At 58.8% G+C, this 108,212-nt stretch carries 99 protein-coding genes and 1 pseudogene; 49 read left to right on the forward strand and 51 right to left on the reverse strand.

Annotation, left to right across the window (positions count from 1 at the left end):
* Positions 1–160: 160 nt before the first annotated feature.
* Complete coding sequence (locus NH395_RS14800; protein WP_253025946.1) at positions 161–793, forward strand: nucleoside recognition domain-containing protein; 633 nt, start codon at positions 161–163, stop codon at positions 791–793.
* 102 nt (positions 794–895) lie between these two features.
* Here the strand turns inward: NH395_RS14800 and hpxO are convergent, their stop codons facing one another.
* A complete protein-coding gene (gene hpxO / locus NH395_RS14805) occupies positions 896–2,116 on the reverse strand; it encodes an FAD-dependent urate hydroxylase HpxO (protein WP_253025948.1) in 1,221 nt (406 codons plus the stop codon).
* Between the two features lie 286 nt (positions 2,117–2,402).
* Between hpxO and NH395_RS14810 the strand changes: the two genes are divergently transcribed.
* The 3 genes from NH395_RS14810 (at position 2,403) to NH395_RS14820 (ending at position 4,488) form a co-directional block, all read left to right on the forward strand.
* Positions 2,403–2,864, forward strand: a complete 462-nt coding sequence (locus NH395_RS14810) for an Hsp20/alpha crystallin family protein (protein ID WP_253025950.1) — start codon at positions 2,403–2,405, stop codon at positions 2,862–2,864.
* Between the two features lie 37 nt (positions 2,865–2,901).
* Positions 2,902–3,303, forward strand: a complete 402-nt coding sequence (locus tag NH395_RS14815) for an Hsp20/alpha crystallin family protein (RefSeq protein ID WP_253025952.1) — start codon at positions 2,902–2,904, stop codon at positions 3,301–3,303.
* A 132-nt stretch (positions 3,304–3,435) separates the two neighbouring features.
* Positions 3,436–4,488, forward strand: coding sequence for a class I fructose-bisphosphate aldolase (locus NH395_RS14820; protein WP_092824409.1), 1,053 nt, complete (start codon positions 3,436–3,438; stop codon positions 4,486–4,488).
* 43 nt (positions 4,489–4,531) lie between these two features.
* Here the strand turns inward: NH395_RS14820 and NH395_RS14825 are convergent, their stop codons facing one another.
* Both NH395_RS14825 and NH395_RS14830 read right to left on the reverse strand, forming a co-directional pair.
* On the reverse strand, positions 4,532–5,413 hold the full coding sequence (locus NH395_RS14825; protein ID WP_253025954.1) for a PhzF family phenazine biosynthesis protein: 882 nt from the start codon (positions 5,411–5,413) through the stop codon (positions 4,532–4,534).
* Positions 5,400–5,612 carry a DUF1127 domain-containing protein gene (locus tag NH395_RS14830; protein WP_253025956.1) on the reverse strand — a complete coding sequence of 71 codons (213 nt, stop codon included), beginning with the start codon at positions 5,610–5,612 and terminating at the stop codon, positions 5,400–5,402. Before NH395_RS14830 ends, NH395_RS14825 begins: the two co-directional genes overlap by 14 nt.
* A 165-nt stretch (positions 5,613–5,777) precedes the next feature.
* Here NH395_RS14830 and NH395_RS14835 point away from each other — a divergent pair, with 165 nt between their 5' ends.
* Complete coding sequence (locus NH395_RS14835; RefSeq protein ID WP_253025958.1) at positions 5,778–7,223, forward strand: PLP-dependent aminotransferase family protein; 1,446 nt, start codon at positions 5,778–5,780, stop codon at positions 7,221–7,223.
* On the opposite strand, the gene NH395_RS14840 is transcribed toward NH395_RS14835, so the two are convergent.
* Both NH395_RS14840 and NH395_RS14845 read right to left on the reverse strand, forming a co-directional pair.
* Positions 7,213–7,923 carry an anti-sigma factor gene (locus NH395_RS14840; protein WP_253025959.1) on the reverse strand — a complete coding sequence of 237 codons (711 nt, stop codon included), beginning with the start codon at positions 7,921–7,923 and terminating at the stop codon, positions 7,213–7,215. The genes NH395_RS14835 and NH395_RS14840 overlap by 11 nt on opposite strands.
* Positions 7,902–8,465, reverse strand: a complete 564-nt coding sequence (locus NH395_RS14845; protein WP_253025960.1) for a sigma-70 family RNA polymerase sigma factor — start codon at positions 8,463–8,465, stop codon at positions 7,902–7,904. Before NH395_RS14845 ends, NH395_RS14840 begins: the two co-directional genes overlap by 22 nt.
* Before the next feature lie 185 nt (positions 8,466–8,650).
* Here NH395_RS14845 and NH395_RS14850 point away from each other — a divergent pair, with 185 nt between their 5' ends.
* The gene (locus NH395_RS14850) at positions 8,651–9,202 is read left to right on the forward strand and encodes a fasciclin domain-containing protein (RefSeq protein ID WP_066314939.1); all 552 of its coding nucleotides are present in this window, start codon (positions 8,651–8,653) and stop codon (positions 9,200–9,202) included.
* A gap of 67 nt (positions 9,203–9,269) precedes the next feature.
* On the opposite strand, the gene NH395_RS14855 is transcribed toward NH395_RS14850, so the two are convergent.
* Both NH395_RS14855 and pcsA read right to left on the reverse strand, forming a co-directional pair.
* Entirely contained in the window at positions 9,270–9,899 is a 630-nt protein-coding gene (locus tag NH395_RS14855) for a DNA-3-methyladenine glycosylase I (RefSeq protein ID WP_253025961.1), read from the reverse strand.
* Positions 9,900–9,913: 14 nt separating this feature from the next.
* Positions 9,914–10,639 carry a phosphatidylcholine synthase gene (pcsA, locus tag NH395_RS14860; protein WP_366066015.1) on the reverse strand — a complete coding sequence of 242 codons (726 nt, stop codon included), beginning with the start codon at positions 10,637–10,639 and terminating at the stop codon, positions 9,914–9,916.
* A 169-nt stretch (positions 10,640–10,808) separates the two neighbouring features.
* On the opposite strand from pcsA, the gene NH395_RS14865 reads away from it, so the two are divergent.
* The gene (locus tag NH395_RS14865) at positions 10,809–11,258 is read left to right on the forward strand and encodes a GNAT family N-acetyltransferase (protein ID WP_253025962.1); all 450 of its coding nucleotides are present in this window, start codon (positions 10,809–10,811) and stop codon (positions 11,256–11,258) included.
* 22 nt (positions 11,259–11,280) lie between these two features.
* Here NH395_RS14865 and NH395_RS14870 read toward each other — a convergent pair whose 3' ends face one another.
* The 4 genes from NH395_RS14870 to NH395_RS14885 form a co-directional block, all read right to left on the reverse strand.
* Positions 11,281–11,757: a YbaK/EbsC family protein gene (locus NH395_RS14870; protein WP_253025963.1), complete on the reverse strand. Its 477-nt coding sequence runs from the start codon at positions 11,755–11,757 to the stop codon at positions 11,281–11,283.
* Positions 11,758–11,808: 51 nt separating this feature from the next.
* Positions 11,809–13,074, reverse strand: coding sequence for a cytosine deaminase (codA, locus tag NH395_RS14875; RefSeq protein WP_253025964.1), 1,266 nt, complete (start codon positions 13,072–13,074; stop codon positions 11,809–11,811).
* A gap of 16 nt (positions 13,075–13,090) precedes the next feature.
* Positions 13,091–14,356 carry a cytosine permease gene (gene codB, locus NH395_RS14880; protein WP_253025965.1) on the reverse strand — a complete coding sequence of 422 codons (1,266 nt, stop codon included), beginning with the start codon at positions 14,354–14,356 and terminating at the stop codon, positions 13,091–13,093.
* 67 nt (positions 14,357–14,423) lie between these two features.
* Entirely contained in the window at positions 14,424–15,038 is a 615-nt protein-coding gene (locus NH395_RS14885; RefSeq protein WP_253025966.1) for a TetR family transcriptional regulator, read from the reverse strand.
* Positions 15,039–15,204: 166 nt separating this feature from the next.
* On the opposite strand from NH395_RS14885, the gene NH395_RS14890 reads away from it, so the two are divergent.
* The 5 genes and pseudogenes from NH395_RS14890 to NH395_RS14905 all read left to right on the forward strand — a co-directional run.
* Positions 15,205–16,299: an efflux RND transporter periplasmic adaptor subunit gene (locus NH395_RS14890; RefSeq protein WP_253025967.1), complete on the forward strand. Its 1,095-nt coding sequence runs from the start codon at positions 15,205–15,207 to the stop codon at positions 16,297–16,299.
* 1 nt (position 16,300) lies between these two features.
* Positions 16,301–19,348: an efflux RND transporter permease subunit gene (locus NH395_RS14895; protein ID WP_253025968.1), complete on the forward strand. Its 3,048-nt coding sequence runs from the start codon at positions 16,301–16,303 to the stop codon at positions 19,346–19,348.
* Between the two features lie 482 nt (positions 19,349–19,830).
* A complete protein-coding gene (locus NH395_RS14900) occupies positions 19,831–21,510 on the forward strand; it encodes a methyl-accepting chemotaxis protein (protein WP_253025970.1) in 1,680 nt (559 codons plus the stop codon).
* Positions 21,511–21,729: 219 nt separating this feature from the next.
* Positions 21,730–21,951 carry a LysR family transcriptional regulator gene (locus NH395_RS18505; protein WP_366066020.1) on the forward strand — a complete coding sequence of 74 codons (222 nt, stop codon included), beginning with the start codon at positions 21,730–21,732 and terminating at the stop codon, positions 21,949–21,951.
* Positions 21,885–22,283, forward strand: a pseudogene (locus tag NH395_RS14905) (LysR substrate-binding domain-containing protein); the annotation flags it as partial. The gene NH395_RS18505 and the pseudogene NH395_RS14905, both read left to right, overlap by 67 nt.
* On the opposite strand, the gene betC reads toward NH395_RS14905, so the two are convergent.
* From betC to NH395_RS14930, 5 genes are all read right to left on the reverse strand, one after another.
* Entirely contained in the window at positions 22,265–23,779 is a 1,515-nt protein-coding gene (gene betC, locus NH395_RS14910) for a choline-sulfatase (RefSeq protein WP_253025972.1), read from the reverse strand. The pseudogene NH395_RS14905 and the gene betC overlap by 19 nt on opposite strands.
* 356 nt (positions 23,780–24,135) lie before the next feature.
* Positions 24,136–25,470, reverse strand: a complete 1,335-nt coding sequence (preA, locus tag NH395_RS14915) for an NAD-dependent dihydropyrimidine dehydrogenase subunit PreA (protein WP_253025973.1) — start codon at positions 25,468–25,470, stop codon at positions 24,136–24,138.
* Positions 25,467–26,846, reverse strand: a complete 1,380-nt coding sequence (locus NH395_RS14920; RefSeq protein WP_253025974.1) for an NAD(P)-dependent oxidoreductase — start codon at positions 26,844–26,846, stop codon at positions 25,467–25,469. The genes preA and NH395_RS14920 overlap by 4 nt, the downstream gene beginning before the upstream one ends.
* Before the next feature lie 58 nt (positions 26,847–26,904).
* Positions 26,905–28,344 (reverse strand): dihydropyrimidinase, encoded by a 1,440-nt coding sequence (gene hydA / locus NH395_RS14925; protein WP_253025975.1) that lies wholly within the window; start codon positions 28,342–28,344, stop codon positions 26,905–26,907.
* 31 nt (positions 28,345–28,375) lie between these two features.
* Positions 28,376–29,242, reverse strand: a complete 867-nt coding sequence (locus NH395_RS14930; protein WP_253025976.1) for a nitrilase-related carbon-nitrogen hydrolase — start codon at positions 29,240–29,242, stop codon at positions 28,376–28,378.
* Positions 29,243–29,783: 541 nt separating this feature from the next.
* On the opposite strand from NH395_RS14930, the gene NH395_RS14935 reads away from it, so the two are divergent.
* Positions 29,784–31,304 carry an NCS1 family nucleobase:cation symporter-1 gene (locus NH395_RS14935; RefSeq protein WP_253025977.1) on the forward strand — a complete coding sequence of 507 codons (1,521 nt, stop codon included), beginning with the start codon at positions 29,784–29,786 and terminating at the stop codon, positions 31,302–31,304.
* Positions 31,305–31,347: 43 nt separating this feature from the next.
* Here the strand turns inward: NH395_RS14935 and NH395_RS14940 are convergent, their stop codons facing one another.
* Positions 31,348–32,271, reverse strand: coding sequence for a LysR family transcriptional regulator (locus NH395_RS14940; RefSeq protein WP_253025978.1), 924 nt, complete (start codon positions 32,269–32,271; stop codon positions 31,348–31,350).
* Between the two features lie 160 nt (positions 32,272–32,431).
* Here NH395_RS14940 and NH395_RS14945 point away from each other — a divergent pair, with 160 nt between their 5' ends.
* Positions 32,432–35,152 (forward strand): EAL domain-containing protein, encoded by a 2,721-nt coding sequence (locus tag NH395_RS14945; protein WP_253025979.1) that lies wholly within the window; start codon positions 32,432–32,434, stop codon positions 35,150–35,152.
* On the opposite strand, the gene NH395_RS14950 is transcribed toward NH395_RS14945, so the two are convergent.
* From NH395_RS14950 to NH395_RS14970, 5 genes are read right to left on the reverse strand one after another with little or no spacing between them, the layout of a single operon-like run.
* On the reverse strand, positions 35,114–36,136 hold the full coding sequence (locus tag NH395_RS14950; protein WP_253025980.1) for a CobW family GTP-binding protein: 1,023 nt from the start codon (positions 36,134–36,136) through the stop codon (positions 35,114–35,116). The two genes, NH395_RS14945 and NH395_RS14950, sit on opposite strands and share 39 nt — an antisense overlap.
* 2 nt (positions 36,137–36,138) lie before the next feature.
* Complete coding sequence (gene moaA / locus NH395_RS14955) at positions 36,139–37,131, reverse strand: GTP 3',8-cyclase MoaA (RefSeq protein WP_253025982.1); 993 nt, start codon at positions 37,129–37,131, stop codon at positions 36,139–36,141.
* The gene (glp, locus tag NH395_RS14960) at positions 37,128–38,375 is read right to left on the reverse strand and encodes a gephyrin-like molybdotransferase Glp (protein WP_253025984.1); all 1,248 of its coding nucleotides are present in this window, start codon (positions 38,373–38,375) and stop codon (positions 37,128–37,130) included. The genes moaA and glp (NH395_RS14960) overlap by 4 nt, the downstream gene beginning before the upstream one ends.
* On the reverse strand, positions 38,372–38,989 hold the full coding sequence (gene mobA, locus NH395_RS14965) for a molybdenum cofactor guanylyltransferase MobA (protein WP_253025985.1): 618 nt from the start codon (positions 38,987–38,989) through the stop codon (positions 38,372–38,374). The genes glp (NH395_RS14960) and mobA overlap by 4 nt, the downstream gene beginning before the upstream one ends.
* Positions 38,986–39,846, reverse strand: coding sequence for a formate dehydrogenase accessory sulfurtransferase FdhD (locus NH395_RS14970; RefSeq protein ID WP_253025987.1), 861 nt, complete (start codon positions 39,844–39,846; stop codon positions 38,986–38,988). The genes mobA and NH395_RS14970 overlap by 4 nt, the downstream gene beginning before the upstream one ends.
* A gap of 109 nt (positions 39,847–39,955) precedes the next feature.
* On the opposite strand from NH395_RS14970, the gene NH395_RS14975 reads away from it, so the two are divergent.
* From NH395_RS14975 to glp (NH395_RS15025), 11 genes are all read left to right on the forward strand, one after another.
* Entirely contained in the window at positions 39,956–40,396 is a 441-nt protein-coding gene (locus NH395_RS14975) for a DUF3305 domain-containing protein (protein WP_253025989.1), read from the forward strand.
* Positions 40,393–41,010, forward strand: a complete 618-nt coding sequence (locus NH395_RS14980) for a DUF3306 domain-containing protein (protein ID WP_253025991.1) — start codon at positions 40,393–40,395, stop codon at positions 41,008–41,010. Before NH395_RS14975 ends, NH395_RS14980 begins: the two co-directional genes overlap by 4 nt.
* A 248-nt stretch (positions 41,011–41,258) precedes the next feature.
* Complete coding sequence (locus tag NH395_RS14985) at positions 41,259–43,013, forward strand: 4Fe-4S binding protein (protein ID WP_253025993.1); 1,755 nt, start codon at positions 41,259–41,261, stop codon at positions 43,011–43,013.
* 3 nt (positions 43,014–43,016) lie between these two features.
* Positions 43,017–43,631 carry a molecular chaperone TorD family protein gene (locus NH395_RS14990; protein WP_253025995.1) on the forward strand — a complete coding sequence of 205 codons (615 nt, stop codon included), beginning with the start codon at positions 43,017–43,019 and terminating at the stop codon, positions 43,629–43,631.
* Between the two features lie 98 nt (positions 43,632–43,729).
* Complete coding sequence (locus tag NH395_RS14995) at positions 43,730–43,930, forward strand: twin-arginine translocation signal domain-containing protein (RefSeq protein WP_186253931.1); 201 nt, start codon at positions 43,730–43,732, stop codon at positions 43,928–43,930.
* Positions 43,931–43,954: 24 nt separating this feature from the next.
* Positions 43,955–46,810 (forward strand): formate dehydrogenase subunit alpha, encoded by a 2,856-nt coding sequence (locus tag NH395_RS15000; protein ID WP_253025997.1) that lies wholly within the window; start codon positions 43,955–43,957, stop codon positions 46,808–46,810.
* Positions 46,811–46,875: 65 nt separating this feature from the next.
* Positions 46,876–47,490, forward strand: coding sequence for a formate dehydrogenase FDH3 subunit beta (fdh3B, locus tag NH395_RS15005; RefSeq protein ID WP_253025999.1), 615 nt, complete (start codon positions 46,876–46,878; stop codon positions 47,488–47,490).
* A gap of 11 nt (positions 47,491–47,501) precedes the next feature.
* Entirely contained in the window at positions 47,502–48,599 is a 1,098-nt protein-coding gene (locus tag NH395_RS15010; RefSeq protein WP_253026001.1) for a formate dehydrogenase subunit gamma, read from the forward strand.
* Between the two features lie 88 nt (positions 48,600–48,687).
* Positions 48,688–49,011 carry a DUF1244 domain-containing protein gene (locus tag NH395_RS15015; protein WP_092824335.1) on the forward strand — a complete coding sequence of 108 codons (324 nt, stop codon included), beginning with the start codon at positions 48,688–48,690 and terminating at the stop codon, positions 49,009–49,011.
* Positions 49,012–49,016: 5 nt separating this feature from the next.
* Positions 49,017–49,538: a molybdenum cofactor biosynthesis protein B gene (gene moaB / locus NH395_RS15020; protein WP_253026003.1), complete on the forward strand. Its 522-nt coding sequence runs from the start codon at positions 49,017–49,019 to the stop codon at positions 49,536–49,538.
* Positions 49,531–50,736, forward strand: coding sequence for a gephyrin-like molybdotransferase Glp (gene glp, locus NH395_RS15025; RefSeq protein WP_253026005.1), 1,206 nt, complete (start codon positions 49,531–49,533; stop codon positions 50,734–50,736). Before moaB ends, glp (NH395_RS15025) begins: the two co-directional genes overlap by 8 nt.
* 13 nt (positions 50,737–50,749) lie before the next feature.
* Here glp (NH395_RS15025) and NH395_RS15030 read toward each other — a convergent pair whose 3' ends face one another.
* Genes NH395_RS15030 through NH395_RS15040 form a run of 3 tightly spaced genes read right to left on the reverse strand, consistent with a single transcriptional unit; the run spans position 50,750 to position 52,975 of the window.
* Positions 50,750–51,916, reverse strand: coding sequence for a glutathionylspermidine synthase family protein (locus NH395_RS15030; RefSeq protein WP_253026007.1), 1,167 nt, complete (start codon positions 51,914–51,916; stop codon positions 50,750–50,752).
* Positions 51,917–51,934: 18 nt separating this feature from the next.
* Entirely contained in the window at positions 51,935–52,546 is a 612-nt protein-coding gene (locus NH395_RS15035) for a DUF1190 domain-containing protein (RefSeq protein ID WP_253026009.1), read from the reverse strand.
* A 15-nt stretch (positions 52,547–52,561) separates the two neighbouring features.
* Positions 52,562–52,975 carry a DUF350 domain-containing protein gene (locus NH395_RS15040; protein WP_253026011.1) on the reverse strand — a complete coding sequence of 138 codons (414 nt, stop codon included), beginning with the start codon at positions 52,973–52,975 and terminating at the stop codon, positions 52,562–52,564.
* Between the two features lie 351 nt (positions 52,976–53,326).
* Between NH395_RS15040 and NH395_RS15045 the strand changes: the two genes are divergently transcribed.
* Positions 53,327–54,922, forward strand: coding sequence for a solute:sodium symporter family transporter (locus NH395_RS15045; protein ID WP_253026013.1), 1,596 nt, complete (start codon positions 53,327–53,329; stop codon positions 54,920–54,922).
* Positions 54,923–55,002: 80 nt separating this feature from the next.
* Here NH395_RS15045 and NH395_RS15050 read toward each other — a convergent pair whose 3' ends face one another.
* The 5 genes from NH395_RS15050 to dctP all read right to left on the reverse strand — a co-directional run bounded on the left by NH395_RS15050 (position 55,003) and on the right by dctP (position 60,836).
* Positions 55,003–56,526 carry a malonyl-CoA synthase gene (locus NH395_RS15050; protein ID WP_253026015.1) on the reverse strand — a complete coding sequence of 508 codons (1,524 nt, stop codon included), beginning with the start codon at positions 56,524–56,526 and terminating at the stop codon, positions 55,003–55,005.
* Positions 56,523–57,878: a malonyl-CoA decarboxylase gene (locus NH395_RS15055; protein ID WP_253026017.1), complete on the reverse strand. Its 1,356-nt coding sequence runs from the start codon at positions 57,876–57,878 to the stop codon at positions 56,523–56,525. The genes NH395_RS15050 and NH395_RS15055 overlap by 4 nt, the downstream gene beginning before the upstream one ends.
* A 13-nt stretch (positions 57,879–57,891) precedes the next feature.
* On the reverse strand, positions 57,892–59,226 hold the full coding sequence (locus NH395_RS15060; RefSeq protein WP_092824319.1) for a TRAP transporter large permease: 1,335 nt from the start codon (positions 59,224–59,226) through the stop codon (positions 57,892–57,894).
* Between the two features lie 2 nt (positions 59,227–59,228).
* Positions 59,229–59,747 (reverse strand): TRAP transporter small permease, encoded by a 519-nt coding sequence (locus NH395_RS15065; protein ID WP_253026019.1) that lies wholly within the window; start codon positions 59,745–59,747, stop codon positions 59,229–59,231.
* 93 nt (positions 59,748–59,840) lie between these two features.
* A complete protein-coding gene (gene dctP / locus NH395_RS15070) occupies positions 59,841–60,836 on the reverse strand; it encodes a TRAP transporter substrate-binding protein DctP (protein ID WP_066315048.1) in 996 nt (331 codons plus the stop codon).
* A gap of 155 nt (positions 60,837–60,991) precedes the next feature.
* On the opposite strand from dctP, the gene NH395_RS15075 reads away from it, so the two are divergent.
* The 5 genes from NH395_RS15075 (at position 60,992) to NH395_RS15095 (ending at position 64,909) form a co-directional block, all read left to right on the forward strand.
* Positions 60,992–61,675, forward strand: a complete 684-nt coding sequence (locus NH395_RS15075; RefSeq protein WP_253026021.1) for a GntR family transcriptional regulator — start codon at positions 60,992–60,994, stop codon at positions 61,673–61,675.
* Between the two features lie 96 nt (positions 61,676–61,771).
* Positions 61,772–62,776, forward strand: coding sequence for a helix-turn-helix domain-containing protein (locus tag NH395_RS15080; RefSeq protein WP_253026023.1), 1,005 nt, complete (start codon positions 61,772–61,774; stop codon positions 62,774–62,776).
* On the forward strand, positions 62,767–63,951 hold the full coding sequence (locus tag NH395_RS15085) for an MFS transporter (RefSeq protein WP_253026025.1): 1,185 nt from the start codon (positions 62,767–62,769) through the stop codon (positions 63,949–63,951). Before NH395_RS15080 ends, NH395_RS15085 begins: the two co-directional genes overlap by 10 nt.
* Positions 63,952–63,964: 13 nt before the next feature.
* Entirely contained in the window at positions 63,965–64,543 is a 579-nt protein-coding gene (locus tag NH395_RS15090) for a YgjV family protein (RefSeq protein WP_253026027.1), read from the forward strand.
* Positions 64,544–64,642: 99 nt separating this feature from the next.
* The gene (locus tag NH395_RS15095; protein WP_253026029.1) at positions 64,643–64,909 is read left to right on the forward strand and encodes a DksA/TraR family C4-type zinc finger protein; all 267 of its coding nucleotides are present in this window, start codon (positions 64,643–64,645) and stop codon (positions 64,907–64,909) included.
* A 32-nt stretch (positions 64,910–64,941) separates the two neighbouring features.
* Here the strand turns inward: NH395_RS15095 and NH395_RS15100 are convergent, their stop codons facing one another.
* The 3 genes from NH395_RS15100 to NH395_RS15110 form a co-directional block, all read right to left on the reverse strand.
* Positions 64,942–65,226 carry a YrhK family protein gene (locus NH395_RS15100; protein WP_253026031.1) on the reverse strand — a complete coding sequence of 95 codons (285 nt, stop codon included), beginning with the start codon at positions 65,224–65,226 and terminating at the stop codon, positions 64,942–64,944.
* Positions 65,227–65,337: 111 nt separating this feature from the next.
* Complete coding sequence (locus tag NH395_RS15105) at positions 65,338–65,814, reverse strand: DMT family transporter (protein ID WP_253026033.1); 477 nt, start codon at positions 65,812–65,814, stop codon at positions 65,338–65,340.
* 27 nt (positions 65,815–65,841) lie between these two features.
* Entirely contained in the window at positions 65,842–66,270 is a 429-nt protein-coding gene (locus NH395_RS15110) for a DMT family transporter (protein ID WP_253026035.1), read from the reverse strand.
* Between the two features lie 103 nt (positions 66,271–66,373).
* Here NH395_RS15110 and NH395_RS15115 point away from each other — a divergent pair, with 103 nt between their 5' ends.
* Positions 66,374–67,303 carry a LysR family transcriptional regulator gene (locus tag NH395_RS15115; RefSeq protein WP_253026037.1) on the forward strand — a complete coding sequence of 310 codons (930 nt, stop codon included), beginning with the start codon at positions 66,374–66,376 and terminating at the stop codon, positions 67,301–67,303.
* On the opposite strand, the gene NH395_RS15120 is transcribed toward NH395_RS15115, so the two are convergent.
* Both NH395_RS15120 and recQ read right to left on the reverse strand, forming a co-directional pair.
* Complete coding sequence (locus NH395_RS15120; protein ID WP_253026038.1) at positions 67,300–67,755, reverse strand: RES family NAD+ phosphorylase; 456 nt, start codon at positions 67,753–67,755, stop codon at positions 67,300–67,302. The two genes, NH395_RS15115 and NH395_RS15120, sit on opposite strands and share 4 nt — an antisense overlap.
* 122 nt (positions 67,756–67,877) lie before the next feature.
* Positions 67,878–69,716 (reverse strand): DNA helicase RecQ, encoded by a 1,839-nt coding sequence (recQ, locus tag NH395_RS15125; protein ID WP_253026039.1) that lies wholly within the window; start codon positions 69,714–69,716, stop codon positions 67,878–67,880.
* 274 nt (positions 69,717–69,990) lie between these two features.
* Here recQ and NH395_RS15130 point away from each other — a divergent pair, with 274 nt between their 5' ends.
* The 5 genes from NH395_RS15130 to NH395_RS15150 are packed head-to-tail and all read left to right on the forward strand — an operon-like array spanning position 69,991 to position 75,185.
* Complete coding sequence (locus tag NH395_RS15130; protein WP_253026040.1) at positions 69,991–71,397, forward strand: ATP-binding protein; 1,407 nt, start codon at positions 69,991–69,993, stop codon at positions 71,395–71,397.
* Between the two features lie 32 nt (positions 71,398–71,429).
* On the forward strand, positions 71,430–71,825 hold the full coding sequence (locus NH395_RS15135) for a response regulator (RefSeq protein ID WP_092824294.1): 396 nt from the start codon (positions 71,430–71,432) through the stop codon (positions 71,823–71,825).
* Between the two features lie 12 nt (positions 71,826–71,837).
* A complete protein-coding gene (locus NH395_RS15140; RefSeq protein ID WP_253026041.1) occupies positions 71,838–72,638 on the forward strand; it encodes a YaiO family outer membrane beta-barrel protein in 801 nt (266 codons plus the stop codon).
* Positions 72,628–73,761 (forward strand): HEAT repeat domain-containing protein, encoded by a 1,134-nt coding sequence (locus NH395_RS18510; RefSeq protein WP_253026042.1) that lies wholly within the window; start codon positions 72,628–72,630, stop codon positions 73,759–73,761. The genes NH395_RS15140 and NH395_RS18510 overlap by 11 nt, the downstream gene beginning before the upstream one ends.
* Positions 73,761–75,185 carry a glycosyltransferase gene (locus tag NH395_RS15150; RefSeq protein WP_253026043.1) on the forward strand — a complete coding sequence of 475 codons (1,425 nt, stop codon included), beginning with the start codon at positions 73,761–73,763 and terminating at the stop codon, positions 75,183–75,185. The genes NH395_RS18510 and NH395_RS15150 overlap by 1 nt, the downstream gene beginning before the upstream one ends.
* Before the next feature lie 100 nt (positions 75,186–75,285).
* Here NH395_RS15150 and NH395_RS15155 read toward each other — a convergent pair whose 3' ends face one another.
* From NH395_RS15155 to NH395_RS15175, 5 genes are all read right to left on the reverse strand, one after another.
* The gene (locus NH395_RS15155; protein ID WP_253026044.1) at positions 75,286–76,128 is read right to left on the reverse strand and encodes a carbohydrate ABC transporter permease; all 843 of its coding nucleotides are present in this window, start codon (positions 76,126–76,128) and stop codon (positions 75,286–75,288) included.
* The gene (locus NH395_RS15160; RefSeq protein WP_253026045.1) at positions 76,125–77,009 is read right to left on the reverse strand and encodes a sugar ABC transporter permease; all 885 of its coding nucleotides are present in this window, start codon (positions 77,007–77,009) and stop codon (positions 76,125–76,127) included. The genes NH395_RS15155 and NH395_RS15160 overlap by 4 nt, the downstream gene beginning before the upstream one ends.
* A 77-nt stretch (positions 77,010–77,086) precedes the next feature.
* Entirely contained in the window at positions 77,087–78,370 is a 1,284-nt protein-coding gene (locus tag NH395_RS15165) for an ABC transporter substrate-binding protein (RefSeq protein WP_253026046.1), read from the reverse strand.
* Positions 78,371–78,380: 10 nt separating this feature from the next.
* A complete protein-coding gene (locus tag NH395_RS15170) occupies positions 78,381–79,538 on the reverse strand; it encodes an ABC transporter ATP-binding protein (RefSeq protein ID WP_253026047.1) in 1,158 nt (385 codons plus the stop codon).
* 111 nt (positions 79,539–79,649) lie between these two features.
* Positions 79,650–81,068 carry a sigma 54-interacting transcriptional regulator gene (locus NH395_RS15175; protein ID WP_253026049.1) on the reverse strand — a complete coding sequence of 473 codons (1,419 nt, stop codon included), beginning with the start codon at positions 81,066–81,068 and terminating at the stop codon, positions 79,650–79,652.
* A 214-nt stretch (positions 81,069–81,282) separates the two neighbouring features.
* Between NH395_RS15175 and speB the strand changes: the two genes are divergently transcribed.
* From speB to hpaI, 7 genes are all read left to right on the forward strand, one after another.
* Positions 81,283–82,233, forward strand: a complete 951-nt coding sequence (gene speB / locus NH395_RS15180; protein WP_253026051.1) for an agmatinase — start codon at positions 81,283–81,285, stop codon at positions 82,231–82,233.
* A gap of 132 nt (positions 82,234–82,365) precedes the next feature.
* Positions 82,366–83,745, forward strand: coding sequence for a YjiH family protein (locus NH395_RS15185; RefSeq protein WP_253026053.1), 1,380 nt, complete (start codon positions 82,366–82,368; stop codon positions 83,743–83,745).
* A 10-nt stretch (positions 83,746–83,755) separates the two neighbouring features.
* Positions 83,756–85,426: a 5-guanidino-2-oxopentanoate decarboxylase gene (locus tag NH395_RS15190; RefSeq protein WP_253026055.1), complete on the forward strand. Its 1,671-nt coding sequence runs from the start codon at positions 83,756–83,758 to the stop codon at positions 85,424–85,426.
* Entirely contained in the window at positions 85,416–86,726 is a 1,311-nt protein-coding gene (locus tag NH395_RS15195) for a cytosine permease (RefSeq protein WP_253026057.1), read from the forward strand. The genes NH395_RS15190 and NH395_RS15195 overlap by 11 nt, the downstream gene beginning before the upstream one ends.
* Positions 86,723–87,457 (forward strand): MBL fold metallo-hydrolase, encoded by a 735-nt coding sequence (locus NH395_RS15200; protein ID WP_253026059.1) that lies wholly within the window; start codon positions 86,723–86,725, stop codon positions 87,455–87,457. Before NH395_RS15195 ends, NH395_RS15200 begins: the two co-directional genes overlap by 4 nt.
* A 13-nt stretch (positions 87,458–87,470) precedes the next feature.
* On the forward strand, positions 87,471–88,964 hold the full coding sequence (locus NH395_RS15205) for an aldehyde dehydrogenase family protein (RefSeq protein ID WP_253026061.1): 1,494 nt from the start codon (positions 87,471–87,473) through the stop codon (positions 88,962–88,964).
* 96 nt (positions 88,965–89,060) lie between these two features.
* Entirely contained in the window at positions 89,061–89,828 is a 768-nt protein-coding gene (hpaI, locus tag NH395_RS15210) for a 4-hydroxy-2-oxoheptanedioate aldolase (RefSeq protein WP_253026063.1), read from the forward strand.
* A gap of 19 nt (positions 89,829–89,847) precedes the next feature.
* Here hpaI and NH395_RS15215 read toward each other — a convergent pair whose 3' ends face one another.
* The 6 genes from NH395_RS15215 to NH395_RS15240 form a co-directional block, all read right to left on the reverse strand.
* The gene (locus tag NH395_RS15215; protein WP_253026085.1) at positions 89,848–91,269 is read right to left on the reverse strand and encodes an FAD-binding oxidoreductase; all 1,422 of its coding nucleotides are present in this window, start codon (positions 91,267–91,269) and stop codon (positions 89,848–89,850) included.
* A 32-nt stretch (positions 91,270–91,301) separates the two neighbouring features.
* Entirely contained in the window at positions 91,302–92,462 is a 1,161-nt protein-coding gene (locus NH395_RS15220) for a fumarylacetoacetate hydrolase family protein (protein WP_253026065.1), read from the reverse strand.
* 3 nt (positions 92,463–92,465) lie between these two features.
* Complete coding sequence (locus tag NH395_RS15225; RefSeq protein ID WP_253026067.1) at positions 92,466–94,043, reverse strand: aldehyde dehydrogenase (NADP(+)); 1,578 nt, start codon at positions 94,041–94,043, stop codon at positions 92,466–92,468.
* A 75-nt stretch (positions 94,044–94,118) separates the two neighbouring features.
* Complete coding sequence (locus NH395_RS15230) at positions 94,119–95,402, reverse strand: TRAP transporter large permease (RefSeq protein WP_253026069.1); 1,284 nt, start codon at positions 95,400–95,402, stop codon at positions 94,119–94,121.
* A 3-nt stretch (positions 95,403–95,405) separates the two neighbouring features.
* Positions 95,406–95,999, reverse strand: coding sequence for a TRAP transporter small permease (locus NH395_RS15235; protein WP_253026071.1), 594 nt, complete (start codon positions 95,997–95,999; stop codon positions 95,406–95,408).
* Positions 96,000–96,082: 83 nt separating this feature from the next.
* Complete coding sequence (locus NH395_RS15240; protein ID WP_253026073.1) at positions 96,083–97,159, reverse strand: TRAP transporter substrate-binding protein; 1,077 nt, start codon at positions 97,157–97,159, stop codon at positions 96,083–96,085.
* 248 nt (positions 97,160–97,407) lie between these two features.
* On the opposite strand from NH395_RS15240, the gene NH395_RS15245 reads away from it, so the two are divergent.
* From NH395_RS15245 to NH395_RS15260, 4 genes are read left to right on the forward strand one after another with little or no spacing between them, the layout of a single operon-like run.
* Complete coding sequence (locus NH395_RS15245; RefSeq protein ID WP_253026075.1) at positions 97,408–99,210, forward strand: IlvD/Edd family dehydratase; 1,803 nt, start codon at positions 97,408–97,410, stop codon at positions 99,208–99,210.
* 47 nt (positions 99,211–99,257) lie between these two features.
* Entirely contained in the window at positions 99,258–100,199 is a 942-nt protein-coding gene (locus tag NH395_RS15250; RefSeq protein ID WP_253026076.1) for a DMT family transporter, read from the forward strand.
* A 31-nt stretch (positions 100,200–100,230) separates the two neighbouring features.
* Positions 100,231–101,001, forward strand: coding sequence for an FCD domain-containing protein (locus NH395_RS15255; RefSeq protein ID WP_253026077.1), 771 nt, complete (start codon positions 100,231–100,233; stop codon positions 100,999–101,001).
* 47 nt (positions 101,002–101,048) lie between these two features.
* Positions 101,049–101,975, forward strand: a complete 927-nt coding sequence (locus tag NH395_RS15260; RefSeq protein WP_253026078.1) for a Gfo/Idh/MocA family oxidoreductase — start codon at positions 101,049–101,051, stop codon at positions 101,973–101,975.
* Between the two features lie 19 nt (positions 101,976–101,994).
* On the opposite strand, the gene NH395_RS15265 is transcribed toward NH395_RS15260, so the two are convergent.
* The 5 genes from NH395_RS15265 to NH395_RS15285 form a co-directional block, all read right to left on the reverse strand.
* Positions 101,995–103,569 carry an aldehyde dehydrogenase (NADP(+)) gene (locus NH395_RS15265; RefSeq protein WP_253026079.1) on the reverse strand — a complete coding sequence of 525 codons (1,575 nt, stop codon included), beginning with the start codon at positions 103,567–103,569 and terminating at the stop codon, positions 101,995–101,997.
* Between the two features lie 31 nt (positions 103,570–103,600).
* On the reverse strand, positions 103,601–104,587 hold the full coding sequence (gene araD1 / locus NH395_RS15270; protein ID WP_253026080.1) for an AraD1 family protein: 987 nt from the start codon (positions 104,585–104,587) through the stop codon (positions 103,601–103,603).
* 28 nt (positions 104,588–104,615) lie between these two features.
* Positions 104,616–105,917: a TRAP transporter large permease subunit gene (locus NH395_RS15275; protein WP_253026081.1), complete on the reverse strand. Its 1,302-nt coding sequence runs from the start codon at positions 105,915–105,917 to the stop codon at positions 104,616–104,618.
* Positions 105,917–106,525: a TRAP transporter small permease subunit gene (locus tag NH395_RS15280; protein ID WP_253026082.1), complete on the reverse strand. Its 609-nt coding sequence runs from the start codon at positions 106,523–106,525 to the stop codon at positions 105,917–105,919. The genes NH395_RS15275 and NH395_RS15280 overlap by 1 nt, the downstream gene beginning before the upstream one ends.
* 74 nt (positions 106,526–106,599) lie before the next feature.
* A complete protein-coding gene (locus NH395_RS15285; protein WP_253026083.1) occupies positions 106,600–107,619 on the reverse strand; it encodes a TRAP transporter substrate-binding protein in 1,020 nt (339 codons plus the stop codon).
* A gap of 202 nt (positions 107,620–107,821) precedes the next feature.
* On the opposite strand from NH395_RS15285, the gene NH395_RS15290 reads away from it, so the two are divergent.
* The coding region (locus NH395_RS15290; protein ID WP_253026084.1) for a dihydroxy-acid dehydratase at positions 107,822–108,212 on the forward strand (391 nt) is incomplete at its 3' end.

The raw sequence follows: 108,212 nt of genomic DNA on the forward strand, positions 1-108,212 counted from the left end.
TTCCGCCTAAAAGGCGGGAAACGGGCAAAAAACACACACATAACGGGAGAAGCGTGTCTGAATCTTTGATTTTTTGTCGACTCAAACCGCGATTGGCGATAATCGGCAGTTATTCAGACCTTCCCTAAATGTCGAGCAAGTGACGGTGCTAGGGGCGTTAATGTTGGTAGGGCACTCGATTCCTGTTGAGGGCGCGGTTGCCAAGCGCGCGGGGGTGCCCTGGTGGGCCACCATAGTACTGCGTGTCGGCGGGGCTTTGCTGTTTGCTTGGTTGTTACACTGTTTTTACTCAACGTTGGGTTTAATGCAGGCACCGGTTGAGCTGATGTGGAAGCCAAGCTTTTCATCAGAGCCAACGCTAAGCGGTTGGGCCGTTGCTCAGCTTGAAACCTTAGCGCTTATTTTTGTGATTATTTTCGCGCTGATAGTACTCCTCAAACTTTTACAAAAGCTTGGCCTTGAGCGTTGGATTCATCTGGTGTTGCGACCGCTGCTCAAGCTATTGGGCATGGGCCGTTCGGCCGCTAATGTAACGGTGATTGGGTTCACGTTGGGGCTAAGCTATGGCGCCGGGCTGCTGATCCGTGACGTGCAAAACGGTGTGCTTGGCAAGCGCGATAGCACGCTAGCGCTATGCTTTCTCGGCCTCTGCCATAGCGTTATAGAGGATACGCTGTTGATCTTAACGCTCGGGGCCGACGTGGTGGGCGTCTTGTGGGCACGGCTGCTGTTTGCCGTTGTGGTTGTTGCGATTATTGCTCGCTGGCCCAACGCCATGGTGAATAATAAATAAGTAATTGCATAATAGAGGCGTATTGACTGGCCACCTCCGTGATCTTACGGGATCGGCCTGACAGAACCGGCTGGGCAGATCCCCTCTTCAAGTCAGTTGGGGTTACCCCAGCGGCCCGCCGGTCACCGTGGTCTTCAAGCCGTCAATAATGGCTTGACCATCTTCGTTCTTGAGTTCGTCGTACCAGGCTTGGGTGTGAGTGGCGTCGTGCCCATGGATCATCGCAGCGCGCTTGCGGGCACGCTGGACGATTTCGCCCACCCGGTCGACGCGTGCCCGGTCGTACTGGGCCATAGCGCTGTCGATGGCCGCTGACGCATCGGTATTTTCTTCCAGCGCACGCGCGAGCGCCTGGGAGAGTACCCAGGCGTCTTCCATCGCCTGGCAGCCGCCCTGGCCTAGGTCGGGCGCCATGCCGTGAGCGGCATCCCCCAGCAGGGCAACGCGGGGAGCGGTGAGCGAATCCAGCGGCGGAATATCGTAGATTTCCACGCGGGCCATGCGCGCCGGGTCAAAGCGTTCAATCAGCGCCTGCACGGGCTCGGCCCAGCCCGCGAAGTGTTCGCGCAATTCATCGCGGTAGTGGTCAGGGTCGTTGGTGGTACCTGCCGGGAGCGGCACGTCAAAGAAGCAGTAGAACTCCTGAGCGCCTTCCTTGTTGCCACCGCTACCCATGGGCATAAAGGAAACCCGCTTGGCGTCACCCACGTACTGGTCCCAGTGACTCAGCGGTGCCAAGGCTTCATCAGCAGGCACGCGGACGTTCCAGTTCACGTAGCCGACGTATTGGCGCTCCACAGGATGGCCTACCAACTTGCTGCGCAGCTTTGAATGCGTACCTTCTGCCACGACCAGAAAGTCGGCACTCAGGCTTTCGCCGTCATCAAAATGCGCCGCCACGCCGTGCTGGGTGACTGTGTAGTCAATGCATCGGCGGCCAAACTGGATGTGCTCGGTCCCGACGGCGTCCAGCAGTGTCTGTTGGAGGGCGGCGCGGGCAATCGGACAGACGCGTTGGCCGACATCGCCAAACAGCGGTGACAGGCTGAAGTCGGTCAACGTCTGGCCTGTCTGGGTGAGATAGCGCATCTGGGTCATCTCGCCGCTCAAGCCCTCGATGGTCTCACCCAGGCCCAACTGGTGCATGACCTTGACGCCATTCGGCCATAGCGAAATCGCCGCGCCCACCGGGCGTATGGTCGCCACACGCTCTAAAACGGTGACGCGGTGGCCTTGCTGTTGGAATGCCAGAGCGGTGCTCAGCCCGCCAATGCCCGCGCCGATAACGAGAATATTGAGAGATGTGGTAAGAGGGCGGGTCATGGCAATCTCCTGGAGCAGTGAAAGAGCACAATGAGCGTTAATTGGGTAAGCCAACAAGCCCATCGCGACAGCTAACTGTATACAAAATTGAGGTTTAATGTACAGGTAATGCTCAGTCGGAACAGGTATTCACGGCATGCCGGACAGTTGAAAGTAAAAGCCAAAAAAATGCCTATTGCCCCCTTGAAAACTGTCTGAATGCTCCTATTTTGCGATTTAAGAGGCGCTGCGATGGGATATAGCGGCATCTCTTCCCATAGTCTGCTTAACGTAGGAGGTGTTCGATATGTTCGATGATCTCAAGCGTTTTGATGTTGGCTCACCTCGCCAGCTGGACTGGTTCCGCCAGTTGTTGGACGACTTTTTGTCCGATGGCAATGCGATGGATATACGCGCAGTGCCCAATGGCAGCTTCCCGATGATCAATGTGGCCCGTAGCGATGAAGCCGTGCACGTTTATGTGTTTGCGGCGGGGCTGGACGCTACGGATCTCACCATTGATGTTCAGGACAATGTGCTGACCCTTCGCGGCAAGCGTGAGTCTGTCATTGGCAATAACGATGGCGATCGCTCGCGTCCGGTATTCCGTTGCGAACGCGTCAGCGGTGATTTTGTGCGCGCCATTGCGCTGCCGGATGGCGTGGATGCAGACCGGGCTGAAGCCCGCCATGCTCACGGGGTGTTCGAGATCCTGCTGCCCAAGCGCGAGGAGCTCAAGCCGCGTCGTATCGATGTTCAGGCGGCGTAAATCATGGTTGTTAACCTTGAATAAGGAGGGATAAATCATGAATAACGTTGTTCGTTCATCTAATAACCAAACCTCGCTTCAACAGCGGGATGAAGACAAGAACCCGCAGGAAACGCTGCTCCCAGCAGTGGATATTGTCGAGGAAGATAATGCCATCAAGCTGGTTGCCGACATGCCAGGCGTTACCAACGACTCACTGCGTGTCGAGCTCGACAATAACGTGCTGAGCTTGGAGGGCGAGATAAACCTGAACATGCCCGAAGGGCTGAGCGCGCTGCATGCTGAGGTGCGTGGTCGGCGTTTCGCACGCCGCTTCAACCTCAGTCACGAAATAGACGGTGACGCGATCACGGCACGTATCGTCAATGGTGTGCTGACGGTAACGCTGCCCAAGAAAGATAGTCATCGCACGCGCCGTATCGAGGTGCAGGCAGCGTAAAACGAAGCTGACGCTTAGCTGCCCCGGCACTCGGGGGTGCGCGGGGCGGTACTTTCCCTAGTCGCAATTTAAGCTCTATGCTCTACATAAGGAGTGTTCGATACTTCCCTTATCGATAGAGAGGATTGCGTAATGACGGATATAACCGCGTTGCTCGGCAGCGATGCCGAGAGTTTGCTCAACCACACCTGCCAGGGCGTTCCCCGCGACAGCTTGCACTTACCCGGCCCCGATTTTATTGACCGTGTCATGGCGGATAGTGACCGTCGACCGGCGGTGCTGCGCAATATGCAGAGCCTGTTTAATCATGGCCGCTTGGCGGGCACCGGCTACCTAAGCCTACTGCCGGTAGATCAAGGCATCGAGCACTCGGCGGGTGCCTCCTTTGCCCCGAACCCTCGCTACTTCGACCCGGCCAATATCGTTGAGCTGGCGCTTGAAGGGGGCTGCAATGGCGTGGCCTCGACCCTTGGCGTGTTGTCGTCGGTCGCGCGTCGTTATGCCCACAAGATCCCGATGATGTTGAAGCTCAACCACAACGAGACGCTTAGCTACCCGGCGATGTATGACCAGACGCTGTTTGCTGATGTTGAGCAGGCCCACGACATGGGCTGTGTGGCGGTCGGGGCGACGATTTACTTTGGCTCCCATGAAAGCCGTCGGCAAATAATGGAGATCAGCGAGGCTTTCGAGCGTGCCCACCAACTGGGAATGGTCACCGTGTTGTGGGCCTATCTGCGTAACCCTGCCTTCAAGCAGGAAGGTGCCGATTATCACGTTGCCGCCGATCTCACTAGCCAGGCGAACCACATGGCTGCAACGCTCAAGGCGGATATCGTCAAACAGAAGCTGCCCGAGAACAACGGCGGCTATAAGGCGGTCGGTTTCGGACATACCCATGAGAAAGTCTATAGCGAACTGACCACTGACCATCCCATCGACCTGGCCCGCTACCAGGTCGCCAACTGCTTTATGGGCCGCGCCGGTCTGATCAATTCCGGCGGTGGCTCCAAAGGGCACTCCGATCTCGGCGAAGCGGTACGCACGGCGGTGATCAACAAGCGTGCCGGTGGTATGGGCTTGATCTCGGGGCGTAAAGCGTTCCAAAAACCGATGCCGGAAGGCGTTGAACTGCTGCATGCAATTCAGGATGTCTATCTCTCCAAGGACGTGACCGTCGCCTGATCTCCTGGCCCTCACGACTCACATGGGGGAACAGAAGGGGCGCTTAGCCAATGGTTTGGTGTATGTCGAAAGCGCCCCTGCCCACCACCACAGCGTTACCGCCCACTTCCACAAAGCCTGTTTTGATCCCGCCATTGGCGGCGGTATGGATAACGCTGGGCCGCCCCATCTCAACCCCCTGATGAATCTTGCACTGCAAGGCATCTGGCTGAAGGGAGGCCAAATAGCCGGTCAATGCGGCTGCGGCGCTACCGGTAGCGGGGTCTTCGCAAAGGCTGTTCTCCATGGAAAACATACGACTGTGAAGAAGCATCTCGGCTCTGTGTAGCTGTTCAGCGACATATAGGTAGATCTGCTCGGCACTGCTGTGTGCGACGGCATTTGCCCAGGTGGTTGTTGAAATGCGCACCTTCTCCAGAGCGGTGATATCTGCTAGCTCGATCAAATGAAAGGGCAGGCCAAAGGAAGCCAGCACCGGGTTGCCAACCACCTTATGCGCCTCAAGCCCAAGTAGTTCGGCGGCGGTTGCGTGATCAAGGTTGCTGTCCGCGATGCTTGCAGGCTGGGCAGTAGTAAACGTCGCCCTTCCTTGGTCATAGCGTACCGCCAGTTCGCCAACAGGTGGCTGAAGCACCAAGGTTTGATCACGGTTCACAAGCTTTAAAGCGGCCAATAGATGCGCGGTGCCCACCGTAGGATGGCCTGCAAAGGCTAGTTCTTGAGTGGGGGTGAATATCCGCATGGGGAAATGGTTCGGCCTAGTGGCGGCACTCAAGAACACCGTTTCAGCCAGGTTCAATTCATTGGCAAGCGCTTGCATGGTGCTGGTCTCAAGCTCTCCAGCCTCTAAAAAGACGGCCAGTGGATTGCCGGTAAACGGCTGGTCGGTAAATACATCCAGCAGGTAATACTCAACGGTTTTCATAAGGCCCCCTGTCAACAGACGCACGTTTCCAAAACGGTTTGCGGCCCTCTCTTTGGGCCTGCTCGCGGCTAATGCCGACATCCTCCAGCAGCCGGTCATCGAGCGTTAACAGATGGCGGCGACTACGGCGGCATTGTTGATAGTAGCGAAGTTGATAACCTAGCTGGTAGCGGAGTCGGGTAAGGCTGAAGCGCGGCATGGCGAATCCTCCGTGGTGTGTGCCAGACCAGATTACTCAGCGCTGATGTTTTGATACAGATATAGAATTTATTGTTTTTAAGATACAGAAGGGCATGCTATACCTCTGTATGGCGGTTTTTAGGTGCGTCTGTATCGTTATCGGGTTGTGGAGGAGGAGGGTGTTATGACGCGCTATGAAGAAGTGGCGACCATTTTGCGGGAGCGTATCGAGCACGGTATTTACCGCGTTGGGGATCGCCTCCCCTCGATTCGTGCGGTCTGTCAGGAGCTGGACGTCAGCATTTCCACTGCCCAGGAGGCCTACCGGCAACTGATGGATGTGGCGTTGATCGAGTCGCGTCCTAAGTCTGGCTACTTTGTGCTGCCAAGCCGGGTTCCTTCGGTACTGCCGTCGGTCTCTCGTCCGGCGCAGCGCCCGTTGGATGTTTCTCAATGGGATCAGGTGCTGGAGCTTGTCGCCACCCAGCGGGACGATAATCGACTTCTGCTGGGGCGTGGGGTGCCCAATCTTGAGTATGAAACGCTGCGGCCACTGTCGAAAATCCTCGCTGGCCTACATCGCAGCACTGATTTGAACGGATTCAACTACGATAAGCTGAGCGGTAGCCCCGAGCTGCGCCAGCAGGTGGCGCGGCTGGCGATTGCGTCCGGCTGCCTGCTGCACCCGGACGACATCATGGTAACCACCGGCTGCCAGGAGGCGCTGGCCATTGCATTGCGAACGCTCACCCAGCCCGGTGATGTGGTGGCCGTGGACTCGCCAAGCTTCTACGGCACCATGCAGATTCTCAAGGCCAACGGCTTAAAAGCACTGGAAATCCCCACCGACCCGCAAACCGGCATCAGTCTGGAAGCGCTGGAATTGGCGCTGGAGCAGTGGCCGATCCGCGCGATACAGGTCACGCCGACCTACAACAATCCCCTAGGCTACACAATGCCTGAAGCACGCAAGCGGGCACTGTTTCAGCTCGCCCAGCGTTTTGATGTGGCGATTATCGAAGACGATATTTATGGCGATTTGTCGTTTACTCTGCCCAGGCCGCGCACCGTAAAGTCCTTCGACGACGATGGCCGCGTCATGCTGTGCAGCGGCTTTTCCAAAACTGTGGGGCCAGGGCTGCGGGTGGGTTGGCTGGCGCCTGGGCGCTACCGCGATCAGGCGATGCACATGAAATATGTCTCCACCGGTGCCTCGGCGACGCTGCCGCAGCTGGCCGTGGCAGAGTTCGTCGCCAAAGGCCATTATGAACGCCACCTGCGTTTCGCTACCCGCCAGTATCAGCGCCAGCGCGACATCATGATCAGTTGGGTGCAGCGCTATTTTCCCGAGGGATCAGGCATCAGCTACCCCCAGGGCAGCTTCCTGCTCTGGGTGGAGCTGCCCGCCGCCGTGGACTGTGTGCGCCTCAATGAACGCTTGGCACAGCATGCTATCCACGTGGCACCTGGGTCGCTGTTTTCCGCCTCGGGCAAGTTCCGCCAGTGCCTGCGCCTGAACTATGCGTTTACGCTAACACCTGCTATCGAAAGTGCCGTGCGCACCGTGGGTGAGTTGGCCGCTGAGATGGTGGCAGATGCGCGGTCCCACGAGTCATACCTCATAGGTTGAGGGTGCTGCCGCGTACCGGCGTCAAACGCCCATGGTCGATAATCGGACCGGTTGGCTGGCCTTCGGGAGCGCCTCCCTGGGGCTCAACGCTGACGGCCAGATCGGCTGTGAATAACTGCGCGCGCAGCTCGGCACTGGGTTCCAGGCGATGGCTCCCTTGATCAGGTAACAGGCCCAGCGAGACGGGCGTACCGTCGGCAATCAACCAGAGCTCACCGGTCTGTTCGCTGTCGACCTGGGTCGGTTGAACCGCTTGCACAATCAACTCTCCTTCCTGGGTTGCGCTGATGATCCAGCCTGGCGTGCGCGATTCGTCCTGGACCACGAAGACGGCTTCTCCGTCCGGCAGCTTGGTCAGTTCAGCCTGTTGCCAAAGAAGGCCTAGCGCTATCGCGATTACCCCAAAACTTGCCGCCATGGTCTGCCATGCCCCTAAACGCTTCCACCAGGGGGCAGGCGCTGTTCCGGTTGCCTGGGTAATGCGCTGCCAGACCTCCTTGGGCGGTGTCCTGGGGTCCAGTCGCTCGTTGAATAGATGCAGATATTCTCGCCACTCTTCCACATCGTTACGTAGGTCATGGCTGACCGCCAGCAGCGCTTCAAAGCGTGCTTTCTGATCGATGTCCAATACGCCCAGTACGTACTCACCAGCCGCAAGGTGGCGATCATCTGGGTCGCTTAGATCCCATTGGTTAGACATGTTTTTAACCTCTCGAGTCCACGGCGGATCCAGCTTTTAACGCTGCCCAGCGGTTGGGACAGAGAGTTAGCAAGCTCGCTGTGCGTCATGCCCTGAAAATAGGCCATTTCCATTAACTGGCGCTGATGTCGACTGAGTGTGTCGAGGCAGTCGTTCAGTTTGTCATTTTGCTGATGACTGATGCTGTCATCTTCAGGGTCGTCGGTACCTAATAGGGTTGCCAACAAGGGTTCATCGGTGGTGGTGTCCTGTGGCTTCTGGCGACGCAGCCAGTCGATGCCAATATTGCGAGCAAGTGTGGAAAGCCAGGTCATCGGCTTGGCTCGCGTGGCATCGTATTGATCGGCGGCATGCCAGATTCGGATGAAAACATGTTGCAGACAATCCTGAGCGGCACCTTCATCTCTTACTATACGCAACAGTTGGGCATACAGATGCGCACTGGAGACACGATAGAGACGCTCGAACGCTTGGCGATCGCCCTGGGCGCAGCCGTTGAGTTGCTCAATAAGATACTGGTGGCGTTGCGTGGCATCTAGCATTCGGGCATCTCTGCGCAGTAAACCGAAATGCCAGTCTTCGGGAGTCAGCCGTTGAAGGCAATAGGTGAGTGCTCAGCGGTGAATAAAAAATTGTTGGGAGTTTGCATCCACTGACGCCTTGGGGCCGTAAGTATCAGTGAGCTTGCATTGCTGAGCTCTTTTAATGACAACCAGGAGATGCCCCAATGAAACTCAAACTACTTACCGCTGGCGTTTGTGCCGCTGCCTTATTTACCGGCGTTGCCGTTGCCGACCACGGCCCTACCACGGTAGGCGGCGCCAATATGCTGCCTGAGCGGAACATTATCGAGAATGCCGTTAACTCAGGTGACCATGAAACACTCGTCGCCGCTGTTCAAGCCGCTGAGTTGGTCGATGTCTTGCAAGGCGAAGGTCCTTTTACCGTATTCGCGCCGACGGATGATGCCTTTGCGAAACTTCCTGATGGCACCGTTGATACGCTGCTGCAGCCAGAGAACCAGGAGCAGCTTCAAACGGTTCTAACCTACCACGTCGTACCTGGCAATATGAATCGGGACGCCTTGTGGGAAGCAACCATGGAAAACGACGGCACCGTGGCTTTCAAAACCGTCCAGGGTGAATACCTTACCGTCTCGCGCAATGGTAATAACCTGATGGTCATGGATGCTCAGGGCAATAGTGCCAACATTACTGTTGTGGATGTCGCACAATCGAACGGTGTCATCCATGTTATCGACAGCGTGCTATTACCCTAAGGGCCCCGCTTACATCGGATAATGACATTTATTCGGTTGAGGTTATGTTTTCCCACCGCCTGGTTCGCTAGGCGGTGGTCTTTTGCCGACCGGATGGACGCAAAAATCCCTCCCGGGCGCGAGCTGCTTGTTCGCGAACGATACACCCTTCTGCATGATCATTGAGCAGCCCCATCGCCTGCATAAAGGCAAAAGCGGTAGTAGGGCCGAAAAATTTCCAGCCGCGCTTTTTTAACGCCGTGGCAAGAGCGACAGATTCAGGCGAGGTGGTCTGGGACTGCGGCGGCGGTAGCGAAGAGGCGTCCGGCTCAAAGCGCCAGAAAAACGCGGCCAGTGAACCTTCCTGCTCGACCATTTCCTGGGCCCGCCTGGCATTGTTAATGGTTGATTCAATCTTGCCTCGATGCCGAATGATGCCAGGGTCCTGCAATAAACGCTGCACATCGGCTTCGCCGAAGCGGGCGACTTGATGGAAATCGAAGTGATGAAAGGCGGCACGAAAATTCTCACGCTTGTTGAGAATGGTGCGCCAGCTCAAGCCCGACTGAAAACTCTCCAGGCACAGTTTCTCGAACAGCCGCTGATCATCATCTACCGGGAATCCCCACTCATTGTCGTGGTAGGGCAAAAATTCAGGCGCCCCGCCACACCATTGGCAGCGAGGATATCCATCAGGGGCGATAAAGTTGCTGGTCATTAGCGACTCACCTATCAGTCGAACCATTCTTTGGCAGTGCGCCATAGGCAGATGGCGACGAAGTAGACGGAAGCGATGCCCCATCCCCATAGTGCCCAGGCGGCGTGCTCTGGGGTTGAGAGCACCAGTGATGTGGTGCATGCGCACCATGCCAGCGTGACAGCGATATTGAGCGGCATGAACAGGCGCACCCGAAAGGGATGGAGAAACTTCATCCTGGTCACGGTCAGGATGGCCAGAAAGGCGATAGTGGCGAACGTAAGGAAAGGCGGGAAGTCGAGGATATAAAAATAGGCGGCGGCGATGTTCCAGGCGGCAGGAAAGCCAACGAAGTAATTATCCTGACTTTTCATGTCGACATTGCAGAAACAGAACATTGATGACAGCAGAATGATGAACACTGACGCCAACCCTAAATAGGGTGGCAATTCAATGAAGTAATAGATGAAAAGGGCGGGGATAAAGGCCCAGGTCAAATAATCGATCACCATGTCGAGTGTCGAGCCATCAAAATGAGGCAGGATGGTCTGCACTTCATATTTGCGCGCCAGTGTGCCGTCGATTGCATCAATCATCATCGCGGCACCCAGCCAGAGCAGGCAGGCGACGGGGTTATTGTCGACCAGGGCAAGCAGCGCCATGGTGCCGAGCAGCACGCCGCTGGCGGTAAATACATGGACGCTCCATGCCTTGCATATCGATGCGCGGGATTCTGCGTGCGAAGAGAGTAATTGAGCCACATTAACCCCGTTGGGAAGGTGTTGTTCCCGTTAAATTGGATTTATCAATAAGCCTTTAAAGAAAGATACACTACTACAAGAAGGCTGCCCGAGAATATGTCGATATGCTGTCCATTGATAATGCGTTCAGCGCAGGGCTTAGGTGTGACGCGCTTCAGGAGCAACGTTTATGCAGGCCATTCGCTTAGCGACCATTCGTGATATCGATACGCTTACCGAGTTGCTCGATGGCTATCGTCAGTTTTATCAGCAGCCGAGTGATCTTCAGGCGGCGCGTGATTTTCTGCGCCAGCGTATGGGACTCGGAGACGCTTTTATTTTGGTGAGCGAAAACAGCGAAGGTGCGCTCACCGGTTTTGTGCAGCTATACCCAGGCGTTTCCACGGTGGGCTTGAATGCGCGCTGGACGCTGAATGATCTTTTCGTGTTGCCGGAGTGTCGCGATAAGGGCACGGGCAGGGCGTTAATGGAAGCCGCCACCCAGCTTGCCCGCGATCACGGCGTCGCACGTTTGATATTAATGACCCAGGTAGAGAACGAGCGCGCCCAGCACCTTTACGAGTCACTGGGTTGGCAGCGCAATACCGCGTTTTATGGTTATTTACTGGATATTAAGTAAGCGCTGCCATTGAGAGGGACGTTTAACCAACACTCTCCGGCAACTTGCACACATCCACCCACTTGGCGTTGACGAGCTCGGCCAAGCGTTTGGGGCTTAGGCGCACGGCGCTGTTGGATGACCCCGCCGCGGGCAGCACTTCGTCATAGACGTGGAGGGATCCATCGCAGTACACCGGCAGGTCAGTGGCAAGGCCGAACGGGCAAACGCCACCGACCGGGTGGCTGGTGAGTTCCATCACGGTCTCAGCGTCGAGCATCTTGGCCTTGCCGCCGAAGGTGTCGCGAATCTTGCGGTTATCGATGCGTGCGTTGCCGCTGGCCACGATCAGCAACGGTGTTTCGCCGACCTTGAACGCCAGGGTTTTGGCTATCTGCCCGGGTGCCACGCCGTGGGCCTCGGCGGCCAACTGCACCGTGGCCGTGCTGGTTTCCAGCTCTTCGATGGTGATATCCGGCGCATGCTCGGCAAAAAACTGGCGAACGGTCTCGACGCTCATGGTGAAATCCCCGTGTTGGCTGAAAGCCTAACCTAACGCGCCTTGGTTGATTTAGCCAAGCCACGGTGGCGAGGTGATTCTGGCAGGCTCGCGCTGCATGATGATCTCGCCGTGGCGAACCGAGAGGAGCACTTCCCCCTGGGTGCGCAATACGCTGTAATCGTCCTCGCCATCCAACAGGTTGAAGCTGGCGGGTTTACCGACCTCAATGCCGTAACGCCCTTCGATATCGAGGGTGCGCGCGCTGTTGTCGGTAATCAGCGAAAGCGACTGGCTGAAGTCCTGATAGCCCATCATGTGGCAGATATGCAGCCCAAAATCCAGCGTACGTAATAGTTTGCCATTACCCAGGGAGTACCAGGGGTCGACGATGGAGTCTTGGGCCAGGCACACGTTGATACCCGCTTCGTTGAGTTCCTTCACCCGGGTCACGCCGCGGCGTTTGGGGTAGCTGTCGAAGCGCCCCTGCAAGTGAATGCTCTCGGTCGGGCAGGAGACAAAGTTGATGCCCGAGCGCTTGAGCAGCAGAAACAGCTTGGAGCAGTAGGCGTTATCGTAGGAATGCATCGCGGTGGTGTGGCTGGCGGTAACGCGGCTGCCCAGGTCATGCGTCAGAGCTTCATGGGCCAGCACTTCGAGAAACCGCGAGTTGGGGTCGTCGATCTCGTCGCAGTGGACGTCCACCAGGCGATCGTATTTGATCGCCAACTCGATCACCCGCTGCATGGAGGCCACGCCCAGCTCGCGGGTGTATTCAAAGTGGGGAATACCGCCGACCACATCGGCGCCGATTTCCAGCGCTTCTTCCAGCAGCCTGTCGCCGTCCGGGTAGGAGAGCAAGCCGTCCTGGGGAAAGGCCACCACCTGTATATCGATCTTGTCTTTCAGCTCGTCGCGTAGGGCGCACAGGGTTTTGATGCCAATCAGGCTGGGGTCGCTGGTATCGGCATGGGTGCGTACAAATTGCACGCCGTTACTGATCAGCAGGTTCAGCGTTTTCAGCGCACGCTCGCGAATATCGGCTTCGGTGAGCATCGGCTTACGCTCGCCCCAGCGCTCGATGCCTTCAAACAGGGTGCCGCTCTGGTTCCATTCGGGGTCGCCCGCCGTCAGGGCAGCATCCAGGTGAATATGGGGCTCGATAAACGGCGCGCAAAGCAGTTTACCGCCTGCATCAATCTGTTCGGGCGCGGGTCCTTCGCCTGCCGTTTGCGGCGCGTCCTGGGCCGTAATCGCGGTGAAGCTACCGTTCTCGACCTCGATACGATAAAGCTCGGGGCGCTGGCGTAGCCGGGCGTTGATAATCTGCATGCTCATATATAAAACGGCTCACTTATTGTTTGGCAGTGGAGGGAAGGCTATCACCCAGCGTAGCGTGATTGACGCGCAACAGCACAGCATAGCTTCCCGCCGCGACCAGGACGCCCACCAACGGCGGCAGTAACGGCGAGACGTAGGCGCCGCCGGCGCCCAGTGCATAGGCGGCTAAACCACGACGGTTGAAGTCGGGTAGCTGAGCGCTTTCAAGCGCGGGGTAGCGACCTTTATGTTTGAGCCAGAAGTCCGCCATGATCACGCCGCCCATGGGGGGGATAAAAGTACCCAGCAGCACCAGAAAGGGAATTAGCAGGTTGTACATGCCGCCGACCGCCAGCACGGTGCCAATCGCCGCACCGCCTACCGTCACCAAACGGCGTTTTTCGGTACGCAGCAAATTGCAGCCCGCCACGGCGAAGTTATAGATGGTGTTGTCCTGGGTGGTCCAGATATTCAAAAACAGCATCAACACGGCGATGGTGACAAAGCCCTGGGCGATCAATACATCCACGATATCCGCCTGTTGGTAGATCATGGTACCCAGGGCACCGGTGAGCACCATCAAGCCGTTCCCCACAAAGAAAGCCGCCATCGTGGCGATCACGGCGATTTTCGGTGACTTCGCGAAGCGACTCCAATTGGTCGCCTGGGTGCCGCCGCTGATAAAGGTGCCGATGATAACGGTAATCGCTGCGGCCACGCCCATGCTTTCCGTAGGCGTTTGCTGGCTTAACCCGGCAAAGCCGCGTGCATCTACCAGCCCGGTGAACAGGCTGATCAGTATGAACAGCATCATGGCGGGCACGGCAAAGCGTGAAAGCCAGTCCATCCCCTTGTAGCCGATCATGGCGGTGATGCAGAAACCAAAGCCAAACAGCACCATTAAGGGGATTTCCAGCCATTCAGGCATCCCGGTGGTGCGTACCAATACCACGGCGATCGTTGCCGTGCCCCAGGCGTACCAGCCAATCTGGGTAAAACCGAGGATGAAATCAGACAGCTTGCTGCCTTTTTCACCGAAGCAGAAGCGCCCCATCAGCACCGAATTGAGCCCGCTTTTACAGGCGATATAGGCCAGTGTGGCGGCGTAGGCACCTAATAAAAGGTTACCCAACAGGATGATCCACAGCAGTTGGCCGATCGAAAAGGCCTGACCCAGGGTGCCCCCTGCCCACATGGTGGCGGTAAAGAAGGTAAATCCGAGCAGTACTGCTGAGGTGGAGAGCAGGCCCTTGCGAGCGCTGAGGGGGACTTCACTGAGTGGGTAGTCTGAATGATGCATGGCAAGCTCCAGGAGAAAGAACATTCATCCAGTGTAGGAAGCAAGCCGTATGCCAAGGTGGTTAAATCTACTCAGACAGGAGTCCACGCATCAATGTTTCGACGATGCTGTTGCGGTCGGCATCCAGCGAATACTGATGAGGGTCTTGCAGCCAGTCGAAACAGACGCCAATCAAGAAGCCGTGAAATTGGCGGCGGGCGCTGGCCGGGCTCAGGTCTGCGCGTAACCGGCCCAGCTGCTGGACCTGCTCGAACAGTTGCTCGACCCCGGCTTCAGCATGCTCGGAAAGTCGCGTAATCATGCTGATGCGCGGGTGGTCGTCTTCCAGCTTTTCACAGCGGTGCAGCACGATGGTGGCGGCTCGCTGCAGCGGTTGGTCGTGGCAGATACCCGCCAGCGAGCGCTGTGCGATGTCGCGCAAACAGTCTACCGGTGCCGTGCCAAGTTGTTGCACGGCGTCGTCGACGATTTCATCCAGCGGAATGCGGACCCGCTCGAGCAGCGCATCAAAAAGGGCGGCCTTGTCCTCAAAGTGCCAATAAATCGCCCCTCGGGTAACCCCCGCCGCCTGGGCAATATGCGCGAGGGTGGTGCGAGAAACCCCCTGGGCGAGAAACGTCGTTTCTGCCGCGTCCAGGATGGCTTCCCGGGTGCGTTCGGCGTCGGCCTTGCGGCGGGTCATGGCGGCTCCTGATTCAACACGTGACATTATTCTGGCACCGATCGCTGGCAAAGTCGCCAGCGAGTGATTAGTATATACTTGACTGACATTCATGAATGTCAGTCAAGTATATATCACCCTCTGTTCGTTGGGAATGCGGCGTTTGATCGTCATCAAGGAGCTTATCGTGCCCGTTACTTTTCTTCGCTGGCTACCGGTTGCACTGGTCTTGCTCGTGCTAATGGGGTGTGATCAGCCTGAGGCGCAGTCAAAAGAGGCGCCCAGGCCAGTCAAACTGGTGACACTGGAAGCGGCGAATGCCGGGGCGTTCAGGCAGTTTCCGGCACGCGTTGAAGCTACCATGCGCAGCAATCTGTCGTTTCGCATGGCAGGGGAACTGCTTGAGCTCAACGTCAGCCCCGGTCAACAGGTGTCGAAGGGCGAGGTCATTGCGCGTATTGATAATCGCAATGCACAAAGCGAGCTGGATAGCGCCCGCTCACGCCTGGAGCTTGCCAAGGCCAACCTGGAGCGTATGCGCTATACCCTGGAGCGTGGCGCGGTCAGCCAGTCCCGGTTTGATGAGGCGGAGAGCGAATGGCGGGCTGCCCGCGCTACCTTTGAGCAGGCGGAAGAGCAGGTCGACCATACCCAGTTACGTGCGCCTTACGATGGTGTGATTGCCCAGGTACCGGTGGATAACCGTCAGATTGTTCAGGTGCAGGAGACTGTCGCGGTGATCCAACAGCCGGGTCAACTGGACGTGGTGTTTCATCTGCCCGAGCAGATTGTTCAGCGCATGCCGCGTAGCAACGGCACGCTCTTTGGCGATGCGTTAGCGTATGAAGTCAGCTTTGGTAACAGCGACAAGCCCTACCTCGCTCAGTTGGCGTCCTACACGACCCAGGCCAGTGCGCAGAGCCTGGCCTATGAAGTCACCCTGACGTTGCCCCAGCCGGATGACATCACGCTATTAGATGGCATGAGCGCCAGCGTGCGCCTTGATTTAAGCGACCTGCAGTCCGACCCAACAACGCCATTGTGGCATTTGCCCGCTGAAGCAGTGACTTATGCTGGCGATAATCCGGAGCAGGCCCAGGTTTGGCGCTTTAAAGCGCCACACGGCGTTGAGCCGGTGCCTGTTGAGGTTGGTCGCCTGACCTCCAAAGGGCTTGAAATCAGCGGTGACTTGTCCGCGGGTGACCGTATTGTAGCCGCCGGTGCGCATCGCTTGAGCGCAGATACCCAGGTGACCCCGTGGGAAAAAGAGCGGGGGCTGTAACATGGTCGATTATTTCTTACGCCACCGGGCCGCCAGCTACTTAATGACCGTGGTGCTGCTCGCGGGTGGTGCGCTGGCGTTTTTGGGCATGGGGCAGCTCGAGTTCCCCGAGTTCACCATCCGCAATGCGTTGATCACCACTCAATACCCCGGCGCGACCCCTGAAGAAGTGGAGCAGGAAGTCACTTCGACCCTGGAAGAATCGATCCAGGGGATGTCGTTGATCAAACGCATAAGCTCGGTGAGCTCCGATGGCCTCTCGCAGATTACCGTCGAGCTTGAAAGCACGGTACAGAACGAAGAGCTGGAGCAACTGTGGGATTCGCTGCGCCGTAGAGTTCAGGACGTCCAGGCCGCGCTACCTCCCGGGGCCAGCCAGTCCCGCGTGAATGACGATTTCGGCGATGTATTTGGCTTCATGGTCAACCTGACCGGCGAAGGCTACAGCATGCCCGACCTTGCCGATCATGCCGACTTCCTCAAGCGTGAGCTGGCGCTGGTCGACGGGGTCGAAAAGGTATCGCTCGGCGGCGAGCATGAAGAGCGCATTTTTATCGAGGTCGACCGTGAAAAGCTACGCGCGCTCAATATTCCGTTAACCCGCCTGCAACAGCTACTCGACACGCAGAATGCGGTGGCCGACTCGGGGCATCTCAAACAGGACGGCCGCCGTTTCCGCATTACGCCCACGGGCAGTGCAGCGAATATTGATGACCTGCGCGGGCTTATCGTCAGCGAGGGCGATGGCGAGCTGGTACGGCTCAGCGATATCGCTGACATATCGCGGGAATTGGCGGAGCAGCCCCAACAGCTTTACCGCGACATGGGGCGGCCAGCGATATCGCTGGGCGTCTCCTTTGAAAGCGGCGTGAACGTGGTCGAGGTGGGCGAGCGTCTGCAGCAACGCCTGGACGAACTTCAGGCCCGCACGCCGCTGGGAATGGAACTCAACGTGGTTTACGACCAGCCCCAGGTGGTCGACGAAGCGGTATCAGGCTTTTTAGTCAGCCTGATCCAGGCGGTAGCCATTGTCATCGTGGTGCTGATGCTGTTCATGGGCTGGCGCAGCGGCCTGTTGATGGGCTTTATCCTGCTGATCACCATCATCGGCACCTTTATGCTGATGCGTTTCCACGGCCTGCAGCTGGAAAAGATCTCGCTGGGCGCGCTGATTATTGCCCTGGGCATGCTGGTGGACAATGCCATCGTGGTCACCGAGGGCATGCTGGTGGGCTTGAAACGTGGTAATACGATCCGCGATTCGGCCCACCAGGTGATTCGCCAGAACGCCTGGCCGCTGCTGGCCGCCACCTTGATCGCCATTGCCGCCTTTGCGCCCATTGGCCTGTCGCCGGACACCACCGGTGAGTTCATCGGCTCGCTGTTTTTCGTGCTGCTCTACTCGCTGCTACTCAGCTGGATTACCGCGCTGACGTTGACGCCCTTCTACTTCAAGCTGTTCTTCCGCAATGTGGCGCCCGGCGATGGTCAGGAGGATCCTTACAAAGGAATTGTGTACCGCGTTTTCAGCCGGGTGATTATTGCCGGGATTCGCTTCCGCTGGGTCACCCTGGGGTTGGTGGTGATGCTATTGGCTGGCGCCGTGGTGGGCTTTGGTTCGGTGAAAAACGCCTTCTTTCCGGCCTCCAACACGCCGATCTTCTTTGTCGACTACCGCACGCCGGAAGGCACGGATATCCTCGAGACCCAGCGCCGGGTCAGCGAGCTGGAAGACAGTGTTATGGAGATGGACGGCATCCGTCATCTGACCACCACGGTGGGCGGTGGCGCGCAGCGCTTTACCCTCACCTACTCGCCGGAAGACCGCTACGCCAGCTATGCCCAGCTGATCGTCGAAACCGACGACAAAGCCACCCAGCACGATCGCATGGCCGACGTTGAGAAAGTACTTGAGCAAGACCATAGCGATATCGACTATAAAATTGCTCCCCTGGAGGTTGGCCCTGCACCGAAAGCCAAGTTGGAGGCACGCTTTTACGGCAGTGATCCAGAAATGTTGCGTCAGCTAGGTGATCAAGTTGAAGCGATGTTCCGCGATACACCGCATATGACCAGTGTGCGCACTAGCTGGCGCAACCGGGTCCAGGCGATAGAGCCGGTGTTCATGGAAGATACTGCCCGGCGTCTCGGCGTTACCCGCGAAGACCTAGCGGATACGCTTGCCTTGAGTACCAGCGGTAGCCGAGTGGGCATTTACCGTGACGGCAGCGACCTGATACCCATGGTGGCGCGGGCGATTCCCGGTCAGCGCCACGACGTGGATAACCTTGGCTCACTTAACGTGTGGAGCGCAGAGCAAGGGCGTTATATCACTGCCGACCAGATGATCAGCGATATCACCACTAAGGTGGCAGACCCGCTGATAATGCGCCGCAACCGGGAGCGCATGCTGGCGGTTTACGGCGAGCCGGATCCATTAAGCGGCGTGACCGCCGCCAGCGTACTGGCCGATATCCGCCCCCAGGTAGAGGCGTTAGAGTTACCGCCTGGGTATCGGCTGGAATGGGGCGGCGAGTACGAGACCGCGGGTGAGGCCCAGAGCGGGTTGTTCTCCTCACTGCCGTTGGGGCTTGCGATGATGTTCATCATCACCGTGGTGCTGTTCAACAACTTCCGCCAGCCGCTGGCCATCTGGTCGCTGGTGCCGCTGACCATCATCGGTGTGGTAGGCGCGTTACTGCTCACCGGTCTGCCGTTCTCGTTTATGGCACTGCTCGGCACGTTGAGCTTGGTCGGCATGGTGATCAAGAATGCCATCGTGCTGGTGGAGGAGATCAACGTGCAGCTGCCGCTGCATCAGGACCGCTACCACGCAGTGGTACGCGCCGCCATCAGCCGTGTCAGGCCTGTCGCCATGGCCGCGTTGACCACCATGCTGGGCATGATTCCGCTGATCAGTGATGCCTTCTTCGCCAGCATGGCGGTGGCACTGATCGGGGGGCTGGGCGTTGCCACGCTGTTAACCCTAGTCGTGTTGCCGGTGGTCTACTGTGTGCTTTACCACATCAAGATCCATGCGGATTCATAATCCCGAAGGTCTGTTGACGCTTTATCGCGAAGCCGTCGACAGACCCTAAACACCTGTTTCATCGCACGGCTTTGGCGAGCCCAATTGAGCTAGTTTATTCCAATCGCAACGCCTCAATCCCCTTTTCACGCCTACCGGGCACCCGTGTGCATTTCATGCATTTAAGCACAGAGTTGGGCTCTGAGTTTGTTCGGCGATCCGAAAGATAATTCACATCAAATTTCGGAAGACGATAACTTGGGTTAATTTATTTGATTTTTTTATCTTATAAATTCCTTCTTTTTTTAGCTAATTCATATTTATCAGCACATTAGCTATAAATATCGTTAAGTAATACTAAAGTAGGTGTTTTACAGGTCGATAACGTTGCTCGCTAACACAAGTTTGGCAATGTTAATGAATCTAGAGTCGCTGGTCAGTCTCCAGCTAGATTGTATTAATAGCCATTAACTAATATATCCAGCCTGGAGAAATACGGCACCATGAACCGCCTACTTAGCAATGTTTCCGTCAAAATGGGATTAACCCTCGTTCTCGCCATTTTTTCATTATTAATTATCATTATCGCATTCCTTGGCCATCGGGGAGGCGAAGAGGGCAGTTCTTCACTTAGAGAAGTTGACCGTGCGGCAGACCAAATGCGTTCGGTCAACCGAGGTCAGCTAGCGATTGCGAACGCTCAACTTTTTTACGTTAATAGTTATGTCGCATCTTATGAGGGGGATACACGCGCAGCGCGTGATTACCTGACTGAAGCACAGGAAATGCGGCAGGAAGCTCAGGACTACTTTTCGCAATTTGAGGAAATTGCTATTGAGACGCCTCTTGTGGAAAATTTGATGACCAGTTTCCAGAGATTGATAGAACAGGGAGTAAGGCCCCAGGAAGTGGCCTTGGAAGAAGGTGAAGAGGGGGCGTTTCGTAGCGCAAGAGAGTCTGCCAGTGACTTAAACCAGCAGTTTATTGAGGCGAGCACTGCTTACAACGATTATATGGCAGAGCAAAATGGGCTGATGATTGCTGACTATGAAAGCGATATGCAGTTGATTGGCTATATTGATATCGCCGTATTGATATTGGCTGCCTTAATGGTTTTATTTGTGCGCATCGCCATGGTGGGCTCAATTGTAAAACCATTAAACGAAGCCGTCGCGCACTTTGAGCTTATTGCTCAAAACGACTTGTCGGGCAAGGTAAGAGACCGTGGCCGCAACGAGATCGGCAAACTGTTTAGCGCCATGCAGCATATGCAGAGCAATCTGGTTAAAACCGTTTCTGAGGTACGCGACAGCAGTGGCTCCATTCACATCGGGGCGCGGGAAATTGCTTCCGGCAATGCGGATCTCTCGTCACGCACCGAGCAGCAGGCAGCATCGCTGCAAGAGACAGCCGCGAGCATGGAACAGCTGACGACGACGGTGAAACAGAACGCCGACAATGCCCGACACGCGACCCAACTGGCGCCAGATGCCTCCTCTACAGCAAGCAACGGCGGCGAGGTGGTAGAGCGAGTCATTACCACCATGCATGGGATTTCAGATAGCTCGCAGAAAGTGTCGGATATTATCAGCGTTATCGACTCCATCGCCTTCCAAACCAATATCCTGGCGTTGAATGCTTCGGTAGAGGCCGCCCGGGCGGGCGAACAGGGGCGTGGTTTTGCGGTCGTGGCGAGCGAAGTGCGTAACCTCGCGAGCCGCAGTGCCGACGCCGCCAAGGAGATCAAGGCATTGATCGAGGCGTCATCAAACCAGGTGAAGGAAGGCTCCGTCCTGGTGGAAAGCGCTGGGGAAACCATGCGTGAGGTGGTGTCGTCGGTACGTCGCGTGACCGATATCATGGATGAAATATCGGCGGCCTCCCAGGAGCAGAGTTCGGGTATTGAGCAGGTCAACCAGGCGGTCGCCCAGATGGACGAGGTCACCCAGCAGAATGCTGCCCTGGTGCAGGAAGCATCGTCAGCAGCAAGCTCACTGGAAGAACAGGCGGCACGGCTTGAAAGCGTGGTATCCGTCTTCCGTTTAGCGGAAGGCGAAAGTCGCACCCAGTACGCCCCAATAGCCTCGCCCCAAACGCAGCCGGCGCTTTTGCGGCCCGCCACCCAAGGGGGAAAAAAGGCGAAAGCAGCGGTAACCGCTGATCAAGAGTGGGAAGAATTTTAAGGATCAAGCCCGCAGGTTGTCTGATGAGTTCTTGGTTTAAGGCGCCTCGCGCTGGATAACGAGTCAGCGCTTACAAAACGCACCGCCCTCACTTAGTGGGGGCGGTGGCCTTTCATCGGGCGTTAATCAGCGGAAGCCCGCGGACGTAAAGTCGCGGCCATGCGCGTGCCGTCTGTTAAAGTGCCTGCATAAGGCCCATCAATGCTAAACGCTGGGCCTATGATTGAAGCTGAAAACGCGGAGGCCTCGCTGGTGTGCTACCCACCCCCTTCCACGAAGTCGTTAATTGCGTTCGAGGTCACGGCGCACCTGGGTTCGATGACGGCGGCTGCCGACGAGGCGCGCGCGACCCAGCCGACGATCTCGCGGCGGGTTCCGGGTTTACCCACCTGTGTTTGTTACCGTTATTGCCAGCGCTCAAACAGGCGTTTCCGACGTTGACTTTCAAGCTGGTGACGGTTGATCGTGCCGACGACCCCGAACTGCAAGCGGCGGATGTGGCTATCCGTTTTGGCCCTTATATACCCCAGGAAGAGGGAGTGTTGCTAGCGAAAGAAGCGGTGTTCCCGGTATGGAGTCCTGACTACGCGAAGGCGCAGGGTTTGAAGGGCACACTGACGACAGCACAGCTTTCCCGTCTGGCGCTATTGCACCAGGATATCAAAGATCCCCGCTGGCTCGATTGGGCACAGTGGTTTCAGCATGCGGGGATGGGCTTGCCGACTCCGCTCAGGCGAGGTGAACCGCCGTGGTCTCATTCGCCACGGGGATAGCGCTGGGCTTCTTCGACTTCGTTCAGATCCATGTGGTTACGCATGTAACGCTCGGAAGCGTCCTGCAGCGGCTGATAGTCCCACGGATAGTAGTGGCCATTGCGCAGGGCCTCGTAGACGATCAGGCGCTGTGCCTGGGAGGCGCGCACATCGGCATCGAAGGCTTTCAAATCCCAGCGCTTGTGCACCTTGGCTTGATAGTCGGCCAGTATCTCGGCGTAGTCGGGATGTGCTGCCAGGTTGTGCTGTTCCAGCGGGTCGGCCTCCAGGTCGAATAGCTGCGGCGGATCGATCTCGCAATAGTTGAATTTCCACTTGCCCTCGCGGATGGTCACGATGGGCGAATAGCTGGCCTCGGCGGCGTATTCCATGTACACCGGCGCGTCGCGCTTCTCGCCTCGGGTCAAGGGAAGCAGCGACTGGCCATCGGTATAGGGGGCGATAGAGGACAGATCGATGCCGACCAGGTCGGCGATGGTGGTGTTGATATCGATGATCGATACCGGGTCCTCGACATTGCGCGGTTCGATCCCCGGTGCAGACAGCATCAGCGGTACCCGAGACGAGCCTTCATAGGGGCTCATCTTGAACCACAGGCCCTTTTCGCCAAGCATATCGCCGTGGTCGGCGCAGACCACGATAATCGTGTTGTCGAGCATACGGGTGCGCTCGAGCACGTCGAGAACGCCGCCAATCTTGTCGTCGACATAGGAAATGTTTGCGAAATAGCCCTGGCGAGCATTGCGCACGTCCTGGGGCTGGATATTGAACTTGGTGTAATCGTTGGCCTCGAAAATCCGCTGGGAATGCGGATCCAGCTCATCGAAAGGGACGGGCCCTTGCTGCGGCTCAAGATACTCGCAGTCATTATATAAATCCCAGTATTGGCGACGCGCCACATACGGATCGTGGGGGTGGGTAAAGCTGACGCACAGCGCCCAAGGACGCTCGTCGTGACCGCGCGACAGGTCGTACAGCTTCTGCTCGGCGTGGAACGCGACTTCGTCGTCGTATTCCATCTGATTGGAAATTTCAGCAACGCCAGCCCCTGTCACCGACCCCAGGTTGTGGTACCACCAGTCGATACGCTCACCCGGCCTGGTGTAGTTAGGTGTCCAGCCGAAATCAGCCGGGTAGACATCGGTGGTCAGGCGTTTCTCGAAGCCATGAAGCTGGTCGGGACCGACGAAGTGCATCTTCCCCGACAAGCAGGTGGAATACCCGGCGCGGCGCAAATGGTGCGCCCAGGTCGGCACGCTTGAGGGAAACTCCGCCGCGTTGTCGTATACCCCGGTGCGGCTCGGCAACTGGCTCGACATGAAGGCGGCACGCCCAGGTGCACACAGATAGCTTGGCGTATAGGCATTGTTGAAGTTGACCGAGCGCTTGGCCAGTTTCTTGAGGTTGGGCGCATGCAAAAAGTCGGCGGGCCCATCCTTAAAGAGTGTGCCGTTGAGCTGGTCGGCCATTAGTACCAATACATTGGGTTTTGTCATATGGGAGTCTCCCTGGCGAGTATTGTTGGCGTTCGAAGCGGCGTATAAGCGCAACTTCTATCCCCGTACAATGACGTGCCCGAAGGCGGTAAACCAACGATTTATTCGCCCCCTGAGCCCTAACTCACATAGGTCTCCGCAGAACCGACGGTGTAGTGATCGTCTCTGTTACTGTCATTAATGTTTCAAGGCGTACTGAATTGATCAGTCAAGCGAGGAGGCTCACGCTCATCGACGTTCGGGGATTGGGCAGTTCAATCAGGCCGAGGCCCACGAGGCCCATATGGATGAGGTGACACAGCAAAACGCCCCCGCACCCACAGAGTGAGGGCGGTGGCATTTTATAGGGCGTTACATCAAGAGGCCGCACGGAAGGGGTTGCGCGGGTCATCATCCCAGGCCAGGAAGGGCTTGCCGGTTTCCTGCGGGACCATGGTGATGCAGTTTTCCACCGGGCAGGTGATCTGGCACAGGTTGCAGCCCACGCACTCTTCCTCGATCACCTCATAGCGCCGCGAACCGTCCTGCTCGGTCAGCTTGGCAATCGATTGGTGGGAGGTATCCTCGCAGGCGATATAGCAGCGGCCGCACTCGATACACAGATCCTGGTCGATCTTGGCGATGGTCTTGAAGTTGATATCCAGATGCTTCCAGTCGGTGGTCTGGGGTATCGCCTTGCGCGAAAAGGCTTCAATGGAGTCGTAGCCTTTTTCCGCCATCCAGCGGGAAAGCCCGTCTTTCATCTCCTCCACAATCCGGAAGCCGTTGAGCATCGCCGCGGTACACACTTGCACACTGCCCGCCCCCAGGGCGATAAACTCCGCCGCATCCCGCCAGGTGGCAATGCCGCCGATGCCGGAAATCGGCAGTGTGGGCGTCGCCGGGTCCCGGGCGATTTCCGCGACCATATTCATCGCGATGGGTTTCACGGCGCTGCCGCAGTAGCCGCCGTGGGTGCTCTGGTGGCCGACGGTGGGTTTGGCGACCATGTTGTCCAGGTCGATGCTGGTGATAGAGTTGATGGTGTTGATCAGCGATACCGCGTCGGCGCCGCCGCGCAGCGCCGCCTGAGAGCCTGCACGGATATCGGTGATATTGGGCGTGAGTTTGACGATTACCGGTTTGGAGTAGTGCTTCTTGCACCAGTAGGTGACCTTCTCGATCAGGTCAGGGTTTTGGCCTACCGCCGCGCCCATGCCGCGCTCGGGCATGCCGTGGGGGCAGCCCAGGTTGAGCTCGATACCGTCCGCGCCGGTGGCTTCCACCAGGGGCAGAATATACGCCCAGGCCTCTTCGTTGCAGGGCACCATGATGGAGACGATCAGCGCGCGGTCGGGCCAATCTTTCTTCACCTGGGTGATTTCTTTCAGGTTGATCTCAAGCGAACGGTCGGTAATCAGCTCGATATTGTTAAAGCCGATCACCTCTCGATTTTTGCCGTAGTGGGCCGAGTAGCGCGAGGAGACGTTCACCGCAGGCGGCTCCTCACCGAGGGTTTTCCACACCACGCCGCCCCAGCCCGCCTCATAGGCGCGCACCACGTTGTAGGCCTTGTCGGTGGGTGGGGCGGAGGCGAGCCAGAACGGATTCGGGGCCTTGATGCCGGCAAAATTAACCGATAGATCAACGCCGTTGACCACGCTGTCACTGCTGTTGTGTTTGCCTGGGGGGGTAAAGTTGAGGGTATTCATGCGGCCTCCTGCTTGGCGGTGAGCGCCTGATGAATAGCGTGCGCCGCCAGTTTGCCGTGCTGAACGGCTTGTACGGTAAGATCCTGACCGGGCTTCACGCAGTCGCCACCGGCGTAAACATTCGACAGTGAGGTGCGGAACATGTCATCGACGTGGATGCGTTCGCCGTCCCGGGCAAGCTCGGCGGCGGTGGCGCCGCTGAGACTTTCACCGTCAAAGCCCTGGCCAATCGCCTTGAAGATGGCGTCGGCTTCAATCTCGAAGGTCTCGCCGGTGGCGGTCAACTGCCCCGACTGTTCCCGGGTCTTGGCAAAGCGCATGCCAGCCACCCGGCCTTGGCTGTCCAGCAGAATGTCGTCGGGCTGCGCCCAGGTGATCATGCGCACGCCGTTGGCTTTGGCGATCTCTTGCTCATGATCGGTGGCGGACATCGCCTCGACGCCGCGGCGGTAGACCAGCGTTACCTCGCTGGCGCCTAGACGGGACATCTGGGTGGCCATGTCGATGGCGGTGTTGCCCGCACCGATCACGATGCAGCGCTTGGCCACGGCGAGGCTGCCCAGGTCATCGGTTTGACGCAGGGTCTTGATGTAATCCACGGCGGGCATCAGGCCGGGCGCATCGTCGCCGGTTAGCCCTAAAGCGCGGCTGGCACCCAGGCCTAAGCCAAGAAAGACGCTGTCGTACTGTTGATGCAGGGTGGCTAGTTCCAGGTTGTCGCCTAGTCGCTTCCCGTACTGGATATCGATGCCGCCGATTTCGAGCAGAAACTCGACTTCCTTCCGGGCGAAGTCGTCGGTCATCTTGTAGCGGGCGATGCCGTACTCGTTGAGCCCGCCGGGCTTTTGTTCGGCTTCAAAAATGGTCACCTGGTGGCCGAGCATCGCCAGTCGATGGGCGCAGGAGAGCCCTGCTGGCCCGGCGCCCACCACGGCGATATGCCTGCCAGTAGTGGCCGCCCGCTTGAACGGGTGGCTATCGAACTGCATGTGGTCGGTGGCGTGGCGCTGCAGCAAGCCGATCAGCACCGGCTGGCACTCGGCGTCGTGGTTGCGCACGCAGCTGCGCTCGCAGAGGATTTCGGTGGGGCACACCCGGGCGCAGCTGCCACCCAGGATGTTGGCTTCCAGAATGGTCTCGGCCGCGCCGTTGATGTTGTTTTCGCTGATCTGGCGAATAAAGCTGGGGATATCGATTTCCGACGGGCAGGCCTCCACGCAGGGCGCATCAAAGCAGTAAAGACAGCGCTGGCTTTCGATCATCGCCTGTCGGTGCGTCAGCGGTGGGTGAAGATCGCTAAAGTTGCTTGCCAGCGTAGATGGGTCGTAAGTGCCGACCTCTTTGGCGCTGGGTAGATGGTTCAGTTGGCTAGTCACGGTAGAGCCTCCGCTGTTGTTATGGGCACAGCTGTTGGTCTTGGTCGTTCTTTATGGGTCAGCGCTTGACCGCCGTCGGCGCATTCAGCTCGGCGCGCTTGGCCAGCAGCTCGAACATGCCGGGGTAGGCGGGGCGCTCTAGGTAACGGCCTGCGCCGCGCTCGGCGCGCAGCTCACCGTCGCGCCACACCCATTTGCCCTGGCTGATGGTATGGCGGGGGATGCCGCGCACCGTTTTGCCTTCGAAGATGTTGAAGTCGACGTTCTGGTGGTGGGTCTTGGCGGAGATCGTGCGCGTGCCGTTGGGGTCCCATACCACGATATCGGCGTCCGCGCCCACCTGAATGGCGCCCTTGCGGGGGTAGAGGTTGAAGATCTTGGCGGTGTTGGTCGACGTCAGGGCGACGAATTCCTGGGGCGAAAGCTTGCCGGTGTTGACGCCTTCGTCCCACAGCACGGCCATGCGGTCTTCGACCCCGGCGGTGCCGTTGGGGATCTTGGTGAAATCGTCCTTGCCCGCGGCCTTCTGGTCGGCGCAGAAACAGCAGTGGTCGGTGGCGGTGGTCTGCAGGTTGCCGGACTGCAGGCCGTGCCAAAGCGCTTCCTGGTGGCCCTTGGGGCGGAAGGGCGGGCTCATCACATGCGCCGCGGCACGGCCCCAGTCGGTATCCTGGTAGACGCTGTCGTCGATCATGAGATGACCGGCCAGGCATTCGCCGTAAACCTGGTGCCCCTGGTCGCGGGCGTAGGCAATTTCGTCTACCGCGTCCTTGGTGGAAACGTGCACCAGATAAATCGGTGCGCCCAGGGTGCTGGCGATACGAATGGCGCGGCTGGCCGCCTCGCCTTCCACCTGGGGCGGGCGCGAAAGCGGGTGGGCTTCCGGTCCGGTGATGCCCTGGGCGAGCAGTTTCTGCTGCATGTGATAGACCAGCTCGCCGTTTTCGGCATGCACCGTCGGCACCGCGCCCAGTTCCAGGCAGCGCGAGAAGCTCTCCACCAGAATATCGTCGGTGGCCATGATGGCGCCCTTGTAGGCCATGAAGTGCTTGAAGCTGTTGACCCCGTGCTCCTGCACCAGGGTGCCCATTTCCTCGCGCACGCTATCGTCCCACCAGGTGATCGCCACATGGAAGGCAAAGTCGGTGGCGGCTTTTTCGGCCCAGCCCTGCCAGGTTTCGAAAGCCTCCAGCAGCGATTGCCCTGGCTGAGGAATCACAAAATCGATGATGGACGTGGTGCCGCCCGCCAGCGCGGCCGCGGTGCCGGTGTAGAAGTCTTCGCTGGCCACGGTGCCCATGAACGGCAGCTGCATATGGGTATGCGGGTCGATGCCGCCGGGCATCACCAACTGGTCGCTGGCATCGACCACCTCGCAATCAGCGGGAACGTCTAGATGGGTGCCGATGGCGTGGATTTTACCGTCGACGCAGAGCACGTCGGCGCGGTAGGTATCGGTATTGGTGACGACGGTGCCGCCCTTGATCAATAGGCTCATTGTTCGCTCCTTGGCTTATCAGGTGGCCTGGCTACTCGCCGTCGGTCAGACGGGTGTAGGTTTCCGGGCGGCGGTCGCGGAAGAACTGCCAGTTGTTGCGTACCTCGCGCACCATGTCCAAATCGATCTCGTGGACCAGCAGTTCATCCTCGGTTTCGCTGGCCTGGGCCTCGATCTTGCCGCGCGGGTTAACGATATAGCTGGAGCCGTAGAAATTGCCGATATTCCACGGTGCCTCGGTACCCACGCGGTTGATGGCGGCGATAAAGCAGCCGTTGGCGGCGGCCGAGGCGGGCTGCTCCAGCTCCCACAGGTATTGGGAGAGCCCGGCGACGGTGGCGGAAGGGTTGAAAATCACCTCGGCGCCGTTGAGTGCCAGCGCCCGCCAGCCCTCGGGGAAGTGGCGGTCATAGCAGATATACACGCCGATTTTGCCAAAGGCGGTATCGAACACCGGCCAGTTGGATTGGCCCGGCTTGAAGAAAAACTTCTCCCAAAAGCCCGCGATCTGGGGGATATGCGTTTTGTGGTACTTGCCCAGGTAGCTGCCGTCGGCATCGAACACCGCGGCGGTGTTGTAGTACACGCCGGTCTCGGTTTCCTCAAAGACGGGGACGATGATGACCATGCGGTGCTTGGCGGCGAGTTTCTGCATCATCTGGCAGGTGGGGCCCTCCGGCACCTGCTCGGCGGCGGCATACCACTTGCCGTCCTGGCTGGGGCAAAAGTAGGGCTGATTGAACACTTCCTGGAAGCAGAGCACCTGCACGCCCTGTTCTGCCGCTTTCTCGATCATCGGCAGGTGGGCTTCGTTCATGGCGTCGCGGATGGCCGCGGGTTCCAGGTCGGTGCTGGTTTTCAGGCCCATTTGAATCAGGCCGATTTTCATCTTCTGCATCAGACAATCCCTCTTAATAGCGTTAGGCCAAAATATTGGTGTTATTTGATGTTCTGTTTTAAGCGGGTGGTTCGCAAAGCTGACCATTGAGACAGCTTTTAAGAAAGTATCGTCAGGTTGTGCGTTTTAGCAAGTCAGTCGGTGGTTTTTTTAAGATGGATTTTAACTCATTGAGTTAAATTGATTTTTTTATTTTAGCATTGAGGAAGCCCTAATCTGGTGAAGGTGCGCACTGTTTTGGATTTTTAAATTAACTATTTTAAATCAGTGATTTGTATTTTTATTATGGAAATAAATTCAGTTTTTCATGTTTAAAATTGGTGCAAATATTTTTTTTGATCTAGCCTTTTTGAGTCCGCCGGGTATTCGGTGACTCAGAAGTCGGAAAGATGACGAAAACAATAAAATTCTTGTCCTTGAAGACAGTTTTTTGATCAATAAGTTAAGTGACTAGGGCGACTTAGTCGGCACGCTTATTGCTTGAAATAACCTCAGACCGTGAGGGTTTTCTGGGAAGCAGGATGACACTGAGGAGAGACCAATGACGAAAACAACCTCTCAAATGGTAGATCGAGACGGGCTGATTGAGCTGGACGTGGGGGACGACGTTCGTTCCAGTTCGCGTTTCAATGAGGACATTGCACCCACGCAAGCAAGCGAGCGAACCTGGTCAAAATGGAATATCGCCGCGCTTTGGGTGGGAATGGCGATTTGCGTACCCACCTATACGCTGGGGGGCGTGTTAACGGCCTACTTCGGCTTGAGCGTTGGCGAGGCGCTGTTCGCGATATTACTCGCCAATGTGATTGTCTTGATTCCGCTGACGCTCAACGCCTTTCCGGGGACGAAATTCGGGATTCCTTTCCCCGTAGTCCTGCGCTCCTCGTTCGGCATCTTTGGCTCCAACGTACCGTGTCTGGTGCGCGCCCTGGTCGGATGCGGGTGGTTTGGTATCCAGACCATGTTTGGCGGGTTGGCCATTCATCTTTTGCTCTCGGAACTGATGCCGGCCTGGGCGGCGCTGGGGGGCGTCGGTGAGGTCATCGGTTTCTTCGTGTTTGGCGCGATGAACCTGTACGTAGTGATTCGCGGTGCGGAATCGATCAAATGGCTGGAAACGCTGGCTGCGCCTTTGCTGCTGGCGGTGGGTATCGGTTTGATGGTGTGGGCCTGGCCGCACACCTCGATGACCGAGCTGCTGGCGCAGCCGCCATCGCGTCCTGAAGGGGCGTCGGTGTATGGCTACTTCTTTGCCGGGTTAACTGCCATGGTGGGCTTCTGGGCCACGCTGTCGCTGAATATTCCTGACTTCAGTCGCTTTGCCAAAAGCCAGAAAGACCAGATTGCCGGGCAGGTGATCGGCCTGCCGCTGACGATGTTTTTCTTTGCCTCGCTGGGTGTGGTGATGACCGCTGCCTCTGAGTCGCTGGTAGGGCAAACGATTGCCGATCCGGTCAATCTGATTGGCATGATCGATAGCCCGTTTTGGGTCGTATTGGCGATGTTGTTGATTATCGTCGCAACCCTATCGACGAATACGGCGGCGAACATTGTTTCACCCACCAATGATTTCCAGAATATTGCGCCCAAATTGATCAACCAGACTCGAGGCGTTCTTCTAACTGGCGCGGTGGGTGTGCTGCTGATGGGTTACGACCTGCTACAAAAAGCGGGCATCATTCCCCCGGGGGTATCGCTTGAACAGATGTACTCCAACTGGCTGCTGGGGTATTCCAGCCTGCTGGGCCCGATCGCCGGTATCATGGCCGTGGATTACTTCCTGATTAAAAAGCAGCGTCTGGATGTGCCCAGCCTGTATATGGACAGCCATGCGTATCCGGCTGTCAATATTGCCGGTTTTATCGCCTTTGGCGTGCCCGTGGCGCTGACACTGATTTCGCTGACCACCGGCACGATGTACTGGTTCTATGACTACGGCTGGTTTACCGGCTCGGCGCTTGGCGCGATCGTTTACTATGTCGCCAGTCAGGTGCTTTCCTCCGCACCGTCGGTGGGGCCGTCGCCGGTGGCGGACAAGGAGCCTGCCGAGCAACTCCCCTAGTCGCGCGACACGCACTTTACCAAGATGCCTCACCAACACCCGGCTAGATGCCGGGTGTTGGCGTTTGTGGCGTATCGATGAAGTTTAAAAAGGCGTCAACGACACGGTTGGGGCGGCGGTCGCGGCGGGCAATGAGCACAAAGGGGATACGGTAGTGCTGGCTTGTGCTGTTCAGGGCGCGCATTTTGCCTGCCGAGACCCATTGATCCGCGACGTGCTCGGGAAGAAAACCAATAAATCGTCCGGTGAGAATCAAAAATGCCGCGCCCTCACGGTCAGACGCGGAGGCGCGCAGGTTGAGGGCATCGTGGGCCTGGCGTGCCTCAGCGGGCAGTGGATAGCGGGGCGATATGGCGGGATGGTACGCAAGCTCGGCCAGCGTGAGGCGATCGCTGGCCTTATCGAACAACGGGTGCCCCACCGAGCAGTACAGGAAGGAAGGTTCATCGTAGAGATGCTGAGTATCCAGGCTGGTGGGCAGGTTGACCGCGGGCACGACCCCGACATGCAGGTGGCCATCCATCACGCTGCGAATCACCGCATCCGAGGGCTCCATGTGTATGTTCAGCGTGACATCGTGCTCCGGGGCGCTGAGTTTGGCCAACGCATGGGTGACATTCATGGCGGGTAGCGTCACCAGATTGTCGGTAATGCCGATATTCAGCTCGCCCCTGATGGTGTGATGCAGCGCGTTGACATCACTTTTGAAGGTTTCCAGCGCGGAAATCAGCGTCAGGCCTGCCTGATAAATCTCCTTGCCTTCTTCGGTCAGGCTGAACCCGCCACGTCCTCGCTGACACAGCGAAAAGCCCAGCCGCCCTTCCAGGTCGTTCATATGCTGGCTGATTGCTGACCGGCTGATGCCCAGCGTGGTCTCGGCCGCCGTAAAGCCACCGCACTCCACCACCGTTTGAAAAACACGAATCAGGCGAATCTCATAGTCGCTCATTTGACCAAGCGCGGGCATATCAAGCTCTCATGGCGGGTAATCAGTTGATTTAATGATAGAGGAATCGAAAAAGGCCGATGTACTTTTCAAAAATAGTTCTTCAATATCATCGACGTTTGAGCTTATGTTAGGACGGTTCTGTTTGTTTAGTGCCACTTTATGACAAGGCGCCCGCGCAATGCCACAACCTGTTACCCCGTTATCGGCCGATTTGGCGAAGAAGTATCGCCAGCAGCGCCGTGGTGCTTTAACGCTTTACGGGGTGGCGCTGTTGCTGCTCCTGAGTATCTTTGTGTGGGTACTCTACGAACAGTATCGACAGGAAATTCAAGCTCTTGAAACGCGCAACGCGGCCCGTGCCGATGTCGTGACCGAGTGGGCGAAAGGCGTTTTCGCGCAGAGCGGCCAAGCGCTGTTGAGTATTGCCGAACTTGTGCAGGTGCAGGGCATTCCGCCGCAGGACGCGCCTTCGTCTATTCAGCAGGTACTACGTAACCGAACGCGTTCCGTCGATTGGATTGATGATATCGGCATTATCGATGCCAACGGCATTGTCCAAGCCAGCGCGCTGCGAGCCAACCTGGTGGGGCTTGATCTCAGCGGCAGCGCGTTTTTTAAAGCCTTTCGTGATCAGGATGATCGCACCAAAATGGTGACGCCGCTCTACTCGGCATCGGATGATGAACAGTATTACCTCTATCAAGCGCGGCGCTTGACCCGTGACAACGGCGAGTTTGGCGGCATTGCGGTGGCGCGTATATCGCCCCTTGTCTTTGAGCGTGCTCTGAAAAGGCTGGGCTTATCCAGTGGTGAGAGTATTGCGCTGGTGGATAGCGAGCTAAAGCTGATTGCCCGTTTACCCCCCCTTGAGGAACCCATCACCGCCGGGTGGCAGGTGGAAAGCCCCGAGACACGCATGATGCTTGAGCGCGGGGCTGATACATGGTCGCTGCGTTTGACCTCCCCGCTGGACCAGCGCGAACGCCTGTTTCAGATGCAGTGGATAGAAGAGTTGCCGCTGCTCGTGGTCGTAGGCGAAGACGTCCAGCTTCAGTTGGCCAACTGGCGACAGCGTGCCGGTATACTGGCAGGCGTAATGCTGCTGATTGCGCTGCTGGGCGCCTGGGGCGTGCGTCACTACCTTAACCGGCTGCGCTTTGAACATCGGTTACACCAAAGTGAAGCGGAACTGCGCATCTCCGCCACGGCCTTCCAGACCCATCTGGGCATGTTGATCGCCGATGCAAACGGCCATGTTTTGAAAGTCAACAACACCTTTACGCGGATTACCGGCTATAGCGAAGACGAGCTGGTGGGTAAAAGCACGCGGATATTGAACTCTGGCCGCCATGATAGTGCTTTCTACCGCAAATTATGGCAACGGGTTCAGGTGGCCGGGAGTTGGGAAGGAGAAATCTGGAGTCGGCGCAAGAATGGCGATGTATTTCCCGAATGGCTGACCATTAGCGCCGTTTACGACCCGCAAGGCGCGCTGACCCATTACGTGGCCACCATGAGCGACATTAGCGAGAGTAAAGCGGCAGAGCAGGAAATTCACCAACTGGCGTTTTACGACCCGTTGACCGGGCTTGCCAATCGGCGTCTGTTCATGGATCGCATGGAAGCGGCGTTAAAGGACGTGAATCGTCATGCTCGCTGGGGGGCCTTGCTGTTTATCGATATCGATAACTTCAAGCAAATCAACGATACCCTGGGCCACTACGTTGGTGATCAACTGCTGCAGCATCTCGCCCGTTTAATGGGGCAAATGCTGCGTGAAACGGACACCCTGGCGCGGCTGGGGAGCGATGAATTCGCTGTGCTGATCGAAGGCATGAGTAAAAGCCGGGAGCATACTGCTGAACTTGCCGAAAATATCGCACAGAAACTTCAAGACTTGATTCGGCTGCCGGTGATGATCCGGGGCGAGAGCCTTAACGTCACGGCAAGTATCGGGATTACGGTGGTAAACGACCACGCCAGCTCAGTCGATGATTACTTGCAGCAGGCGGACATGGCGCTTTTCCAGGCCAAAAGCAGTGGTCGCTGCGCCTTGAGCTTTTTTGACCCTACCATGCAAGCTGAGTTGCTGGCACGGGTTCGCCTGGAAAACGAACTGAGTCAAGCGTTGGCGAATGAGGAATGGCGGCTGCATTATCAGCCTCAAATTGACCAGGAGGGCCGCTGCATAGGGGTCGAAGGTCTGCTGCGTTGGCAGCATCCCGAACGCGGATTGGTCATGCCTGGCGAGTTCATTCCCCTGCTCGAATCGACCGAGCTGATCAACCCGGTAGGTGATTGGGTGCTGGAGGCGGCCTGTCAGCAATTGGCACAGTGGGCCCATCAGCCTGGGTTTGCCGAGTTGAGCGTGGCGGTCAACGTCAGCCCGCTGCAGTTCCGGCAGGTCGATTTCGTCAACAAGGTGGAGTCGATATTGCAGCGCACGGGCGCGCCCAGTCACAGACTGAAACTGGAAGTGACGGAGTCGCTCTTTGTCGAAGAGCGCGATGATGCCCGTGAGAAAATGCGGCAACTCAAGCAGCAGGGCGTGCGTTTTTCGTTGGATGATTATGGCACCGGTTACTCATCGCTGGCCTATTTGGCGCACCTGCCTCTGGATCAGCTAAAAATCGATCAATCCTTTGTCCAACAGGTGATCGACAGCAAGGCGAATGCCGCCATCGTGGAGAGCACCATTGCGCTGGCACAAAGCCTGTCGCTGGAGATCGTGGCCGAAGGCGTCGAGAGCGACGCCCAGCAGGCGTGGCTTTCGGCCCATGGCTGCCAAACTTACCAAGGCTTCCTGTTCGGGCAGCCCATGCCCCTGGACGTCCTTGAGGCGTGGCTGAGGCATGAGTCCTTAGCTTTTCAAGGTGTCGGCGAGCGCCGCTTTGAGTGATTCAGCGCTGGGCATATGAGGAGAGGATGATTCGGGGGCAATGATTTCCAGGCGTGAGTCCTGACGCCAGGTGGATGGCGTGACGCTTAGCGTGCCATCTGCGCGGTTGAGCTGTCGCCAGCCATCATGGGTGTGGAAGACGCCCTTGATCCGCATGTCCCGGGAAAGCTCGCCGAAATAGGCGGCCAGGCGGTCCAGGTCAAAGCAGTCACTCGGGTGCCAGCGCAAGCCGATACTTGTGTAACCCAGCGATGCACCGGTTTCACATTGTGGCGTGCCAGGAGCGGGCGGGAAGTCGAAAAAGCCGCCTTCGAGGCTGGGAGTGGCGGACAGTGGTTGGTGAGCCGCAGGCGTTTCAAGCGCGTCGCGTTGAGCGCTGCCGCTTTCCAGCAGGCGTGCCAGTGGCAGCCGGCCATGATCGACCTCATGGACCCACTTGCGCGGTGGCCAACGTTCGGCAACGAAGGCGTGGGCCGCACTGAGCTGCTCGGCGGTGCTTTGGTCGCGCATGGTTAGGGCAATGGCGTCGGCAATCTCGAGCTGGTCGCGGAAGGTTTCGTGGGCGACCACGCGCGGTTCATCCATGCGACGCGGGTCCAGCGTCGTCACAATATCGCGTACGTCGACGACACCCTGAAATGCCTCGCTGCGCAGCAGATCCACCAAACCTGCCGGATGGCCAAGCCCTGAGGGCTCGATGATCACCCGGTCGGGTTGGCTGCGAGCCAGTAGGTTGACCAGAGCCGCCTGCATCACGAACGCTAGCTGGCAGCATAGACAGCCACCCGGCAAGCCTTTGACCACCACATCGTCACGTGTTTCGAACATTGCCTGGTCAATGCCGATCTGACCAAACTCGTTGACCAGGATCGCCCACTTTTCATCCACAGGCTTCTGCTCGATCAGGTTGTGGATAAGCGTTGTTTTGCCGCTGCCCAGAAAGCCGGTGATGATATGCACCGGCACATTGGTTAACCCTGACACCGTTAGCCGCCGGTCATGTTCATGAAGCGCACCACCTGAACATCGCCATCGGTGGTGAAGTGATGGCGCTCGGGCTTGAGCGGCAAGGCATTGATGATGGCGTTCTTGAGCGCCTGCATATCACCCGGGTGACGACGCAATACCGCACGCAGATCCACCGAATGCTCGTTGCCCAGGCACAGCAGCAGGCGTCCTTCGACGGTGACGCGTACGCGGTTGCAGGTATCGCAGAAATTATGGCTGTGCGGCGAGATAAAGCCGATACGGCTGTTGCTGTCGGCCATGCGGAAATAGCGTGACGGGCCGGGCGTGGTTTCCGGGGTGGCGATCAGCGGATAGCGGGTTTCGATCAGCGCCTGGACATCGTCGCTCGAGTAGAAGGTTTCCGCACGGGAGTGGTCGGAGACGTCGCCCAGCGGCATTTCCTCGATAAAGCTGATATCCAGCCCTTCGCGGCGGGCAAAGTCGACCAGATCCAGCACTTCATCTTCATTGCGGCCCTTGAGAATAACCGCGTTGAGCTTGATGCGCTCGAAGCCTGCTTCCTTGGCAGCGTGGATACCATCGATCACCTTGTCCAGGTCGCCGGTGCGGGTGAGCTGCTTGAAACGTTCCGGGTCAAGCGAGTCCAGGCTGATGTTGAGACGCCGCATGCCACCGGCGTAGAGCTGCTTGGCGTGCTTGCGCAGGCTGGCGCCGTTGGTGGTCATGGTGAAGTCGTTGAGGCCCGGCATCGTGCCGATCTCATCCACCAATTGGGTGATATCACGGCGTACCAGGGGTTCGCCGCCGGTGAGGCGGATTTTCTCGACGCCGAGCTCGGTAAAGGCGCGGGCGACCATGGCCAACTCTTCCAGCGTCAGTACCTGCGCGCGGGGCAGAAAGGTCATCTCCTCGCTCATGCAGTAAACGCAGCGGAAGTCGCAGCGGTCGGTTACCGATATACGCACATAGTTGATGCGGCGGCCAAAGTTGTCGATCAGTTGCTCGGTCATAGCCAGTCCGTTAGTGGTTGTATGCTGACGACCTCACCTGGTTGCGCGCCGTCCTGGTCATCGGCTAACTCTATCAAACAGTTAGCGGCCACCATTGAGGTTAAAATGCCCGACCCCTGGGCACCGGTGCTGCGAACGTGTAGCCGTCCGTCTTTATCATTATGGTAGACGCCACGGAGAAAGTCTGTCCGTTGAAAGCGACTTTTCAGTGTGTCGTCGGCAACCGCCTGGAGTCGGCGCGGTGGCGTCACCGGCCGACCGTGGAGCCGCTGCAGCAACGGCACCACGAACTGCAGGTAGGTTACCATGACGGCCACGGGATTGCCGGGCAGGCCGACGAAAGGCGTACGCGCCGCGCCCAGCCAGCCGCAGGCCATGGGGCGCCCCGGGCGCAGGGCCACCCGCCAGAACGCCAGCCGCCCAAGGTGCTCGAGGGCATCACGGGTAAAATCGGCATGGCCCACCGAAACGCCGCCACTGGAAATCACCAGGTCACTTTTCGCCGCGGCGTCTGCCAGGGTTTCCGTCAGCGCGGTAAAGTCGTCCGGCAAGATGCCAAGGTCAATGACCTCAGCGCCCTGTTCGATGAGCAGCCCCGTCAGGGTAAAGCGGTTGGCGTCATAAATACCGTCGCCGGGCAGCGGGTCGCCAGGGGCCGTGACTTCGTTGCCGGTCGAGAAAATCGCCACCCTGGGGCGCTGATAAACAGGTACTCGTGCCCACCCCAGAGAGGCGGCCAGCCCGAGGGCCGCGGCGTCTAAACGCGTGCCAGCGGGCAGCGCGACGTCGCCGATCGTGATGTCCTCTCCCGCCTGGCGCACGTTCTGGCCACGTTTGACACGCTCGGGCGCTTCAATGACCACGCTGTCGTGATGCTCGACCAGCTGCTCACGCATGATGACCGTATCGGTGCCGGGCGGCAGCGGCGCGCCGGTCGTAATGCGCACACACTGCCCGGCAGCGACGTTGCCCGCAAACGCCTGCCCGGCAAAGGCATCGCCTGCCAGTGCCCAGTGGGTTTGAGCGCTGTTTTCCCAGGCCAGTGCCACACCGTCCATCGCCGCATTGGTATTCTGCGGTACGTTGATCGTGGCGGTAATGTCTTCCGCAAGGCGCCGACCATGGGCATTCGCGAGGGCGACGCACTCACTGCCCAGGGGCCGTTCGATCAGGGTGGCGAGCGCTGTTCGCGCCTCGCTCACACTGAGCATCTGCTCGCCGAGCTCGAAACAGGACAGCGTCATGTGGCGGCCTTTTTCGCGCTGGCGTCATTGCCAAGCGCTGTTTCCAGGCGGATTTTCTCTTCTTCGGTGTTGAGGTTGGCAAAGGCGTCCGGGCAGTCAGACATATCGACCCTACACCAGGCATGGCGGGCATACCAACGGTCGATCTTGCGTTCCCCATCGGCCAGTGTTGTTGCCAGATCCTCCGCCAGGGAGGTGCGAATCAAGGCCACCACGGGGTGCAGACGTTCACCGTCAAAGGCAACGCCGATATCATGCTCGCCGATGCCCGCCACCATGCGTGCCACCAGGTCGTTGGGCAGCGCCGGGGAGTCGCAGGGCGCCACCAGCAGCCAGGGCGTTTTCGCCGCCCGTAAGCCACTGTAGATACCCATCAGCGGCCCTTTGAAACCGCCTTCGGCGTCTTCAATGACACGGTCAGCGAACAACTCGTAGGCGTCGCTGTTGCGGTTGGCGTTGATCAGCAGTTCGGCTACCCGGCCATCGAAACGTTGAATGACGTGAGCAATCAGCGGCAGGCCAGAAAAGGGTTCGAGGCCTTTATCGCGGCCGCCCATGCGGCGGCCTTCACCGCCGGCGAGAATCATGCCGGTCAGTTGCTTGGTGGCAATCATTGGCGTGCCTCCTGTTTGGCTGCCCGGGCGCGGGGCGGGCGTGCGGGGATGGCATCCAGCGTGAGGCGGTGCTGGGCATTAATGGCTTGAAAGTGCTTGCCTTTGGCGCGGGCAATCAGCATCACGCCAAAGCGTTCCGCCAACTCGACGCCTTTTTGGGTCACACCGGAGCGGGAGACCAGCACGCTGATGCCCATCTGGGCGACCTTAAGCACCATTTCTGAGGTGAGTCGCCCCGTGGTATAGAAAATATCCGCATTGGCGCTGTCTGCCTGTTGCAGCCACTGGCGGCCTGCCAGCGTATCCACGGCGTTGTGGCGGCCGACATCTTCCACGAAATCCAGTACGTCGCTTTGCCAGCACAGCGCGCAGCCGTGCACCGCCCCGGCGCTACGGTAGGTTTCATTATAGGCATTGAGATTTTGCAGCAGCGCGTAGAGCGTGGACTGAGCCAGCCGCGTTTCAGGCAGCTCGGTGAGTGCCGTCTGATCGAGGAGCTTGCCGAATACCGTTCCCTGCCCGCAACCGGTGGTGACGGTGCGGGTGCTGAGGCGAGCCTCAAGGTCGTCAGGCAAGTGGCCGGTGACGACCACGGCGGCTTCAACCTCCCAGTCCACCTGAACGACGGAAAGATCAGACGCGGCGCGCAGCAGCCCCTGATTACGCAGATAGCCCACCACCAGCGCTTCCGGGTCGTCGCCAAGGGTCATCAGCGTGACAATCTCACGCTTGTTGAGATAAACGGTCAAGGCCCGCTCGGCGGCAATGGCCTGTCGGCGGGTATCACCAAATTCGTCTACCACGTCAATCTCGGTGGTGGCCGGTAAGCGGGCTCGGCTTAGCTCCAGGGCGGGCATCCGTGATCCTCATGGTGCATACAAGGTTTGAGTTGACGATGATGGCGCTCGAAAGGCTTACTTGTCTACCTGAACCTTTCGTTCCGAATAAAGCATAAGGGCCGCCGTAATGACCGATAACCTCCGCCCACTGAGTATTACGCTGGTCGCCGAGCACAAGCAGATCAACCGTTTCAGCCAGACACAATGGCGTATCGGTGAGCTGACGCTGGGTGAGCAGGGCCCGCACGTGCTGTTCTTGCAGCTGTTCATGACCGAGCGCGCTGCCTATCGCTTCAACCTGACGGCCGCCACGCCACGGCTGTTCGTGCGCGCCGGGTTTACCGGGCAGGCCCCCGAGCCTGCGGCGATTACGGCGAGTCAGGATGTCGCAGCCGGTTGGATGGATGGCGAGCAGCAGGTGCTGGAAGTGGCGATGCCGATGGCGATCCAGATATGGATCGAAAGCTATCTGGCCCGCCACGGCGAAGCGCCGATGGAAATCCGCAAGAAGAAAAACAAAGGGTCCGGGCGCGCCAAAGAAACGCCCACCAAGGAGAAACCGCAATGAGTCGTTTAGAGCGCTGGTCGCGTATCAAGCGGGGGCTCGAGCCGGACGAGCAACCATCCGTTGCAGATCCCGAGACGAAAGAGCGCAGTGAGCCACCGCTGCCGCCGGATGAAGCGGACCCGGCCAACGGGGATGGAGCGGCGGACAATCATGAGGCAGGCGCTACTGAAGCCAGCGAGCCCGTGCGGCCTGCTCCGCCCCCGCCCGGTAGCCTGGATGAAACCCTGCCCGACCCCGAGACGCTGGAAGCGGGCAGTGATTTCAGTAGCTACATGGTACCCGGCGTCAGTTCAGCGCTGCGGCGGCGGGCGTTAAAGCGCCTTTGGGCGACCGGTAACTACAATGTGCGCGATGGTCTGGATGACTACGATCTGGACTATCGCCAGCAGTTGAAACCCATGGCCTCGGAGCTGGCGGGCAAGTTGCGGCGGTGGGCCAAGAAAGCCGATGAATCCCTGGCCGACAATGCCAACGATACCCAGAGTGAGCAAGCATCAACAGACGGCGATTCGGAGCAGGTATCTTCCGCTGATAGCGATGCGCCCAATCCGCCTGGTTCTGAGAAGGAAGTGGCACAAGACGACCAGTCTGATAACTCTCATACGAAAGCATGAGTCGGCTTTTAATCCTTTTAAAACAAAGGCTTGATCTGATATCGGAACAACAGCGTTGAAAGTGCAAGGTGCGTTTTTCTTGGCATGAATGACCAAACCGCCATAAGCTGAGCCAATAAGCAGCGAAATGAAAAAATGATTTTATCGCTGTGTACTAATGTTATGCATTGGTGCAGCCGATATGACAAGATATCTAAAAAATATGATCCATCAATATAATAAAAATGATCCTCTGACCGTGAGAATGCATGAATCAAAGAATCCAGCTGGCGTCCCTGGACGACCAGCGTAACGCCGAAGCCAGAGAAGCGGTACGCCAACGCATCTCCTGGCCGGCGAATCTGACGCCCGCCAATGTGACCTATCACAGCCGTGGTCATGCGTTGGTGATTGGCTCGAGCGACGCCGCCGAGAAAGCCGCCCATGCCTTGAAGGGCAGCGGGCTCGCTTCGTTGACCCTGCTGACCCTAAAGGCCGCCGCCGACTCCGCTGAATCCAAAGATGCCGCTTCTGAGGACGTTCTGTCGTCTGACGCAGCGCCACAGGGGCATGCACAGCCGCTTGTCCGCTATGAAATGTCGCCAGGGCAGGCCGAGGTGTTAAGCATTTCAGGTTATCTTGGCGCTTTTGCTGTCCAGTTTGATAATGACGGCAGCCCGCTTAACCTGGCCCGGGCATTGATCGATCGCGATCACTTCGATCTGGTGCTGGACTTGAGTGCTCGCCCGGTACTGGCGCGCGAGCTGCCACCCCCGGGCTATGTCACCCTCGACTGGACGGATGCCGAACGACGTCGCGAGGCGCTGGACAGCGTCGGCGAGCTGATCGGGGAATTCGACAAGCCGCGCTATTTCCAGGTCAACAGCGACCTTTGCGCCCACTCCTCCAGTGGCAACACCGGCTGTACCCGCTGCCTGGATGTGTGCCCCGCCGATGCCATCAGCAGTCATCAGGGGCGCATCGAATCGCAGATCGAGATCGACCCCTATCTGTGTCAGGGCGTCGGCAGCTGCACCAGCGCCTGTCCCACCGGCGCGATCGAATTTCGCCTGCCCGATACACGCCGCCAGCAGGACACGCTCTCAAGCTGGCTGGCCGCCTACCGTGATGCGGGCGGCCAGGCGCCTGTGCTGCGCTTTATCACCCACGATTCCCAGGACGCCGAAAAAGCGGCGGGCATGGTACCCGCCGGGCACGTGCTGGATATTCCCCTGGAAGAACTCGGGGCGGCCGGTCACGACCAGTGGCTGACGGCCCTGGCCAGTGGCGCGGCGGAAGTGCGCATTCAGGCGCATCCCGACATGCCTGCCCGCCTCGGCGCCTTTTTGGATGATCAGGTGAACCAGGCGCAGACACTGCTGGCCGCCCTGGGGCACGACCCGGCCCGGGTGCAGTTGCTGGCCGTTGGCGATGCCCAGGCGCGCGATGCGTTGCCTACGCTGACCCCGTTGACCGACCAGCCGCTGACGCTGAACGAGCCCAATAAGCGCGCTCGCCTGAACATCGTGCTGGCGCGCCTGGGCGAACTTGGCGAGCCCAGCGGCCAGCGCCACGCCATGCCAGAGGGTGCCGCCTACGGTGGCATTCAGGTCGACAGTGATGCCTGCACGCTGTGTCACGCCTGCGTCAGCAGCTGCCCGACACCGGCGCTTTCCTCCGGGGGCAAGGTGCCTTCGCTGAACTTCCGCGAAGCGGATTGCGTGCAGTGCGGGCTTTGCGAACAGGCCTGCCCGGAAGATGCCATTACCCTGACACCCGGCTTTCTGGCCACGGCAGAGCGTGAGACCCGCCATGTGTGCCACGAGGAAGCGCCGTTTGAGTGTATCGGCTGCGGCAAACCCTTTGCCACGGCCAGCACGGTGGCCAACATCAAGGCCAAGCTGGCTGATCATCCCTATTTTGCAGGCGACGCCATGCTGCGCCTGGAGATGTGCGAAGACTGTCGGGTGAAAGACGTATGGAAAACCATGATTCGTGATCCCGACGCCCAGTTGAAGGTATAAGCCATGACGCAAGCTGCCCCGACATTAAGCGAAGCCGATGCGTTACGCGCGGATATCTACCGGCTTATCGCCGCGCTACTGCGCGAAGCGCCCACCGAAGAGCTGCTTGGCTGGCTGGCGTCGCTCGATATCGAGCAGGACGGCAGCCGCCTGGCCGAGTGCTGGCATGGGCTCAGTCAAGCGGCGAACAGCGCTGACGCCGCGGGCCTGAAGCGAGCGCACTTCGGTCATCTGGTCGGCGTGATTCAGGGCGATGTGGTGCCCTATGCCTCCTGGTACCGCAACGGCGAGCTCATGGAAGCGGCCCTGGTTGAACTGCGCCGAGATCTTGGTGCGCTGGGTTTCGAGCGCAACGAGCACATCCGCGACCCGGAAGATCACTTGGCCGCGCTATGCGAAGTGATGGCCATGCTGGTCGACATGACCAGCGCCGATCAAGCGCACTTTTTCATGCACCACCTTGCCCCCTGGGCAAGCGATTGTTTTGACGACTTGGGGCAAGTCGATACCGCTTTTTATGCAGCGCTCGGGCAGTTGGGCAGTGCTTTCATGACAAGCGAAGAGGACCGTCTGGCCATCGAGGCGAGCCATGCCCCAGTAACTATTATGGAACCTTGACGTGACGCGCTAATGCGTTGATTCGCCCACCGGTGAGCGCGCAGCAGCCATAGCATAAGATAAAACGGCCAAAGGCCATGGCAAGAGAGGAGAGCACCATGCAACAGTCACATAATCCTGAGCGCCGCCGGTTCATGAAAACCGTCGGTCTGGGAACAGCCGCTGCCGGCGCGGCCGCCGCGGTCGGGCACGTCACCCTGGCGCAAGCTGATAGCGCTCCCAGCGACGCTGAAAAACCAACAACCAATTATCGTGAGACCGATCACGTCCGTGCTTTTTACGCGTCCCTGCGTGACTGACGGCGGAATGCCAGGAGAATTGCCATGCGTTTAACTCGCAAAACAGACACTCCCAAAGCACCCGGCATGGGGATTTCGCGCCGCCAGTTCATTCAGCGCAGTGGTGTGGCGACAGGCGGTGTGGCCGCCCTAGGCTTTATGGGCGCGCCCATGATGCGCCGCGCGGAATCGGCGGACAAAACGCCGGTGCTCGACTCCCCCGTGGAAACCAAGCGCACGATCTGCTCACACTGTTCGGTGGGCTGTGGCGTGTATGCCGAAGTGCAGGAGGGGATCTGGACCAAACAGGAACCGGCCTTCGACCACCCGATCAACCGCGGTGCTCACTGTGCCAAAGGCGCTTCGCTACGCCAGCACGGCCATTCCAGTCGCCGCTTGAAGTACCCCATGAAGCTGGTGGGCGGCGAATGGGAGCGCATGAGCTGGGAAGACGCGGTCAACGAGATTGGCGACAAGCTGCTCGAGCTGCGTGAAGAGCACGGCCCGGATAGCGTTTACTGGCTGGGGTCGGCCAAGTTCAACAACGAGCAGGCCTACCTGATGCGCAAGCTGGCGTCGATGTGGGGCACCAACAACACCGACCACCAGGCGCGTATCTGTCACTCCACCACCGTGGCCGGGGTAGCCAATACCTGGGGCTATGGGGCGATGACCAACTCGCTCAACGATACCCATAACAGTAAAGCGATTCTGTTCATCGGGTCGAACCCCTCCGAAGCGCACCCGGTGGCGATGCAGCACTTCCTGATTGCCAAGGAGCGTAACAACTGCCAGATCATCGTGGCCGACCCGCGCTTCACGCGTACGGCCGCCAAGGCCAATAAATACGTGCGGCTGCGCCCGGGTTCCGACGTGGCCTACGTCTGGGGCCTGCTGTGGCACATCTTTGAAAACGGCTGGGAAGACAGCGAGTACATTAACCAGCGCGTTTACGGCATGGACGATGTACGCGCGGAAGTGGCCAACTTCCCGCCGAACGTCGTCGAAGACATCACCGGCGTCAGCGAACAGGACATGTTCGACGTTGCCAAGACCCTGTCCGAGAACCGTCCGGGGTGTGTTGTCTGGTGTATGGGCGGTACCCAGCACACCACGGGTAACAACAACACCCGCGCTTACTGCATCCTGGAACTGGCGCTGGGCAATATCGGCGTGGCCGGGGGCGGCGCCAACATCCTGCGCGGTCACGACAACGTCCAGGGCGCTACCGACCTGGGGCTGGGCTCCGATTCGCTACCCGGCTACTACGGCCTGGCGGAAGGCGCCTGGCAGCACTGGGCCAACGTCTGGAACGTTGACTATGAGTGGCTGAAAGGTCGCTTTGATGACACCGAGTATGCCGACGGCAAGCCCATGAACAGTGCCGGTATTACCGTATCGCGCTGGGTTGACGGGGTACTGGAAGAAGACGAGAACATCTCCCAGCGTACGGCGCTCAAAGCTATGTTCTATTGGGGCCACGCGGTCAACTCCCAGACCCGCGGCGTCGAAATGCAGCAGGCGATGAAAAAGCTCGAAATGATGGTCATCGTCGACCCGTACCCGACCGTGGCGGCCGTCATGCATGACCGTACGGACGGCGTCTACCTGCTGCCGGCCGCGACCCAGTTCGAAACCACTGGCAGCGTGACGGCGACCAACCGTTCCCTGCAGTGGCGCGACAAGGTCATCGACCCGCTGTTCGAGTCCAAGCCCGACCACGAGATCATGTACCTGTTCGCCAAAAAACTCGGCTTTGGCAACGAGCTGGTCGCCAACTACGAGATGAACGGCGACGAACCGCTGATCGAAGATATTCTGCGCGAAATCAACGCTGGCATGTGGACCGTCGGCTACACAGGTCAAAGCCCGGAGCGCCTGAAGGAACACCAGCAAAACTGGCACACCTTCAGCTTTGAAAACCTGCGCGCCGAAGGCGGCCCGGCGGATGGCGATTATTACGGTTTGCCCTGGCCCTGCTGGGGAACGGCCGAGTTCAATCATCCCGGCTCGCCCAATCTTTATGATCCAAGCGTACCGGTGATGGAAGGTGGCATGGGCTTCCGTGCTCGTTTTGGCATCGAGCGGGACGGCGTCAATCTGCTGGCTGAAGGTTCTGCGCCGGTGAATGGCGATATCGACGATGGCTATCCGGAGTTCAACGACCAGTTGCTGAAAGACCTTGGCTGGTGGAACGACCTTACCGACGCTGAGAAACAAGCGGCGGAAGGCAAGAACTGGAAGACCGATCTGTCCGGCGGTATTCAGCGTGTCGCCATCGAGCATGGCTGCGCCCCTTACGGTAACGCCAAGGCGCGGGCCGTGGTCTGGACCTTCCCGGACGCAGTGCCGAAACACCGCGAGCCGCTTTACTCGACGCGCCGTGACCTGGTCGATAAATACCCGACCTGGGACGACTTTGACTCCATCATGCGCCTGCCGACCATGTACAAGAGCGTACAGGACAGTGCCCCCTCGGTGGATGACTATCCGATCATCCTCACCTCCGGGCGCCTGGTCGAATACGAAGGCGGCGGTGAAGAAACTCGCTCCATGTCGTGGCTGGCCGAGCTTCAACAAGAGATGTTCGTGGAGATCAACCCGGCCGATGCCAATGATATCGGCATCAGCGACGGCGATGACGTGTGGGTCGAAGGGGCCGAAGGCGGCCGCGTGAAAGTCAAGGCGATGGTCACACCCCGTGTGGACCGCAAGGTCGCCTTCATGCCGTTCCACTTTGGCGGCATGTTCCAGGGCGAAAGCCTGGAAGGCATTTACCCCGAAGGTACTGCCCCCTACGTCATTGGCGAAGCGGCGAATACCGCGACCACTTATGGCTACGACCCGGTGACACTGATGCAAGAGACCAAGTGCACCATCTGCCGCATCGAGCGTGCCTGAGGCTCGCCCAGACCTGACAGCATCCACGGTGCGGGCGACATCCCGCACCGTATAAGGAGAACACCATGGCTCAAATGAAATTTATGTGTGACGCCGAGCGCTGCATCGAATGCAACGGCTGCGTGACCGCCTGTAAAAATGCCAATGATGTCGAATGGGGCATTCAGCGTCGGCGTGTCGTGACGCTGAATGACGGCGAAGCCGATGAAATGTCCATTTCGGTCGCCTGCATGCACTGTGACGATGCCCCTTGCATGGCGGTATGCCCCACCGACTGCTTCTATAAAACGGACGATGGCATCGTCTTGCACGACAAGGACCTGTGTATCGGCTGTGGCTACTGCCTCTACGCCTGCCCGTTCGGTGCGCCGCAGTTCCCGCAGCAGGATGCTTTCGGCGAGCGCGGCAAGATGGACAAATGTACCTTCTGCGCGGGTGGCCCTGCCGAAACCAAGGAAGAGGAGTACGAGAAGTACGGTGCCAACCGCATCGCCGAAGGCAAGCTGCCGCTGTGTGCGGAAATGTGCTCCACCAAGGCACTTCTGGCAGGCGACGCCCAGGACGTAGCGGATATTTTCCGTCAGCGCGTGGTGCATCGTGGCCATGAAGACGGTGCCTGGTCCAACAATCCCCAGGCCAGTGCCGACAACCTAGCCTATGATGCTGCCCGTAAAGGGTAAGGAGGCTTTCCATGAACCAGTTGACTGCTCAGGCACCCGGTGGGGTGCCGCATCCAAGCCGCTGGCAAGGAGTTTGGCGCTGGCTATTGTTGGCCTTTGCACTGGTGCTCAGTCTTGGCGTGACCCAGTTGGCGCATGCTCAAGAGGCTGACCCCAACCGTGAGATGAGCACGGCAGCCCCGGGTATCGATGCTGACCAGTGGCGGCAAGTGCGCAGTGGCGAGACAGGCCCCAACTACCGTGACTCGCGTTACGAGAGTAACTACAATCTGATCAACTCAAGCGGCGAAACCTGGCGTCAATGGCGTAACCGCTGGGTGTCGCCCTTCGGGTTGATCGTGATTGGCGGCATGATCGGGATCATTACGCTGTTCTACCTGATCATTGGTCGCAAGCATCTTGAAGAACCGCGAACGGGGCGCAAGCTGTTCCGCTGGCCGTTATTCATGCGTGCCTTGCACTGGTCGGTGGCGTCGCTGTTTATCGTGCTGGCCCTCACCGGTCTCAATCTGTTGTTTGGCAAGTTCGTCTTCCGTGGCCTGTTTGGCGATGCCTTCTGGGGATGGATGGTCGCTTCCTCCAAGGTGTTGCACAACTACCTTGGCCCGATCTTCGGTGTGCTGTTGATCGTGTTGTTGGTCAGCCTGATCAAGGACAACATGCCCAAGAAGCACGATCTTGAATGGTTCAAGAAGGGCGGCGGCCTCGTCGGCAAAGGGCACGTGGACGCTGGCTTTGCCAACGGCGGTGAAAAAGCCTGGTACTGGCTGTTGGCCTCGGTGGGGCTTCTGGTGGTTGCCAGCGGCTTTGTCCTCGACTTCCCCAACTTCGGTCAGGGACGCGACACCATGCAGTGGGCGAACCTCGTCCACGCGGTGGGCGCCCTGGGGCTAACGGCCGTGTCGGTCGGTCATATCTACATCGGTACCCTGGGTACGGAAGGCTCGCTGGAAGGCATGACCACTGGCTACGTCGATGAAACCTGGGCCAAGGAGCACCACAACCTGTGGTACGAAGAGGTCAAGGACCAGGCGGTCTCCGAGCAGGAGCTGGCTGACCGGAAAGCCTCGAAAGACGCAGGTGAATCACCCGCTCCTCGCTCCTCGTAAGGCGCGCTGGAATGTTGCAAAAGACACCGCCTACGGGCGGTGTCTTTTGTTATGCTGAGCTTAATTTCACACCATAGAGGTCACAGAGATGGACAAGTTTGACGATACCACCCGTACCGAGCTTGAAGCCGCTGCGTTTCGCCGCCTGTTACAGCACCTGGATGACAATAAAGACGTGCAGAATATCGACCTGATGATTCTGGCCGACTTCTGCCGTAACTGCCTGTCCAAATGGTTGGTGAGTGCGGCAGAAGCGCGGGGTGAACAGCTGACTTACGAAGAAGCCCGCGAATACGTTTACGGTATGCCTTACAGCGAATGGAAAGAACTCTATCAGCCGCCTGCAACCCCCGAGCAGATGGCGGCCTGGGAAGCCCACCACGCGAAAAAGAAAGCCGCGAAGCAGGAGTGAAGGCGATGGCAGAGGCAATGATTCCTTTATCGATCGCGGTGTTAACCGTTTCGGATACGCGCACGGAGGAGACGGACCGCAGTGGCCAGGCCCTGGTCGAACGCCTCTCTGAAGCCGGTCATCATCTGGTGGAAAAACGTATCGTACCCGACGATGTATACACCATCCGCGCCGTCGTCGCCCAGTGGATTGCCGATCGTAACGTGCAGGTGGTCATTACCACCGGTGGCACTGGCTTTACCGGCCGCGACTCCACCCCTGAGGCTGTCAGCGTGCTGTTGGATAAGCACATCGAAGGCTTTGGCGAACGCTTCCGCCAGCTCAGCGGCGACGAGATTGGCAGCTCCACCATACAAAGTCGCTGTTTGGGCGGGCTGGCCAATGCCACGGTGATCTTCTGCCTGCCGGGCTCCACCGGCGCCTGCCGCACCGGCTGGGACGGCATTCTGGCCGAACAGCTCGACAGCCGCCACAAGCCCTGCAACTTCGCCAACCTGGTCATCCCCGAGCGAGGCCAGCATGGCTGAGCTGCACTCCATCGAAGATGCTCTGGCCGCGCTGCTGGCGGATATCACGCCCGTGACGGCGGAGCGAGTGGCGCTTCCCGACGCGGCCGGGCGGGTGCTGGCTGAAGACGTTACCGCGCGGCTTGATGTGCCGCCGTATACCAACAGCGCCATGGATGGCTACGCGCTGCGGGCAGAGGATGCAGGACAGCGGCTGCCAGTCAGCCAGCGGATTGCGGCGGGCACGCCTGCCATGCCGTTGGCGCCAGGCAGCTGTGCGCGCATTTTTACCGGCGGTGAAATTCCCCCGGGGGCCGACTGCGTGGTCATGCAGGAGCGCGTCGAGGTGGAGGGCGATGCTGCCATCATTCCAGCGGATATTCCCGCTGGCGACAATGTGCGTCTGAAAGGGCGCGATGTGTGTCAGGGGGATGTACTGCTGAGCGCCGGTGAGCGTCTGGAAGCCGCCGCCCTCGGTCATCTGGCCGGGCAGGGGGTCACGGAGGTGGCCGTCCGCCGTCGGCCACGGGTAGCGCTGCTGTCTACCGGGGATGAAGTGATTGACCCCGGGACGCCGCTCAAGCCGGGGCAGCTGTATAACTCCAACCGCCCCATGCTCACGCGCTTGCTCACCACCTTTGGCGCTGAGGTGGTGAGCCAGATCAGCGTGCCCGACGATGCTGAACGCACCCGGGAACTGCTCGCCCAAGCGGCGGAAGACGCCGATGTGGTGGTCAGTACCGGCGGGGTGAGTGTCGGCGAAGAGGATCACGTGAAGGCCTCGCTCGAGGCACTGGGTGAGCTCACCATGTGGAAGCTCGCCATTCGGCCGGGCAAGCCGCTGGCGTTGGGCCGTCTACCGCGGCGCCAAGGCGGGCAGGCGCACTTTGTCGGGTTGCCCGGTAATCCCGTTTCCGGGTTTGTCGGCGCCTGGCTGTTTTTACGCCCCTTGATGGGCGCGCTATTAAACTGCCCCGAGCTGGCCGCGCTGCCTTGCGTTACCGCTCGGGCGGAGTTTTCGACGTCCACCGGCCCGCGACAGCACTACATGCGCGTGACCCTGACGTTTGACGCCGAGGGCGCCCACGCCAGGGCGTTTGATGACCAGAACTCGTCGGTGCTTTCCTCGTGCATTCAGGCCAATGCGCTGGCGGTGATCCCGCCTTACCGCGATATCGCCCAGGGGGATTCCATCAGCTGTTTATGGCTGATGAGCTGAAGATGAGCAACCATTAGACAATGGCGTGGGGCACAAAGCAGGAAGAATCCTTGGTGATGTGCCCGACGTCTTCGCGGATGCCCATGCCGCAGGCGCGGTCGCCGACGACCCAGCTGCCGATCAGCGCGTGATGATCACCAAAGCGCGGCATAGGGTGATAGGCCTGCCGAATCCAGGGGCTGTCGGTATAGGGGCCATCGACCGCTTCGCGCTGGCCCGTTGGGGTAATCAGTTCGACGTTGCTGCCTTCCCGCGAGAAAAACGGCTTGCGCACCCAGCCGGCGGGTAGCGGCGGGCTATCGGCTTTCTCGAAAAATGCCGGTAACAGGTTGGGGTGCCCCTCGAAGTGTTCCCAGAGCAGCGGCAAGATGCCTTTGTTGGATAACACTGCCTTCCAGGGAGGTTCAAACCAGTGAGTGTTTAGCTGGGGAACCCATTCTCCAAAGGCGTCGTCGGCCATTTCTTCCCAGGGATACAGCTTGAACAGCGCATGGATGGGCTGGTCGTCGAGGTCGACAAAATAATCAACGGCGGGATGTTGGCCAATATCCTCGATATGGATAAAGGGGGCGTTGAGGCCTGCCTGCACCGCGATATCCTGTAGGTAGTGCACCGTGGCGCGCTCTTCGGCGTTATCCTTGACGCACGAGAAATACAGCGTGCGGCCCTCGAGACGATCGCCCAGGTGTGCCATGGCATTGATCAGCCGCTCCTGGATCGAATTGAACTGGTCGGCGTGACGCGGCAGGGTGCCCTGGGCCATGGCTTGCTCAAGCCACACCCACTGGAAGAAACCCGCCTCGTAAAGCGAGGTCGGGGTGTCGTAGTTGAGTTCCAGCAGCTTGGCCGGGCCATCGCCGGAATAGGCAAAATCCATACGCCCGTAAAGGTGCGGCTGACCGGCTCTCCAGGAGTCATGGATGCTGTCCCACATGTGCTCGGGCAGTGCTAAACGCTGCATCAAGGCATTGGAGTGGCAGACCTTGTCGACCAGCTCCATGCACATCTCATGGAGCGCCTCGGTGGGTGCCTCTATGTCGCGCTCTACCTGCTCCATGGTGAACTGGTAGTAGGCGTTTTCCTTCCAGTAAGGCGCGCCCTCGATGGTATGAAAATGAAATCCCAGCTCGTGGGCCAGGGCTTTCCAGTTTTGCCGCTCCGGGATGTCGATTCTTAGCATGGTGAGCTTTGCTGGCGGCTAGGAGCCCCAGCCCCCTCCTGACGATGAACGCGAGCCAAATCCGCTACGCTGCGAAGAAGCGCGCACCGAACTGCGCATGGCGTCGTTACGCTGCGAGATTCGTTGGGTTGCCTGGTTTGACGCGGTGTTCCAGTTGCCCTGGTTCTGGCGATTGCGGTACACCGGCTCCTGATATACCCGCTCGAACGAGCGCCCACGGTTGGTGTTGGACATCATGCTGCCGACCATATAACCCATCATGGCAGGCATGAACCAACCACCGCCGCTGCTACCGGTTGCCGCCTGTGACTGCTCTTCGGTGGGCTCGGTACAGGCACCTTCGCCATGTTCTGCTTCACACTCTGCCAGGGTGTTGAAGCGTGGCACGTCCTCAAGCGAAGCGTCGTAGGCAGCCTCGCAGGTATTGCGCGTATAGATATCCGCGGCGACACAGTCCTCAACGCTCTGGAAACTGCGCGGCTCGTCAAACTCGATCTCGGTAATGTGTTCTTCCTCGGGGGGCTGCCCGCAGGCGGTCAGGCCAAAGGCGCTGGCGCCCATCATCGCGAGTGACAGGCGTGCGCTGCGTTTGCGTCTCGGCAAATGCGGTGTTTGATCGTATCTGGACATGTCAGCGGTTTCCCTTTACCACGTCATCGAGGCGGCGTTGAGCAAGCCAACAGCCGCGGCGATGCTTGCCATTAAAATGCCGTAAGCCTGGTGGCCTTCGGTAATATGTTGCGACAGGCTTTCGCCCTGCTTGCGTAGAAACAGCTTCACGCCGAAGAACGTTGCCAACTGGACGATAAACGCGACCACGCCCCACAAAATGAAGTCAACAAAGCTGATGGAGTTGGCCATGGCGCTGTACAGCGGGATGGTAAAGCCCAGGATAGAGCCGCCGTAGGCGGTCGCGGCCGCCGCGTTGCCCTCGCGAATCAGCTGCCATTCATGGTGCGGCGTGATGCGGCTATAGCAGTACATGAACGCGACCAACAAAATGATCGCCGCGACCAGGTAGGCAATAAAATACGGTAAACCCTGCAGGTAATGCAGCATGGACGTTGTTTCCTTGATGAAGGTTGAGACAGTTGATGAGCGAAGCGGGTGTTCAGAATAAGGACTGATCGTCACGCGGCCGAATCACCTTACTTTAACACTGTGAACGTTCAGCAGCGTAGCCAATCGTGACAACGGATAGTCCTTCGGTAGAGCGGGTTCAAATGTCTGATATTTAAAATTTTTTGTTAGAAAAACACCTCGTTACGCATTTTTTTGCGACTAAAGGCGAATAGAAGAATCGAGTCACCGTTCTACAATCTCTCGCCACTCGGTAAATTTACCTAAATCCACTGCGCTGATGTTTTGTGTTCCACGCGAGCATGCGCGACCGCCCCGAAGGATGTTCTTATGCATGCCCTCACCCTGGCGTCATTTCTATTCTTCACTTGTCTAGTGGCCTTCATCACCTGGCGCATTACGCGACGGGATGATCACAGCAGCACCAGCGGTTATTTCCTGGCAGGGCGGACGCTGACGTTCCCCCTGATTGCCGGGTCGCTGTTGATGACCAACCTGTCCACCGAGCAGATGGTGGGCCTGAACGGTTCCGCCTTCAGTGATGGCCTGAGCGTGATGGCCTGGGAAGTCGTCGCGGTCATTGCTTTGGTGGCTTTGGCACTGTTCTTCCTGCCGCGTTTCTTGAAAAGTGGTATTGCGACCCTGCCGCAGTTACTGTTGATCCGCTTCGATAAAGGCACGCAACTGATCGCCAACGTGATCTTCTTGATTGCCTACGCGGTAATTTTGCTGCCGATTATTCTCTATTCGGGCGCGGTAGGGCTGCAGGGCATGCTAGACCTGCCCGCGCTGACCGGTATCGAATCACCGACCACGTTGCTCTGGCTGACGGTATGGGTCGTGGGGATTGTGGGCGCCATCTATGCACTGTTCGGCGGGTTACGCACGGTCGCGGTGTCCGACACCCTTAACGGCGTTGGTTTGCTGATCGGTGGCTTTGTGATCGTCTACTTCGGCCTGCAAGCCGTCAGCGGTGGTGACGGCATCATGGAAGGCTGGAACACACTGAAGACCAGCAATCCCGACAAGCTCAACTCGATCGGCGGTAGTGATCAACAGGTGCCGTTCTTTACGCTGTTCACCGGTGTCTTCCTGATCAACCTGTTCTACTGGACGACCAACCAGCAGATCATCCAGCGGACCTTTGCCGCTAAAAACCTCGCGGAAGGCCAGAAGGGCGTACTGCTGACCGGCTTCTTCAAGCTGCTGGGCCCGCTTTATCTGGTGCTGCCAGGGATCATCGCCTACCACCTGTACGCCGATGATGGCATTCGCGCCGATGAAGCTTACGGCCACCTGGTGTTTAACGTGCTGCCGCCGTACCTCACCGGTTTCTTCGCCGCGGTGATGGTCGGTGCGATTCTGTCGTCGTTCAACTCCGCGCTGAACAGCACGACCACCATCTTCAGCTTGGGTATCTACAAGCAAGTGCTCAAAAAAGACGCTACTGAAGAGCAGGTGGTGAAGTCGGGCAAGGTGTTTGGCTGGATCATGGCCATTACGACCATGACCATTGCGCCGTTGCTGGCCGGTCAGGAGAGCCTGTTCGGCTATCTGCAGAAGATGAACGCGATTTACTTCATCCCGATTCTGGCGGTGGTGCTGGTGGGGCTGTTGACCAAGCGCGTGCCGCCGATGGCGGCCAAAATCGGCCTGGTGGGCGGCTGTTTGCTGATTGCCGCGGGCTACTTCGTGCCGCCCTTCGACAAGTTGCCGGCCGTCATGCACGAGTTCCATTTTGTCGCGGCGGTATTCGTGCTGTTGGTGGCGATGATGCTGGTGATTGGCAAGCTGCGTCCCCGCGAAACCGACTGGGTTCAGGAGCATTCTGGCGATGTTGACCTCACGCCGTGGAAGGGTGCGGTGCCTACCGGTATCGTGCTGGTGATACTGGTGGTCATCATGTACGCGGCGTTCGCTGGATAATTCATGTGACGGGCAGGTAACCCGTGACCGCTTAACGCCCCATGACCATTGATACTGGCATGGGGCGTTTGCGTTGCAATTTACGCGGACCGATAGGTGTCGTGGAAGCGTTTGCGTAGCTCGTTTTTTTGCACCTTACCCATGGTGTTGCGCGGCAGGGTATCGATAAAGAACACGCGCTTGGGCTGCTTGTACTTGGCAAGCTTGCCCTTCAGGTGGTCGAGGATCATGGCTTCGTCGAGGTTGGCTCCCGGCTGGGTGACCACGGCGGCGGTGACGCCTTCACCAAAGTCCGGGTGAGGCAGGCCGATAACAGCAGACTCGGATACTCCCTCCAGTTCGTCGATGACCTGTTCTATTTCCTTGGGATAGACGTTGTAGCCCCCCGAAATCACCAGGTCCTTATCCCGACCAACGATATGCACATAGCCCTGCTCGTCTACCTGGGCAAGATCGCCGGTGATGAAAAAGCCATCTTCAAGCAACTCCTCGCGGGTTTTTTCCGGCATTCGCCAGTAGCCGATAAACACATTGGGCCCACGAATCTGCAGCATGCCGATCTCGCCGGGGGCGACCTCATCGCCGGTTTCCCGGTCGGTGATACGCATTTCCACGCCGGGCAGCGGCATGCCCACGGTACCCGCACGACGCGCCCCGTGGTAGGGGTTGGAGATGTTCATGTTGGTTTCGGTCATGCCGTAGCGTTCGAGAATGGCATGCCCGGTCTTGGCCTCGAAGGCCTCGTGGGTCTCGGCGGTCAGCGGGGCAGAGCCCGACACAAACAGCCGCATGTTGGCGGTAACCTCAGGCGTCAGGCGCGGATCCTGAACCAAGCGTGTGTAGAAAGTGGGCACGCCCATCATCACGCTGCCGTGGGGCAGTTCCTCGAAAATCACGTCGGCGTCGAATTTGGGCAGGAACAACATGCTGGCGCCGGCCATCAGGGTGACGTTGCACGCGACAAAAAGCCCGTGGGTATGAAAAATCGGCAGTGCGTGGAGCAGGCGATCCTCGGCGCTGAAGTGCCAGGCCTTGACCAGGGTTTCGGCATTGGAGGCCAGGTTCTGGTGGGTCAGCATGGCGCCCTTGGAGCGCCCGGTAGTGCCCGAGGTGTATAGAATCGCCGCCAGGTCGCGGTCATCAAGCTCGGCGATGTCTTCATGGGGATTGGCATTCGCGGCCTCGTCCATCAGGCTGCCGTCGGCTGCGCGGCCCAGAGTGACAACGGCGGGGCAGCCGGTATCGCTGGCAATGCGGCGGGCCTCGTCGACATCGGCAGGTCGGCAGACAAACAGCGCGGGCTCGGCATCGCTCAAAAAATAGCGGATTTCATCGCCGGTGTAACCGGTGTTTAGGGGCAAATAGACCCCGCCCATGCGCAGGCAGGCAAGGTAAAGCAGAATGGCTTCCGGGCTTTTATCCACCTGGACCGCCACGCGGTCGCCCTGACGAACGCCGAGAGCGGTCAAGGCGCCGGCCAGGCGGGCGCTCTGGGTCAGTGCATCCGCGTAGGAGTAGCGGCGACCTTCACGGGTGGTAATAAAGTCGGCGTCCCCGCGTTTGTGCATTCGTGTGGCAAAGGTGGCAAACATATTGTGGTTCATTTGGCAGGTTCTCCCTTGGCCAGCTTGCGCGCCCGTTTGGCGAGGTCGCGCACGTCGCTCGAGCAGGCAATGGTGCCCTTGGCGGTATAATTTTCGTGGTTACGCTCGATGTCATCCAGCACGTAAAGGTAGTTGACCATCAGCCCTGCGGCTTGCTTGATACCCTTGTCAGACGTGTCGCCGAGCCAGTTGATACGCTGAAGCTTGGCGCCATTGCCCAGGTGGAAGCGGGCAACGGGGTTGAGCGGTAAACCGTGGCGGTTTTTTTCGTCGATCAGGTAGTGGGCAGCGAGCGGTTGCAGCGTTGCCTTGAGTCGCTCCTGATGCTGTTTATCCTGGTGCCATCCCGACGTGTCCAGTTCTGCCAGGGTGTCGCGGACGCTGGTCGGCCAATGGTCGTTCTGGCGCTGTTCGTTGAGCCATTGGGCAAAGCCAGGCACCGGTGAAAGCGTCACGAAGTACTTGAGTTGGGGAAGCTCCTGGGAAAGCTCCTGTACCACCTGCTTGATCAGAAAGTTGCCAAACGAAATACCGCGCAGGCCGGTTTGGCAGTTGCTGATACCGAAGAAGGCAGCGCTGTCGGCGTCTTCGGGGTCTTCAATGCCACCTTCTGAACCGGACAGGATCGGTTGGATGCGGCTGGGCAGGCCTTTATGCAGCGCCACTTCCACAAAGATCAGCGGTTCATCGCCGATGGCAGGGTGGAAGAACGCAAAGCAGCGGCGATCACGGGCGTCCAGACGGCGGCGCAAGTCGTCCCAATCCTGAATTTCATGCACCGCTTCGTAGCGGATGATTTTCTCGAGAATCGACGCGGGTGTATTCCAGTCGATGCGCTTGAGCATCAGGAAGCCTCGGTTGAACCAGGAGCCGAACAGATGGGCAAAGTCGTCATCGATAGGCGCAAGCTCGGGCTGATCGCGCAGCAGGGCGAGCAGGTCCTTGCGCATGTTGACCAGTTCATAGGTGCCGTCGCTGGCAAAGTTCAGACGCCGGAACAGTTCCTGGCGTAGCGGCTCGCAGGCTTCAAAAAGCTGTTGCAGGGTGCGGTTATCCCGGGCGTCGCGATAGGCGGCGTAAGCGCTGTCAATGTGCTCGGGCTCGGCAGCGAAGTCCTCGGCAAGGCGTTTGAAAAAACGCAGTTTTTCATCCTGCGAGAGGCGTCGATAAATCGCCAGGGCGCGGCTCGCCAGGGCAATGCTCGATGCTTCGCCGTCGCTTTCCAGTAGCGCCTGGCAGGCCTTGACCAGGTGCGTATGATCCACCGCTGAGGCGACAGATTGACGCCGCCGCAACAGCGCATCGCGCTGGGTAATGTTGTTGAACAGTTCCTGAAGAAACATCATGTTCATGGTCATCCTCCTTTTAGCCCATGATCAGGTTGGGCAGCCACAGGGCCAGGCCCGGGAACAGGCACAGCAACAGAATGGCCAGCACCATGCACAGCGCATAGGGCAGGCTACCCAGCAAGATGTCGCGCAGCGAAATATCCGGCGCAATGCCCTTGATAATGAACAGGTTGAGACCGACCGGCGGGGTGATAAGACCGATTTCCAGGTTGATGGTGAGAACCACCGCAAACCAGTAAGGATCAAAGTTTGCCGCCAGGATGATCGGCAGCAAAATCGGCGCGGTCATGACAATCACGGCCACCGGCGGCAGGAAAAAACCGGCGACCAGCAGAAAGACGTTGATGACCCCCATCAGGACCCAGCGATTGACCTCCAGGTCGGCGATCGCCGCGGCGACGGTCTGGGTAATGAACATCGACGACAGCGCGTAGGCGAACACCTCGGCACAGGCGATGACCAGCATGATCATCACGCTTTCGCGCAGCGAGTCGCGCATGATCAGCTTGATCGGCCCGATCTGCCACATGCGGTAGATCAGGATGGCCAGCATCAGGCATAAAAACGCCCCCACGCCTGCCGCTTCTGATGGTGTGGCGACGCCGCCGTACAGCGCGAACAGAATGCCCGCCACCACCCCGAGGAAGGGCAGGACGCGAACCACGGCTTTCAGGTTGCTGTCGACATTCTGCTGGACCGTGTTCTTGAGTTTTTCCGCGGAGACCGCCAGGGGATTGGCGTAGCCACCCGCCAGCTTGCAGGCGATGATGGTCCAGATCATGAACAGCCCGGCGAGCATGAAGCCGGGTATCACACCGGCAATGAACAGCCGACCGATGGAGGTTTCGGTGGAAATGCCGTAAATGATCATCGTCACGGAAGGCGGAATCAATATGCCCAGTGTGCCGCCTGCGGCAATACAGCCAGCGGCCACGCCGTCGGGGTAGCCGCGGGTGCGCATTTCAGGGATGCCCATTTTACCAATCGCCGCACAAGTGGCCGGCGAGGAACCTGAAAGCGCGGCGAAAATCGAGCAGGCGCCGATGTTGGACACCGCAAGGCCCGCCGGTAATCTGCCCATCCATAAGTCCAGCGAGCGGTAAAGGTCACGCCCGGTAGGCGAGGAGGCAACGGCCGCCCCCATCAGAATGAACATGGGAATGGCCACAAAGCCGAACTCGGCAATCCGGTCAAAAAACGTTTCACCAAAGTAGGTGAGTTCCGTGAGTCCGCGGTCGTAAAGTAGCGCGAGCAGCGAGACACCCCCCAGCGCGAATGCAATAGGCGTGCCGATGGCCATCATGAAGATCAGGCCCACGGCGACGATAATGCCCAGTGTGATCGGATCCATGGTCAGCCCTCCCCACGCAGCATATCGGCGACGTACTGGAAAGCCAGCAAGGTTGTGCCGATCGCCATCGGCAGGAGCGCGGGCCACAGCGGTGGGTTCCAGACTGAGCCGGTGGTCCACTCACCGTGGAGGGCCTCAAATACGTAGACCCAACTGGCATAGGCGAGCGCGGCGCAGAAGGCAAAGCCAAACAGCGAAGCGAGGGTCAGCATCACTTTGCGGCCGATTCCCCCAATGGCATCAGGCAAAATAGTGATGGCCACATGGCCGCCGGTCATCAGCACGTAGGGGCTGCCCATCAGCATGGCGCCGGTGACGGAGAAAATCGTGAACTCGGTTTGCCAGCTGGTACTCCAGCCGAGCACATAGCGAGTAAAGACCATCTGACAGATGACCAGCACCCCGCCAATGAACATGGCGCAGGCGATATAGGCCGAAACGCGCGATAGTCGATCCATTGCCCGAATATAGCCACCCATCAGGCCGCTGCGTGTTGCCGAGGTGTGTGTTGTTATCGACATAAGTCCCTCATCAGCTAGGTTCATCAAGCGGGTAAGCAGCGAAGCGCGTCGGCTGCCCGGAGGATGGCCGACACGCTTGAGCGTGGCAGTGACTTACTCCACGGCGAGTGCCGCATCGATGATGGCTTGGCCGTTAGGGACATTCTCGGCAAAGTTCTTGTAGGAGGTTTCGCGGGCGATCTCGAGCCAGGCGTTGTAGTCGTCCTCGGTCATTTTGACGACCTCGACGTCGTTTTCCTCATAGACATCGACCATCTGCTGGTCAATGGCGGCCGCTTCTTCCGCAAAGAACGCTTCAGCTTTTTCACCCGCCGCCATGAGGGCTGTCTGCTGCTCTTCATTGAGCCCCTGCCAGACCTGTTCTGAAATCAGGATCGGCTCATACATGAACCACAAGGCGTAGTCGCCGGGTTGGGTCAGGCAGTCAACCTGTTCGTAAAGGCGGTAGGACACGAACGACATCGACGACGTATTGGCAGCGTCGAGGACGCCGGTTTGCATGGCGGTGTAGATTTCCGATGACGGCATGGACGCGATAGACGCCCCGGCGGCTTCAAGCATTTCTTCGAACGCCGGGCCTGCGGCACGGAAGACCTGACCATCGACGGTGTCTGGCGAGGTAATGCACTGCTCGCTGGATGCAAAACCGCCTGACAGCCAGGCATCGGCCAGCACGCGCGCACCGCCTTCCTGAATGACATCCTTGATCATGTCCATGTATTCAGAGTCGTTAAGGCGCTGGGCGTGCTCGTGGTTGCGCACGAGGCCGGGCATCAGCGTGGCGGAAAACTCAGGGTGACGGCCGCTGGCATAGTCGAGAGGCAGGGCGGTGATATCCAGCCGCCCCCGTGCCAGCGCGCCCCACTGCTCGCGGGCCTTGAACAGTGATTGACCCGGATAGACTTCTATTTCAAGGCCCACGTCGGCGTTGGCCACTTCTTCGGCCATCATCTGGACCATTTCGTCGCGTACATCGCCCTGGCCGCCAGGAAACTGGTGGGAAGCGCGCAGTACGGTATTTGCTGAGGCGTGCGAAGCGGCGATTGCCAGTCCTAAAGCGGCGGCAGTGACTAGGTGGTTACGTTGCATGTGGCGTCTCCAACGGTTGTTGTTGTGGTCTTGGATTGGCTTTATATATTCATCAGTCGAGCTGATATATACATCAATAGGCGTTGTGTATGCTAATGTCAACTTTATGACATATTCTTTCTGTACGATTTAGCGCTGCCAAAAGGGGGTGACGCATGCCAGGCTCGAAACGCTCCAACGCTCAGCGGCTCAAGGATTCATTGGAAGACGACATCATTAACGGACGCCGTTCGCCCGGCGAGCGGCTCGACCCCGAAACGCTAGGCCAGCAGTTCAGCGTGTCGCGCACGCCGGTGCGCGAGGCGATTCAGCAGCTGGTGGCCAGTGGTCTGGTGACGGTTTCTCCCAAAAAGGGCACCTTCGTCGCCAGGGTAGGCATCGACCAGCTGATCGAGATGTTTGAGGTCATGGCGGAGCTCGAGGGTATGTGCGGCCGGCTGGCTGCAAGACGTATTACCGAACAGGAACTGGCCGCATTGCGCGATGCTCACCAGCGTTGTGAAGCGGCAGCCCTGGCGGGGGACACCGATGAGTATTACTACGAAAACGAAGGCTTCCACGACTGTATCTACACAGCGAGCCACAACACCTTTCTGGCCAGTGAGGCGCGCCAGCTCAAGCAGCGCCTGAAGCCCTACCGGCGGCTTCAGCTACAGGTTCGCCAGCGCATGCACAATTCGCTGAGCGAGCACCAGACGATCTTTGATGCCATTGAACGCGGCGATGCGCAGGTCGCTCAGCAAGCGCTCAGCGACCACGTGCTCATCCAGGGCGAGCGTTTCAGCGACTTTGTGTCCAGCGTAAGAAGGATGGAAGCGCCTACCTCGCAAACGGGCTAAGGTATCAATGTCTTTATCGGTGGGGTAATGGTCCTTGCCGACATGAGGCGCAGCGCCGACACTCTCTCTATCGCTTGAATATCGCGGAGAGAGACTGTGACGCGCCATGTTGCCCTGCTTGCCTACCCGGACTGCCAACTGCTGGATGTCAGCGGCCCCTGGCAGGTGTTTGCCAGCGCCAATGCATTGAGCCCCCATCCGCTGTATCAGTTAACGCTTGTCGCCGATGCCGTCGGCCCGGTCGCCACCAACGGCGGCTTGGCGGTGCACGCCACGCACACCTACCGTCAGCTCAAGCATTTGCTGCCTCTGGATACGCTTCTGGTCGCGGGTGGCAGCGGTGTAATGCACCAGCGTGACATCGCCGCTGTGAAAGAAGTGCTGTGTGGGGTTGCGCCTGAGGTCAGGCGGCTTGGGTCTATCTGCTCCGGGGCGTTCTTGTTAGCCGCCGCTGGGCTGCTGGATGGCTGCCATGTGACGACCCACTGGCGCCACGCCCAGCAGCTGGCTGATGAATATCCTGCGCTGAGCGTCGAACCGGATGCGTTGTATATCGAAAGCCGTGGCCGCTACACCAGTGCTGGTATCACCGCAGGTATTGATTTGTCACTTTCGTTAGTGCAAGCGGATCACGGGGCGGCATTGGCTGGCCGCGTGGCCCGCGAGCTGGTGGTATTTCTGCACCGCCCGGGCGGGCAATCGCAGTTCAGTGAAGCGCTGCGCCACCAGCAGGGGGCCGGCCCGCTGCGGTGCCTGATCGATCAGTTGCATGCTGATCCTGCTGCCGACTACTCCCTTGAGCGTATGGCCGACATGATGGCGGTGACGCCCCGTCATCTCACTCGGCTGTTTAAGCGGCACTTGCAGGTCACGCCAGTGGCGTACCTGACGCAATTACGCCTGGAGCAAGCGCGCCTGGCGCTGCTCGACGAACGCGGGCCGTTGTCCCTTGAGCGTCTGGCGCAGCGCTGGCGGCTGGGCGGCGCTGAGCAACTGCGGCGCCAGTTCCAGCGCTACTACGGCGTTTCACCCTCGGTCTATCGCCAACGCTTTGCCTCTTCCCACGCCGATTCCTCAATGGAGCCTCTCTCATGCCTTTAACCGTCACGCTACTATCGCTTTGCCAAGCGCTGCTGGTCAGCGGCAATATCCTGTTAATTGCCGTGTCACCCCTGATTGGCGCCTCCCTGGCGCCCAGCCCCTATTGGTCCACGGCCCCTGTGGCGACCCAATGGCTGGGGCTGATGTGTGCGACGATTCCCGCCTCGCTAATCATGGGCCGCCTGGGGCGCAAGCGTGGTTTTTTATTGGGTAATGGCATCGGGCTGATTGGCACCATGGTCGCCGCCCAGGCGCTGTTGGCCGAGCACTTTGGGTTGTTTATGGTGGGCACCTGGCTGATTGGTATCGGTATCGGGTTTGGCCAGCTGTACCGCTTTGCCGCCGTTGAAGCGGCACCGCCAGCCCTGCGTGATCGCGCGATTGGGCTGGTAATGGGTGGGGGTGTGCTGGCCGCGTTTTTTGGCCCTTGGCTTGCGCGTATCAGCCGCGAGATTGCTGAGGTGGCGTTTTTGGGCAGCTTTATGGGTCTGGGTGTGCTCTATGCGCTGGCCCTGTTGATACTGTGTATCATTCGCCTGCCCAGCGCAGAAGAGACCCATACGGACGGCGTATCTCGACCCATGGGCGAGATCATGCGCCAGCCGAGCTTTATCGTTGCCGTATGCGCCGCGCTAGTCGGCTACGGGGTGATGAACCTCGCCATGACGGCGACACCACTGGCCATGGCCGGTGCAGGGCACGCCTTCGATCATGTCTCGATGACCATCCAGTGGCATGTGGTGGCGATGTTTCTGCCGTCGTTCTTGACCGGGCATTTAACCGCCAGATGGGGACAACGGCGCATGATCGTGGCAGGTTGTTTGCTGCTGGTCGCGAGCCTGCTGGCGGCACAATGGCAAATGAGTTTAGCAGGCTTCAATGTGGCGCTGATCTTGCTCGGGCTGGGCTGGAACTTTACTTTCCTGCCCGCGACGGGGCTGCTGACCGAGAGCTACCGCCCGGTGGAAAAAGCCCGTACTCAGGCAGCGAACGAGTTTCTGGTGTTTTCGACCGTCGCCATCACCGCCTTCCTGGCCGGTCCCCTGGTCAGTGGCTTGGGCTGGGCATCGCTCAATCTGTCGTTAATACCGGTGGCGTTGCTGCCAATTCTCGCCATCGCCTGGCAGCGGTACCGCCAGCAAGATGATAGCCTGGGGGCCCAACCTCGCCCCTAGGAGCCTAGTCGTCATGCTTGAATCGTTCAGCCATAGTGCCCTGGCAGGCCAGTTTTTTGGCCTGTTGGCGCTGGTGCTCTGTCTTGTGGCGTTTTCCAGCAAGCACGATGACCGGCTGCTCGTGATACTGATTTCGGCGAATGTCGCCTTCGCCCTGCAGTTTGTGTTTTTTCAAAGCTGGACCGCCGCGGCGCTAACGGTGCTGGTGATTGTGCGTATCGTACTGGCCCGCCGTTACCTGGGTAGCCAACGGGTCATGGCCGGTGTTCTGGCAGCGAGCGGTATCGCGGCGGCGCTCACCTGGCAGAGCTGGGTCGATGTACTGCCCTTGACGGCCATGGTGCTGGGGACCGTTGGCATGTTCCTGCTGCGCGGCATCAGTATGCGGGTCTTTCTGGGACTGGCTGCCCTGGCGTGGATGCTCAATAACCTGCTGATTGGCACCATAGGCGGCACGCTGGCAGAAGCGCTCATCGTAGTGACCAATATCATCACCATCATTCGATTGGCGCGGGCCAAGCGCAAATACCCCGAGGCGTATCAAGAGCCGGAAGTGCTTGAAAGCCCGACAAAGCACGACCCTTTCGACTAGCCGGAGGTCGTTGCCCGCGCTACCTCAAGCGTTGTGGCTGCTATGCTTGTAAAAGAGCAATGCTTGTAAAAGAGCATCAACCAACGCGAGGTAAAAATCATGGCAGGCGGATGGGCCAAAGACGGCGCTGAACAAGAACAGATGGAGAGCACGCTGAACGATGCGGTCCAGCGCGCCCGCAGCCAGCTTCCCCGTGGCGAGAGCCTTGACGTATGCGAAGAGTGTGGCGATCCGATCCCTGACGCGCGGCGCAAGGCGATTCCGGGTGTACGGCTCTGTGTGGCATGTCAAAGCGAACTGGACAAACAGCAGTCGGCCTTCAGTGGCTATAACCGTCGCGGTAGCAAAAACAGCCAACTGCGTTAAGCGTACTTACCCGAAGGTGAAGTCCTTCGTTGCTAAGCGTCGTGGTTCGTATCCGGGAGCCGTTTGAAGTAGATGTAGCGATGCAAGCGAATCGACGGGCGAATCAACAGCTGTAGACTGCCCAGCACAAACAACCACACACCGACGGTTTGTACGGCGCCTTGGTAAAAGAAACATACGCTCCCAATCGTAAACCAAATGCCCAATAGAAAATCATTGAGCATGCTCAACACCTCATAGCGCTGATGCACGATTAATTCACGATGCCCTATTGTGAAAATCCAATCGCGGGTTTTGGCATCCTGCTCTTTTTGCATAGCGTCCCTCCTGGAATGGTGATTAGGCCTAGTCTTGCAGGATATTACCATCGATGGCGCCTGATCAGGGTGTATGGGTATCTGGCTCTCATTATTGGCACACTTGGGGCACTAACCCGGTTGATTTAACATCCGACGTTGGCGCTGTTGGTGGCTTAAGTAGATCAGCCCAATAGCGCCCAACAATAGTGCCATTGCCACATAGCGCGAGGTGTCTAGTGGCCGCACGGTATTGTTTAACCAGCCAAAGTGGTCTATTAGCAGGCTCATAAGCAGCTGGCCTGAAATCACGGCCACCGTTGCTGCAGCGGTTCCGACTCGTGGCACCGCAAACACAATCACCAACATATACACCACGCCAAACAGAGCGCCGGTCAATTGCCACTTGGGGACGCTGAACAGCGTTGCCTCGTGTGCTGGTTCAAAAAAGAATACCAGCAAGAAGGTCAGTACTGCCCCCATCACAAAGGTGAGCCAAGCGCTTTCGACAACGCCGGTTTTTGCCCCCAGGCGGCCGTTGATTGAGGACTGGGCGGCGAGCACCGCACCGCCGACCAGCAGCAGTACCAGAATAAATGGAAGTAGCATGGTTGAGCTCCTTGATAACCTTAATCGTTACATTAGCCACAGAGCGGCAAGAATCATCACCAAGGCACCTACTCGGTAGCCATCGACCTGGCGTCGCTCGCTGCCCAGCCAGCCGAAGTGGTCGATGACAAGACTGGCGCCGACCTGGCCGCATAAAATGCCCACCATGGTCATGCCGATACCCACGAGTGGCGCCGCCAGGGTCAGAACAATGACGTAAATCGGGCCTAAAATACCGCCGGTCAGCAGCCACCGAGGCTGGCGGAAGAGAGTGCCCAGCTTGGGGTTAGGCGAAAACACCAACGCCAGCGAGAGCAGCAGCGCCCCTACCAAGAAAATCGACAGGGTGGCGGATAAATGCCCCACCTGCTCGCCGAGCGGCCCCAGCAAACCCGCTTCGACCGATAATCCCATGCCGGCGATAAGCACGCCGAGCAGGATAAGTGCGTGTTTCATACGTGACTCCGCAAAGAGAAGAAAAAAGACAAATAGGCGCCAGCACTTTAGTGAGTTCGTGTTGTTGCTACAATGCGTGAAAAAGACAAAGGACTATTGCATTTTGGACAACTCGATTCGTTTGATGGCGCTTCGCCTGTTCGTGCGTGTCGCCTCAAGTGGCAGCTTCGCCGAAGCCGCGCGTCATTTTGATTTACCGGCATCGTCGGTCTCGCGGCACATTGCTGGGCTGGAACGCACGCTCGGCCAGCGGTTGCTCTACCGCCATACACGGGCGGTAAGGCTGACCGATGCCGGTGAGCGCTACTATCAGGATATTCGTCAGGTATTGGAGAGCCTGGATGTAGCTACCGAGCAGGTGATTGGAGGGGCGACGCATCCGCAGGGGGTATTGCGCATTAACGCCCCGGTGGCGTTTGGGCGGCGGCACATCGCGCCTTTACTAGCCCGCTTTCAGGACGAAAACTCGGCTGTCGAGGTGGAGCTAACGCTGAGCGACGCGTTTATCGATCCGGTGCAAGAGGGGGCGGATGTGGTGATTCGGGTCGGTGCCCTTGATGATTCGAGCCTGGTGGCCCGTCAATTAGCCATGCAGCGCTTTGTGGCCTGCGCCGCGCCTGACTATCTCGCTCGTCACGGCGAACCCCGTCACCCTGAAGCATTAAGCGCTCATAATTGCCTGATCTATAAAGGCACTCGTGGCGAACAGCCATGGTATTTCTTCACCCAGGAAAGCACGCAAGCGCAGCGTTACCCGGTAACCGGCAACCTGTATAGCAACAACGCAGAAAGCCTGGTAGAGGCTGCCTTGCAGGGGCAGGGTATCGTACTCTTTCCTACCTGGCTGCTGTTCGACGCTCTGCGTGACGGGGCCTTGGTGCCGATACTTGAACATTACCACCCCATGGGGGAGGCGACACGCCAAGGTATCCACGCCATTTACCCTGAAAACCGATTGCGTTCACAAAAAGTGGCCACATTTTTAACGTATTTGACCGCACAGATTGGCGACCCGCCGTACTGGGATGGTTAGCGCAATACCGTCAGTTCATAAACATGGCGGATACGCTGACCATCCCAGTCGTCGCCGAGATGACGTCCTTGCCGCGTTGCGGAAAGGACTGGCGGGCGTAATACAGCGGCGCACTCGCCGCCAGGATCTCTCACGCTGGGATAGATGATGCCATCCGAGTGCTTTTCCCAGGCTTCCCGGCCAAAGGTCTGTCCGGCGGTCCAGCTGTCCGGCACGAGTAGCGCTTGAGCATTTTTTTGATCGCGTAAATCAATCAGTTGGCCCGCCAAATCCGCCAGGTAAACACGCTGCCGAAGCATCATGGGGGGGTCACTGGATTCCCTCATAAAGCGTTCTGCGCGGTAAACCGTTTCAGTAATGGCCGTGGCTTCTGTTAGCGCGCAGTAGTAGGCACCAAAGGAGCCGTCGGTGAAGCGTGACCCTGCGGCAGGGAAGTGGCAGAAGGCCGCCATGACCGGCGTCCAACCGGGTCCGTAGCGAAGGTCGTGTTCTCCTCACTCACCCAGAATTTACGCCAGGTGAGCGGTTTTTGGAAAATATCGACCATTTGAGCTTTTTAACCCCGGACGCTGGTTCAGCCGCTTTGCTCGGTTGCCTGATTCGCCAGGATGACGTCCAGAAAACCCTCGCCGTAATCCGCCAGCTTGCGTGCGCCGATGCCTGAGACCGCGCCCATGGCGTCCAGGCTCTGGGGCTTCTGCTCGACCATTTCAGCCAGGGTGGCGTCGTGGAAGATCACATAGGCAGGTACGCCCTGGGCCTCGGCCAGTTCCCGGCGGTGCTGGCGCAGAGCCTCCCACAGCGGGCCGTGGCCCTGGGGGGCTGAGGCGCCCTTGCTGCCCCGTCGAGCGGTTTTGGCCTTGCCGGGTTTGTTGCTTGGCTTGCGCAGTGTGAGGCGCTCCTCGCCGCGCAGCACCGGCTTGGCATTGGCAGTCAGCCTGATGCCGCCGTGCCCCTCCATGTCCACGCTCAAATAGCCGCTGGCAATCAGCTGGCGAAAGAGCGCTTTCCACTCGTTAGCCGCGAGTTCTTTGCCAATGCCGAAGGTGCTTAGGCGGTCGTGGCCAAAACGGGTGATGCGCTCGTTGCTTTTGCCTAGCAGCACGTCCACAAGGTAGGTGACGCCGAAGCGCTGTTCGGTGCGGTAGACACAGGAGAGCGCCTTCTGCGCCGCCACGGTGGCCTCCCAGGTCTCGGGTGGGGTCAGGCAGTTGTCGCAGTTACCGCAGGGGGCGTCCAGGTGATCGCCGAAGTAGTGGAGCAGCGCCTGGCGGCGGCAACTGATGATTTCACACAGTCCCAGCATGGCGTCGAGTTTCTGCTGCTCGATGCGCTTCTGCTGGTCGGCGGCGCTGGAGTCCTGCTGCATCTGGCGCAGGGTGATCACGTCCTGAAGCCCGTAGGCCATCCAGGCATCGGCGGGCAGGCCGTCGCGCCCGGCCCGGCCGGTCTCCTGGTAGTAGGCTTCGATGCTCTTGGGCAGGTTGAGGTGGGCGACGAAGCGCACGTCGGGTTTATCGATACCCATGCCGAAGGCGATGGTGGCCACGACGACCACGCCATCTTCACGCAGGAAGCGGGTCTGGTGGTGCTGGCGCTGCTCGGGGGGGAGCCCGGCATGGTAGGGCAGCGCGGTCAGCCCCTGGCGTTCCAGCCAGGCGGCGGTTTCCTCCACTTTGCGCCGGGAAAGGCAGTAGACGATGCCCGCCTCGCCGTCGTGGCGCTCGCGGATAAAACGCAGTAGCTGTTCCTTGGCGTTACCCTGATTTTCGGCGATATGGTAGCGGATGTTGGGCCGGTCAAAGCCGCTGTTGTAAAGCGCCGCTTCCTGGAGCTGCAGATGCTCCATGATATCGCCCCGGGTGGGCACATCGGCGGTGGCGGTCAGGGCGATGCGCGGCACCTGGGGGAAGCGCTGATGAAGCTGGGAAAGCTGACGGTACTCGGGGCGAAAGTCGTGGCCCCACTGGGAAACGCAGTGGGCTTCATCAATGGCGAACAGCGCGATCTGAGTCTGTTCCAGCAGCGTCTGCATACGCGGCGTGGCCAGCCGCTCGGGGGCGACGTACAACAGATCCAACTCGCCCGCCCGCAGGCGGTTCTCCACCTCGACCGCCTCGTGGTAATCAAGACTGGAGTTGAGGTAGGCCGCTTTCACTCCGTTCTGCTGAAGTGCTGCCACCTGATCCTGCATCAGCGCGATCAGCGGCGAGATCACAATGGCGGTGCCTTCGCGCAGCAGCGCCGGGATCTGATAGCAAAGCGACTTGCCACCGCCGGTAGGCATCAGCACCAGCGCATCGCCACCGGCGACGACATGCTCGATGATCGCCTGCTGCGGGCCGCGAAAGCTGGCGTAGCCAAATACCGCCTGCAGGACCTTGAGGGCTTCCGGGTGGGTGTCGCCGTGCATCGATGCGCTCCTTGTCTCGTGCCTGAGGGAGAATTGTCGCACGAAAATTCAAGGAAGTTTGCCTAGTGAGCCTCCGCCCTTAAAAATGGCCGGACTTACCGTCGCCCGGTCGGCGCCGGTGTTTGCTGCCGAGAAAACGCTTTAGCGGTTATTCTTGCCCTTTTCTGGACTTGAAAAAGTGCTGGTGCCAGTGGCCAATGGCAATGCAAGCAGGCACTGCCATTTATGAAGACAAAAGCCCATAATGACCCATTGATATTTCTCAGGAGCTATCTTGTCGATACATTTCGCTCATCCAATATTACGTCGCTTTCAATGGGTCGCCTTGATAGTGGCAGCATGTGTCATAGTCGCGATGGGATGGCAGGGCATACGTGTGCAGGAAGCGCTGCTTTCATCCAATGACGCTGTCCAGGAACATCTTGAAACCATTACCTTGATCCAGGAGTTTCGCTCAACGCTGCTTGACCTGGAGACCGGAGAGCGAGGCTATGTGGTGACCGGTCAGCCCTCCTATTTATTGCCTTATCAGCAGGCTCGTGCCCAGTTAGCCGACAAGCGCGAGCAGTTAGGGCAAACACCAGCATTCACGTCCGCTGATAATGGGCAATCCATTGAGGACTTCGATGCTTTAGTGGCTCGTCGTGTGGAAATTGCCGAGGCGAATATTGCCGTGCGTGAAAGCGACGGTTTGGAAGCCGCTGCCTTGAGGTTATTGGTGGCAGGCGGCAAGCAAACGATGGACCAGCTGCGGAACCACCTGGGTATGTGGGAACGTATGGAGCGAGGACACTTAAACGCCCAAACTCAGGAAGCTACTCGACAAGCGCGCACGTCCCGGTGGATATGGGGAGCAGGAGCCGCTTTCGTGACATTGCTTTTGATCATCACCAGTGTGTCCATTATTAGCCAGTGGCATCATCGTCAGCGTACCATGTCGATGCAGCAGACATTTATTTCTACGGTTAGTCATGAGTTGCGTACGCCACTGACAGTGATACTCGGAACATTAAATATGCTGCATAACGGTATTGGCGGTGCGCTGGACAAAGATTTGGTACGCTTAATAGCGGTGGCAAATGATAACGGTAAGCGCCTAAAGCTTTTAATTGATGATATTTTAGATATTGAAAAATTAGAAAGTGGTCAATTGGCTTTTAAGTGGCAGTCAGTGCCATTAAAGTCGCTTGTAGAAGAGGCTGTCGATATCAATCAGCCTTATGCGGAAAGCTTCGCGATTTCTTTGGTATTAGCTCCTCAGCTTTCAACCCCTCCAGGTGTCAACGATGCCTTGGGTGAAACATTAGAAAATAGTGACTGCGTTGAAGTAGACCCTGAACGTTTTGCTCAAGTCATGGCAAACTTGATTTCAAACGCCTGCAAACACTCTCCGCAAGGCGCGCAAGTAGTGGTTGGCATGCGGCGAATAGATAACCGCTGGCTTGAAGTGAGCGTTACTGATAATGGGAACGGCATTCCATGGTCATTCCAGCCACGCGTATTTGAGCGCTTTGCCCAGGCAGATGGTTCAGATAAGCGCCGTACAGGAGGGACCGGGCTAGGGCTTGCTATCACCAAAGCTCTTGTCGAGGAGATGAGAGGCACCATCGGGTTTCATTCGGTACCCCATGAGGGAAGCTGTTTCTGGGTCCGTTTGCCTAAGGATAAAAAGCACGAGTGACGGTTACTGTTAACACCTTCTAAGGAAAACTTATGACAGCAACGGGTACCACTATCTTAATGGTTGAGGATGAAGAGGATATCGCCTTTCTATTGCGCTTCATGCTGGAACGTAGTGGTTACCAAGTCGAACATGCTGAGGACGGCAGGCAAGCGCTTGAACGGATTACCTTTGGGGCAGGCAGCAGCCAAGTCCCCGATTTGGTGCTACTGGACATTATGCTACCTTATCATGATGGTCTGGAAATACTTGCTCGGCTACGGGCTCAACCTGCGTGGCAGGAAGTGCCTGTCTTGATGCTTACCGCGAAAGCAAGAGAGGCGGATATTGTTCGTGCGCTGGAGTTGGGTGCCGATGACTATGTGACCAAACCGTTTCAGCCCGATGAGTTGTTGGCGCGCTTACGACGATTCTTACGTAAACGTTGAAGAGGAAAATTGATGGGACGCGCTCAACTTGTGACGGGTCAGGGGGGGATACCAAGGAAATGGCAACAAGTCGCACTTATGGGGTTGACCTTGCTAGTTGCACCATACCTGGTAGCCGACGAAGGGCGAACTGAGCTTGAAGTTTCACAGCGTTATGAACATTTAGATAATGGTTTCGCTGGATGGCAAGCCCAGCGCCTTGATGCTCAAAGGCGAACGGTAAGTGGCATAACCTGGTATGGCGCTGTTCTTCGGGAACGTCGCTATGGAAACTGGGATGAGGGGGTTGAAGCTGGCGTTGCGATACCCGTAGGAGAAAGTTGGGTAATACAGCCAGAAGCGGGGAAAACCTTTGACGACAGCTTTTTACCAAAGGGGTACGTTGATCTTCGCGTGCAACGTTTATTACCTGAAGGCTGGATAGGCAGCGCCAGTCTGCGCCGTACCGAGTACGATAATTCTCAGGTCGATCGCCTAGCGCTAGGGGGAGAGCGTTATTGGGGCAACTGGCGTGGCGCGTATACATTGAACATCAGCGATGTTGAAGGAGCGGGATCGCCAATTGGGCATATGTTGGCGCTTGATCGCTATTACAATGACACAAGCTTTGTCGGTATACGTGCGAATACCGGGCGAGAAGAAGAAGGACTGCCTGATGGAAGGGTGTTCACGGCCTCCGTTTCAGGGTTCGGGCTGCGCGGTAGGCACTGGCTTGATGCAGATTGGGCGTTGTCCTGGGACTTGGGCTGGGTTAGCCAAGGGGATATTTATAATCGATATGGCGCGCAAATAGGCATACGCCGTGCTTTCTGAACTATACACGCTCGTTGAGCTGTTGATAGCGGCCCTGCGTCAGTTGACCACCTTGCCAAGTGACCCTGCCCTCCGTTTGGCTGTTTATAGTGCTATCGCTCTAGCCGCCTTAACGCTGTTAGGCATGCTGAATGTGTTGGTACTTTCCGAGCTTGCGGTACGGCGTGAGCGAAGACGGGCCGCCTTCACACGTTTATGGCGGCCCGTGCTTATAGCCTGGAGCATGGGCGAGCAAGTTGAATTGCCTTCGTTGCCTCGTCAGCGCTTGGAAGAGAAACTCTGGCTATTGCTCATGTGGGCAAACTATCAGCGACATCTACGAGGTAGTACGAAAGACAGGCTGAATACGCTTTTTAATCATTTGGCCATGGATAACTTCGTGTCGGGCCTGCTGGGTAGCAGAAAGGTACACCGACGACTGATAGCGCTAACCTGCCTACGCCACTTGGGCGACGAGAGTTATTGGCGATCTGTTACACCTCGGGTGGCGTCATCAAATCCGATTGAAAGTCTTGCAGCTGCAGAAGCCCTGGTGGCAATGAACCCCGGCCATGCCATGCAGCTTTTAATCCCCCTCTACATTGAGCGGAGTGATTGGGCATATTTCCGCTTTAAATTACTTTGTAAGCAGGCAGGTCGGGAAGCGGCAGGGCCGCCTCTGCTCGCTGCGTTAAAGCAAGCATCTCCGCCGCGCATTGTGGCTCTGCTGGAGTGGATAGTGCCTTCTCAGGCAGCAGAATGGGCAAGGTATAGTCTGCGTCAAACCTCGGTTGCTGCGGATCTGAGTAACGAGCAGAGAGACGCCTTATGTGCATCGCTACGCTGTCTGGGCGAGTTGCACGACTCTCAAGACCATGAGTTAGTGGTGAAGGCGCTTGACCACCCGTTGCCACAGGTAAGGAGCGAGGCTGTTGTTGCGCTCCAGCGACAGGCAACGATTGAAGATGAAACTCGATTCATGCGTATGCTCAGTGACCCTAATTGGTGGGTCCGTCAAGCGGCAGCCGACGCATTGGTTGCACTTCCAGATATCGATACACCACGCCTTGATGCTCTCTACCAAGGGCTGCTGGATCGTTACGGACGTGATGCACTGCGTCGCGCAATAGCGGAGAAACGCTAATGGAAAGCTGGCAAAAAATACTCACTGTTGATTGGGTATGGTGGGGGCAGGTTGGTTTTATTGGTTATTTTTTGCTGCTGAATGGCGGATATCTAACGCTGAACATACTGTCTATGATAAGCCTGCGGCGCTATATGCGTCAGCGCGCGGAGTTTGGAGACACGGCCCCTTATTTGGGCATAGAACCGGCAGTTTCTATCTTGGTTCCTGCCTTTAACGAAGAAGCCACGATTCGAACCTCGCTCTTATCATTGATGCAGATTCAGTATCCTGAGTTTGAGGTTATCGTCATTAATGATGGTTCTAAAGATAATACGCTAGCCGTCATGAAAGAGGCATTTGAGCTAGAGGAGTATCCTGAGCCTCTTCATCGAAGTGTTCACCACCAAGAGGTGATAGGCGTTTATCGTTCGCGTCGACATAATCATCTAAAAGTGATTGATAAAGTAAATGGAGGCAAGGCGGATGCGCTAAATGCGGGTATTAACGTTGCCAGACATGCGCTTTTTTGTGCAGTAGATGCCGATTCAATTTTGCAGCGAGATAGTTTGTTACGGGTAGTGCAGCCCTTTCTAGAGGATGAGAGAACAGTCGCCGCTGGTGGTACGGTACGTATTGCTAATGGATCAAAAGTACAGAGTGGATTTTTACTTGAGGCAGGAATCCCGCGCAGTCTACTCGCGCGTTTTCAAATTGTGGAGTATTTGCGCGCTTTTTTATTTGGCCGTTTAGGATGGTCGCCGCTGAATGCAGTATTGATTATTTCAGGCGCCTTTGGCTTGTTTAACCGTGAACGCGTCATGGATGTGGGTGGCTACAGTACCACAACGGTAGGGGAAGATATGGAACTCGTGGTAAGGTTGCACCGCTATCATCGTGAAAAGCGCCTTCCTTATCGTATTCATTATTTGCCAGACCCTATCTGTTGGACTGAAGCACCTGAAGATATTGCAACCTTGGGTAAGCAGCGTAGCCGCTGGCAACGTGGTTTAGCCGAAAGCCTGTCGCGCCATACCAAGCTGGCGGTAACGAGGCGAGGTGGCCCGCCAGGATGGTTGGCATGGCCCTTTATGGCACTATTTGAGTGGCTTGGACCGATGATTGAACTGGGGGGCTATCTTTTTATGTTGGTCGGTTTCAGTCTGGGCGTTATCTCTCCTGTTGCGTTAACTGTCTTTATGCTGGTGGCGATTGGTATGGGGATACTGCTTTCGGTGAATGGCCTTTTACTGGAAACGCTATCATTCCGGGTATACACCAAAAAAAGAGACATGTGGCGGCTTTTTTTTGTTGCGATAATAGAGAACTTCGGTTATCGCCAGTTAAATACTCTCTGGCGTTGCCGGGGTTTATGGCAATGGTTTTCTCGCCGGAAACACCAGTGGGGCGCAATGAAACGTAGCGGCCAGTGGGGGCAGCATTAACTTATCTCTACAACCCCGCTGCGCCCCATCATTAACGTGGCAAGGTTCCACTAGCTCTGCCAGGTATGCGTGTATTGATGCATGGCTTGAATATGGACACTTATCGAATCCCCGCCCGTAAAAACGACTGCACGAACTGGCGTTGGAAGAGCAGGAAAGCGACCAGCAGTGGAGCAATGCTTAGCAGCGTGGCGGCGCTGACGGTGGCCCAGTTGACCCCGGTTTCCGGTGCCGAGAAGACCCCCAGGCCGACGGTCAACGGACGGCTCTCTACCGAGTTGGTCACCACCAGCGGCCACAGGAAGTTGTTCCAGTGGTGGCTGATGGACACCAGGCCGTAGGCAAGGTAGGTGGGCTTGGCCAGCGGTACATAGACTTTCCACAAAATTTCCAGCCAGTTGCAGCCTTCGATACGCGCGGCGTCTTCAAGCTCCCGAGGGATGGTCTTGAACGTCTGGCGCAGCAGGAAAATCCCAAAGGCGCTGGCCACGTAGGGCAGGCCGATACCTGTGATGGTGTCGATCAATCCAAGCCCGCTGGCGATGCGGTAGTTCTCGACGATCAGTACTTCGGGAAACACAAATAGCTGAATCAGCACCAGCATGAACAACACATTCTTACCGGGTACGGGAAAACGGGCGAAGGCAAACGCCGCCAGGGTGCAGACCACAAACTGGGCGAACACCACGCCAGTCACCAGCGCAAAGGTATTCAGGTAGTAGCGGGCGAAGGGCGCCTGCGTCCAGGCATCGGCAAAGTTTTCCAGCGTGAGCGGAGCGAAGAGCTCAAAACTCACCATGAACTCGCTGGGGTGAAACGCCGCCCAAAAGGCGTAAAGCAACGGGAACATCCAGATAATCGCCAACAGCCATGCCGCGATGGTGTCGAGTGAGGGAACCGAGACGTGACGTGAGCGGGGCACAGTGGTTGATGTGGTGTTCATTGATAGTGCGTCCTGCGATCAAGAATCGTGAACTTCAGCGTTGCTACTACGGCCAGCACCAGCAGAATGACCACCGTGATGGTCGCCGCCGTGGTGCGGTCGAAGAACGAGAAGGCATTCTCGTAAACGTAGTAAAGCAGCAGGTTGGTGGCGTTATTCGGCCCGCCCTTGGTCAGGATAAACAGATGATCCACCACGCGTACCGCGTTGATCAGCGCATTGATCAAGACAAATAGCGTCGTCGGCATCAAAAGCGGAAAGGTGACCCGCCAGAAGAAGCTCCAGCGGCCGGTCCCTTCCAGGTCGGCGGCCTCCTTGAGTTCCGGCGGAATGCTCTGCAGTGCGGCCAGGTAAAAAATCATGAAAAAGCCCGCTTCCTTCCACACCGACATGACGATCACCGAGCCGAGGGCAACGCTTGGGTCGCCGAGCCAATTCACGCCGGAAATCCCCAGCACGCCAAGCAGCTTGTTAAACAGGCCGATCTGTGGCGCGTAGAAAAACATCCAGATATTGGCGGCGGCGATCATGGGCAGGATGGTCGGTGTGAAATACGCCATGCGCACGAAACCGCGACCCGGCAGCTTGCCGTTGACGAACAGCGCCATGCCCAGTGCCAGGGCGATGGAGGTGGGGATGGTGCCCAGCGCATAGAGCAGGTTGTTACGCGCTACCTGCCAGAAGGTTGGGTCGTCGAACAGCACCTGATAGTTCTCGACCCCGACAAACGCTGCGGGCTCGCCGCGAAAGCCGGGAAGAAAAAGACTGTTGATGACGGTCATGATGGTAGGCAAGTAGGCAAAGGCAGCCAGGAGTACGGCAGCGGGCAGTAACAGCAGCGCGCCGTACAGCTGTAATTTACCGTGGGCGGTTAGGGTCATGGCGGATCACCGCGAGTCGGAAAAGCCGGGGCGAACCCCGGCGAACATGGAAGCGTCCTGTTTTCTTCTAATGCGCCTTAGCGGGCGTAGCGGCGTAGCACTGCTTCGGCTTCCTGCTGCGCCTGGGTAAGGGCTTCTTCAGGGCTCATCTGTCCGGTCAGGGCGGCTTGCACGGCGTTGTCCAGGGCGCGGCGCACGCGGCCACCCTGGTAGGTGGAGAGCTCCGCCGTGCTGTGCTCCAGCTGATCCCGGGCGACGGCGGCGGGGGCGAAGTCTTCAACATAATCGCGCAGCGCCTCGGTCTCGTAGGCAGCGGGGCTGACGCCCATGTAGCCGGTCTCGATCGACCAGGCAGCGGCGCGTTCCGGGGCGGTCATCCAGCGGATGAAGGTCATGGCCGCGCGCTGCTCTTCTTCCGTCGTATCCTTGAAGACGTAGAAGTTGCCACCGCCGGTGGGGCTGCCACGCTGGGTTTTCATGGGCAGCATGGCGACGCCGAAATCAAAATCGGCGTCGCTACGCACGGCGCTCAGGTTGCCCGTGGTGTGCCACATCATCGCGGTGGACTCTTCGATAAAGTTCTGGCGCAGCGTGCCCCATTCAATGGTGTCGTCAGGCATGGCATCGTGCTCATCGGCCAGCGATACCCAGTATTCAAGCGCTTCAATGGCGGCAGGGTCATCAAAATAGACCTCGGTGCCGTCTTCGCTCATCAGCCGGTGGCCGTTCTGGAAGGCGAAGGCCTGGAACATCCAATAGGGATAACCGGTGGAGGGCACCATGACGCCCCACTGTTCGCCATCGGAAGCCTCGCGCACGGTGGCGGCCATTTCGGCCATCTGTTCCCAGTTTTCGGGGGGCGTCTCAGGGTCGAGTCCGGCGGCTTCAAAGGCGTCCTTGTTCCAGAACAGCACGATGGTGGAGCGCTGGAAGGGAATGCCGTAGGTCTTGCCGTCCAATCGGCCGTTTTCCATCAGGCCGGGGTAGAAGCTGTCGAGCCATTCGCGTTCTGCGTCGCTTTCGACCAGGTCGTCGAAGGCCACAATGGCATCTTGCTCCAGCAGTTCGTAGAGGTCGATGGAGAACATCACCGACAGCTGTGGCGTATCACCCGCTTCCATCGCCGACATCGCCCTCACCCGGGTGTCGTCGTAGTTGCCGGCGTAGATGGCTTCGACGTCGATATCAGGATGCTCATTTTCGAAATCCTCTACCAAGCCATCGACTACATCGGTTAACGCACCGCCGACGGCGACCGGGTAGTACATGGTCAATTCGACCGGGTCGTTGGCAGCGGCCTGACCGGCGCTTAGCAGACCAGCGGTTAGGGCAGAAAGAGCAAAGGGGATACGGGCACGCATGGGGAACACCTCAACGTTGGGATTGGAGCTGGGAGTGGCGGGTTTCGTCTTGCGATGAACCGATGGGTAACTCGCTTTCCGTCGGAGCAGTGGGCATCAGTGAGTAAGCGGTCAGGTCGTCACGACGCAGGCCATCCTCGGCGAAGAGGTGCGCGGCGGACGCAGGCCAGCCGATCCGGCAGTGCTGGCCGGTAATCGCATGGCGGCCGCGCAGCCGGATCCGCAGGGTATGTTGGCCGACCGCCAGATGGGCGATGGTGTCGGCCCCCAGGTATTCGTCGCTGAGCACCTTTGCCGGTACGCCGGAGGCTGATTCAGGGCGTAGCTCGATATCTTCCGGGCGGATGCCCAACTGACCGTTGGCCGCTTCCAGCGGGGCAACCGGCATGTCGGATTCGCTATCAATCACAGCGCCGTGTTCGCCAGCCACCAGTGGCAGCAGGTTCATGGCAGGGCTGCCGATAAAGCTGGCGGCGAAGGCACTGGCCGGGCGGTTGTAAAGCTCGTCAGGGGTGCCGTCCTGCACGATCTTGCCGTGCTGCATCAGAATCACACGGTCGCCCATGCTCATGGCCTCGACCTGGTCATGGGTGACGTAGATCACCGTCATGTTCAGACGGCTTTGCAACGCCTTGATTTCCCGGCGCATATCGCTGCGCAGCCGGGCGTCCAGGTTGGATAGCGGCTCGTCCATCAGGCAGATGGGATGTTCGGAAATCACCGAGCGGGCCAGTGCCACCCGCTGGCGCTGGCCGCCGGAAAGCTGGGCGGGTTTGCGGTTCAGGTGGTCGGTGAGGTCAACGAGTTCGGCGACCTTGGCCAGCCGCTCGCGCTGCTCGGCTTTGGGTACCTTGCGGCTGCGCAGGCCAAACACGATGTTGTCGGCCACACTCAAGTGCGGAAACAGCGCGTAGGACTGGAACACCATGCTCAGCCCGCGATCCCCCGGCGGCAGGCGGGTGACGTCGCGATCGCCGATATAAATACGTCCGTCGCTGGCCTCTTCCAGGCCTGCGATCATGCGCAAGGTGGTTGATTTACCGCAGCCCGAGGGGCCGAGCAGAATGACAAATTGCCCGGGCGTGACATCGAAGGAGATACCGTCGACGGCGGGTGTCGCGTCCCAACGTTTGGTAACGCGTTCCAGGCGGATACGCGATTGCTCCATAACACTCATCACCGGCTGTTGGTTGTTATTGATCCAGCTTGTGTTGAAGGTGTTGCAGTTGCATGACACTTACATGGATGGTTGATGACAGCCGTCGTGTCAAGCAGAAGATCACTTGGCGACTTTAATGCCATAACGCTGGAGCCTGCGTACCACGCTGGATTGGCTGATGCCCAGCCGTTCGGCGATGGCGTAGGTGCTGGGCAGCGTGGTGCTTAATTCTTCAAAGGTTTCCCGCTCCAGCCGCGTGAGATACTGTTTGAGGGTTTCATGGGGCTCGATGGGTGACGTCTTGGAGGAAGTTGGTGCGTTTGCCAGATTCGTGGCGGGGTGTTCCGCTTGGGGATGAACGGTCGGCGTTTCGATTTGATCGGTGGGGCTTGAAAGCCAGGCTCTTTCCAGCCAGTTCTCCAGCTCGCGGACGTTGCCGGGCCATTCACTGCCCATCAGAGTCGACCATACCTGATTGCCCAGGATTTTCTGCCGCCCATAGCGCTGGTTCAGCCGGTTCAGACAGGCCTCTACCAAGTCGGGTATATCCTCGCGGCGGTCTCGCAGCGGGGGCAGGGTGACGGGGATGACATTAAGACGGTAGTAAAGGTCCAGCCGAAAGTGCCCGGCTTCGACCTGCTTGGCCAGGTCCTGGTTGGTGGCGACGACCAAACGGAAATTCACCCGCCTTGGGCGGGTATCGCCCAAGCGGGTCAGGCTGCCATCCTGGATCACCTTGAGCAGTTTGGTCTGCATCAGTAGCGGCAGCTCGCCGATCTCATCCAGAAACAGCGTGCCGCCTTCGGCCTGCTCCAATAGGCCCGCTTTGCCCTGCCGCGCGGCGCCGCTGAAAGCGCCTGGCTGGTAGCCGAACATCTCCGACTCGAAGAGGTTCTCGGGGATGGCCGAGCAGTTGACGTCGATAAAGGGGCCGTCACAGCGCTGGCTCCAGCGGTGCAATTGTTTGGCGAAGGCGGTTTTCCCCACGCCGGACTCCCCCAGCATCAGCACATTGGCATCCGAGGGCGCCACGCGCTTGAGCAGCAGGGCAATTTCCCGCATGACGTTGCTTCTGACCTGGAGGTCATCCAGGGCGTCATCCAGCGCCTGTTCTTCGGCATCGGGGGCGGCATGGCTGCGCTTCAAGTGTTCGCTGAAGCGTTTTTGCAGCAGGGCGTATTCATCTTGCAGCAGTTGCAGGTCGGTAAGATCCCGGGAGCGGCTGATGACGCGCTCAAGTTTACCCTCCACAAAGACGGGGTAGGCTTCAGCAATGACGCGTCGGCCTGTCCCGGTGACCTGCATAAGCTGCGCAGGTTGGCGCGTGCGCATCACTTCCAGCGTAATCGACGGCTTCAGTACCCCAGCGGCCTGTAGCTGTTGAACGCTGCTGGCAAGCAGTTCCTCCCGTGATAACCCGTAAACCGCTTCGGCGCCCGGGCTGATATCCAGCACGCGGCCGTCGCCACCAACGATGAAGAAATGGTCGTTGGCTGTTTCCACGATGGTTTGCAGGACGCAGCTATCGATGTCGCTCACCAGGGGCTCCTTTGATGCGTTTCTGAATCGATAATGCATTTTTGAATCAAGCGGCCCTATTTTCAATGCATTTTTGCATCACAAGAGCTTTTTAACGGCGCTCAATGGCGGCTTAAGCGCGAGATGGAAGTTGGCACGGTACCTGCAGTATTCAGTAGTAGTGAGCAGTAGTCAGGCCGGATATGGCGCAACCAATAACAAGCTGGAGATGAGTATGTCGGACTTTAATCAGCCGCTGGGCGGCAACAGCATGCCGCGCTTTGCTGGCCCCGCGACCATGATGCGCCTGCCCACGCAGGAAACGGCTCAGGGGTTGGACGCGGCCTTTATCGGCATTCCCATGGATATTGGCACCTCGAACCGCCCCGGCACGCGGCTAGGTCCGCGCCAGATTCGCGATGAGTCGCGCATGCTGCGCCCCTATAACATGGCGACCCGCGCGGCCCCCTTCGAAAGCCTGCAGGTGGCGGACGTTGGCGATGTCCCCATCAATACGTTTCACCTGCCGAAAAGCGTCGACATCATTACCGCGTTTTACGACGAGGTGCTCAAGCATGACTGCATTCCGCTAACGCTCGGCGGCGAACATACGCTGACACTACCGGTACTGCGTTCCATTGCCAAGAAACATGGTCCGGTGGGGCTGATCCACGTCGATGCCCATGCCGATGTGAACGAGCACATGTTTGGCGAGCCGATTGCCCATGGCACGCCGTTTCGTCGTGCCCAGGAAGAGGGGCTGCTGGCCGCCAACAAGGTCGTGCAGATTGGCCTGCGGGGGACGGGGTACGCGGCGGAAGATTTCGACTGGTGTCGCGATCAGGGCTTTCGTGTCGTTCAGGCGGAGGATTGCTGGTACCGCTCGCTGGCGCCGCTGATGAAGGAAGTACGCGAGCAGATGGGCGATATCCCGGTGTACATCAGCTTTGATATCGACGCCCTGGATCCCTCGGTTGCCCCCGGTACGGGCACGGTGGAAATGGGCGGCCTGACGTCTTCCCAGGGCCTGGAAATCGTTCGTGGTGCGGCAGGCCTGAACATTGTCGGCGGCGATCTGGTGGAAGTGTCGCCACCCTACGACCCCAGCGGTAACACCGCGCTAATGGGGGCCACGTTGTTGTATGAAATGCTCTGTGTACTGCCGGGCGTGAAACGCGGCAGTTAATCAGATGATGGCATTACAAAGCGCCGGTGTAACAAGGCGCGATCCATAAATAGACAAGGTAAGAAGCGGTGCTGGCCGCCGCTTCAGAAATCGCCAGCTCACCTCCAATAAACCTTCAATACAGGTGAACCCATGTCCTCGCATGTGCAGCTAGACGAGCCAAGCGCCGATGAGCCGATCCAACGGCGTCATCTCATCAAATTCTTAATCCCCTCCTTGATCGGGGTGCTGTTGTTCTTGGTGCCCTTTCAAGTGGGCGACACCATTAACATCGGCATGGGCCTGATGGCCGATGGATTGCAAACCCTGCTGGGAACGGCCTTGCCTGCTATCGCCACGGTGGTTTTGTGCTTCTCGGTCGTGGCCACGCTTTACGCCAAACTGGTGAACCCTTCCTGGGCGAAATCGGGCGTACTGAACGAAATGTTTCACGTCGGGCCGGTATGGTTGGGTATGCGCATTCTGGGCGCGCTCTTTGCCTTGATGACGTTTTTTCAGGTAGGCCCCGAATTCGTCACCGCATCGTTTACCGGTGGGGTGATGCTCAACGACCTGGCGCCGGTGCTGCTGACCTTCTTCTTCTTTGCTGCGCTGCTGCTGCCGTTTCTGGTGGAATTCGGCTTTATGGAGTTTATCGGCAGCCTGGTGCGCAAGCCGTTCCGGGTGATCTTTAATCTGCCGGGACGCAGCGCCATCGATGCCACCGCGTCGTGGATGGGGTCGGGTACCGTCGGCGTGCTGATTACCACCCAGCAGTACGAGCAGGGCTACTATAACGGCCGCGAGGCCTCGGTGATTGCCTCCAACTTTTCGGTGGTCTCGATTGCCTTTGCGCTGCTCGTGACCAGCTTCGTGGATATCAACCACCTGTTTGTGCAGTTTTATTTCACGGTGGTGGTTTCGGGGTTAATTGCTGCGGTGATCGTGCCGCGTTTGCCGCCGCTGTCCCGCAAAGCCAATGATTACTATGAGCCGGTGGGGTGCCAGATCAGCGAAAAACCCACCGCTAAAATAGGTCTGTTGCGCTACAGCCTGCTGCAAGCCACGCGCCGTGCCGCCGGCGCGCCCGGGCCAAGGGAACTGGCGAAGCTGGCGCTGCTTAACGTCATGGATATCTTCCTCGCACTGCTGCCCCTGGTGTTTGCCATCGGCACGGTCGCGCTGATTCTGGCGGAATTTACTCCGCTGTTTACCTGGCTCTCCTACCCTATGGTCCCGGTGCTGGAGCTGTTGCGGATTCCCGAGGCAGAAGCGGCGGCACCTGCGACGCTGGTCGGCTTTGCCGATATGTTCCTGCCAGCGGTACTGGCGACCAATATCGAAAGCGAACTGACCCGTTTCGTGATTGCCTGCCTGTCGCTCACTCAGTTGATCTATATGTCGGAAATCGGCGCGCTGCTGCTCAAGTCGAAGATCCCCATCAATCTCTGGGAACTGGCGGCGATCTTCCTGCTGCGCACCGCCATTACGCTGCCGATCATTGCCTTTATGGCCCACGCGTTTTTCTTCTAAGGGGCCTGCAATGAACGTTGACGCAACCAGCAATCAATCAACCAGTCCAGCAGCCCTGACCTGCGCCGAGCTACTGATCCGTTTGCTGCGCGATACCTACGGTGTCAGCACCCTGTTCGGCATTCCCGGCGTGCACACAGTGGAGCTGTATCGCGGGCTGGAAGGCAGCGATGTGCAGCACATTACCCCGCGCCATGAACAGGGCGCAGGGTTTATGGCCGACGGCTATGCCCGGGCAAGCGGCAAGCCGGGGGTCTGCCTGATTATCACCGGGCCGGGGATGACCAATATGGCCACCGCCATGGGCCAGGCCCTGGCGGACTCCATTCCCATGCTGGTGATCTCAAGCGTGAACCGTCGCGATACCCTGGGTATGGGCCAAGGGCGGCTCCACGAGCTGCCCAGCCAGCAGCAGATGATCAGCGGTGTGGCACGCTTCAGCCATACGCTGCTGGACGCCAACACGCTGCCCGAGGTGCTGGCCCGTGCTTTTGCAATCTTCAACGGTGCGCGGCCTGGCCCGGTGCACATTGAAATCCCCATCGACCTCTTCAACGCGCCGGTAGACGCACCGTCTTCCTGGCAGGCGCCCACGCTTTACCGGGCCGCGCCCGACCCAGACGGGCTTGCCGAGGCCGCTCGGCTGTTAAAGGCGGCGAAGCAGCCCTTGGTGCTACTGGGTGGTGGTTGCGTATCGGCGCCCGAAGCAGCGCGGGCATTGGTAGAACAGCTCGATGCGCCCACGGTCACGACCATCAACGCCAAAGGTCTGTTGGGCCGTGACCACCCGCTGGATTTAGGCGCGAACGCCGCGTTGCCTGCGGTACGCGAGCTGGCGGCCAACGCCGATGTGATTCTGGCGGTGGGTACCGAACTGGGTGAGACCGACTACGACGTAGTGTTCGATGGTGGCTTTCACCTCAATGGCACGCTGATCCGTATCGATCTCGACCCTGAACAGCTGGTGCGCAACCAGCGCGTCACGCTGGGGCTGGTGGGGGACGCTGGACGTAGCCTTGAGTTGTTGCTTGGTCACTTTCCCGATTCATTGCAACGCCAGGGAACTAAACGAACCGCCTCGGCGTTAAGCGCCTTGAACCTGGTCAAGGACCCCGCCTTTAGCGATTTTGTGCCGCTTTATACAACGCTTGCCGAGCACCTGCCTGACGCCATTCTGGTGGGCGATTCCACCGCGCCGGTGTATGCCGGTAATCACCTGGTGAGCCAGCCCGCGCCACGGCGTTACTTCAACGCCTCAACCGGTTACGGCACCTTGGGCTATGGGCTACCGGCGGCGCTGGGCGCCCAGTTGGGTCGCCCCGATCTACCGGTGGTGGCCTTGGTAGGCGATGGCGGGGTGATGTTTACCCTCGCCGAGCTGGCAACGGCCGTAGAAGAGCGTCTGCCAATCGTCATCGTGCTCTGGCACAACGCAGGCTATGAAGAGATTCGTCGCTATATGGATGCCAACGGGGTTGCCCGGCTGGGCGTGGATATTCAGGCACCCAACTTCCTCACCCTGGCCGAAGGGTTCGGCTGTTCAGGTGTCATGGTGGGGAGCCCCACTGAACTTTCTCGAGCCTTGACTAAACGCGATCCCTACCGACCAGTGGTGATCGAAATAGACGCCGCAGCATGGCAAAAAAACCTGATTGAAACAGGAGATAACAATGAAAAGTAATCATGTATTGGGCCAGGATACGCTGTCGGCTGACGATGTAGAGCATAGCCTCGGGCTGCCTGGCACCTTCGCGCTGTGGCTGGGGGCTAACGTCGTCGTCACCACGATTCTAACCGGTATGTTTTTGGTGCCGGACTTGACCTTTCAGCATGCCATGTTGCTGATCGCGGTAGGCTCGGCGATCGGCATTATTCCGCTGGTTTTGATTGGGGTCATGGGGCAGCGCACGGGTATGACGACCATGGTGCTGGCGCGCGGTACCTTCGGTAGAAAAGGCGCCAACTTTCCTGCCTGGGTAAACCTGCTGGCGCTGATTGCATGGAGCTGGATCCAGGCACTCTTGGCGGGCATGAGCCTCGACTACGCGGTGGAGAGCCTGACGGGCTATTCCAATGTGGCGCTGTTTACGGTGCTGTGCGAATCCCTGGTGGTGCTTATCGCCCTTCGCGGCCATTTGGGTATCGAAAAGGTCGAGAAAATCGCAGCGCTGTTAATGGTGGGGCTATCGGCGGTGGTGCTGTTTGCGCTCAATCGCCATTACGACCTGCCAAGCATTACCCAACTGGAGCCGCAAGGCGTACTGGGCGGCGGCGTGATCTTCGATATCGTCGTGGCCACTGCTTTTTCCTGGATACCGCTCGCGGCGGACTATAATCGCCACTGCCGTACATTGAAGGCAGCGGTTGTTGGTACCTGGGGCGGCTATGTGACGGCCACCCTGATTGCCATGGGGCTTGGTGCCACTGTCTCGGCGCTATCCATCGCCGAAGGCATGGAGCAGACCTACGATCCCACGGCCCTGCTGAGCGGTTTCGGGTTTGGGCTGCCGGCGGCGCTGGTGATTTTCTTTTCGGTGCTGACGACGAACGTCATGTGTGTCTACAGCGCGACGCTTTCGTTCATGAGCGTGCGGCCCAAGGTGCCGTTCTGGAAGCCAGCGTTGATCATTGGCGTCGTGTCCGTGATCGGTGCCCTGATCCCCGGTATTCTCGATCAGTTCCAGACGTTTCTACTAATCATTGGCAGCGTCTTTATTCCCGCCTTTTCACTGATGATCGTCGACTACTTCCTGCTGGGTCGCCAGCGCTACACCTCGGCTCAGTTGATTCAACAGGCCGATAGCCTGCCTGCATTTAACTGGCTGGCGTTGGGCAGTTATGCGGTAGGGGCGCTTTTGGCCTACTACTGGAACTGGGTGGCACCGCTGGACTTTGGGGCCTCGCTACCCGTGTTTGTGATTACCGGCGCGCTTTATTACGTTGTCAGTAAAGTGGCCATCACCAGGCGAGCAACGGCATGAGCTTAACGCGCATTAACGAGCAGCAGTGGTACCGTACCGCCGCCAAGGCGGACGGTATTACCCTGATCGACGAGCCTTGGATCAAGCCGTTCTATCGCTGCAATATCTGGCATGTTCAGGGTAGCGAGCGCGGCATGGTGGTGGATTTTGGCCTGGGGGCCATACCGCTTCGCCAACATGTCGCGCTGCTTAGCCAGCGTGACCTGCTGGCGGTGGCCAGTCATACCCACTTTGACCATATTGGTGCGGCCCATGAATTTGATTGCTGCCATGTGCATGTTGCCGAGGAAGACATTCTGAATTCGCCGGATAACGCGCGCACCTTGGCAGCGCAGTTTCTCAGTGACGATATGTTCGAAGCGTTGCCGCCTGAGCCCTATTGCCACGAACGCTACCGCATTACCGCGCCGCAGATGGTGTGTCCATTAGAGGATGGCGAGATATTGGATTTGGGTAACCGCCAGTGGCAGGTGATCCACACGCCGGGGCATTCCCCCGGCGGTATCGCTTTGTGGGAAGCGGCCACCCAAACACTGATCTCGGGCGATCTGATTTACGATGGTCCGTTGATTGAAGACCTGTGGCACAGCGACCTCACCGACTATGCCGCCAGCATGCGACGGCTTAGAGAGCTGCCGGTGCGCACGGTACACGGCGGACACTTCCCCAGTTTTAGCGGCCAGCATCTCAAGCAACTTATCGATGATTGGCTTCGCCAACACGACCTTTAAAGGAGTCACCACGGTGTCTACGTCTTCAAGCGCGGAACACGCTTCGCTGCCAGATAGCCTGATTCTCGATCACCAGTTCATCAACAACCAATGGGTTGCCTCCCAAGGAACCCGCCTGCTCGACGTGATGAACCCTTACCGCGAAGAATGCATTGCCCAGGTGACCGCGGGGGATGCGGCGGATGTCGATGCTGCCGTCGACGCCGCCCAGCAGGCACAGCCCGGCTGGCAGGCGCTCGGCGGTGCCGCACGGGCGGCCTTCCTGGAAAAGTTCGCTGATGGGCTGGAAGCCCGCCGGGATTCGATCCTCACGCTTTCAGCGACCAACAACGGTAAACCGCTGGCGGAAGCGGGGATCGATCTGGACGATGCGATCGCCTGCTATCGCTACTACGCCGGGCAGGCCAGGGCGCTGGATGCCCGCCAGGGGGAGTTGGTCAGCGTGGAAATGGAGGGCGTTGAGGCGCGCTGCTACCATGACCCGGTCGGCGTAGTAGGGCTGATTGCCCCGTGGAATTTCCCGCTGGTAACCAGCGCATGGAAGCTGGCCCCCGCGTTGGCTGCGGGCTGTACCGCCGTACTCAAACCCTCGGAAGTCACGCCGCTCCCCGAGCGGGTGCAGGCAGAGATTGCCCTTGAGATCGGTCTGCCTGCGGGCGTGCTTAATATTCTCAATGGCGACGGCGAAGGCATCGGCGCGCCGCTGACCCGCCATCTCGGCGTGGATAAAATATCCTTTACAGGCAGTAATCAGGTGGGCGAGGCGGTGATGAAAGCCGCAGCCAACCGCTCTGCTAACGTATCGCTGGAGTTAGGCGGGAAATCCCCCGTTCTGGTGATGGAAGACGCCGACCCCGCTAAGGCCGCCGACTGGGTGATGGCGGGTATCTACTTCAACGCCGGGCAAATCTGTTCCGCGACCTCGCGTTTATTGGTGCACGAAGATATAGCGGAAGCACTCTACGCTGCCCTTGCCGAACGTATGGATGCGCTGACATTGGGCGACCCGCTGGCGGAAGGCACCGACTTAGGCCCGATGACCAGCGCCAAGCAGCGCGACGCGGTTCAGGGCTATCTGAACCTGGCTGAACAGGAAGGCCTGAAGGCAGTGCGCGACGGGCGGCACCGCACGCTGCCAGCGAAGGGCTACTTCCTGGCACCAACCCTCTACCGCGATGTGCCGGCGGATAGCCGCCTGTGGAAAGAAGAAATTTTTGGTCCTGTGCTCTGCGCACGTAGCGTGGCAAACGAAGCTGAAGCCATCCAACGTGCCAACGACAGCGACTACGGCCTGGCGGCCACCGTCATCAGCGGCGACCCCGAGCGCGCCAAACGCATCGGCCGCCAGCTCAAAGCCGGTAGCATCTGGTACAACAGCGAGCAGTTGGTGCTCCCCGAAACCGGCTGGGGCGGCTTCAAACGCAGCGGCATCGGCCGCGAACTCGGCCCTTGGGGGCTCAGTGCTTATCTCGAAGTGAAGCATGTGGTGGGGCCTGCGGCGGGCTAGACGTGGTCTTTACGCCTTGCATCGAATGCTATTGGGCGCTTAGCTGGGTGAAATGCGCTGGCTTAATCCGAGTAGCGACCCTCCCAAGGAGCCCATATGAAGATGCCGTCCAATGTCTTTAAGCGACAGCTACAGGCAGGCCAGCCTCAAACAGGGATCTGGCTGGGGTTGGCGAGTGCCTATGCAGCAGAAATTGCTGCGACGGCAGGCTTTGACTGGCTGCTGCTGGATGCCGAGCATACGCCCAATGAGCTGTCGAGCCTGCTTGCCCAACTGCAGGTGCTGGCGGCCTATGACAGCCATCCCGTCGTGCGCCCGCCTACTGGCGACGCGGTGTTGATCAAGCGCTATCTGGACATCGGCGTGCAGAACCTGCTGATACCCATGGTGGAAACGGCCGAGCAGGCCGCTGAGCTGGTGGCCGCTACGCGTTACCCGCCCCGTGGCATTCGCGGGGTGGGCCATGTGCTGGCGCGTGCCTCGCGCTGGGGGCAGGTGGATGATTACCTCTCCCGCGCCGATGACGAAATCTGCCTGATGCTGCAGGTGGAAAGCCCCCAGGCGCTTGCGAATCTGGAGGCGATTGCGGCAGTGGATGGTGTGGACGGCGTGTTTATTGGTCCGGCGGATTTATCGGCCTCGATGGGCTACCTTGGCAACGCCAGCCACCCGGATGTGACCGCGGCGATTAACGATGCCATCGCCAAGATACGCGCCGCAGGCAAGGCCGCGGGTATTGTGACGGTGGATGAGCAGGCCGCCCGCGGTTATCTCGCGGCGGGATGTACCTTCGTCGGGGTCGGGATCGACACGCTGCTTTACGCGGACGCCCTGCGCGGACTGGCGGAACGTTTCAGAAAATAGCGTTGGGCCAAGCTGGGGGCTACTCCCCAGCAGGCAAAATACGCCCTGGATTCATCAATCCCTTGGGGTCGAACAGGGCTTTAACGCCGTGGACCAACTCCCGCTCAAGTGGCGATAAGCGCGCCAGATAGGGCGCTTGCTTGGTGCGACCAATGCCGTGTTCGGCGCTGATGCTGCCGTGAAAGTCGTCGAGCACCTCAAACAACCGTTCCTCCAGATCGTGGAGGTGGGCTTTTTTATCGCTTTCCGCCATCGCTCTAGGCGGCAGGATATTGAAGTGCAGGTTGCCGTCGCCGACATGCCCGTAGGCAATGATCTCGCACTCGGGTGAAGCGGCCATCACCGTTTCGCTCGCCTGGGTAACGAAGTCGGGAAGTGCCGAGACGGGCACGGAAATATCGGTGCGCAGGTGCTCACCGCGCCGTCGCTGGCCTTCCAGCATACTTTCGCGGAACTGCCAAAGCTGGGCGGATTGGGTATCGCTTGATGCCAGGGCGCCATCAAGTACCCACTCCCGCTCCATGCCTGTTTCAAGCAGCTGTTCAAGCATAGCGCTTAGGTCTATCGGACCTGTGGCGGCGACTTCCATCAACACATACCAGGGATAGGCGCTTTCCAGCGGGTCGCGCAGCTCAGGTGTGGCTTCGATGGCCAACTCGATGCAGCGGCGTGGAATCAGCTCGAAGGCGGTCAGCAGGTCGCAACAGTCGCGGCGTGCCAGACCGTACAGATCGATCACCGCCTGTACCGATGGCAGGCCGAGCAGCGCGGTGCGATTCTGGGTAAGGCGTGGGGAGAGTTTAAGTACCGCGCCGGTGACGATGCCCAGCGTGCCCTCGCTGCCCAGAAACAGCTGTTGAAGGTCGTAACCGCGGTTGTCCTTATGTAGGGCGTCAAGGCCTTCCCAGACGCGGCCGTCGGGGAGGACCACTTCAAGCCCCAGCACCAGCTCGCGCATCATGCCGTAGCGCAGCACGTTAAGCCCGCCGGCATTGGTGGCGATATTCCCCCCAATCTGACAGCTACCCTGGGCGCCCAGTGATAGCGGGAAGTCGCAGTCATGTTCCGCGGCGGCAAGTTTGACGTTTTCGAGAATGCAGCCTGCGTCTACGGTGATGGTGAAGTTGACCGGGTCAATGGCGCGCACGCGATTCAAACGCTCCAGGCTGACCACCAGTTCCTGGCCATTTGCGGCGGGCAGTGCCCCGGCGACTAGGCCGCTGTGGCCACCCTGGGGCGTCATCGCAATGTCGTGTTCATAGCAGCGCCTGACCACCTCGGCGACTTGCTCGGTATTCGCCGGGCGGGCAACGGCAAGCGGTGTGCCGAGCGTGTCCCCCGCCCAATCGCTGACATAGCGCGCTATGTCGTTGGGGTGACGTAATACACCGCTGTCGCCAAGCAGTGCTTTGAGTTCGTCAAGAAAGTCGTCGTTCGTCATTGCCATCTGTCGACTCTTTGATGATAGGGATGTTAGGCCAGATGACGCATCAGTTCGCGAATGCCATAGGTCCAGGGTGGCAACTGGTCGCTTCTGCCCACCGGGTTGACCAGGGCGCCCAGGTCCGGAGTGGCGATGGTGACGCGGTCGCCAAGGTGATGGGTAAAGCCTTGACCTTCACCGCCGCGGTCCTGAATCGGCGAGAACATGGTGCCCAGAAACAGCATGAAACCATCGGGGTATTGGTGATGGTCGCCGATGGTCTGGCTGACCAGGTCCAGCGGGTCGCGGCTGATTTCGCGCATATCGCTTTCGCCCTGGAGCAGGAAGTCGTCGTCCTCACCCTCGATACGCAGCGATACCTGGCAATTGCGCACGCTGTCGATATCGAAATGGTTGTCAAACAGGCGAATGAACGGCCCCAGTGAGCAGGAGGCGTTATTATCCTTCGCCTTGCCCAGCAGCAGGGCGCTGCGGCCTTCGACGTCACGCAGGTTGACGTCGTTACCCAGGGTGGCACCGCGCACCTGGCCGCGGCTATCCACGGCCAGGACAATTTCCGGCTCGGGGTTATTCCACTGGGAGGCCGGGTGCAGGCCTACCGTCGTGCCAAAGCCCACCGAGGACAGCGGCTGCGCTTTGGTAAACACCTCGGCATCGGGTCCGATGCCGACTTCCATGTATTGCGACCAGCCGCCACGTTCCTGGAGCGCTTTTTTAAGCGACATCGCCTCCTCGGAACCTGGCTTGATCTTGGAAAGGTCCTTGCCTATGAGTGCCTGTAAGTCGCTGCGCAACTCGGCCGCCCTGGCCGAATCGCCGCCCGCCTGCTCCTCGATCACCCGTTCCAGCAGGCTGACAGCAAAGGTCACGCCGCAGGCCTTGACGGCCTGCACGTCGCAGGGGGCGAGTAGATAAGGCGCTTGCGGCGAAGACATCTGAGAGTTGGTGAGTAGCGTGTCAAGGCTACCCAGGCTTGGCCCTTCCGCTTTACGCACGACGTCCAGTAAGTCGTCACGTTCCAACAGGTCGGCCATGGTCGGGCCCAACTGGGTAATATCGATTACCTGGCTATCGCGCACCGCGACCAGTGCGGGCCCAGGGCGTGAACCTTCCTGCCATACACGGCCAACTAACAAGGCTTTGTCCAGGTCAGTCGGCAGGAGTTCGTGTGAACTTATCATGGTTTGCATGCCTTATCCCTCGCGCTTGCCGTCGACCAGCCGTGAAACGTTGTAAGGATTGTTATCCTTTAGCGCTTCAGGCAGCAGGCCTGCGGGCAAGTCCTGGTAGCAGACCGGGCGCAGGAAGCGGTAAATCGCGGCACTGCCCACCGAGGTCGTGCGGCTGTCGGACGTGGCGGGGTACGGGCCGCCGTGGACCATGGCGTGGCAAACTTCGACACCAGTGGGCCAGCCATTGGCCAGAATGCGGCCGGCACGGTGCTCGAGTACTGGCAGCAGCCGCTTGGCAGCGGCATGGTCGCCTTCGTCCAGTTGCAGCGTTGCGGTCAACTGGCCTTCCAGGTGTTCCGCCACCCGCTGCATTTCGTCGGCATCGCGACACTCGATCACCAATGAGGTGGCGCCGAAAACTTCGGCTTGTAGCGCTTCGTCGGTCAGAAAGTCGTGGGCGCTGGCGGCGAACAGTCCCGGCTGGCATTGATGGGGGCCATCGCCGGTTTGCCCGCGGGCAACCTCCTTCACGTTAGACTGGCTCGCCAGTGTTGATACGCCGTTCTGATAAGCGTCATGAATGCCGGGTGTGAGCATGGTTTGGGCAGCGCTGCCTTTAACCGCTTCGCCCGCCGCCGCCATAAACGCATCCAGCTCGGCGCTTTTCAGGCCGATCACTAGGCCAGGATTGGTACAGAACTGGCCTGCGCCCATGTTGAGGGAGGCGACGAATCCTTCGGCAATCTTGTCACCGCGTGCCTTCAGTGCTTCGGGCAGCAGGAACACCGGATTGATACTGCTCATTTCGGCATACACCGGGATGGGCTCGGGGCGTGCCTGTGCGGTGGCCATCAGAGCGGTACCGCCGCGACGTGAGCCCGTGAAACCGACGGCTTTGATATGCGGATTGGCAACGAGTGCCTGACCGATCTCGTTGCCCGAACCGAACAGGAGCGAAAAAACGCCGTCGGGAAGCTCGCACTTGGCGACCGCACGCTGAATGGCGCGCCCGACCAGCTCGGAAGTGCCTGGGTGGGCGGAATGCCCCTTGACGACCACCGGGCAGCCTGCGGCCAGTGCTGAAGCGGTATCGCCGCCTGCCACGCTGAAGGCCAGCGGGAAGTTGCTGGCGCCAAATACGGCGACCGGGCCGAGAGGAATGTGACGCTGGCGCAGGTCAGCGCGGGGCATGGGTTGCCGTTCTGGCATTGCCGGGTCGTGGCGCAGATCAAGCCATTCACCGGCACGAACTACCGAGGCGAAGAGCCGTAGTTGGCCGCAGGTGCGGCCACGCTCGCCTTCCAGGCGCGCCTGGGGGAGGCCGGTTTCAGCCACACCACGCTCGGTCAGCTCGTCGCCAATCGCCTCAATCTCGTCGGCAATGGTTTCCAGAAAGCGGGCCCGTGTCTCTAGTGATGTCTCGCGATATTGATCAAACGCTGCTTCGGCGAGCTGGCAGGCTTGGTCCACTTCAAGGTGGTTGCCGCCATGGTACTTCGGTGCCAGGGCTTCACCCGTGGCAGGGTTGGTAGCGTAAATCTCGGCTTCTGAGCCGGTGATGGCCTGTTGGCCGACTAGCAGTGAGCCTTGCAGTGTCATCTGGGCCTCCTTTTAAAGGGCGTTAACTATCGAAAGTTGTTGGCGTCGTGTGATCGGCTTGTAAGCGTCCACTAGTCAGTTACCGCGCACGGCGGTGAGGTCAGGCAGCCAGGTTACAATGCCGGGGAAAGCAATCAGGATGACCAGCACCACCAGCAGGGTGGCGTAGTAGGGCAGCATGGCCTTGACGAGTTGCTCCATGGAGACCTTGCCAACACCGCACCCGACGTAAAGGCAGGTGCCTACCGGGGGTGTCAAAAGGCCGATGCCGAGGATAAATGCCATCAGTACGCCGAAGTACACCGGGTCGATGCCAACGGACTCGACAATGGGGGTGAGCATCGGCGCCATGATGACCATCGCGGGGGTCAGGTCCATGACAAACCCCACCAGCAGCAGCAACCCGGCAACGATCAACAACAGCAGGAAGGGGTCCTGGGTGATCGCCTGGACCTGGGTGACCAGCGTTTGTGGCACCATATTGATGGTTAAAAACCAGGCAATGACGGTGGCGAAGGCCAGCAATAGCAGGACCATACCGGTCAAGCGGGCAGTACGGATCAGCATGCCCCAGAGCGCTGTAATCTTGAATTCGCGGTAGACCACCAGCGATATGAACAGCGAGTAAAGCAGGGCAGCAACGGCCGCCTCGGTGGCGGTGAAGATACCGCCGATGATGCCGCCGATGACGAGCACTGGCAGTACCAACGCCAGCCATGCGGCTTTGAAGGCTTGCCATAACACATCAAAACGGAATTTACGGGTCTGCCCTGCGTGGCCGATGGTGGCCATGATGAAGGTGGTCGTCATGAGCCCGAAACCGATCAGTATCCCCGGCACAATGCCCGCGATGAACAGGCGGCTGATCGACGTCTCGGTGACAATGCCAAACAGAATCAGCGGAATAGAGGGTGGAATAATGATGCCGATGACCGACGAGACGGTGTTGATGGCGGTGGCCTGTGGCGCTGTGTACCCTTGTTTGGTCATCGAGGGGATCATCATCGCCCCGGTGGCGGCGGTATCGGCGACGGCCGAGCCACTAATTCCACCGAAGAACATCGAGCCGGTAATCGCCACCTGGCCCAGGCCGCCGCGCACGAAACCCACCAGGGCACCGGCCAACTCCATGAGGCGACGGGCGATGCCGCCGTTGCTCATGACTTCACCGACCATGATAAAGAACGGAATGGCGAGCAGGGGAAAGCTGTTTACGCCACGAATCGACTGCTCGATCAGGATCGAGAGCGGTATATCAGAGAGCACCGCCATCACCACGGCGGCGATGCCCAAGCCAAATGCAATCGGCAGGCCCAAAGCTAACGAAACAAACAGGATGCCGAGAAAAATCCATAGCATGGTTTAGCAGCCTCCACCGGCGTTCGGCGTTGCGTTGGGGGAACGTATTTGTTGGATGCTCTTCCAGGCGCGCCAGATAGACACTGCACCAATAAAGCATGCGCAAAGCACGAATGAGACGTTAACGAGATTCCAGGGCACATTCAGGATGGCCGTTTGACCGGATGCGCGCGACATCACCAGAAAGCCACCCCAGATGATGACACCCATCAAGACAATGATAATGACGTGCTGGAGCAGATACAGCATATGGGCGGCGCGCGGCTGTAGCCGACGAACCAGGATATCCACGGCGATGTGCTCAAAGCGCGCAAAGGCCGCCGCCGCGCCGAGGAAAATCAGCCAGATGAATAGCATGCGGGCCAGCTCATCGGCCCAGGGCACGGAATTGTTGAACACGGCGCGACCCACCACATTGACCGATACCGAGATGATTAACGCTAACAGCAATGCTGCAATCACGTGTTCCATGGCCAGCGTCAGCCAGCGAAACAACGCGGGCCCCTGGCGCTGCTCGGGGTCGATTTCCAACGGAAGGCGCTGTGGGTCGTCGAGAAAGGCCGCCGTATCTGGAATTTGCGTATCGGGGAAATCCATAAGCTCTCCGCAGAGGCGAATAACGACAAGACAAGGGGCCAGTGCCCCTTGTCTTGGCTAACAGAGCGAAAGTAACGCGACGCTTATTCCGTCATGGACGATTCGGCGATCTGCTGGAATTCCTCTACCAGGTCTTCGCCGATGCGGGGTGCCCACTCTTCATAAACGGGCTGTACCGCTTCCTGGAAGGCGGCAATTTGCTCGTCATCAAGGCGGGTGATCTTCATACCGCGTTCTTCAAGCTGATTACGCGACCAGTCGTCGTACTCGGCGGAAAGCTGGATTTCGTAATCGGCTGCTTTCAGCGCGGCTTCTTGAATAAGCGCTTGGTACTCAGGATCTAAATCGTCCCAAGTGCGTTCGGAAATCATCTTGATAAAAGGCGTGTAGACGTGGCGGGTTTCCGAACCGAATTCCTGAACCTCGTAGAAATTGGAAGTCAGGATAGTGCTCCAGGGGTTTTCCTGGCCGTCAACAACGCCCTGTTCCATGGCCGAGAACAGTTCCCCAAAGGCCATGGGCGTGGGGTTGGCGCCCAGCGCTTCCCAGATATCCAGATGTACCGGGTTTTCCATGGTGCGAATTGCCAAGCCGCGAACGTCCAGGCCTGCGACATCCTCTGGCGAGGAGACTTCCCGGGCGCTATTGGATAGCTGACGGAAACCATTTTCAGAGAACGCGAGGGCTTTGATGCCAGTACCGTCAAAGGCATCGAGCATCTCCTGGGCGGCTTCGCTGCGCATCGCCGCAACAGCTGCTTCTCGGGTGGGCAGCAAGAAGGGCAGGTCAAATACCGCCAGTTCCTCGACGTAGCTCGTTGCGGGAGACGAGGAAGGATAGGTCATATCCAGCGTGCCGGTTTGCAGCATTTCCATCATCTGCACGTCGTCACCGAGCTGGCTGTTGGGGAAGACGTTAACCGTAATGCGACCGTCGCTACGCTGGTCAAGAATATCGGCGAAGTACTCGCTGGAGATGTACTGGGGCGAGCTTTCGGCCAAGCCAAGCCCCATGCGTAAGGTAACGCTGCCATGGTCACCCACCTTCTCGCCATCAATCTCGGGCGGGTCGGAAAGATCAGGCGTTTGCGCGTAAGCCATGCCTGAACTGAGCAGCGTGGCACCGGTCATTAACAGGGTGCGTTTCCAAAGATAATGCATTGTTACTCTCCTTGCGTGCCGCAGAACACTTCACTGAGGGTATTTTGCGAGCGAACTGCAGCGTGGTGTCTGTTGTAGTTGTATGTCAGCGGCGTGGCCTCTGATAGGTAAGCACCGCAATCCCTAGGCTAATGTCTAACGTTTCTACTGTATGTTCAACATATACTTTTGTATGTGTCGACCTGGAAGTGAAGAAAGCGTACCTTGCTTACTAACTTCTATATTCACTCTAGGCGTGGAGCGACACCATGGCCAATTTTCAACGCATAACCCCTGAGCAGTTACGGTCACGCTATTGGTTCGACAACCCTGATCATCCCGGCACCACGGCGCTATGTATCGAGCGCTACCTCAATTACGGCATTACGCTGGATGAGCTGACCAGCGGTAAGCCGATTATTGGTATTTGTCAGTCGGGGTCCGATTTGACCCCATGCAACCGTCATCATATTGAGCTGGTCAAGCGGGTCAAAGACGGTATTCGCGCGGCCGGGGGGGTGCCGTTCGAATTCCCCATGCATCCTATCCACGAAAATGTCCGGCGCCCCACCGCTGCGCTGGATCGTAATCTCGCCTACTTAGGCATCGTGGAGGTGTTGCATGGCTACCCGTTGGACGGCGTGGTATTGACCACTGGCTGTGATAAAACCACGCCAGCGGCATTGATGGCGGCGGCAACGGTGAATATCCCGGCCATTGTGCTGTCCGGTGGGCCGATGTTGAATGGCTGGCGCGGTGCCGAGCGGGTCGGTTCGGGCACGATTATCTGGGAGCTTCGCAAGCGTCTGGCGGCGGGGGATATCGACTACGCCGAGTTTCTTTCCCGGGCCAGCGACTCGGCGCCTTCAATTGGTCACTGCAATACCATGGGCACCGCCTCCACCATGAACTCCATGGCTGAGGTGCTGGGCATGAGCCTGCCAGGCTCTGCGGTCATTCCTGCGCCTTACAAGGAGCGTGCCATGGTGTCCTACGATACCGGCACGCGAATCGTCGATATGGTCTGGGAAGATGTCAGGCCACTGGATATCCTGACCCGGGAAGCGTTTGAGAACGCCATCGTGGCGTGTTCGGCGTTGGGCGGTTCTTCAAACGCGCCGGTACACATTAATGCCATTGCCCGTCATGCGGGCATTGAACTGGATAACGATGATTGGCAGCGGCTGGGCCATGAGATTCCACTGCTGGCCAACGTCATGCCGGCGGGTGCCTTCCTGTGCGAAGAGTTCCACCGTGCCGGGGGCGTTCCGGCGATCCTCCATGAGCTACATACCGCCGGTAAGCTGCACGGCGATGCGCTGACGGTCAATGGCCGCTCCATTGGCGATAATCTGGAAGGCCGCGAAACCCGTGACGCCGATGTGATTTGTCGCTATGCCGACCCGCTTGTCGAGCACGCGGGCTTCCTCAATCTCAAGGGCAATCTATTCGACTCGGCGTTGATGAAGACCAGCGTGATCTCCCGTGATTTCCGCGAACGCTTCCTGAATGACCCCAACGACCCCGATGCCTTTGAAGGCAAGGTGGTGGTATTCGATGGCTCCGAGGATTATCACGCGCGTATTGATGATCCGGCGCTCGACATCGACGCGCGCACCATCCTGGTGATGCGTGGCGCAGGTCCTGTCGGCCACCCCGGTGGTGCCGAAGTGGTCAATATGCAGCCGCCGGAAGCGCTGATCAAACAAGGTATCGAGTCCCTGCCATGCCTCGGCGATGGTCGCCAGTCGGGCACTTCCGGTTCGCCATCGATTCTCAATGCCTCACCGGAAGCGGCTACCGGCGGCGGCTTGGCGCTGCTGGAAAGCGGCGACCGGCTGCGGGTCGATCTTAAGCGCGGCGAAGTGAAGCTGTTGATTGATGCCGGTGAACTGGAAGCGCGCCGCGAGCGCTTGGCCCAGCAGGGGGGCTATCGCTACCCCGGTCACCAGACGCCCTGGCAAGAGATCCAGCGCAGCATGGTGGAGCCGCTGGATCGTGGTATGACGCTGGAGACAGCAAGCAAGTATCGCGATGTGGCCCGCCAGCATCCGCCCAGGGACAATCATTAGAGGGGCGGTCACTAAAGGCCGTTAGCACTAAAAGGGCAAGCACCAGAATGAGTCATTTGAGTACCTTGTCGCATCGTCAGCAGGGCCTGCTGTTGACCGCGGGTGGCGCGATCATTATGGCGCCTGACGCCCTGCTGATCAAAGTGGCCGACCTGCCCGATGCAGAAATTTTGATGTGGCGTGGCTTTCTTTCAGGGTTGGGTTTTCTACTGATCGCCCTGCTGCGCTACGGGCGAGGCACCCTGGCGGCCTACCGTCGCTGTGGCTGGACGGGCATCGCCGTAGCGCTGCTGTTCAGCCTGACCACCTGCGGCTTCGTGTTGGGCAACCAGTACACGAAAGCGGGCAACGTACTGATGATACTGGCCAGTTCACCGTTAATGGCGGCGGTACTCTCCTGGATCATCCTCAAGGAGCGTCTGCCCAGACGTACCTGGTTAGCCATCTTTGTTTGCATGCTGGGTATCGCCATGATCGCTCTTGATGACGCGGGCGCTGGTTCCTGGTTGGGTAACGCTTTCGCCTTGATGGCGGCGACAACTCTGGCGATCAACTTCACCCTATGCCGGACGCGCCCAGGGGTGGATATGAGCCCCATGCTGGTGTTTAACGGTATCGTCGTGGGTAGCATTGCCGGGCTGTTTTGGCTGGCGGGGAGCGAACCGGCCCTGCCAGCCACCAACCAGCTAGCCGTGGTGATCCTGCTCTGTCTGATTATTGTGCCTTGCGGCGTGACGCTGCTGCAGCGCGGGCCGCTGTATCTCCCGTCCGCTGAAGTCGGTTTGCTGTTACTTCTGGAAGTGGTGATAGGCACGCTGCTGGCCTGGTGGATTCTGGCCGAACAGCCAGCACCGGTGGCCATGGTTGGCGGCGTTCTGGTACTGGGTACGTTGAGCGCTAAAGGCCTCTATGAACGGCGGCTGGAGCTGAGACAGCGAGCCGGGCTTGATGCCATTTCAGTGACAGTCGACCGTTCAAATACGTTATGATTGACAGGAATTGAAACAGGGGCCTACCGCATTGACTTCATCTTTAAGGAAACCCGCCGCTCGCCCCAGTATCGCCGAACATCTCGCCGAGGAGATTTTTGGAGGACGTTATCATCCTGGCGATTTTGTCCCCCGTGAACTGGATTTATGCGAACGCTTCGCGATCAATCGCTCAGCGGTGCGCAGCGACCTGCGCCAGTTGGTGGATGCGGGCATTATCGAGCGTATCTCCGGCCATGGCTCCAAGGTGCGTGAATACTCGGAGTGGCATATTCTCGATGCCCAGGTGACCGACTGGTTGACCCGCTATGCGGCGCCCAACCCGGATATTCAGCGCGAAATCCTCGCCTTTCGTCTGGACGTTGAACCCTATGTGGCGATGACCGCCGCCAAGCGTGCCAAGGCGCGGGATCTGGTTGCCATCGAGGAAGCCTTCGAAGGCCTGGGGCAGAACCTGCGCAATGCGACTTGCGAAGAAGAGCGACGGCTGCATAGCGAATGCGATATCGCCTTTCACGAAGCGATTTTCAGGGCGACCCACAATATTGTCTGGGCGCAGCTATCGCATATCCTGCGGCCCTCCATCTATATGCTGATATCCATGTCCAACGAGAGTGCCTCCGACCCTGAAGAGAGCCTGGAGCGCCATCGACATCTCATGGAGAGCATTCGGTTGCGCCGACCCCGTGAGGCTTTTTTAGCTTCCCAAGCGGTGTTGGCGGGGACCGCGGAGGCGCTGGGGCTTGAACATAGCGCCAGCTCATTAGGGCGCTCTGTTGAGCTGCTCCATACCGCACACTGACCCCCGATCACTGTTCTAGCGTGAGCGTTTTCAATTGAGGTAAGCGTATGTCTGACTTCACCCTTGGCCTGGTTGGCGTGGGCAAGATCGTCCGCGACCAGCACCTGCCGGCGATAGCCGCCACCCCGAACTGCCAGCTTGTCGCCACGGCGGATCCTTATGCTTCATTGCCGGATTTACTTGGCTATCAAGGCCTGGAAGCGATGCTGGATGCCCATCCGGATATCGACGCCGTCGCGATCTGTACGCCAACCCACCTGCGCTACTCCCAGGCGCGGGCGGCGCTCTTGCGCGGCAAGAACGTGCTGCTGGAAAAGCCGCCAGGGGCAACGCTAAGCGAAGTGGAGGACCTGATTGCCACCGCTTCCCGGCAGGGTGTTAGCCTGTTTGCCGCCTGGCATTCGCGGTTTGCCCCCGGCGTGGCTCAGGCCCGGCAGTGGTTGAGTGAGCGTCATGTGCAGCGTGTAGAGATCGAATGGAAGGAAGACGTGCGGGTATGGCACCCAGGCCAAGCGTGGATATGGGAGGTCGGTGGCATGGGCGTATTTGACCCAGGTATTAACGCGCTGTCGATTGCCACCGCTATTTTGCCGCAGCCATTTTTCCTGCAAAAAGCACGGCTGCAGGTACCCAGTAATGCGCAAACCCCCATAGCAGCGGAGCTCTCCTTCACCGATCCAGAAGGCGCGGCGATTGAGGCTGATTTTGACTTTCGTCAGCCCGGCCCGCCCACCTGGGATATGCATATCGACAGTGATGGAAGCCGCCTGAGCCTTACTCAGGGCGGCTGCCGTCTAGTGATTGACGGCGACGTCCTCATCGACGCTGAAGAGCGCGAATATCAAGGTCTCTACGCGCGGTTTGGCGAGTTGATCGCAAAAAAACGCAGCGAGGTGGATATTGCCCCGCTGCGCCAGGTCGCCGATGCGTTTCTATACGGTCATCGTGAAACCACCGACGCCTTTATCGAGTAACGTCTCAAGTGACGCTCGTTTATTCACGCTTGCCATCGACCAAACGGGATACCCCATAGGGGTTGCTGTCACGGAGCGCCTCGGGCAGTAACCCTTCCGGCAACGCCTGGTAGCACACCGGGCGCAGGAAGCGGAAAATCGCCGCGCTGCCTACTGAGGTGGTGCGGGAGTCCGACGTCGCCGGATAAGGGCCGCCGTGCACCATGGCGTGGCATACTTCCACCCCGGTTGGCCAGCCGTTGGCCAGAATCCGGCCCGCCTTGCGTTCCAGGGTGGGCAGCAGTTGCTTGGCGGTCGCCAGGTCGCCGTCATCCATGTGTAGCGTAATGGTGAGCTGTCCTTCGACCTGGGAAGCGACCCGCTGCATTTCGTCGATGTCGGCGCATTCAATGACCAGTGAGCTGGCACCGAATACTTCGGCTTGCAGAGCCTCATCCGCCAGGAAGTCGGTCGCACTAGCGACAAATAGCCCGCTTTGGCAAGCATTCGGGCCTTCGCCAGCCTGACCACGGGCGACGTTGCGAACGTTGGGATGATTAGCCAGGGCACCGATGCCATCGTTGTAGGCACCATGAACGCCCGGTGTGAGCATGGTCTGGGCGGCACTACCTTTGACGCCTTCACCAGCGGTGTCGATGAAGGCATCAAGATCGGCACCCTTCACTCCGATCACCAGGCCAGGGTTGGTGCAGAACTGACCGGCGCCCATGTTGAGGGAACCGACGAAGCCTTCGGCGATGGCTTTGGCGCGTGCCTTGAGCGCTTCCGGCAGCAGGAACACCGGGTTGATGGAGCTCATCTCGGCGTAGACCGGGATCGGCTGCGGCCGCGCCTGGGCGGTGGCCATTAATGCCGTACCGCCACTGCGTGAGCCGGTGAAGCCCACCGCCTGAATGCGCGGGTCGGCGACCAGCGCCTGACCGATCTCCTTTCCGGAACCAAACAGCAGCGAGAAGACGCCTTCAGGCAGGTTGCACTTGGCGACGGCGCGCTGAATGGCGCGGCCGACCAACTCCGAGGTGCCGGGGTGGGCGGAGTGGCCCTTGACCACTATCGGGCAGCCAGCGGCCAATGCCGAGGCAGTGTCGCCACCGGCCACGCTGAAAGCCAGCGGGAAGTTGCTGGCGCCAAACACGGCCACCGGGCCCAGGCCAATATGCCGCTGGCGCAGGTCGACACGCGGCATCGGTTCGCGGTCGGGTAGCGCGGGGTCAATGCGCACATCGAGCCACTCGCCAGCCCGTACCACGTTGGCGAACAAGCGTAGCTGGCCGCAGGTGCGGCCACGTTCGCCCTGCAGGCGCGCTTCGGGGAGTCCGGTTTCGGCGACGCCACGCTCGGTCAGTTCTTCGCCGATTGCCTCGATCTCGCTGGCGATGGTCTCCAGGAACACGGCGCGGTCTTCAAGCGAGGTTTCGCGGTAAGTGGCGTACGCCGCTTCGGCAAGTTCACACGCCTGCTCCACTTCCGCTTTGCCGCCGCCGGGGTAGACAGGGTCTAGTGTCTCGCCAGTGGCGGGATTGACGGCTTGAATGTCCGCCTGTTTACCGCTGATGGCCTGCTGGCCAATAAGTAGTTTGCCTTCCAGAGTCATACAGCCTCCTGCTGGTGTGAAAATTCAGTTGTTAAAGCGGTTTCACGCTGATGGCCGGTGCGTCTGCTTCAACCCGAAGCGGGTTGCGCAGGGCGCGGCCAAATTCATGGATATTGATCTCGAAGCGATCGCCTTCGCGCACCTTGATGCCGTCGGCGAAGCTTAGCGTTGCGGTGCCGAAAAAATGCACATGCACATCGCCGGGGCGGCGGAAACCCGGGTATTTAAAGTGGTGATACTCCAGGTTGGCCAAGCTGTGGGCCATATTGGCCTCGCCGGTTAAAAAGGGTTTCTCCCACACGGTTTCGCCACTGCGCTGGATACGGCTGGTGCCCTCCAGGTGCGCGGGCAGCTCGCCAATCAACAGCTCGGGCCCAAAGCTGCAGGCGCGTAGCTTGGAGTGGGCCAGCCACAGGTAGTTGAAGCGCTCCGTGACGTGATCAGAAAACTCGTTACCCAAAGCATAGCCGACGCGCCAGGGTTGGCCATCGTTGCCAATCACGTAAAGGCCCGCCAGCTCAGGCTCCTCCCCCGCATCCTCGGCGAAGGCCGGGGAGGGGATCTCGGCTTCCGGCGCCACCACGCACTGGCCATCGCCCTTGTAGAACCACTCCGGCTGGGCACCAAGCTGGCCTGCATCGGGTTTGCCGCCTTCCACGCCCAGCTTGAACATGCGCATTGAATCGGTCATATCCTCTTCAGCCGCTTGCGCTTTGGCGTGCATCGCCGAGCGGGTATCGGCACTGCCCAGGTGGGTGAGGCCAGTGCCGGTCACCAGGCAGTGCGCCGGGTCGGTATGCGTCAGCGGTGGCAGCAGGCGCTTATCGTCGACCAGCGCCTGGTAATCAAGGCGGGTGTCGGTCAGCGCTTCTGTCACTATCTCGCTGAGCGGCTTACCGGCGCTAATCGCCCGGTTGGCCAGGGTGTAGGTGTCGCCGTCGAGCAGTCTGACCTGCTCGTCGCTCTCGACCAGGGCGGCGCGAACCTGGCCCTGGTGGTCACATTGAATCAATCGCATGGCGTTCTCCTCATGCAGGGGGCGGTTATCATAGTGGCCAAATGGCCAGTTGCGGCCACATCAATAGCGCCGCGAGTATGCACAGCTGAATGGCCATAAAGGGCAGTACGGAAAGATAGATATCCTTCAGGCTGATATCCGGCGGTGCCACGCTTTTAAGGTAGAAGGCGGCGGGCCCGAAGGGCGGTGACAGGAACGACACCTGCATATTGACGGCGAACAGAATACCGAACCAGATCGGGTCGAAACCCAGTTGAGTGACGATGGGCAGAAAGATCGGCAGGGCCAGCATGGCGATCCCGATCCAGTCGAGAAATAGCCCGAGTACCAGCATGATCGCCATCATCACCAGGATGATCACAATCGGCGCGACGTCGAGCCCGAGAATCAAGCTCGACACAAAGCGGTTGCCCCCCATCAGGTTGTAGACGCCTACCAGGGCGGCGGCACCGATGCCGATCCAGATGATCATGCCGCAGGTGTTCATGGTCTGGCCGAGGCTATGATGCAGCATGCTGGGGGTGAACTCGCCGCGCACAATGGTGGCGAGCAGTACGCCGAAAACGCCCATGGCCGCCGCCTCGGTGACCGAGGCGATACCGCCGTAGATAGTGCCCAGCACGAGAAAGGCAATTAGCCCTGGCAGCAGAATGGCTTTGACCGCGTCAAGCTTACTGGCGAAAGGATTGTCCTGGGTGTCTTTATCCAGCGGCGGGCCCAGCGCGGGATTCTTCAGGCAGCGCACCAGCACGTAGGCGATATAGGAGCCCATCAGGATAATGGCGGGCGTAACGGCCGCGGCGAACAGGTCGGCAATCGATACACTGGCGATCAGGCCATAGATAATCAGCACGATGGACGGTGGCATCATGGTGCCCAGGGCGCCCCCGGCACACACCACGCCAATGGAGAGGCGCTTGTCATAGCCCAGGCGCAGCATCTGCGGCAGCGCCAGAATCCCTAGTAGGACGATCTCCCCGCCGATAATGCCCGAAAGGGCGGCCAGGAAGAAGGCCACCACGATGGTCTGCACCGCGACGCCACCCGGGAGACGGCCGGCAAAAACGCGCATGGCGTTAAACAGATCCTTGGCGATGCCGGACCGATCCAAGAGTGATGCCATCAACACGAACATGGGCACTGCCACCAGCGAATACTCGGTGATAAACCCATAAACACGGCTGGTGACCAGCGGCAGCGCCGCCTCGCCAAACCAGCCAAAGGTAAAGGCCATGGCCACCAAGCCGGTGATAAACGCCAATGGAAGACCGGTAACCAACAGCGCGAAAATAGCCCCCACCATGAGGATCGTTGCGGTTGAAATATCCATCAGCGCGTCTCCTCGGTGCCGGTACGGGGCTTCGCCTTAATCGATTGCCATAGATGCAGCAAGGCCTGCAGTGTCATCAGTGTCAGAGCAAAGAAAATCATGCCCTTGACCATGGCAGGAAAGGGCGGATTCCAGGAGGTGCCGGAGCGTTCCAGCGACCATTCGCCGAGCGGGTTATGCGTTGCACCCCAGAACATATAAAAAGCGGCATAGCTCATCGACATGCAAAAAATCAGCGTCAGCAGGTCATTAAAGCGATCCATCCAGCACTTCAATGTTGGCCCTGCGCTGTCGTAGAGCACCTTGACGCGAATATGGCTATTGCGCGCCATGGCTGCTGGGCCGCCCAGCACGAAAATAACGGCGATCAGGAATACCACGGTTTCGTGTACCCAGGAGGTGGGATTGTTAAAACCGTAACGCATGAAAACTTCCACGACGCTAATGCCCATCGCCACCAGCACCAGCCAGGAAATCGCCCGGCCACCACGTACGATCAGACGGTCAAGCGCGTTACGCTCGGGGGGTACCTCCTCTGTTTCGAGGATCTCGGGAAGATCGTGAGTGGGAGGAGAGCGGTATTGATTGTCAGGAGTTTTTTGAGACATGGCGCGACTCTACGCACATCGCTCGGGTCGATGACTTCCCCGAGCGATGCGATGGTTAGTTAAATGACGCTGAGTTAAAGCAGATTGCGCGAGCGCAAAAAGGCGGTGGCTGAGTCATAGATCTTTTGGGTCATTTCATTCTCGCCAGCCCACTCTTGCCACTCCTGCTCTGCCGCGGTACGGAACTTCTGGCGTTCCTCTTCCGGCAAGTTAAAGGGGTGAACCTCAGGGTCTTCCTGAAGCCGTTGCAGTGTCTCGATATCCTGCTCCTTGAGGCGGGCAATCAGGTCATAGGCCATGCCGTCAAAGGCCGTTTGTAACGTCGTCTGCAACTCTTCGGGGAGGCCATCCCAGATATCCTTATTGATCGACACGGCGATCATCGGCATGGAGTGGAAGCCTGGATACAGCGGGTAAGGGGCGAAGGCGTGCAGGCCCATGGCATCGTTATTCGAGAGCACCGTGGAGTCTGCGGCGTCGATCACGCCTTTCTCCAGCCCGGTATACACCTCAGAACCCGGCAGGTTGACCGGCGTGGCACCGATGCGCTCAAAGATGTTGTACACCATGCCTTGCGGTGCACGGATCTTGAGGCCCTCAAAATCCTCGATCGACTCAATGGGAACCGTGGAAGGCACCGACTCTAACGGGAAGGTGGCGGCGGCTATCAGGTGGGTACCATAGGGCTCGACCAGTTCGTTGTAGAGCTCTTCACCGCCGCCATACTTCATGTATTCCAGGAAGTCATAGGGGTTCTGCCAGGCGCCGACAAGGTTGCCGAGCATGCCGAAAGCGGGATCCTGGCCGGAGAAGTAGCTGGGGTCGGTCATATGGCCCTGAAGGATACCCGAACTAACCGCGGTCAGCGTCTCGGTCGGCCCCACCACGGAGTTGATCGGCATGACCTCGATCTCAACCCGGCCGTCGGTCATTGTCGTGATCTTGTCGGCCCACTCCTGTTTGATCTTGAAGCTGGGCTCGCCCGAGGTTTCTGATGCCTGAAATTTCCATTCGTACTCGGCTGCTTGAGCCGTGGAGAGACCCAACAGGAGCACTGAGCCGGTCAGTAGCGAGCTGTATTTCGTTTTGAGCATGTCTCGAATTCCTCACCTTTGTTGTTGTGAAGCGACTATTTGATAGTTCGTGCGAGGGTAATGTTGAACATTAAATGCAATTGTTCAACATATACTTTTGTATGGTCGACCAGTATGGGTGGGTAGTTTAGGGTTTTGCACATTCGGCGCAGGCGCTCTCAGGTCTTCAGCCGTCACTGATTCAAAACAAGGAGTTAACCTCATGGTCAAACGTCAACGTCCGCTGCGTAGCGCAGAGTGGTTCGGCACCGCCGATAAAAATGGCTTCATGTACCGCAGCTGGATGAAGAATCAGGGCATTCCTGACCATGAGTTCCAGGGCAAGCCGATTATCGGGATCTGCAACACCTGGTCGGAGCTGACGCCCTGCAACGCCCACTTCCGCAAGCTGGCGGACCACGTCAAGCAGGGCATCCTGGAAGCGGGCGGCTACCCGGTGGAGTTTCCGGTGTTCTCCAACGGCGAGTCCAACCTGCGCCCCACGGCCATGTTCACCCGCAACCTGGCCAGCATGGACGTGGAAGAAGCCATTCGCGGCAACCCCATGGATGGCGTGGTGCTGCTGGTGGGCTGCGACAAGACCACCCCGGCGC

It is taken from the genome of Halomonas sp. Mc5H-6, from assembly GCF_024124705.1.
In the GTDB taxonomy this organism is placed as follows: domain Bacteria; phylum Pseudomonadota; class Gammaproteobacteria; order Pseudomonadales; family Halomonadaceae; genus Vreelandella; species Vreelandella subterranea.

Excerpts from the sequence above, each read along its gene's own strand:
- NH395_RS15265 (WP_253026079.1), bottom strand. The coding sequence starts at position 103,569 with ATGACTCTGGAAGGCAAACTACTTATTGGCCAGCAGGCCATCAGCGGT.
- NH395_RS15275 (WP_253026081.1), bottom strand. The coding sequence starts at position 105,917 with ATGGATATTTCAACCGCAACGATCCTCATGGTGGGGGCTATTTTCGCG.
- NH395_RS15040 (WP_253026011.1), bottom strand. The coding sequence starts at position 52,975 with ATGCTGCATTACCTGCAGGGTTTACCGTATTTTATTGCCTACCTGGTC.
- NH395_RS14830 (WP_253025956.1), bottom strand. The coding sequence starts at position 5,612 with ATGCCGCGCTTCAGCCTTACCCGACTCCGCTACCAGCTAGGTTATCAA.
- recQ (WP_253026039.1), bottom strand. The coding sequence starts at position 69,716 with ATGCACGGCGACACCCACCCGGAAGCCCTCAAGGTCCTGCAGGCGGTA.
- NH395_RS15090 (WP_253026027.1), top strand. The coding sequence starts at position 63,965 with ATGCTTGAATCGTTCAGCCATAGTGCCCTGGCAGGCCAGTTTTTTGGC.
- NH395_RS14975 (WP_253025989.1), top strand. The coding sequence starts at position 39,956 with ATGACCGATAACCTCCGCCCACTGAGTATTACGCTGGTCGCCGAGCAC.
- NH395_RS15280 (WP_253026082.1), bottom strand. The coding sequence starts at position 106,525 with ATGTCTCAAAAAACTCCTGACAATCAATACCGCTCTCCTCCCACTCAC.
- NH395_RS15075 (WP_253026021.1), top strand. The coding sequence starts at position 60,992 with ATGCCAGGCTCGAAACGCTCCAACGCTCAGCGGCTCAAGGATTCATTG.
- NH395_RS15000 (WP_253025997.1), top strand. The coding sequence starts at position 43,955 with ATGCGTTTAACTCGCAAAACAGACACTCCCAAAGCACCCGGCATGGGG.
- NH395_RS14995 (WP_186253931.1), top strand. The coding sequence starts at position 43,730 with ATGCAACAGTCACATAATCCTGAGCGCCGCCGGTTCATGAAAACCGTC.
- NH395_RS15135 (WP_092824294.1), top strand. The coding sequence starts at position 71,430 with ATGACAGCAACGGGTACCACTATCTTAATGGTTGAGGATGAAGAGGAT.
- NH395_RS15015 (WP_092824335.1), top strand. The coding sequence starts at position 48,688 with ATGGACAAGTTTGACGATACCACCCGTACCGAGCTTGAAGCCGCTGCG.
- NH395_RS14855 (WP_253025961.1), bottom strand. The coding sequence starts at position 9,899 with ATGACCAGCAACTTTATCGCCCCTGATGGATATCCTCGCTGCCAATGG.
- NH395_RS15030 (WP_253026007.1), bottom strand. The coding sequence starts at position 51,916 with ATGCTAAGAATCGACATCCCGGAGCGGCAAAACTGGAAAGCCCTGGCC.
- NH395_RS15240 (WP_253026073.1), bottom strand. The coding sequence starts at position 97,159 with ATGCATTATCTTTGGAAACGCACCCTGTTAATGACCGGTGCCACGCTG.
- moaA (WP_253025982.1), bottom strand. The coding sequence starts at position 37,131 with ATGACCGAGCAACTGATCGACAACTTTGGCCGCCGCATCAACTATGTG.
- NH395_RS14930 (WP_253025976.1), bottom strand. The coding sequence starts at position 29,242 with ATGCAGAAGATGAAAATCGGCCTGATTCAAATGGGCCTGAAAACCAGC.
- mobA (WP_253025985.1), bottom strand. The coding sequence starts at position 38,989 with ATGATTGCCACCAAGCAACTGACCGGCATGATTCTCGCCGGCGGTGAA.
- NH395_RS15045 (WP_253026013.1), top strand. The coding sequence starts at position 53,327 with ATGCATGCCCTCACCCTGGCGTCATTTCTATTCTTCACTTGTCTAGTG.
- codB (WP_253025965.1), bottom strand. The coding sequence starts at position 14,356 with ATGCATCATTCAGACTACCCACTCAGTGAAGTCCCCCTCAGCGCTCGC.
- NH395_RS14845 (WP_253025960.1), bottom strand. The coding sequence starts at position 8,465 with ATGCTAGATGCCACGCAACGCCACCAGTATCTTATTGAGCAACTCAAC.
- NH395_RS15190 (WP_253026055.1), top strand. The coding sequence starts at position 83,756 with ATGAACGTTGACGCAACCAGCAATCAATCAACCAGTCCAGCAGCCCTG.
- NH395_RS15065 (WP_253026019.1), bottom strand. The coding sequence starts at position 59,747 with ATGTCGATAACAACACACACCTCGGCAACACGCAGCGGCCTGATGGGT.
- NH395_RS15140 (WP_253026041.1), top strand. The coding sequence starts at position 71,838 with ATGGGACGCGCTCAACTTGTGACGGGTCAGGGGGGGATACCAAGGAAA.
- NH395_RS15185 (WP_253026053.1), top strand. The coding sequence starts at position 82,366 with ATGTCCTCGCATGTGCAGCTAGACGAGCCAAGCGCCGATGAGCCGATC.
- NH395_RS14850 (WP_066314939.1), top strand. The coding sequence starts at position 8,651 with ATGAAACTCAAACTACTTACCGCTGGCGTTTGTGCCGCTGCCTTATTT.
- NH395_RS15035 (WP_253026009.1), bottom strand. The coding sequence starts at position 52,546 with ATGTCCAGATACGATCAAACACCGCATTTGCCGAGACGCAAACGCAGC.
- NH395_RS15250 (WP_253026076.1), top strand. The coding sequence starts at position 99,258 with ATGAGTCATTTGAGTACCTTGTCGCATCGTCAGCAGGGCCTGCTGTTG.
- NH395_RS15285 (WP_253026083.1), bottom strand. The coding sequence starts at position 107,619 with ATGCTCAAAACGAAATACAGCTCGCTACTGACCGGCTCAGTGCTCCTG.
- NH395_RS15225 (WP_253026067.1), bottom strand. The coding sequence starts at position 94,043 with ATGACACTGCAAGGCTCACTGCTAGTCGGCCAACAGGCCATCACCGGC.
- speB (WP_253026051.1), top strand. The coding sequence starts at position 81,283 with ATGTCGGACTTTAATCAGCCGCTGGGCGGCAACAGCATGCCGCGCTTT.
- NH395_RS14865 (WP_253025962.1), top strand. The coding sequence starts at position 10,809 with ATGCAGGCCATTCGCTTAGCGACCATTCGTGATATCGATACGCTTACC.
- NH395_RS14870 (WP_253025963.1), bottom strand. The coding sequence starts at position 11,757 with ATGAGCGTCGAGACCGTTCGCCAGTTTTTTGCCGAGCATGCGCCGGAT.
- NH395_RS15155 (WP_253026044.1), bottom strand. The coding sequence starts at position 76,128 with ATGAACACCACATCAACCACTGTGCCCCGCTCACGTCACGTCTCGGTT.
- NH395_RS14895 (WP_253025968.1), top strand. The coding sequence starts at position 16,301 with ATGGTCGATTATTTCTTACGCCACCGGGCCGCCAGCTACTTAATGACC.
- NH395_RS15050 (WP_253026015.1), bottom strand. The coding sequence starts at position 56,526 with ATGAACCACAATATGTTTGCCACCTTTGCCACACGAATGCACAAACGC.
- NH395_RS14935 (WP_253025977.1), top strand. The coding sequence starts at position 29,784 with ATGACGAAAACAACCTCTCAAATGGTAGATCGAGACGGGCTGATTGAG.
- NH395_RS15220 (WP_253026065.1), bottom strand. The coding sequence starts at position 92,462 with ATGCAAACCATGATAAGTTCACACGAACTCCTGCCGACTGACCTGGAC.
- NH395_RS14900 (WP_253025970.1), top strand. The coding sequence starts at position 19,831 with ATGAACCGCCTACTTAGCAATGTTTCCGTCAAAATGGGATTAACCCTC.
- NH395_RS15105 (WP_253026033.1), bottom strand. The coding sequence starts at position 65,814 with ATGCTACTTCCATTTATTCTGGTACTGCTGCTGGTCGGCGGTGCGGTG.
- NH395_RS14945 (WP_253025979.1), top strand. The coding sequence starts at position 32,432 with ATGCCACAACCTGTTACCCCGTTATCGGCCGATTTGGCGAAGAAGTAT.
- NH395_RS18505 (WP_366066020.1), top strand. The coding sequence starts at position 21,730 with ATGATTGAAGCTGAAAACGCGGAGGCCTCGCTGGTGTGCTACCCACCC.
- NH395_RS15010 (WP_253026001.1), top strand. The coding sequence starts at position 47,502 with ATGAACCAGTTGACTGCTCAGGCACCCGGTGGGGTGCCGCATCCAAGC.
- NH395_RS15085 (WP_253026025.1), top strand. The coding sequence starts at position 62,767 with ATGCCTTTAACCGTCACGCTACTATCGCTTTGCCAAGCGCTGCTGGTC.
- glp (WP_253026005.1), top strand. The coding sequence starts at position 49,531 with ATGGCTGAGCTGCACTCCATCGAAGATGCTCTGGCCGCGCTGCTGGCG.
- NH395_RS15165 (WP_253026046.1), bottom strand. The coding sequence starts at position 78,370 with ATGCGTGCCCGTATCCCCTTTGCTCTTTCTGCCCTAACCGCTGGTCTG.
- NH395_RS14825 (WP_253025954.1), bottom strand. The coding sequence starts at position 5,413 with ATGAAAACCGTTGAGTATTACCTGCTGGATGTATTTACCGACCAGCCG.
- preA (WP_253025973.1), bottom strand. The coding sequence starts at position 25,470 with ATGAATACCCTCAACTTTACCCCCCCAGGCAAACACAACAGCAGTGAC.
- NH395_RS14970 (WP_253025987.1), bottom strand. The coding sequence starts at position 39,846 with ATGCCCGCCCTGGAGCTAAGCCGAGCCCGCTTACCGGCCACCACCGAG.
- NH395_RS15100 (WP_253026031.1), bottom strand. The coding sequence starts at position 65,226 with ATGCAAAAAGAGCAGGATGCCAAAACCCGCGATTGGATTTTCACAATA.
- hpaI (WP_253026063.1), top strand. The coding sequence starts at position 89,061 with ATGAAGATGCCGTCCAATGTCTTTAAGCGACAGCTACAGGCAGGCCAG.
- NH395_RS15245 (WP_253026075.1), top strand. The coding sequence starts at position 97,408 with ATGGCCAATTTTCAACGCATAACCCCTGAGCAGTTACGGTCACGCTAT.
- hpxO (WP_253025948.1), bottom strand. The coding sequence starts at position 2,116 with ATGACCCGCCCTCTTACCACATCTCTCAATATTCTCGTTATCGGCGCG.
- NH395_RS15235 (WP_253026071.1), bottom strand. The coding sequence starts at position 95,999 with ATGGATTTCCCCGATACGCAAATTCCAGATACGGCGGCCTTTCTCGAC.
- NH395_RS14820 (WP_092824409.1), top strand. The coding sequence starts at position 3,436 with ATGACGGATATAACCGCGTTGCTCGGCAGCGATGCCGAGAGTTTGCTC.
- NH395_RS15110 (WP_253026035.1), bottom strand. The coding sequence starts at position 66,270 with ATGAAACACGCACTTATCCTGCTCGGCGTGCTTATCGCCGGCATGGGA.
- codA (WP_253025964.1), bottom strand. The coding sequence starts at position 13,074 with ATGAGCATGCAGATTATCAACGCCCGGCTACGCCAGCGCCCCGAGCTT.
- NH395_RS15215 (WP_253026085.1), bottom strand. The coding sequence starts at position 91,269 with ATGACGAACGACGACTTTCTTGACGAACTCAAAGCACTGCTTGGCGAC.
- NH395_RS15195 (WP_253026057.1), top strand. The coding sequence starts at position 85,416 with ATGAAAAGTAATCATGTATTGGGCCAGGATACGCTGTCGGCTGACGAT.
- NH395_RS14885 (WP_253025966.1), bottom strand. The coding sequence starts at position 15,038 with ATGACCCGCCGCAAGGCCGACGCCGAACGCACCCGGGAAGCCATCCTG.
- NH395_RS15170 (WP_253026047.1), bottom strand. The coding sequence starts at position 79,538 with ATGGAGCAATCGCGTATCCGCCTGGAACGCGTTACCAAACGTTGGGAC.
- NH395_RS15150 (WP_253026043.1), top strand. The coding sequence starts at position 73,761 with ATGGAAAGCTGGCAAAAAATACTCACTGTTGATTGGGTATGGTGGGGG.
- NH395_RS14835 (WP_253025958.1), top strand. The coding sequence starts at position 5,778 with ATGACGCGCTATGAAGAAGTGGCGACCATTTTGCGGGAGCGTATCGAG.
- NH395_RS15060 (WP_092824319.1), bottom strand. The coding sequence starts at position 59,226 with ATGGATCCGATCACACTGGGCATTATCGTCGCCGTGGGCCTGATCTTC.
- hydA (WP_253025975.1), bottom strand. The coding sequence starts at position 28,344 with ATGAGCCTATTGATCAAGGGCGGCACCGTCGTCACCAATACCGATACC.
- NH395_RS15200 (WP_253026059.1), top strand. The coding sequence starts at position 86,723 with ATGAGCTTAACGCGCATTAACGAGCAGCAGTGGTACCGTACCGCCGCC.
- araD1 (WP_253026080.1), bottom strand. The coding sequence starts at position 104,587 with ATGCGATTGATTCAATGTGACCACCAGGGCCAGGTTCGCGCCGCCCTG.
- NH395_RS14985 (WP_253025993.1), top strand. The coding sequence starts at position 41,259 with ATGAATCAAAGAATCCAGCTGGCGTCCCTGGACGACCAGCGTAACGCC.
- NH395_RS15230 (WP_253026069.1), bottom strand. The coding sequence starts at position 95,402 with ATGCTATGGATTTTTCTCGGCATCCTGTTTGTTTCGTTAGCTTTGGGC.
- NH395_RS15160 (WP_253026045.1), bottom strand. The coding sequence starts at position 77,009 with ATGACCCTAACCGCCCACGGTAAATTACAGCTGTACGGCGCGCTGCTG.
- NH395_RS14980 (WP_253025991.1), top strand. The coding sequence starts at position 40,393 with ATGAGTCGTTTAGAGCGCTGGTCGCGTATCAAGCGGGGGCTCGAGCCG.
- NH395_RS15095 (WP_253026029.1), top strand. The coding sequence starts at position 64,643 with ATGGCAGGCGGATGGGCCAAAGACGGCGCTGAACAAGAACAGATGGAG.
- NH395_RS15260 (WP_253026078.1), top strand. The coding sequence starts at position 101,049 with ATGTCTGACTTCACCCTTGGCCTGGTTGGCGTGGGCAAGATCGTCCGC.
- glp (WP_253025984.1), bottom strand. The coding sequence starts at position 38,375 with ATGACGCTGTCCTGTTTCGAGCTCGGCGAGCAGATGCTCAGTGTGAGC.
- NH395_RS15120 (WP_253026038.1), bottom strand. The coding sequence starts at position 67,755 with ATGGCGGCCTTCTGCCACTTCCCTGCCGCAGGGTCACGCTTCACCGAC.
- betC (WP_253025972.1), bottom strand. The coding sequence starts at position 23,779 with ATGACAAAACCCAATGTATTGGTACTAATGGCCGACCAGCTCAACGGC.
- NH395_RS14940 (WP_253025978.1), bottom strand. The coding sequence starts at position 32,271 with ATGCCCGCGCTTGGTCAAATGAGCGACTATGAGATTCGCCTGATTCGT.
- NH395_RS14840 (WP_253025959.1), bottom strand. The coding sequence starts at position 7,923 with ATGTCTAACCAATGGGATCTAAGCGACCCAGATGATCGCCACCTTGCG.
- NH395_RS14990 (WP_253025995.1), top strand. The coding sequence starts at position 43,017 with ATGACGCAAGCTGCCCCGACATTAAGCGAAGCCGATGCGTTACGCGCG.
- moaB (WP_253026003.1), top strand. The coding sequence starts at position 49,017 with ATGGCAGAGGCAATGATTCCTTTATCGATCGCGGTGTTAACCGTTTCG.
- NH395_RS14815 (WP_253025952.1), top strand. The coding sequence starts at position 2,902 with ATGAATAACGTTGTTCGTTCATCTAATAACCAAACCTCGCTTCAACAG.
- NH395_RS14810 (WP_253025950.1), top strand. The coding sequence starts at position 2,403 with ATGTTCGATGATCTCAAGCGTTTTGATGTTGGCTCACCTCGCCAGCTG.
- fdh3B (WP_253025999.1), top strand. The coding sequence starts at position 46,876 with ATGGCTCAAATGAAATTTATGTGTGACGCCGAGCGCTGCATCGAATGC.
- dctP (WP_066315048.1), bottom strand. The coding sequence starts at position 60,836 with ATGCAACGTAACCACCTAGTCACTGCCGCCGCTTTAGGACTGGCAATC.
- NH395_RS14800 (WP_253025946.1), top strand. The coding sequence starts at position 161 with ATGTTGGTAGGGCACTCGATTCCTGTTGAGGGCGCGGTTGCCAAGCGC.
- NH395_RS15055 (WP_253026017.1), bottom strand. The coding sequence starts at position 57,878 with ATGAACATGATGTTTCTTCAGGAACTGTTCAACAACATTACCCAGCGC.